Origin of the sequence: Pseudomonas marginalis, from assembly GCF_001645105.1 — a bacterium.
Taxonomy (GTDB): Bacteria; Pseudomonadota; Gammaproteobacteria; order Pseudomonadales; family Pseudomonadaceae; genus Aquipseudomonas; species Aquipseudomonas petroselini.
In genome coordinates, this window is record NZ_LKEG01000026.1 from 170,866 (window position 1) to 285,011 (window position 114,146).

General features: G+C 61.1%; 112 protein-coding genes and 1 riboswitch (2 of these 113 only partly in view). Of the genes, 84 read left to right on the forward strand and 28 right to left on the reverse strand.

Annotated features, from left to right (window positions below):
* The 3 genes in view from AO064_RS05770 to speB are tightly spaced (at most 21 nt apart) and all read right to left on the reverse strand, a layout consistent with a single transcriptional unit that may run on beyond the window.
* Positions 1–1,472, reverse strand: the 5' portion of a protein-coding gene (locus AO064_RS05770) for a purine-cytosine permease family protein (protein WP_064052700.1). It extends 118 nt beyond the left edge of the window; 1,472 of the gene's 1,590 nt are visible here — the first part of the coding sequence; its start codon is at positions 1,470–1,472; its stop codon lies beyond the left edge, outside the window.
* Between the two features lie 21 nt (positions 1,473–1,493).
* Positions 1,494–1,916, reverse strand: coding sequence for a YybH family protein (locus AO064_RS05775; RefSeq protein WP_046036004.1), 423 nt, complete (start codon positions 1,914–1,916; stop codon positions 1,494–1,496).
* Positions 1,916–2,866 (reverse strand): agmatinase, encoded by a 951-nt coding sequence (speB, locus tag AO064_RS05780; RefSeq protein WP_015885257.1) that lies wholly within the window; start codon positions 2,864–2,866, stop codon positions 1,916–1,918. Before speB ends, AO064_RS05775 begins: the two co-directional genes overlap by 1 nt.
* Before the next feature lie 296 nt (positions 2,867–3,162).
* Here speB and AO064_RS05785 point away from each other — a divergent pair, with 296 nt between their 5' ends.
* The 7 genes from AO064_RS05785 (at position 3,163) to AO064_RS05815 (ending at position 11,008) form a co-directional block, all read left to right on the forward strand.
* Positions 3,163–4,056 carry a LysR family transcriptional regulator gene (locus AO064_RS05785; protein WP_049712094.1) on the forward strand — a complete coding sequence of 298 codons (894 nt, stop codon included), beginning with the start codon at positions 3,163–3,165 and terminating at the stop codon, positions 4,054–4,056.
* A gap of 6 nt (positions 4,057–4,062) precedes the next feature.
* A complete protein-coding gene (locus AO064_RS05790; protein WP_064052701.1) occupies positions 4,063–4,668 on the forward strand; it encodes a tRNA-uridine aminocarboxypropyltransferase in 606 nt (201 codons plus the stop codon).
* 233 nt (positions 4,669–4,901) lie between these two features.
* Positions 4,902–5,804, forward strand: coding sequence for a cysteine synthase CysM (gene cysM / locus AO064_RS05795; RefSeq protein ID WP_015885254.1), 903 nt, complete (start codon positions 4,902–4,904; stop codon positions 5,802–5,804).
* Positions 5,804–7,156, forward strand: coding sequence for a 23S rRNA (uracil(1939)-C(5))-methyltransferase RlmD (gene rlmD / locus AO064_RS05800; protein WP_064052702.1), 1,353 nt, complete (start codon positions 5,804–5,806; stop codon positions 7,154–7,156). The genes cysM and rlmD overlap by 1 nt, the downstream gene beginning before the upstream one ends.
* Before the next feature lie 138 nt (positions 7,157–7,294).
* Positions 7,295–9,538, forward strand: a complete 2,244-nt coding sequence (gene relA / locus AO064_RS05805; RefSeq protein WP_015885252.1) for a GTP diphosphokinase — start codon at positions 7,295–7,297, stop codon at positions 9,536–9,538.
* A gap of 65 nt (positions 9,539–9,603) precedes the next feature.
* Positions 9,604–10,437, forward strand: a complete 834-nt coding sequence (gene mazG / locus AO064_RS05810; RefSeq protein ID WP_064052703.1) for a nucleoside triphosphate pyrophosphohydrolase — start codon at positions 9,604–9,606, stop codon at positions 10,435–10,437.
* Positions 10,438–10,462: 25 nt separating this feature from the next.
* Entirely contained in the window at positions 10,463–11,008 is a 546-nt protein-coding gene (locus tag AO064_RS05815) for a DUF2058 domain-containing protein (protein ID WP_003230516.1), read from the forward strand.
* 179 nt (positions 11,009–11,187) lie between these two features.
* On the opposite strand, the gene AO064_RS05820 is transcribed toward AO064_RS05815, so the two are convergent.
* The 4 genes from AO064_RS05820 to purM all read right to left on the reverse strand — a co-directional run bounded on the left by AO064_RS05820 (position 11,188) and on the right by purM (position 14,070).
* Positions 11,188–11,376 carry a hypothetical protein gene (locus AO064_RS05820; protein WP_003175379.1) on the reverse strand — a complete coding sequence of 63 codons (189 nt, stop codon included), beginning with the start codon at positions 11,374–11,376 and terminating at the stop codon, positions 11,188–11,190.
* 263 nt (positions 11,377–11,639) lie between these two features.
* Positions 11,640–12,353 (reverse strand): DUF3108 domain-containing protein, encoded by a 714-nt coding sequence (locus tag AO064_RS05825; protein ID WP_015885250.1) that lies wholly within the window; start codon positions 12,351–12,353, stop codon positions 11,640–11,642.
* An 8-nt stretch (positions 12,354–12,361) separates the two neighbouring features.
* A complete protein-coding gene (purN, locus tag AO064_RS05830) occupies positions 12,362–13,012 on the reverse strand; it encodes a phosphoribosylglycinamide formyltransferase (RefSeq protein ID WP_015885249.1) in 651 nt (216 codons plus the stop codon).
* Positions 13,012–14,070: a phosphoribosylformylglycinamidine cyclo-ligase gene (gene purM / locus AO064_RS05835; RefSeq protein ID WP_015885248.1), complete on the reverse strand. Its 1,059-nt coding sequence runs from the start codon at positions 14,068–14,070 to the stop codon at positions 13,012–13,014. Before purM ends, purN begins: the two co-directional genes overlap by 1 nt.
* Before the next feature lie 356 nt (positions 14,071–14,426).
* On the opposite strand from purM, the gene AO064_RS05840 reads away from it, so the two are divergent.
* The 5 genes from AO064_RS05840 (at position 14,427) to AO064_RS05860 (ending at position 19,004) form a co-directional block, all read left to right on the forward strand.
* Positions 14,427–15,467 carry a DUF2066 domain-containing protein gene (locus tag AO064_RS05840; RefSeq protein WP_064052704.1) on the forward strand — a complete coding sequence of 347 codons (1,041 nt, stop codon included), beginning with the start codon at positions 14,427–14,429 and terminating at the stop codon, positions 15,465–15,467.
* A 32-nt stretch (positions 15,468–15,499) separates the two neighbouring features.
* Positions 15,500–16,573 carry an AI-2E family transporter gene (locus AO064_RS05845; protein ID WP_064052705.1) on the forward strand — a complete coding sequence of 358 codons (1,074 nt, stop codon included), beginning with the start codon at positions 15,500–15,502 and terminating at the stop codon, positions 16,571–16,573.
* 203 nt (positions 16,574–16,776) lie between these two features.
* The gene (gene hda / locus AO064_RS05850) at positions 16,777–17,481 is read left to right on the forward strand and encodes a DnaA regulatory inactivator Hda (RefSeq protein ID WP_015885245.1); all 705 of its coding nucleotides are present in this window, start codon (positions 16,777–16,779) and stop codon (positions 17,479–17,481) included.
* Positions 17,482–17,690: 209 nt separating this feature from the next.
* The gene (locus AO064_RS05855) at positions 17,691–18,320 is read left to right on the forward strand and encodes a C40 family peptidase (protein WP_043205719.1); all 630 of its coding nucleotides are present in this window, start codon (positions 17,691–17,693) and stop codon (positions 18,318–18,320) included.
* A gap of 144 nt (positions 18,321–18,464) precedes the next feature.
* A complete protein-coding gene (locus AO064_RS05860; protein ID WP_046036011.1) occupies positions 18,465–19,004 on the forward strand; it encodes a C40 family peptidase in 540 nt (179 codons plus the stop codon).
* Between the two features lie 63 nt (positions 19,005–19,067).
* Here the strand turns inward: AO064_RS05860 and AO064_RS05865 are convergent, their stop codons facing one another.
* On the reverse strand, positions 19,068–20,381 hold the full coding sequence (locus tag AO064_RS05865) for a PQQ-dependent sugar dehydrogenase (RefSeq protein ID WP_064052706.1): 1,314 nt from the start codon (positions 20,379–20,381) through the stop codon (positions 19,068–19,070).
* A gap of 99 nt (positions 20,382–20,480) precedes the next feature.
* Positions 20,481–20,733: riboswitch (cobalamin riboswitch) on the forward strand.
* Positions 20,734–20,811: 78 nt separating this feature from the next.
* Here AO064_RS05865 and cobO point away from each other — a divergent pair.
* The 13 genes from cobO (at position 20,812) to AO064_RS05930 (ending at position 32,873) form a co-directional block, all read left to right on the forward strand.
* Positions 20,812–21,423, forward strand: a complete 612-nt coding sequence (gene cobO / locus AO064_RS05870) for a cob(I)yrinic acid a,c-diamide adenosyltransferase (protein ID WP_015885241.1) — start codon at positions 20,812–20,814, stop codon at positions 21,421–21,423.
* Complete coding sequence (locus AO064_RS05875; RefSeq protein WP_064052707.1) at positions 21,420–22,823, forward strand: cobyrinic acid a,c-diamide synthase CobB; 1,404 nt, start codon at positions 21,420–21,422, stop codon at positions 22,821–22,823. Before cobO ends, AO064_RS05875 begins: the two co-directional genes overlap by 4 nt.
* A complete protein-coding gene (gene bluB, locus AO064_RS05880; RefSeq protein WP_046036014.1) occupies positions 22,820–23,470 on the forward strand; it encodes a 5,6-dimethylbenzimidazole synthase in 651 nt (216 codons plus the stop codon). The genes AO064_RS05875 and bluB overlap by 4 nt, the downstream gene beginning before the upstream one ends.
* Positions 23,467–24,375 carry an adenosylcobinamide-phosphate synthase CbiB gene (gene cbiB / locus AO064_RS05885; protein ID WP_046036015.1) on the forward strand — a complete coding sequence of 303 codons (909 nt, stop codon included), beginning with the start codon at positions 23,467–23,469 and terminating at the stop codon, positions 24,373–24,375. Before bluB ends, cbiB begins: the two co-directional genes overlap by 4 nt.
* The gene (gene cobD, locus AO064_RS05890) at positions 24,368–25,357 is read left to right on the forward strand and encodes a threonine-phosphate decarboxylase CobD (protein WP_064052708.1); all 990 of its coding nucleotides are present in this window, start codon (positions 24,368–24,370) and stop codon (positions 25,355–25,357) included. The genes cbiB and cobD overlap by 8 nt, the downstream gene beginning before the upstream one ends.
* The gene (locus tag AO064_RS05895) at positions 25,354–26,805 is read left to right on the forward strand and encodes a cobyric acid synthase (protein ID WP_015885236.1); all 1,452 of its coding nucleotides are present in this window, start codon (positions 25,354–25,356) and stop codon (positions 26,803–26,805) included. The genes cobD and AO064_RS05895 overlap by 4 nt, the downstream gene beginning before the upstream one ends.
* A gap of 779 nt (positions 26,806–27,584) precedes the next feature.
* On the forward strand, positions 27,585–28,106 hold the full coding sequence (gene cobU, locus AO064_RS05900; RefSeq protein WP_064052709.1) for a bifunctional adenosylcobinamide kinase/adenosylcobinamide-phosphate guanylyltransferase: 522 nt from the start codon (positions 27,585–27,587) through the stop codon (positions 28,104–28,106).
* Positions 28,103–29,158, forward strand: a complete 1,056-nt coding sequence (gene cobT / locus AO064_RS05905) for a nicotinate-nucleotide--dimethylbenzimidazole phosphoribosyltransferase (protein ID WP_064052710.1) — start codon at positions 28,103–28,105, stop codon at positions 29,156–29,158. The genes cobU and cobT overlap by 4 nt, the downstream gene beginning before the upstream one ends.
* Complete coding sequence (gene cobC / locus AO064_RS05910; protein WP_064052711.1) at positions 29,155–29,730, forward strand: alpha-ribazole phosphatase family protein; 576 nt, start codon at positions 29,155–29,157, stop codon at positions 29,728–29,730. The genes cobT and cobC overlap by 4 nt, the downstream gene beginning before the upstream one ends.
* 2 nt (positions 29,731–29,732) lie before the next feature.
* On the forward strand, positions 29,733–30,461 hold the full coding sequence (locus AO064_RS05915) for an adenosylcobinamide-GDP ribazoletransferase (RefSeq protein ID WP_064052712.1): 729 nt from the start codon (positions 29,733–29,735) through the stop codon (positions 30,459–30,461).
* A gap of 42 nt (positions 30,462–30,503) precedes the next feature.
* Complete coding sequence (locus AO064_RS05920; RefSeq protein ID WP_015885231.1) at positions 30,504–30,908, forward strand: MarR family winged helix-turn-helix transcriptional regulator; 405 nt, start codon at positions 30,504–30,506, stop codon at positions 30,906–30,908.
* A 63-nt stretch (positions 30,909–30,971) separates the two neighbouring features.
* Complete coding sequence (locus AO064_RS05925) at positions 30,972–32,171, forward strand: MFS transporter (protein ID WP_162471080.1); 1,200 nt, start codon at positions 30,972–30,974, stop codon at positions 32,169–32,171.
* 150 nt (positions 32,172–32,321) lie between these two features.
* On the forward strand, positions 32,322–32,873 hold the full coding sequence (locus AO064_RS05930) for a glutathione peroxidase (protein ID WP_064052713.1): 552 nt from the start codon (positions 32,322–32,324) through the stop codon (positions 32,871–32,873).
* A gap of 65 nt (positions 32,874–32,938) precedes the next feature.
* On the opposite strand, the gene AO064_RS05935 is transcribed toward AO064_RS05930, so the two are convergent.
* The 4 genes from AO064_RS05935 to AO064_RS05950 all read right to left on the reverse strand — a co-directional run bounded on the left by AO064_RS05935 (position 32,939) and on the right by AO064_RS05950 (position 36,112).
* Positions 32,939–34,234, reverse strand: a complete 1,296-nt coding sequence (locus AO064_RS05935; protein ID WP_015885228.1) for an OmpP1/FadL family transporter — start codon at positions 34,232–34,234, stop codon at positions 32,939–32,941.
* A 146-nt stretch (positions 34,235–34,380) separates the two neighbouring features.
* Positions 34,381–34,863: a hypothetical protein gene (locus AO064_RS05940; protein WP_064052714.1), complete on the reverse strand. Its 483-nt coding sequence runs from the start codon at positions 34,861–34,863 to the stop codon at positions 34,381–34,383.
* A 278-nt stretch (positions 34,864–35,141) separates the two neighbouring features.
* Positions 35,142–35,363: a hypothetical protein gene (locus tag AO064_RS05945; protein ID WP_024076751.1), complete on the reverse strand. Its 222-nt coding sequence runs from the start codon at positions 35,361–35,363 to the stop codon at positions 35,142–35,144.
* Between the two features lie 443 nt (positions 35,364–35,806).
* Positions 35,807–36,112 (reverse strand): hypothetical protein, encoded by a 306-nt coding sequence (locus AO064_RS05950; protein ID WP_015885226.1) that lies wholly within the window; start codon positions 36,110–36,112, stop codon positions 35,807–35,809.
* Positions 36,113–36,569: 457 nt separating this feature from the next.
* Here AO064_RS05950 and AO064_RS05955 point away from each other — a divergent pair, with 457 nt between their 5' ends.
* Both AO064_RS05955 and AO064_RS05960 read left to right on the forward strand, forming a co-directional pair.
* On the forward strand, positions 36,570–36,893 hold the full coding sequence (locus tag AO064_RS05955) for an SEL1-like repeat protein (protein WP_015885225.1): 324 nt from the start codon (positions 36,570–36,572) through the stop codon (positions 36,891–36,893).
* Positions 36,894–37,068: 175 nt separating this feature from the next.
* Positions 37,069–38,433 (forward strand): DNA recombination protein RmuC, encoded by a 1,365-nt coding sequence (locus AO064_RS05960; RefSeq protein ID WP_175538080.1) that lies wholly within the window; start codon positions 37,069–37,071, stop codon positions 38,431–38,433.
* Positions 38,434–38,458: 25 nt separating this feature from the next.
* Here the strand turns inward: AO064_RS05960 and AO064_RS05965 are convergent, their stop codons facing one another.
* From AO064_RS05965 to AO064_RS05975, 3 genes are all read right to left on the reverse strand, one after another.
* Positions 38,459–41,929: a hybrid sensor histidine kinase/response regulator gene (locus AO064_RS05965; RefSeq protein ID WP_064052715.1), complete on the reverse strand. Its 3,471-nt coding sequence runs from the start codon at positions 41,927–41,929 to the stop codon at positions 38,459–38,461.
* A gap of 118 nt (positions 41,930–42,047) precedes the next feature.
* Positions 42,048–42,431: a YbaN family protein gene (locus AO064_RS05970; RefSeq protein WP_064052716.1), complete on the reverse strand. Its 384-nt coding sequence runs from the start codon at positions 42,429–42,431 to the stop codon at positions 42,048–42,050.
* A gap of 20 nt (positions 42,432–42,451) precedes the next feature.
* Positions 42,452–43,039: a UPF0149 family protein gene (locus AO064_RS05975; protein WP_015885221.1), complete on the reverse strand. Its 588-nt coding sequence runs from the start codon at positions 43,037–43,039 to the stop codon at positions 42,452–42,454.
* A gap of 276 nt (positions 43,040–43,315) precedes the next feature.
* Between AO064_RS05975 and recQ the strand changes: the two genes are divergently transcribed.
* Complete coding sequence (recQ, locus tag AO064_RS05980) at positions 43,316–45,442, forward strand: DNA helicase RecQ (protein WP_015885220.1); 2,127 nt, start codon at positions 43,316–43,318, stop codon at positions 45,440–45,442.
* A gap of 121 nt (positions 45,443–45,563) precedes the next feature.
* Positions 45,564–45,998 (forward strand): MarR family transcriptional regulator, encoded by a 435-nt coding sequence (locus AO064_RS05985; protein WP_015885219.1) that lies wholly within the window; start codon positions 45,564–45,566, stop codon positions 45,996–45,998.
* A 219-nt stretch (positions 45,999–46,217) separates the two neighbouring features.
* Here AO064_RS05985 and AO064_RS05990 read toward each other — a convergent pair whose 3' ends face one another.
* Positions 46,218–48,407 (reverse strand): patatin-like phospholipase family protein, encoded by a 2,190-nt coding sequence (locus AO064_RS05990; protein ID WP_046036025.1) that lies wholly within the window; start codon positions 48,405–48,407, stop codon positions 46,218–46,220.
* An 84-nt stretch (positions 48,408–48,491) separates the two neighbouring features.
* On the opposite strand from AO064_RS05990, the gene AO064_RS05995 reads away from it, so the two are divergent.
* The gene (locus tag AO064_RS05995; protein ID WP_015885217.1) at positions 48,492–48,779 is read left to right on the forward strand and encodes an Rdx family protein; all 288 of its coding nucleotides are present in this window, start codon (positions 48,492–48,494) and stop codon (positions 48,777–48,779) included.
* 40 nt (positions 48,780–48,819) lie between these two features.
* Here AO064_RS05995 and AO064_RS06000 read toward each other — a convergent pair whose 3' ends face one another.
* The 3 genes from AO064_RS06000 to AO064_RS06010 form a co-directional block, all read right to left on the reverse strand.
* On the reverse strand, positions 48,820–49,101 hold the full coding sequence (locus AO064_RS06000; RefSeq protein ID WP_015885216.1) for a hypothetical protein: 282 nt from the start codon (positions 49,099–49,101) through the stop codon (positions 48,820–48,822).
* 132 nt (positions 49,102–49,233) lie between these two features.
* A complete protein-coding gene (locus AO064_RS06005) occupies positions 49,234–50,118 on the reverse strand; it encodes a DMT family transporter (RefSeq protein WP_064052717.1) in 885 nt (294 codons plus the stop codon).
* Positions 50,119–50,217: 99 nt separating this feature from the next.
* Entirely contained in the window at positions 50,218–50,967 is a 750-nt protein-coding gene (locus AO064_RS06010; RefSeq protein ID WP_046036026.1) for an AraC family transcriptional regulator, read from the reverse strand.
* A 137-nt stretch (positions 50,968–51,104) separates the two neighbouring features.
* Between AO064_RS06010 and AO064_RS06015 the strand changes: the two genes are divergently transcribed.
* Positions 51,105–51,914, forward strand: coding sequence for a UDP-2,3-diacylglucosamine diphosphatase (locus AO064_RS06015; RefSeq protein ID WP_015885213.1), 810 nt, complete (start codon positions 51,105–51,107; stop codon positions 51,912–51,914).
* A gap of 125 nt (positions 51,915–52,039) precedes the next feature.
* On the opposite strand, the gene AO064_RS06020 is transcribed toward AO064_RS06015, so the two are convergent.
* The 3 genes from AO064_RS06020 to phhA all read right to left on the reverse strand — a co-directional run bounded on the left by AO064_RS06020 (position 52,040) and on the right by phhA (position 54,476).
* Positions 52,040–53,233: an amino acid aminotransferase gene (locus tag AO064_RS06020; protein WP_064052718.1), complete on the reverse strand. Its 1,194-nt coding sequence runs from the start codon at positions 53,231–53,233 to the stop codon at positions 52,040–52,042.
* On the reverse strand, positions 53,233–53,589 hold the full coding sequence (locus AO064_RS06025; RefSeq protein WP_010208721.1) for a 4a-hydroxytetrahydrobiopterin dehydratase: 357 nt from the start codon (positions 53,587–53,589) through the stop codon (positions 53,233–53,235). The genes AO064_RS06020 and AO064_RS06025 overlap by 1 nt, the downstream gene beginning before the upstream one ends.
* A 95-nt stretch (positions 53,590–53,684) precedes the next feature.
* A complete protein-coding gene (gene phhA, locus AO064_RS06030; protein ID WP_064052719.1) occupies positions 53,685–54,476 on the reverse strand; it encodes a phenylalanine 4-monooxygenase in 792 nt (263 codons plus the stop codon).
* A 257-nt stretch (positions 54,477–54,733) separates the two neighbouring features.
* Here phhA and AO064_RS06035 point away from each other — a divergent pair, with 257 nt between their 5' ends.
* The 51 genes from AO064_RS06035 to yegS all read left to right on the forward strand — a co-directional run bounded on the left by AO064_RS06035 (position 54,734) and on the right by yegS (position 107,512).
* Positions 54,734–56,296, forward strand: a complete 1,563-nt coding sequence (locus tag AO064_RS06035; RefSeq protein ID WP_064052720.1) for a sigma-54-dependent transcriptional regulator — start codon at positions 54,734–54,736, stop codon at positions 56,294–56,296.
* 384 nt (positions 56,297–56,680) lie between these two features.
* On the forward strand, positions 56,681–57,421 hold the full coding sequence (locus AO064_RS06040) for a flagellar basal body rod protein FlgF (RefSeq protein WP_015885209.1): 741 nt from the start codon (positions 56,681–56,683) through the stop codon (positions 57,419–57,421).
* A gap of 62 nt (positions 57,422–57,483) precedes the next feature.
* Positions 57,484–58,269, forward strand: a complete 786-nt coding sequence (gene flgG / locus AO064_RS06045) for a flagellar basal-body rod protein FlgG (protein WP_005790105.1) — start codon at positions 57,484–57,486, stop codon at positions 58,267–58,269.
* Between the two features lie 51 nt (positions 58,270–58,320).
* A complete protein-coding gene (flgH, locus tag AO064_RS06050; RefSeq protein WP_015885208.1) occupies positions 58,321–59,016 on the forward strand; it encodes a flagellar basal body L-ring protein FlgH in 696 nt (231 codons plus the stop codon).
* Between the two features lie 9 nt (positions 59,017–59,025).
* The gene (locus AO064_RS06055; RefSeq protein ID WP_015885207.1) at positions 59,026–60,132 is read left to right on the forward strand and encodes a flagellar basal body P-ring protein FlgI; all 1,107 of its coding nucleotides are present in this window, start codon (positions 59,026–59,028) and stop codon (positions 60,130–60,132) included.
* A 4-nt stretch (positions 60,133–60,136) separates the two neighbouring features.
* Entirely contained in the window at positions 60,137–61,408 is a 1,272-nt protein-coding gene (flgJ, locus tag AO064_RS06060; RefSeq protein WP_043205712.1) for a flagellar assembly peptidoglycan hydrolase FlgJ, read from the forward strand.
* A 10-nt stretch (positions 61,409–61,418) separates the two neighbouring features.
* Entirely contained in the window at positions 61,419–63,467 is a 2,049-nt protein-coding gene (flgK, locus tag AO064_RS06065; protein WP_064052721.1) for a flagellar hook-associated protein FlgK, read from the forward strand.
* 14 nt (positions 63,468–63,481) lie between these two features.
* The gene (locus AO064_RS06070) at positions 63,482–65,104 is read left to right on the forward strand and encodes a flagellar hook-associated protein 3 (protein ID WP_015885204.1); all 1,623 of its coding nucleotides are present in this window, start codon (positions 63,482–63,484) and stop codon (positions 65,102–65,104) included.
* Positions 65,105–65,380: 276 nt separating this feature from the next.
* Positions 65,381–66,310, forward strand: a complete 930-nt coding sequence (locus AO064_RS06075) for a ketoacyl-ACP synthase III (RefSeq protein WP_015885203.1) — start codon at positions 65,381–65,383, stop codon at positions 66,308–66,310.
* 266 nt (positions 66,311–66,576) lie between these two features.
* On the forward strand, positions 66,577–68,034 hold the full coding sequence (locus AO064_RS06080; RefSeq protein WP_064052722.1) for a flagellin N-terminal helical domain-containing protein: 1,458 nt from the start codon (positions 66,577–66,579) through the stop codon (positions 68,032–68,034).
* A 73-nt stretch (positions 68,035–68,107) separates the two neighbouring features.
* Complete coding sequence (locus tag AO064_RS06085; RefSeq protein WP_064052723.1) at positions 68,108–68,458, forward strand: flagellar protein FlaG; 351 nt, start codon at positions 68,108–68,110, stop codon at positions 68,456–68,458.
* 81 nt (positions 68,459–68,539) lie between these two features.
* Positions 68,540–69,943 carry a flagellar filament capping protein FliD gene (gene fliD, locus AO064_RS06090; protein ID WP_064052724.1) on the forward strand — a complete coding sequence of 468 codons (1,404 nt, stop codon included), beginning with the start codon at positions 68,540–68,542 and terminating at the stop codon, positions 69,941–69,943.
* A gap of 139 nt (positions 69,944–70,082) precedes the next feature.
* Positions 70,083–70,487 carry a flagellar export chaperone FliS gene (gene fliS, locus AO064_RS06095; protein WP_046036029.1) on the forward strand — a complete coding sequence of 135 codons (405 nt, stop codon included), beginning with the start codon at positions 70,083–70,085 and terminating at the stop codon, positions 70,485–70,487.
* Between the two features lie 41 nt (positions 70,488–70,528).
* Positions 70,529–70,825, forward strand: coding sequence for a flagellar protein FliT (gene fliT, locus AO064_RS06100; RefSeq protein ID WP_015885198.1), 297 nt, complete (start codon positions 70,529–70,531; stop codon positions 70,823–70,825).
* 171 nt (positions 70,826–70,996) lie between these two features.
* Positions 70,997–72,472, forward strand: coding sequence for a sigma-54 dependent transcriptional regulator (locus AO064_RS06105; protein ID WP_015885197.1), 1,476 nt, complete (start codon positions 70,997–70,999; stop codon positions 72,470–72,472).
* A 110-nt stretch (positions 72,473–72,582) separates the two neighbouring features.
* Positions 72,583–73,794: a sensor histidine kinase gene (locus tag AO064_RS06110; protein WP_046036084.1), complete on the forward strand. Its 1,212-nt coding sequence runs from the start codon at positions 72,583–72,585 to the stop codon at positions 73,792–73,794.
* A gap of 7 nt (positions 73,795–73,801) precedes the next feature.
* Entirely contained in the window at positions 73,802–75,178 is a 1,377-nt protein-coding gene (locus tag AO064_RS06115) for a sigma-54-dependent transcriptional regulator (RefSeq protein ID WP_064052725.1), read from the forward strand.
* Positions 75,179–75,309: 131 nt separating this feature from the next.
* Complete coding sequence (gene fliE, locus AO064_RS06120) at positions 75,310–75,639, forward strand: flagellar hook-basal body complex protein FliE (RefSeq protein ID WP_015885194.1); 330 nt, start codon at positions 75,310–75,312, stop codon at positions 75,637–75,639.
* Between the two features lie 16 nt (positions 75,640–75,655).
* Positions 75,656–77,437: a flagellar basal-body MS-ring/collar protein FliF gene (fliF, locus tag AO064_RS06125; RefSeq protein ID WP_064052726.1), complete on the forward strand. Its 1,782-nt coding sequence runs from the start codon at positions 75,656–75,658 to the stop codon at positions 77,435–77,437.
* Positions 77,430–78,446, forward strand: coding sequence for a flagellar motor switch protein FliG (gene fliG / locus AO064_RS06130; RefSeq protein ID WP_015885192.1), 1,017 nt, complete (start codon positions 77,430–77,432; stop codon positions 78,444–78,446). The genes fliF and fliG overlap by 8 nt, the downstream gene beginning before the upstream one ends.
* A 10-nt stretch (positions 78,447–78,456) precedes the next feature.
* On the forward strand, positions 78,457–79,221 hold the full coding sequence (gene fliH / locus AO064_RS06135) for a flagellar assembly protein FliH (protein ID WP_064052727.1): 765 nt from the start codon (positions 78,457–78,459) through the stop codon (positions 79,219–79,221).
* Complete coding sequence (fliI, locus tag AO064_RS06140) at positions 79,211–80,569, forward strand: flagellar protein export ATPase FliI (RefSeq protein ID WP_046036030.1); 1,359 nt, start codon at positions 79,211–79,213, stop codon at positions 80,567–80,569. Before fliH ends, fliI begins: the two co-directional genes overlap by 11 nt.
* A 3-nt stretch (positions 80,570–80,572) precedes the next feature.
* A complete protein-coding gene (gene fliJ / locus AO064_RS06145; protein ID WP_015885189.1) occupies positions 80,573–81,022 on the forward strand; it encodes a flagellar export protein FliJ in 450 nt (149 codons plus the stop codon).
* A gap of 265 nt (positions 81,023–81,287) precedes the next feature.
* Entirely contained in the window at positions 81,288–81,593 is a 306-nt protein-coding gene (locus tag AO064_RS06150; protein WP_015885188.1) for an STAS domain-containing protein, read from the forward strand.
* A complete protein-coding gene (locus tag AO064_RS06155) occupies positions 81,590–83,308 on the forward strand; it encodes a fused response regulator/phosphatase (protein ID WP_064052728.1) in 1,719 nt (572 codons plus the stop codon). The genes AO064_RS06150 and AO064_RS06155 overlap by 4 nt, the downstream gene beginning before the upstream one ends.
* 30 nt (positions 83,309–83,338) lie before the next feature.
* On the forward strand, positions 83,339–83,698 hold the full coding sequence (locus AO064_RS06160; protein ID WP_064052729.1) for an Hpt domain-containing protein: 360 nt from the start codon (positions 83,339–83,341) through the stop codon (positions 83,696–83,698).
* A gap of 335 nt (positions 83,699–84,033) precedes the next feature.
* The gene (locus AO064_RS06165) at positions 84,034–85,374 is read left to right on the forward strand and encodes a flagellar hook-length control protein FliK (RefSeq protein WP_064052730.1); all 1,341 of its coding nucleotides are present in this window, start codon (positions 84,034–84,036) and stop codon (positions 85,372–85,374) included.
* A 221-nt stretch (positions 85,375–85,595) separates the two neighbouring features.
* Positions 85,596–86,096: a flagellar basal body-associated protein FliL gene (gene fliL / locus AO064_RS06170; protein WP_015885184.1), complete on the forward strand. Its 501-nt coding sequence runs from the start codon at positions 85,596–85,598 to the stop codon at positions 86,094–86,096.
* Positions 86,097–86,105: 9 nt separating this feature from the next.
* Positions 86,106–87,074: a flagellar motor switch protein FliM gene (gene fliM / locus AO064_RS06175; protein WP_015885183.1), complete on the forward strand. Its 969-nt coding sequence runs from the start codon at positions 86,106–86,108 to the stop codon at positions 87,072–87,074.
* Between the two features lie 56 nt (positions 87,075–87,130).
* On the forward strand, positions 87,131–87,598 hold the full coding sequence (fliN, locus tag AO064_RS06180) for a flagellar motor switch protein FliN (protein WP_015885182.1): 468 nt from the start codon (positions 87,131–87,133) through the stop codon (positions 87,596–87,598).
* Position 87,599: 1 nt separating this feature from the next.
* Complete coding sequence (fliO, locus tag AO064_RS06185; protein ID WP_064052731.1) at positions 87,600–88,037, forward strand: flagellar biosynthetic protein FliO; 438 nt, start codon at positions 87,600–87,602, stop codon at positions 88,035–88,037.
* Complete coding sequence (fliP, locus tag AO064_RS06190) at positions 88,037–88,780, forward strand: flagellar type III secretion system pore protein FliP (RefSeq protein ID WP_015885180.1); 744 nt, start codon at positions 88,037–88,039, stop codon at positions 88,778–88,780. The genes fliO and fliP overlap by 1 nt, the downstream gene beginning before the upstream one ends.
* 4 nt (positions 88,781–88,784) lie before the next feature.
* Positions 88,785–89,054: a flagellar biosynthesis protein FliQ gene (gene fliQ, locus AO064_RS06195; protein WP_010208761.1), complete on the forward strand. Its 270-nt coding sequence runs from the start codon at positions 88,785–88,787 to the stop codon at positions 89,052–89,054.
* Positions 89,055–89,058: 4 nt separating this feature from the next.
* The gene (gene fliR, locus AO064_RS06200; RefSeq protein ID WP_064052732.1) at positions 89,059–89,844 is read left to right on the forward strand and encodes a flagellar biosynthetic protein FliR; all 786 of its coding nucleotides are present in this window, start codon (positions 89,059–89,061) and stop codon (positions 89,842–89,844) included.
* Positions 89,845–89,847: 3 nt separating this feature from the next.
* Positions 89,848–90,984: a flagellar biosynthesis protein FlhB gene (gene flhB, locus AO064_RS06205; protein ID WP_064052733.1), complete on the forward strand. Its 1,137-nt coding sequence runs from the start codon at positions 89,848–89,850 to the stop codon at positions 90,982–90,984.
* Positions 90,985–91,336: 352 nt separating this feature from the next.
* Complete coding sequence (gene cspE / locus AO064_RS06215; protein WP_064052856.1) at positions 91,337–91,540, forward strand: transcription antiterminator/RNA stability regulator CspE; 204 nt, start codon at positions 91,337–91,339, stop codon at positions 91,538–91,540.
* A 330-nt stretch (positions 91,541–91,870) separates the two neighbouring features.
* Positions 91,871–93,985 carry a flagellar biosynthesis protein FlhA gene (flhA, locus tag AO064_RS06220; RefSeq protein ID WP_252121148.1) on the forward strand — a complete coding sequence of 705 codons (2,115 nt, stop codon included), beginning with the start codon at positions 91,871–91,873 and terminating at the stop codon, positions 93,983–93,985.
* 12 nt (positions 93,986–93,997) lie between these two features.
* Positions 93,998–95,314 (forward strand): flagellar biosynthesis GTPase FlhF, encoded by a 1,317-nt coding sequence (gene flhF, locus AO064_RS06225; protein WP_064052734.1) that lies wholly within the window; start codon positions 93,998–94,000, stop codon positions 95,312–95,314.
* Positions 95,315–95,419: 105 nt separating this feature from the next.
* On the forward strand, positions 95,420–96,253 hold the full coding sequence (fleN, locus tag AO064_RS06230; RefSeq protein WP_003192912.1) for a flagellar synthesis regulator FleN: 834 nt from the start codon (positions 95,420–95,422) through the stop codon (positions 96,251–96,253).
* Complete coding sequence (gene fliA / locus AO064_RS06235; RefSeq protein WP_015885174.1) at positions 96,250–96,990, forward strand: RNA polymerase sigma factor FliA; 741 nt, start codon at positions 96,250–96,252, stop codon at positions 96,988–96,990. The genes fleN and fliA overlap by 4 nt, the downstream gene beginning before the upstream one ends.
* A gap of 167 nt (positions 96,991–97,157) precedes the next feature.
* A complete protein-coding gene (locus tag AO064_RS06240; protein WP_005790040.1) occupies positions 97,158–97,532 on the forward strand; it encodes a chemotaxis response regulator CheY in 375 nt (124 codons plus the stop codon).
* Positions 97,533–97,550: 18 nt separating this feature from the next.
* Positions 97,551–98,339, forward strand: coding sequence for a protein phosphatase CheZ (locus AO064_RS06245; protein WP_064052735.1), 789 nt, complete (start codon positions 97,551–97,553; stop codon positions 98,337–98,339).
* A gap of 11 nt (positions 98,340–98,350) precedes the next feature.
* Positions 98,351–100,567 (forward strand): chemotaxis protein CheA, encoded by a 2,217-nt coding sequence (locus AO064_RS06250; RefSeq protein ID WP_064052736.1) that lies wholly within the window; start codon positions 98,351–98,353, stop codon positions 100,565–100,567.
* A gap of 48 nt (positions 100,568–100,615) precedes the next feature.
* Positions 100,616–101,743: a protein-glutamate methylesterase/protein-glutamine glutaminase gene (locus AO064_RS06255; protein ID WP_064052737.1), complete on the forward strand. Its 1,128-nt coding sequence runs from the start codon at positions 100,616–100,618 to the stop codon at positions 101,741–101,743.
* A complete protein-coding gene (locus AO064_RS06260; protein ID WP_017477474.1) occupies positions 101,743–102,483 on the forward strand; it encodes a flagellar motor protein in 741 nt (246 codons plus the stop codon). Before AO064_RS06255 ends, AO064_RS06260 begins: the two co-directional genes overlap by 1 nt.
* 196 nt (positions 102,484–102,679) lie before the next feature.
* Positions 102,680–103,567, forward strand: coding sequence for a flagellar motor protein MotD (motD, locus tag AO064_RS06265; RefSeq protein ID WP_043205705.1), 888 nt, complete (start codon positions 102,680–102,682; stop codon positions 103,565–103,567).
* Between the two features lie 50 nt (positions 103,568–103,617).
* A complete protein-coding gene (locus AO064_RS06270) occupies positions 103,618–104,406 on the forward strand; it encodes a ParA family protein (protein ID WP_015885168.1) in 789 nt (262 codons plus the stop codon).
* A complete protein-coding gene (locus AO064_RS06275; protein WP_064052738.1) occupies positions 104,406–105,218 on the forward strand; it encodes a CheW domain-containing protein in 813 nt (270 codons plus the stop codon). The genes AO064_RS06270 and AO064_RS06275 overlap by 1 nt, the downstream gene beginning before the upstream one ends.
* Before the next feature lie 79 nt (positions 105,219–105,297).
* Positions 105,298–105,780 carry a chemotaxis protein CheW gene (locus AO064_RS06280; protein ID WP_005790025.1) on the forward strand — a complete coding sequence of 161 codons (483 nt, stop codon included), beginning with the start codon at positions 105,298–105,300 and terminating at the stop codon, positions 105,778–105,780.
* Entirely contained in the window at positions 105,781–106,173 is a 393-nt protein-coding gene (locus tag AO064_RS06285; RefSeq protein WP_015885166.1) for a DUF2802 domain-containing protein, read from the forward strand. It abuts the gene before it with no gap.
* Positions 106,174–106,591: 418 nt separating this feature from the next.
* Positions 106,592–107,512 carry a lipid kinase YegS gene (gene yegS, locus AO064_RS06290; protein ID WP_015885165.1) on the forward strand — a complete coding sequence of 307 codons (921 nt, stop codon included), beginning with the start codon at positions 106,592–106,594 and terminating at the stop codon, positions 107,510–107,512.
* On the opposite strand, the gene AO064_RS06295 is transcribed toward yegS, so the two are convergent.
* The 3 genes from AO064_RS06295 to AO064_RS06305 all read right to left on the reverse strand — a co-directional run bounded on the left by AO064_RS06295 (position 107,471) and on the right by AO064_RS06305 (position 109,838).
* On the reverse strand, positions 107,471–108,130 hold the full coding sequence (locus tag AO064_RS06295; RefSeq protein ID WP_015885164.1) for a response regulator transcription factor: 660 nt from the start codon (positions 108,128–108,130) through the stop codon (positions 107,471–107,473). The two genes, yegS and AO064_RS06295, sit on opposite strands and share 42 nt — an antisense overlap.
* Complete coding sequence (locus tag AO064_RS06300) at positions 108,127–109,020, reverse strand: sensor histidine kinase (RefSeq protein WP_043205703.1); 894 nt, start codon at positions 109,018–109,020, stop codon at positions 108,127–108,129. Before AO064_RS06300 ends, AO064_RS06295 begins: the two co-directional genes overlap by 4 nt.
* A gap of 371 nt (positions 109,021–109,391) precedes the next feature.
* Positions 109,392–109,838: a hypothetical protein gene (locus tag AO064_RS06305; RefSeq protein ID WP_064052858.1), complete on the reverse strand. Its 447-nt coding sequence runs from the start codon at positions 109,836–109,838 to the stop codon at positions 109,392–109,394.
* 543 nt (positions 109,839–110,381) lie between these two features.
* Here AO064_RS06305 and AO064_RS06310 point away from each other — a divergent pair.
* Together AO064_RS06310 and AO064_RS06315 are read left to right on the forward strand one after the other, a co-directional pair.
* On the forward strand, positions 110,382–111,317 hold the full coding sequence (locus AO064_RS06310) for a chemotaxis protein CheV (protein ID WP_015885161.1): 936 nt from the start codon (positions 110,382–110,384) through the stop codon (positions 111,315–111,317).
* A gap of 181 nt (positions 111,318–111,498) precedes the next feature.
* Positions 111,499–112,305 carry an MOSC domain-containing protein gene (locus AO064_RS06315; RefSeq protein ID WP_064052739.1) on the forward strand — a complete coding sequence of 269 codons (807 nt, stop codon included), beginning with the start codon at positions 111,499–111,501 and terminating at the stop codon, positions 112,303–112,305.
* A 66-nt stretch (positions 112,306–112,371) separates the two neighbouring features.
* Here the strand turns inward: AO064_RS06315 and ppnP are convergent, their stop codons facing one another.
* The 3 genes from ppnP to AO064_RS06330 form a co-directional block, all read right to left on the reverse strand.
* Positions 112,372–112,656 (reverse strand): pyrimidine/purine nucleoside phosphorylase, encoded by a 285-nt coding sequence (gene ppnP, locus AO064_RS06320; protein ID WP_015885159.1) that lies wholly within the window; start codon positions 112,654–112,656, stop codon positions 112,372–112,374.
* Positions 112,657–112,719: 63 nt separating this feature from the next.
* Entirely contained in the window at positions 112,720–113,262 is a 543-nt protein-coding gene (locus AO064_RS06325; RefSeq protein ID WP_015885158.1) for a 3'-5' exonuclease, read from the reverse strand.
* A 72-nt stretch (positions 113,263–113,334) separates the two neighbouring features.
* Positions 113,335–114,146, reverse strand: partial view of an acetyl-CoA carboxylase biotin carboxylase subunit gene (locus AO064_RS06330; RefSeq protein ID WP_064052740.1) — the 3' portion only. Its footprint extends 1,072 nt past the window's final position; 812 of the gene's 1,884 nt are visible here — the last part of the coding sequence; its start codon lies beyond the right edge, outside the window — the gene reads right to left on this strand; the stop codon is at positions 113,335–113,337.

Consider the following 114,146-nt stretch of genomic DNA (forward strand, 5'->3'; position numbering starts at 1 on the left):
GCAAGCTCCCTCGCCACAACGGTCGGCCCGTAGACAGCCGCCGGTTCCGGAAACACCCGCAGCAAGGTCAGGTACACCACCGACGCCAACCCCAGCGTCACCGGCAAGCTGATATCAATGCCATCGGCCAAATTGCCCAGCGGTCCCACAAACTGCCCCGGCAAATTGACGAAACACAGGCCCACCAATGCACTCGGAATCCACGCCCCCAACCCGCGCCAGTTCCAGCCATGGCTGAACCAGTAGCGCCCGCCGGTCTCACCGCGGGTAAACACCTGCAGGTCATCCGGGCAGTAGAAGCCGCGACGCACGATCAGGCCGATGATCATCATCACCATCCACGGCGTGGTGCAGGTGATGATCAGTACCGCGAACGTCGACACGCTTTGCACCAGGTTGGCGGCGAAACGTCCGATAAAGATGAAGGCAATCGACATCACCCCGATCAGCAGCGTGGCTTTCACCCGTGACAACAGGCGCGGGAACACGCTGGACATGTCCAGCCCGGTGCCATACAGCGACGTGGTGCCGGTGGACATGCCACCGATCACCGCGATCAGGCACACCGGCAGGAAGAACCAGGTCGGCGCTACCGCCAGCAACCCGCCGACATAGTTATTCGCCGTGATGTAGTCCGGCGCCTTGATCGCGACGATGGTCGCGGTGGCCAGGCCAAACAGGAAAGGGATTAACGTCGCGATTTGCGCCAGCACCACTGCCAGCATGATGCGCATTTTCGGCGTCTCACGCGGGATGTAGCGCGACCAGTCACCCAGGAACGCACCGAAGGAAATCGGGTTGCTCATGGCCACCAGCGCGGCGCCGATGAAGGCGGCCCAGAAGCCCGTCTGGCCCATGGCTACAGTGCCCGCGAAGTGGCTGTCGAACGCCGGCGCGAAGGCAAAGATGCCCAACAGGAACAACAGGCTCGCCGCCCACACCGCAATGCGGTTGACCCACAGCATGAAGCGAAAGCCGTAGATGCACACCGTCAGTACGAGAATGGCGAACACGCCGTAGGCCAGGCCCAGGGTCAAGTCGGTTTCCGGCAGGCCGATCAGACGTTTCGCACCCCCCACCAACGCATCGCCCGAACTCCACACCGACAGTGAGAAGAAGGCAATCGCCGTCAGCAGTGAGAGAAACGAGCCGACAATCCGCCCGTGCACACCAAAGTGCGCACCGGAAGACACCGCGTTGTTGGTGCCGTTGATCGGCCCGAACAGGCCCATGGGCGCCAGGATCAGCGCACCCACCAGCACGCCCAGCACAATCGCCCAGACGCCGGCCTGGAACGACAAGCCGAACAACACCGGGAAGGAGCCCAGCACGGCGGTGGCAAAGGTGTTGGCACCGCCGAAGATCAGTCGGAACAGATCCTTGGGGCCGGCGGTACGTTCGTGGTCCGGGATCTGCTCGACCCCGTTGGTTTCTATCTTTCGAATACTTTTATCGTTGTTTTTATTATTCATGATCAGCTCCGATCACATTGGCTAAGGGGGCGGCAGCCCTTCCGGCATAGCGGACAAATGTTCGTGACAGGCCAGCCACAGGCCTTGTTTTTGTTGTGTGCCAGACCCTTGCCGTGTGAAGACGATGGTCTCGCGTTCCTGGCTAAAAAATTGCTCCCCGTTCATGCGCAGCTCGGTGGCCACGTCATGCATGAAAATCGCCACGTCACCCTGCAGGCTGACCACGGCGTTGCTTGAGGTGCAGGACAGCACCTCGAACCCCTCGTCCCGGCGCCAGCTGTCCCACAACGCCTGGTAGGCATCGCGACTCAGCAGTGGCTGGGGGAGGGTGTAGAACACAAAGCTCGCATCGGCGGTGAACGCGCCGAAGTAGGCGGCGCGGTCATTGCGCGCAAAGGCCGCGACCAGGTCGGCGGCGGCTTGCAGCACTTCGTGGGTGCTCATCAGCGATGGGCCACGCCAGGCAGTACGCAGAGCATTTCGTACAGCAGGTTGGCGCCCAGCAGCGAAGTGTTGCCGGTGGTGTCGTAGGGCGGCGAAACTTCGACCAGGTCGCAACCAATCAGGTCGAGGCCCTGGCAGCCGCGGATGATCTCAATCGCCTGGATGGTGGTCAGCCCGCCGATTTCCGGCGTACCGGTGCCCGGCGCCCAAGCCGGGTCGATGCCATCGATATCAAAGCTCAGGTACACCGGGCCGCCGCCGACTTTCTCACGCACCTCGGCCATCAACGGCGCGAGGGAGTGGTGCCAGCATTCTTCGGCCTGGACCACACGGAAGCCCTGCTTGCGGCTCCAGTTGAAGTCTTCGGCGGTGTAGCCTTGGGCGCGCAGGCCGATCTGCACCACACGGTCGCAGTCCAGCAAGCCCTCTTCAACCGCGCGGCGGAAGGTGGTGCCGTGGGCGATTTTCTCGCCGAACATATGGTCGTTCACATCGGCGTGGGCATCGATGTGCACCAGCCCGACCTTGCCGTGTTTCTTGTGGATCGCCCGCAGGATCGGCAGGGTGATGGTGTGGTCGCCGCCCAATGTCATCGGGACTACGTTGTGCTCGAGGATTTCGTCGTAGGCCTCTTCGATGATGCGCACGGCGTCCAGCAGGTTGAAGGTGTTGATCGCCACGTCACCAATGTCCGCGACCGACAGCGAGTCGAACGGTGCGGCGCCGGTGGCCATGTTGTAGGGGCGGATCATGACGGATTCGGCGCGGATTTCACGCGGCCCGAATCGGGTACCGGCGCGCAGCGAGGTGCCGATGTCCAGCGGCACGCCGATAAAGGCGGCATCCAGGCCCTTGGCCGTTTGCAGGTGGGGAAGACGCATCATGGTGGCGATGCCGGCAAAGCGCGGCATTTCGTTGCCGCCCAGTGGTTGGTGGAAAATCTTGTCCACGGGAGTGCCTCATCGTTGTTTTGTTTATTAGGGGCCGATTCTGCGAAATACACCGATACGAAAGAATCGGCAGGGGCAAATACTTAGTTCAGATTTTTCTAAACTAATGCCAGCGGTTAAACTACGACAGCTGGACTGTAGTGAGCGGGCTTGCCCCGCGCTGGGGGGCGAAGCCGCCCTAAACCCAGGCACCTCGGTCTCTCTGAAACACTGCGGCGTCCTCATTAGGGCGGCTTCGCCCCCCAGCGCGGGACAAGCCCGCTCACTACAAGTAGCCCGATCATCTTGGAGACCCCATGGCCAACGCCTTGCCCGACCTGAAACTCCTGCGGATCTTCGTCAGCGTCGTGCGGCACCAGGGATTCGCCAATGCCCAGCACGAACTCAACCTGTCCACGTCGGCCATCAGCACTTACATGAGCCAACTGGAATCGGCGTTGGGCCTGGTGCTGTGCCATCGCGGCCGGGGCGGTTTCAGCCTGACCAGCAAAGGCGAGCTGTTCCATCAGGAAACCCTGCGGTTACTGGGCGAACTGGAAGGTTTCGAGCAATACGCCGCAGCCTTGAAAGGCGAGTTGCGCGGCACCCTCAAGCTCGGGGTGCTCGACTCTACCGTCAGCGATAAGGCGCTGCCGTTCGCCGAAGTCATCGGCGCCTACAGCCAGGAGCACCCGGCGGTGCACCTGCATTTGTCGGTGATGAGCCCCTACGAACTGCAACTCGGTGTGCAGGACAATCGCCTCGACCTGGCCATCGGTGCTTTCTCCAACCGCATGAGCGGGCTGATCTACATGCCGTTGTACCGCGAGCAGCACTGGTTGTATTGCAGCACCCGGCACCCGCTGTTCAACGAGCGCCGCATCCCGGAGCAAGTGATCACCCAGCAACGCATGGTCGGTCGCGGCTACTGGAGCCAGGCCGAACTGGCGCGCCATGGTTTCAAACACAGCGCGGCGACCGTGGAAAGTATGGAGGCTCAGTTGATCCTGGTGCTGTCCGGCGCCTATATCGGCTACCTGCCTGAGCACTACGCCCAGGCCTGGGCCGACAAGGGGGATTTGCGCGTATTGCTGCCGGCCACCTTCGGTTACCAGGCGCCGTTTTCGATGATCATGCGCCGCGGGCGCAGCCGTGAACCGTTGATCCAGACCTTCCGCGATCTACTCAAAGCCCAGCTCAACCAGGCCTGATAATCCATGTCCAGACCCCAATGCCCGCGCTGCCTGCGACCCGCCACCCATTGCCTGTGCGCGTTGATCCCGAGCCTCGACAGCCGTACCCGCGTGTTGCTGTTGCAGCACCCGAGCGAGGTCAACCATGCGCTCAATACCGCGCGGTTGGCGGCGTTGGGGTTGAACAATGCGCAGTTGATAGTGGGTGAGGTCTTTGATGATCTGCCGGCTCTATTGAACCCGCCTGGCTATCAGGCGCGGCTGTTGTTTCCGGCTGACGACGCCCAGCCGCTGCAAGCCTATGTGCCGGGGGATCAACCGCTGTTGCTGGTGGTTCCCGACGGCACCTGGCGCAAGGCGCGCAAATTGCTGCACCTCAATCCGTTGCTGGCAGCGCTGCCACGGGTGACGCTGGCCGAGGGCGCTGTGTCGCGTTATCGGCTGCGCAAAGCGCCCGGGCCGGGAGCCCTGTCAACGGTTGAGGCCATTGTGCAGGCGTTGCAGGTGCTGGAGGCACCGGCATCGTTTGAGCTGCTGCTCAAACCCTTTGAGGCGCTGATCGACGGGCAGATTGCGGCGATGGGGGAGGAGGTTTTTCAGAAAAACCATGGCGATCGACATTTGGGCTAGGCGGGTTGTCGAGGTGCGGCCATCGGGGGGCAAGCCCCCCTCTCACAGTTGACCGAATTCCAGCATGAGAATGCGGGCGAATGTGGGAGGGGGCTTGCTCCCGATAGCGTCTGCCCAGCCACCACTTCGCTCGCTTATTCCTATAAGCCATAAGCACCGCACTTTGCGTGATATGGCCCGCCGGCCTTTCCCGGTATGATGTTCGCCCCCGCAGTCTGGATTGCGAATACGCCATGACCTTGCAGTACCCTACAATCGCCGATTGCGTCGGCAACACCCCCCTGGTCCGCTTGCAACGCATGGCGGGTGAAACCAGCAATACCCTGTTGCTCAAGCTTGAAGGGAACAACCCGGCCGGTTCGGTAAAAGACCGCCCGGCGCTGTCGATGATCACCCGCGCCGAGTTGCGCGGGCAGATCAAGCCCGGCGACACCCTGATCGAAGCCACCTCCGGTAACACCGGGATCGCGCTGGCCATGGCCGCGGCGATCAAGGGTTACAAGATGGTGCTGATCATGCCCGACAACGGCAGCGCCGAGCGCAAGGCGGCGATGACCGCCTATGGCGCCGAACTGGTGCTGGTGACCCAGGAAGAGGGCATGGAAGGTGCCCGCGACCTCGCCGAGCGCATGGCCGCCGAAGGCCGTGGCCAGGTGCTGGACCAGTTCGCCAACGGTGACAACCCCGAGGCGCACTACACCACCACTGGTCCGGAAATCTGGCGCCAGACCCAGGGCACCATCACCCATTTCGTCAGTTCCATGGGTACCACCGGTACCATCATGGGCAACTCGCGCTACCTCAAGGAGCAGAACCCGGCGATCCAGATCGTGGGGCTGCAACCCATGGAAGGCGCGGCCATCCCGGGCATCCGCCGCTGGCCCGAAGAGTATCTGCCGAAGATCTACAACGCGACCCGCGTGGACCGCATCATCGACATGGCCCAGCGTGAAGCCGAAGACACCACGCGTCGCCTGGCCCGTGAAGAAGGCATCTTCTGCGGTGTGTCCTCCGGTGGTGCCGTGGCCGGCATGTTGCGCTTGTCCAAAGAGGTGGAAAACGCGGTGATCGTCGCGATCATCTGTGACCGAGGCGACCGTTACTTGTCGACCGGCATTTTCGACGAACCCAACTGATGGCCAAGCACGAGAGAGGCCTGCGCTTCCAGCCGACGGGCGGCAGCCGGGCCCCGCAGATTCCGGTAGGCAAGAAACAACGCTTGACCATCGAGCGCCTGGCCAATGACGGCCGCGGCATCGTGTTCTTTGAAGGCCGCACCTGGTTTGTGAACGGCGCGCTGGCCGGCGAAGACGTGGAAGCGCGGGTGCTGGGCACCCACGGCAAAATCGTCGAGGCGCGCACCGAGCGGGTGTTCAAGGCCAGCGAACTGCGGCGTCCGGCGCCGTGTGCGCACTTCGGTCGCTGCGGCGGTTGCAGCGTGCAGCACTTGCCCCACGCCGAACAACTTGCCCTGAAACAGCGCATGCTCGCCGAGCAACTGTCCCGTGTGGCCGGTGTCGAACCGCAAGAGTGGGCCGCACCGTTGAGTGGGCCGGAATTCGGCTACCGTCGCCGCGCCCGTGTGGCCGTGCGTTGGGACGCCAAGGCGAAACATCTGGCAGTCGGTTTCCGCGCCGTGGCCAGCCAGGACATCGTCGCCATTGACGATTGCCCGGTACTGGTACAGGCCTTGCAACCGATCATGCAACGTCTGCCCAACATGCTCCGCCGCCTGAGCAAACCTCAGGCGCTGGGGCATGTGGAAGTGTTCAGTGGGACCTCCATCGCCGTGTTGCTGCGGCATATGGCGCCGCTGTCCGAAGCGGACCTGCACATTTTGAAAGAATTCTGCACCTTCCATGATGCCCAGCTGTGGCTGCATGGCGAGGGTCAGCCGGAACCGGTCGACGCCGATGCGGTTCTGGGGTTTCGATTGGAACAGTGGGATCTGGAACTGGCTTACCGGCCTGGAGACTTCGTCCAAGTCAACGCCGGGGTCAACGCGGCGATGGTCGCCCAGGCCCTGGAATGGCTGGCGCCCCAACCCGATGAGCGGGTGTTGGACCTGTTTTGCGGCCTGGGCAATTTCGCCCTGCCGCTTGCTCGCCAAGTGCGGGAAGTGGTGGCGGTGGAAGGCGTACAGACCATGGTGGACCGGGCGGCCGTCAACGCCGTCAGCAACAATTTGCATAATGCGCAGTTTTTTCAGGCCGATTTGTCTCAGCCTTTGACCGACGCGGAATGGGCCAAACAGGGCTTTTCTGCGGTACTCTTGGACCCACCTCGTGACGGTGCCCTGGAGGTTGTGCGCAAGCTCGCGACCCTCAAGGCCAAGCGTCTGGTGTATGTGTCCTGCAACCCGGCCACGCTGGCGCGGGACACGGTTGAGTTGGTCAAGCAAGGCTACCGGCTAAAACGTGCCGGGATCCTCGACATGTTTCCGCAAACCGCGCATGTCGAGGCCATGGCGTTATTTGAAGCGGGCTAGGATGCCCGTTTAATCCGACTGGCCTGCATTCTCCAAGGCCGCGACCTGCCAGGGAGTGTGTGTAAGCTTTATCAAGGTAAAGCAGGTCAGCGATGATTTTTGACGCATCCAAGGTGCGTCGTAGGGAAGGTAAGCAAGATGGTACAGGTGAGAGCACACCAGCCGATCAACACCGACGGCAGTATCAATCTCGAGGCATGGCTGGATCATGCCGTCAGTGTCGACCCGGCACTGGACCGTGAAGCCTTGAAAGCAGCCTGCGAGTTCGCTCGTGAGTCTGAGCAGCAAGACAATGCGGCCAAGAACCTGTGGGCCGAAGGCACTTCAAGTTTTCGCACCGGCTTGGAGATCGCCGAGATCCTCGCCGATCTTAAACTGGACCAGGACTCGCTGATCGCCGCCGTACTCTATCGCGGCGTACGCGAAGGGCACATCGCGTTGCCCATCGTCAGCCAGCGTTTCGGCACCGTGGTAGCCAAGCTGATCGACGGCGTGCTGCGCATGGCCGCGATCAGCGCCAGCCTCAGCCCGCGTCAATCCATGGTGCTGGGCACCCAGGGCCAGGTCGAGAACCTGCGCAAGATGCTGGTGGCGATGGTCGACGACGTTCGTGTCGCCCTGATCAAGCTGGCCGAACGCACCTGCGCCATCCGGGCGGTGAAGACGGCCGACGACGAAAAGCGCAACCGCGTTGCCCGCGAAGTCTTCGACATCTACGCACCCCTGGCGCACCGCCTGGGTATCGGCCATATCAAATGGGAGTTGGAGGACCTGTCCTTCCGCTACCTCGAACCCGATCAATACAAACAGATTGCCACCTTGCTGCACGAGCGGCGGCTCGACCGTGAGCGCTTTATCGCCGACGTGATGAACCAGTTGCGCTCCGAGTTGCAGGCCACCGGCGTCGAGGCCGACATCAGCGGTCGCGCCAAACACATCTATTCCATCTGGCGCAAAATGCAGCGCAAGGGCCTGGCCTTCAGCCAGATCTACGACGTGCGTGCCGTGCGTGTGCTGGTGCCGGAAATGCGTGACTGCTACACCGCGCTCGGTATCGTCCATACCCTGTGGCGGCACATTCCCAAGGAGTTTGACGACTACATCGCCAACCCCAAGGAAAACGGCTATCGCTCCTTGCACACGGCGGTGATCGGCCCCGAGGGCAAGGTGCTGGAAGTGCAGATCCGCACGCACGCCATGCACGAAGAGGCCGAGCTGGGTGTCTGTGCGCACTGGCGCTACAAGGGCACCGACGTCAAGGCCGGGTCCAACCAGTACGAAGAGAAAATCTCCTGGCTGCGCCAAGTGCTGGAATGGCACGAAGAACTCGGCGACATCGGCGGCCTGGCCGAACAGTTGCGTGTGGATATCGAGCCGGACCGGGTCTATATCTTCACGCCTGACGGACACGCCATCGACCTGCCCAAGGGCGCCACGCCGCTGGATTTTGCCTACCGCGTACACACCGAAATCGGTCACAACTGCCGGGGCGCCAAGATCAACGGGCGCATCGTGCCGCTCAACTACAGCCTGCAAACCGGTGAGCAGGTCGAGATCATCACCAGCAAGCACGGCACGCCGAGCCGTGACTGGCTGAACCCCAACCTCGGCTACATCACCACGTCGCGGGCGCGGGCGAAGATCGTCCATTGGTTCAAGTTGCAGGCGCGTGACCAGAACGTCGCGGCGGGTAAAACCTTGCTTGAACGCGAACTGGCACGCCTGGGCCTGCCTCAGGTGGATTTCGACAAGTTGGCCGAAAAAGCCAACATGAAGATCGCCGAAGACATGTTTGCCGCACTGGGTGCCGGCGACTTGCGCCTGGCGCAACTGGTCAACCTGGCCCAGCAGCTGGTCGAGCCGGAGCGCGGCAGCGAACAGCTGGAACTGATTCCACGCAAGGCCACCGGCTACAAGCCCGGCAAGCGCGGCGATATCCAGATCCAGGGCGTGGGCAACCTGATGACGCAAATAGCCGGCTGCTGCCAGCCGTTGCCGGGCGATGCCATCGTCGGTTACATCACCCAGGGCCGTGGCGTGAGTATTCACCGCCAGGACTGCGCCTCGGTGCTGCAACTGGGCGGGCGTGAGCCGGAGCGGATCATCCAGGTCAGCTGGGGGCCGGTACCGGTGCTCACCTACCCGGTGGACATCATCATCCGCGCCTACGACCGTTCTGGCTTGCTGCGTGACGTGTCGCAAGTGCTGCTCAACGAGCGCATCAACGTGCTGGCGGTCAACACCCGCTCGAACAAAGAGGACAACACCGCGTTGATGTCCCTGACCATCGAGATTCCGGGGTTGGACGCATTGGGTCGGTTGCTGGGGCGGATTTCCCAGTTGCCGAACATCATTGAAACCCGGCGCAACCGCACCCCTTGATGCGGTCATAAATGTGGGAGAGGGCTTGCCCCCTCCCACATTTGATCTTCAGCGGAAAGAGACCGATGTATTCACTCGAAGACCTGCTGCACCTGATGAACCGCCTGCGCGACCCGCAATACGGGTGCCCATGGGACATCAAGCAAACCTACGCGACTATCGTCCCGCACACGTTGGAAGAAGCCTATGAAGTCGCCGACGCCATCGAGCGCGGTGACTTCGATCACCTGCAAGGCGAGCTGGGCGACCTGTTGTTCCAGGTGGTGTATTACAGCCAGCTGGCACGGGAGGAAGGGCGCTTCGAATTTGCCGGAGTGGTCGACAGCATTACGCGCAAGCTCATCCGTCGCCATCCCCATGTGTTCCCCACCGGCGATCTGTATGCGCCGCTGGATATCCCGCACCTGAGCGAAGAGCAGGTCAAGGCACGTTGGGAGCAGATCAAGGCCGAGGAGCGCGCGGAAAAGTCCGACGCACCGGAGCAACTATCCCTGCTGGACGATGTGCCTACCGCGTTGCCGTCCTTGTCCCGTGCCGCCAAATTGCAAAAGCGCGCCAGCCAGGTCGGTTTCGACTGGCCGTCTGCCTTGCCGGTGGTGGATAACGTGCGCCAAGAGTTGGATGAAGTGCTCGAGGCCATGGCCGATAACGATCCGTCGGCCATTGCCGATGAGGTTGGTGACCTGCTGTTTGCCGCAGTCAACCTGGCCCGTCACCTCAAGGTCGACCCGGAAACCGCTTTGCGTGGGGCCAATGCCAAGTTCGAACGACGTTTCCGATTTATCGAACAGGCATTGCGCGACACGCACCAACCCATAGAAGATTGCACCCTCGAAACGTTGGATGCCCTCTGGGGCGAAGCCAAACGTCAGGAAAAGAACGTGTCCAGCTGCGGTTGAGCAGTTGCCTAAGTGAGTAAGCACCATGAGCCTTTCCCTTCGCGACCAGTTGCTCAAAGCAGGTCTGGTCAACCAAAAGCAGGCCAAGCAGGTCGGCAAAGAGAAACAGAAACAGCAACGCCTGGTTCACAAAGGCCAGGCCGAGGTCGATGACACCCAGGCCCGCCTGGCAGCCGAGGCACATGCCGAGAAGGTCAAGCGCGACCAGGAACTGAACCGCCAGCAGCAGGAAAAAGCCGAGGCCAAGGCCCGCACGGCGCAGGTCAAGCAACTGATCGAGACCTCGCGCCTGCCCAAGCTGACCACCGAGGACTACTACAACTTCGTGGATGACAAGAAGGTCAAGCGCCTGTCGGTCAACACGCTGATGCGCAACAAGCTGAGCAACGGCTCCCTGGCGATTGTGCATCACGGTGGCAGCTATGAGGTGATCCCGCGCGAAGCGGCGCTGAAGATCCAGGAGCGCGCACCGGAGCGTATCGTGCAGCTCAACATCCTCACCGAAAGCCAGGTGCCGGACGAGGATGATCCGTACGCCGCCTACCAGATCCCGGATGATCTGATGTGGTAAGGCGGTAGCAACCCATTGTGCTGAGCGCGCTTGCCTGGGGTGAGCAGGCTTGCCCTGCGCTGGGCTGCGAAGCGGCCCCGAAAACGCAAACGCCGCATTCTCCCTGAAAGAATGCGGCGTTTTTAGTGGGGCGGCTTCGCCACCCAGCGCGGGGCAAGCCCGCTCACTACACGGTAGCTTCAGGAGCTTTGTGCCTGGCGTTTCATCTCAAGCGATTCAAGCTCGTTTTTATAATTATGAGCGTCGCTCTCATTGTGAAACATGCCGACCAGCAGGTCTTGCTGGTGTACATCCCAGATGTGAATCCCATGGCCCAATGCTTCGTGGGACATATGTTCGTCGTCGCGTTCAGTTACTTTTACAGTCATCTGCTTGCTCCAATCTCTGGTGGATCTGCGGCAAGTCGTCGCAGGCCTTTGTTATATGATTTGTTAGCTTGCTAAGTAAACCGACTTTTCGCGCAACAATTCATTGCAGCAAATGCAACAGTCCTGCAGGCCGCGTAAACCGCGACATTGCGCCGCAGGGTGCTGAGTTTTATGACAAAAGTTTCATGTTCACGTCAGGGGCAGCTCAATCGACAGACGAAAAAAAGCCCCGCATTCGCGGGGCTCCTTGTTCCAGCTACCGATCAGCTACCTTTGACAGCCTTACCGTCAACGGTGCCGTCCTGCAGCATGATGTTGTATTCCTTGCCGTCGGTTTCCACCTGGCGCAGGGCAACCAGGATGCCGCCCTGGTCCTTGGCAAACCACATCTGGGTGATGCGCTTGCTTTGTGTCGGGTCACGCACGCGCTCGACCTTGATGGCGTCGATGGAGCCGACCTTGGTCTGAACCTTTTCCGGGCCGATCACGCGGAAGTCGTAGGTGTCGACGTCGGTGCCTTCGACCACGTTGTAGCTCATGCTCTTCTTGCCGGCAGCCACATCGCGCTGCAGGGCCAACTGGTAGGTTGACTTGTCGAGCATGCCGCTTTGCAGGGCGACGTTGACCGGGTCTTTGTTTTCAAAACCGGTGACTTTCTTGGCGGTCTGGTCGAAGTCCAGGTTGATCTTCTTCGCCTTGCCCAGACCACCGCGTTCGAAGGTGTAGCTCTTCGGTTGCAGGGTGTCCTTGTCAAACTGGATCACGCTGGTTTCGGTCAGGCTGGCGATCATCATGGACGCCTTGAAGTTCAAGGTCCAAGTGCCATCGCCATTCTTGGCCAGGCTGCGTTCGGCCGAACCACTCATGGGCAACTGTTTCCAGTCGGCCGTGTAGCTGACGGAGAAAGGGTGTAGGTCTGCTGCTTGCACGGCAGGCAAGGCGAACAGCGCAAAAGCGAAGAGCAGGGCGCGACGCATAAAATCTCCTAGGTTCGAATCAAGTGGCCGCTGGCCGCAAGTAACTGACCGTCCAATAATGCACCCTGGTCACCGAGAATCAACCGTCCCTCGGCAAACCAGCGAACGGCCAGCGGGTAAATCCTGTGTTCCTGGGTGTGAACCCGTTGCGCAAGGCTCTGCGCCGAGTCGTCAGACTCTACCGGAACCACTGCCTGTACGACCAGAGGCCCGCCATCGAGTTCCTCGGTGACGAAGTGCACGCTGCAGCCATGCTCGCTGTCGCCGGCGTCGAGCGCACGCTGGTGCGTGTGCATGCCTTTGTACTTGGGCAGCAGGGAAGGGTGGATATTGAGCAGGCGCCCCTCGTAATGCCGCACGAAATCAGCGCTGAGGATGCGCATGAAACCGGCGAGTACCACGAGTTTGGGGTTGAAGGCGTCGATGAGTTCGATCAAGGCACTGTCGAAGGCCTCGCGGCCATCGAACGTCTTGTGATCCAGAGAGCGGGTTTCGATACCCGCGTCCCTGGCGCGTTGCAGGCCGTAGGCGTCGCTGCGGTTGGAGATCACCGCAGCAATGCGCACCGGGCTGTCGCCGGTGCGCGTGCTGTCGATCAAGGCCTGCAAGTTACTGCCGGTGCCGGAAAGCAGCACCACGACATCACAGGTCTGAGGCATCAGTGAGCCTTGAGGTTCTTCAGTTCGACCTGAGCTGCGCCTTCCGGTGCAGTGGCGATCTGGCCGATGACCCATGGCTGCTCGCCAGCTTCACGCAATACGTTCAGCGCGGTTTCAACGTGTTCTTGCGCCACGCAGATGACCATGCCGACGCCGCAGTTCAGCACGCGGTGCATTTCGGTTTCGTCAACGTTGCCTTTCTCTTGCAGCCAGTCGAATACCGCAGGACGCTGCCAGCTGGCCACGTCGACGATCGCCTGGGCGCCTTTTGGCAGTACGCGCGGGATGTTGTCCAGCAGACCGCCGCCCGTGATGTGGGCCATGGCTTTGACTGCGCCAGTGTCCTTGATCAGCTTGAGCAGTGGCTTGACGTAGATGCGGGTCGGGGCCATCAGCAGGTCGGTCAGCGGCTTGCCGTCGAGCTGGGTGTTCTCGATGTCGGCGCCGGACACTTCGATGATCTTGCGGATCAGCGAGTAACCGTTGGAGTGTGGGCCGGAAGAGGGCAGGGCCAGCAGGGCGTCGCCGGCAGCGACTTTGGAGCCGTCGATGATTTCGGCTTTTTCCACCACGCCGACGCAGAAGCCGGCCAGGTCGTAGTCTTCGCCTTCGTACATGCCTGGCATTTCAGCGGTTTCGCCGCCGACCAGGGAGCAACCCGACAGCTCGCAACCCGCGCCGATGCCGGTGACCACTTGGGCAGCGGTGTCCACGTTCAGCTTGCCGGTGGCGTAGTAGTCCAGGAAGAACAACGGCTCGGCGCCGCACACCACCAGGTCGTTGACGCACATGGCAACCAGGTCGATGCCGATGGTGTCGTGCTTGTTCAGGTTCAGTGCCAGGCGCAGCTTGGTGCCCACGCCGTCGGTGCCGGACACCAGGACAGGCTGCTTGTAGCCGGCCGGGATTTCGCAGAGGGCGCCAAAACCGCCCAGGCCGCCCATGACTTCGGGGCGCGCAGTGCGCTTGGCGACGCTCTTGATGCGTTCGACCAATGCTTCACCGGCGTCGATGTCTACACCGGCGTCCTTGTAGCTCAGGGAGGGTTGCTTGCTCATGATCCAGGCCTTTAGGGGGGATTCAGGGGTAACGACCGAGCGGGCAGGCGCTTTTGGTAAAAGGCCCAGCCGTTGACGGTCTGCGAAGGCGCGCGATTTTATCAGGCTTGAGGGGCAGCGGCCATCCTCGGGCCGACGGGCAGGGCCATATAGGTTAAAAAAGCCGGTTAAAAAAATGCTGATGGGGTCTGCTTCGGCGCGTATTAAGGTATAGCCTTTAACCCGCTATCGTTATGACAGTACGAAAACTTACCAAGACCCTGTGAATGTTTTACCGGTGGCTGTGGTCACAGCCTTGCCAAACCGAGTTCACGCGGTCTGTTCCAGCCGCTAAATTTGTCGTTCGGGAATCTTCCATGCGTCTGTGTAAATTCTTCTTTGTAGGCTGCTTATCGTTGGTCAGCCTGGCGAGTCATGCCGAAACCCTCAATGGCCTTTATCAAGTACTCGAACCCGTCAGCAGCCAATCGCCGCAAGAGCGCGACCAAGCCACCCAGCGTGCCGTGCAGACCCTGGTGATCCGCCTGACCGGCGACGCTAAGGCCGCCGATGGCCCGGGCCTGGCGGCGGTTCGCAAGGACCCGCAACAAATCATCAGCCAATACGGCTACGACGCCGGCCCGCCGGAAAGCCTGCAAGTGGATTTCGACCCGGTGAGCACTGATCGCGTCCTGCGTGAAGCGGGCTTGTCGATCTGGGGCAGCAATCGGCCATCGATCCTCGGCTGGTGGCTGAACGACTCCACCGAAGGCAGCAGCCTGGTGGGCGATGGTCAGGCTGTGGCCCAGGCGCTGCGTCGTGCCGCACAACACCGTGGCCTGCCGCTGCGCCTGCCACTGGGTGACTTGGATGAGCAGGTGGTCGCCACCGCACCGAATCTGGAAAGTGCTGACGCCACACCTTTGCGTGCCGCTTCCGAGCGTTACGGCGCCGACGCCTTGCTGGCTGTGCATGCGCGCCAGGAAGGCAGTCAATGGCAAGCCAAATGGCGTTTGTGGTTGGGCGACAAGAGCGAGCAGGGCACCGTCCAAGGGGCCGACACCGGCGCCGTGGCGGATGCGGTGATGCTGGCGGTCAGCCAGAAGCTGGCGCCACGTTTTGCGGTCAAGCCGGGCGTGAGCACCGAACAACTGCTCGAAGTGCAAGGCATGACCCTGGAGCGCTATGCAGCGCTGGGTCATCTGCTGGAGCCTTTTGGCGGCCAGCCACAGTTAGTGGATGGCAATCGTATTGTGTATCGCGTCAACGGCAGTGCCGATCAGTTGCGCACCCAGTTGAGCTTGGCCAAGTTGCAGGAGATTCCCGCAGGCGAGGCGCCAGCCCAGCAACCCGTGACAGATGGCACACAGCCTGCGGTAGCACCTGAGCCTCAGGCGCAGCTGCGTTTTCGTTGGTAGAAGTTTTCTTCTTTATATAGGTGGAGTGGTATATGGCGGATACGCGTCGTTGGGTGTGGCTTGGCGGGATCGTCCTGCTGTGCGTTTTTGTCTTCTTGCTGCATTCGATCCTGACGCCGTTCCTGGTCGCGTTGCTGCTGGCCTACCTGTTCGATCCGGTGGTGGATCGCTTGGAGAAGGCCGGGCTGTCGCGGACCTGGGGGGTGGTGGCGGTGTTCGCGCTGTTTACCTTGATTATCACGGCGTTGGTGTTGGTGCTGGTGCCGATGTTGGCCAAGCAACTGTTCCGCTTGTATGAATTGGCGCCGCAGATGCTCGATTGGCTGCAGCACACGGCCATGCCGTGGGCCCAGGCTAAGTTAGGCCTGGCGGATGGCTTCTGGAAGTTCGACAAGGTCAAGGCGGCCATCAGCGAACACATGGGGCAGACCACCGATATCGTCGGTGTCATTCTCAGTCAGGCAACCGCATCCAGCCTGGCGCTGATTGGCTGGTTGACCAACCTGGTGCTGATCCCGGTGGTCGCGTTCTACCTGCTGCGCGACTGGGACATCATGATGGCCAAGATCCGCAGCCTGCTGCCGCGCAACCGTGAGGAGCGTATCGTCTCGCTCGCCGAGGAATGCCATGAGGTGCTCGGTGCATTCGTGCGTGGGCAGTTGCTGGTGATGCTGGCCCTGGGGATCATCTACGCGGCCGGCTTGATGGCCATCGGCCTGGAACTGGGCCTGTTGATCGGCCTGATCGCCGGCCTCGCCGCGATCGTGCCGTACATGGGCTTTGTGATCGGTATCGGTGCGGCACTGGTGGCCGGGCTGTTCCAGTTTGGCGGTGACCTGTATCCGATGCTGGGCATTGTGGCGGTGTTCATGGTCGGCCAGGCCCTGGAAGGCATGGTGCTGACGCCGTTGCTGGTAGGCGATCGGATTGGCCTGCACCCGGTGGCGGTGATCTTTGCGATCCTGGCGGGCGGGGAGCTGTTCGGCTTTACCGGCATCCTGCTGGCGCTGCCGGTGGCGGCGGTGATCATGGTGCTGGTGCGCCATGTGCATGATCTGTACAAGGATTCGGAAGTGTATACAGGGGTCGAAGACCCCGACCTGTAACCGCTTCTTTGCAAACCCGGCCCAGGCCGGGTTTGTTGTTTCTGGAGCGGCGGCGTCAAACAATCTGCGTAAATCCAACAAGTTAACGCAAACCTTTGATTTTGCTTGGGGTCTGTTGCATTGTGCGCCCGGCGTCACGGGTATAAACTTTGCAAACTTTACACAGAGGCCACTAACGGTTCGTTTGGAGCCGTTCAGTCAGCATGAAACCGATTCAGCTGCCCTTGGGTGTGCGTCTGCGTGATGACGCCACCTTTATCAACTACTACCCAGGCGCCAATGCCGCTGCACTCGGCTATGTCGAGCGGCTTTGCGAAGCCGACGCCGGGTGGACCGAAAGCCTGATCTATCTGTGGGGCAAGCACGGCGTAGGGCGTACCCACCTGTTGCAGGCCGCTTGCTTGCGTTTCGAGCAGATGGGTGAGCCGGCGGTTTACTTGCCTCTGGCTGAGTTGATGGACCGTGGCATCGGCATCTTCGACCACCTCGAGCAATACGAGCTGGTCTGCCTGGACGATCTGCAAGCGATCGCCGGCAAGGCCGATTGGGAAGAAGCGCTGTTTCACTTGTTCAACCGCTTGCGGGACAGCGGTCGGCGCCTGCTGATTGCGGCGTCCAGCTCGCCACGTGAGCTGCCGATCAAGCTGGCCGACCTCAAGTCACGGCTGACCCTGGCACTGATCTTCCAAATGCGCCCGCTGTCCGACGAAGACAAATTGCGTGCCTTGCAACTGCGCGCCTCCCGCCGCGGCCTGCACCTCACTGACGAGGTCGGGCATTTTATCCTTACCCGTGGCACGCGCAGCATGAGCGCGTTGTTCGACTTGCTCGAACAGCTCGACCAGGCTTCTTTGCAAGCTCAACGAAAATTGACGATCCCTTTTCTCAAGGAAACGTTGGGCTGGTAACTCGTTGAATTTACGGGTTTCGCCAGTTTTCAGGCGCCAGGAAACCTGCGTTTGAGCCGCGTTGGCTACGCATTTGAACCGATAAATGGAATTACGGCTTAGATGTCATAGTCCAATCGCGAAGTCACATAGATCACGATTGAATTTGCAAATCGATGTGATAGTGGGCATAGTCTCGACTTCTTTACATATCAGCCACGGTCGTGCCCATGCTAAATCGCTTCGCACCCCTCGTGCCTCTCGCACTCGTTACCCTGTTGTTTGGTTGCGCCTCCCACCCTCAGCAGGTGGCGGAACAGCAAAAACCACAGGTTCAAAATCAGGCAAAGTTCGTTGCTGCACAGTCTGCTTCTGTTTACGAAGAAGAAATGGCAACCGAAAAAGAGCTGGCCAACTTCGCCGGCAGCAAGCCTTATCAGCTTCCAGTGCTGGCCGACAGCATCCTCGAACGCGGCATGTCCCTGATCGGTACCCGTTACCGTTTCGGTGGTACCTCTGAAGCCGGTTTCGACTGCAGCGGCTTCATCGGTTACCTGTTTCGCGAAGAAGCTGGCATGAACCTGCCGCGCTCTACCCGCGAAATGATCAACGTGAATGCACCGTTGGTCGCACGCAACAACCTCAAGCCCGGTGATCTGCTTTTCTTCAGTACAGCTGGCCGTGGTCGAGTGAGCCATGCCGGTATCTACCTGGGCGATAACCAGTTTATCCACTCCAGCAGCCGTCGCAGTGGCGGTGTTCGAGTCGACAACCTGGGTGACAGCTACTGGAGCAAAACCTTCATCGAAGCCAAGCGCGCACTCGCCATGGCCCCGACTACGGTTACCGCTAGCAAGTAAACTTAAAGTGATACTTGAAGTTTGACGTGTAAGCGCTAGAATCCCTGGACATTGTTGTAATCCGTTCGCGCGAGCTTTGCTTGCGCGTTCTGGTTTTCAGCGTTCGGCAGCGAAAGCCGCATCCAGACCAGGATTGTTCTGCACATGTCGACCTCGGCCCGCCTGATTCTTATTGTTTGCGCCGCGTTGCTCAGCGCCTGCGCAAGCCGTCCACCGCCGCCCGCGCCTGTCGCGGTGAAACCTAAGCCGGTGTTCAACTACTCCACCCAGAATTTCTCGCCTGCAGCCGAAGACGTGCTTTTCCGTGCGCTTGGCCTGGTTGGCACGCCGTACCGTTGGGGGGGTAATACCCCGGACTCGGGGTTTGATTGCAGCGGCCTGATTGGGTTTGTCTTCCGTGATGCTGCCGGGATCTCCTTGCCGCGTACCACCCGTGAACTGATCGTGATGCGCGCCCAGGATGTCAGCGAGCAGAACCTGCAGACCGGCGACCTCTTGTTCTTCGCCACCGGTGGCGGTTCCCAGGTCAGCCATGCCGGGATCTACGTGGGGGAGGGCCGCTTTGTGCACGCGCCGCAAACCGGCGGTACGGTGAAGCTGGATACCCTGTCCAAGGCGTATTGGCAGAATGCCTACCTGAGCGCCAAACGCGTGTTGCCGGCGAATCTGGCGCGTAATCCCTGAATTAAACCCAGGCCCAAAGGTGGGAGGGAGTTCAAACCCCCTCCCACATTGGTTTTGCGGTGTTTATTTAGCCGCCGACACGCGCCACACTTTATTCCCCACGTCATCCGCCACCAGTAAATCCCCCTGCTGATCAATCACCACACCTACCGGCCGGCCCATGGCTTTCTCATCCTTGTCGAGGAACCCGGTCAGCACGTCCACCGGCTGTCCTTTGGGCTGCCCACCTTCGAACGGCACGAAGATCACCTTGTAGCCACTGTGCGGCTTGCGGTTCCACGAACCATGCTGGCCGATGAACGCGCCGTGGCTGAATTGCGCTGGAAGCTTGCTGCCCTCTGCGAATGTCAGGCCTAACGACGCCGTATGCGGGCCTACCGCGTAATCCGGTGCAATCGCTTTGGCCACCAGGTCGAGATTCTGTGGGTTGACGCGCACGTCCACATGCTGGCCGTAGTAGCTGAACGGCCAGCCATAGAAGGCGCCATCCTTGACCGAGGTGATGTAGTCCGGCACCAGGTCGCTGCCGATCTCATCGCGCTCGTTGACTGCCGTCCACAGCTTGCCGGTCTGCGGTTCCCAGGCCATGCCGTTGGGGTTGCGCAGGCCGGAGGCGAAAATGCGGTGCTGGCCGCTGGCGCGGTCCACTTCCCAGATCGCCGCACGGCCCTGTTCCGCTTCAAGGCCGTTTTCCCCCACGTTGCTGTTGGAACCGACACTCACGTACAGCTTGCTGCCATCCTTGCTGGCCACCACGTTTTTCGTCCAGTGGTGGTTCAACGGCCCGCCTGGCAGGTCGACCACCTTAGTACCGGCTTGCTTGATCGCGGTTTCGCCCGGTTGATAGGGAAAGCGCAACAGCTTGTCCGAGTCCGCCACGTACAGGTCGTTGCCGACCAGTGTCATGCCAAAGGGCGAATTAAGATTTTCCAGGAATACCGTGCGGGTTTCCGCGACGCCGTCGTGGTCGGCATCACGCAGCAGTGTGATGCGATTCGGGCTCGGTACCCCGGCGCCGGCGCGGCCCATGACCTTTTCCATGACCCAGCCACGAATACCTTTGGAGTCATCCGGTTTGGGCGGCGCGTTGGTTTCCGCCACCAGCACGTCGCCGTTGGGCAGTACATACAGCCAGCGCGGGTGGTCGAGGCCTTCGGCAAACGCCGCCACCTGAGTGCCGGCAGCGGCGGTTGGCTTCACGCCTTCGGGCCAGCCGATGGCGGGCGCGATATTCACCGTGGGGATCAGGGTTTTGTTCGGTTCCGGCAATTTGGGCGAAGGCCCGGTGCCGTCGGAGACCTGGAGGGTGGAGCTTTCACCGCAGGCGGCGAGGGTGCCGGCGACCATGATGAGTAGGGCAAGTCTGGTTTTATGCATGGTGTTCTCCTTAATACCTGTAAGGGTAGAGGAGGTAGCCGAGGCGTTGGTTCAAGTCCAAGGCCAGCTTTAATTGACGCTCCACCCCCAACCCACTAACCTTCGCGGCTTGTTCCAGGTGCTCCGTGACCCATGGGTCGACGGAGTGAAACAGGGAAGCCGGTGAGTGAGCGCACTTGTACACAGTGCTGCCGCGATTCCGGCGCTGCCCCCGCAACGGTAAATGAGTCAAGACGGTGCCTTTTGCCACTGTATCGCCAGCGATATGGGAAGGCGCACCGTCGGCCTGCCTGCTTGATTAACGCAAGCGCCACTCATGAGCCCGGAGACCGGCCTGAAACATCCAACAGCATCACGGTGGGCGATGCTTGGCTGTCTGTGTTTCTTTTTCCTGCCCGCCGTTTTTGTCCAGCCCCAACGGAGAGCTGCCATGACCGATTCCCCCGAACGCGACGAACGCCATCTGGCGCGCATGCTGCGCAAAAAAGCCGTGATCGACGAACGCATCGCCAATTCCCCCAACGAATGCGGTTTGCTGCTGGTATTGACCGGCAACGGCAAAGGCAAGAGCAGCTCCGCGTTCGGCATGCTGGCACGGGCCATGGGTCACGGCATGCAGTGCGGCGTGGTGCAGTTCATCAAGGGGCGCAACAGCACCGGCGAAGAATTGTTCTTCCGCCGCTTCCCCGAGCAAGTGCGCTTCCATGTGATGGGCGAAGGCTTCACCTGGGAAACCCAGGACCGCCAGCGCGACATCGCCGCCGCCGAAGCCGCCTGGGCGGTTTCCCGTGAATTGCTGCAAGACCCGACCATCGGCCTGGTGGTGCTGGACGAATTGAACATCGCCCTCAAGCACGGCTACCTCGACCTTGACCAGGTTCTCAGCGACCTGCAAGCCCGCCCGCCGATGCAACACGTGGTGGTCACCGGCCGTGGCGCCAAGCCTGAGTTGATCGAAATGGGCGACACCGTCACCGAAATGGGCATGCTCAAGCACGCGTTCCAGGCCGGTATCAAGGCACAGAAGGGCGTCGAACTTTGAATCAGCCCCGTCATTGCCCGGCCGTATTGATCGCCGCACCGGCGTCCGGCCAGGGCAAAACCACCGTTACCGCCGCACTGGCCCGTTTGCACCGCAACCTGGGGCGCAAGGTGCGCGTGTTCAAATGCGGCCCGGACTTCCTCGACCCGATGATCCATGAGCGTGCCAGCGGTGCGCCGGTGTATCAATTGGACATGTGGATGGTCGGCGAGCAGGAAAGTCGCCGTTTGCTCTGGGAAGCGGCAGGGGAGGCGGACCTGATCCTTATCGAAGGCGTGATGGGCCTGTTCGACGGTACACCCTCGAGCGCCGACCTGGCGCGGCACTTCGGCGTGCCGGTGCTGGGTGTGATCGACGGCACCGCGATGGCGCAGACGTTCGGCGCGCTGGCGTTGGGCTTGGCGCGATATCAGCCGGACCTGCCGTTCGCGGGCGTGCTGGCCAACCGCGTCGGCACCCTGCGGCATGCGCAATTGCTTGAAGGCAGCCTCACCGAAGGCTTGCGCTGGTACGGCGCATTGTCCCGCGAGACTGGTATCGAATTACCCAGCCGCCACCTCGGCCTGGTGCAGGCCAGTGAACTGAATGACCTCGATGTGCGCCTGGACGCCGCTGCGCAAGCGCTGGGCAGCAGTTGCGAAGTGGCTTTGCCGCCCCCCGTGACCTTTGCCGCGCCGCAAATGATCCCCGCTGAGCCTTTGCTCAATGGCGTGCGCATCGCTGTGGCCCGCGACGAAGCCTTTGCTTTTACCTACGGCGCCAGCCTCGACCTGCTACGTGCGATGGGGGCCGAGTTGAGCTTCTTCTCGCCGATCCACGATCGCGAATTGCCTGACGCCGACAGTCTCTATCTACCGGGTGGTTACCCGGAATTGCATCATCAGGCGCTGTCGGAAAATACCTCGATGCTCGACGCCATCCGTGCCCATCACGTGGCCGGCAAACCCTTGCTCGCCGAGTGCGGCGGCATGCTCTACCTGCTCGACTCGCTGACTGACGTCGAAGGCATCCGTGCCAAACTGCTCGGCCTGCTGCAGGGCGATGCCGTGATGCAAAAGAAACTGGCGGCCCTGGCGCTGCAAAGTGTCGAATTGCCGGAAGGCACCCTGCGCGGCCATACCTATCATCACTCCCTGACCAGCACCGAGTGGCAACCGATTGCCCGTGGCCTGAGCCCCAACGGTGGGCGCGGGGCCGAGGCGGTGTATCGGCAGGGGCGGATGACGGCTTCCTACGTGCATTTTTATTTCCCGTCGAATCCGGCCGCGGTGGCCGCCTTGTTTGCGCCGGACCTTGAGACCGCCATCGCAGGCAAGCCAGCTCCCACCGCGACAGTGTTCACAGATCAACCTGTGGGAGGGGCGGTGCGACGATTCGACTTGCCCGCGAAGAAGCCATGACCGACAACGCCTTCCCCGAGGCTGACCGCCAGGCCGTCTACCGTGCCATCGCCGAACGCCGCGACATGCGCCACTTCAGCGGCGGCACTGTCGCCCCCGAATTGCTCCACCGCCTGCTGCAGGCCGCGCACCAGGCCCCCAGCGTTGGCCTGATGCAGCCCTGGCGCTTTATCCGCATCAGCGACCGCGTGTTACGTAGCCAGATTCAACAGTTGGTGGAGGAAGAGCGCGTGCGTACCGCCGAGGCCCTGGGCGAACGCTCCGACGCGTTCATGAAGCTCAAGGTCGAAGGTATTCACGATTGCGCCGAAGTGTTGGTGGCGGCGTTGATGGACGATCGCGAGCGGCACATCTTCGGCCGGCGTACCTTGCCGGAAATGGACATGGCGTCGTTGTCCTGTGCGATCCAGAATCTGTGGCTGGCGGCCCGCGTCGAAGGCCTGGGCATGGGCTGGGTGTCGCTGTTCGAGCCTCAGGCCCTGGCCGATCTGCTGGGTTTACCGCCCGGCGCGAAACCCTTGGCCGTGCTGTGCCTGGGGCCAGTAGCCGAGTTCTACCCGGCACCGATGTTGCAGCTCGAAGGCTGGACCGAACCTCGGCCATTGAGTGACATGTTGTATGAGAATGTGTGGGGAGTGAGTCAATGAGTGTGGCCTTGCTGTGTGTCGCTGCCGTGGCGCTGGACGCGCTGCTGGGTGAACCGAGGCGCTGGCATCCGCTGGTGGCGTTCGGCAACTTCGCCGGGCGCATCGAGCAACGTTTCAACAGCGGCGGTCGCGGCTGGCGCAGCCATGGCGTGACCGCGTGGGTGATCGCCGTGGTGCCGTTGACGCTGCTGGCCACCGCCTTGTCGTGGGCGCCGTATATCGGTTGGGTCCTGGAGATCCTGGCGTTGTACTGCGCACTCGGCATGCGCAGCCTCGGCGAACATGTGATGCCCGTGGCCCAGGCCCTGCGCAGCGATGACCTGGAGGAAGCGCGCAAGCGTGTGAGCTACCTGGTCAGCCGCCAGACCAGTGAGTTGGACCGCACCGAAGTCGCCCGCGCCGCCACCGAGTCGGTGCTGGAAAACGGCAGCGATGCGGTATTCGCCGCGATTTTCTGGTTTGTGGTCGCTGGCGTGCCGGGCGTGGTGCTTTACCGCCTGAGCAACACCCTGGATGCCATGTGGGGCTATCGCAACGAGCGCTTTGAACGTTTCGGCTGGGCGGCGGCAAAAATCGACGACGTGCTGAACTACATTCCCGCACGCCTGGTGGCGTTGACCTACGCCGTACTCGGCAAAACCCGACTGGCGCTTCAATGCTGGCGCACTCAAGGCCCGACGTGGGACAGCCCCAACGCCGGTCCGGTGATGGCTGCCGGTGCCGGCGCCTTGGGCGTGGAGCTGGGCGGCGCGGCGATCTATCACGGTGAAGTGCACCAGCGCCCGCCATTGGGCGAAGGCCCGGCGGCGGATGCCGATTCCATCGACCGGGGCTGGCAACTGGTGCAGCGCGGCGTATGGTTGTGGCTGCTGATCCTATGTGCGGGGGCGCAATTCTATGCTTGAACACGGTGGCCGGCTGCGCAAGGCAGCGATTCAGTACGGGATAGCCGAAGCCAATTGGCTTGACCTGTCCAGCGGCCTCGCGCCCTGGCCCTGGCCGATTCCCGAGATCCCCTTGCGCGCCTGGGCGCGCCTGCCGGAAACCGACGACGGCCTGGAGCAGGCTGCCGGCGAGTATTACGGCGCTGCGCACCTATTGCCGGTGCCGGGCTCCCAGGCGGCTATCCAGTTGCTGCCACGCCTGCGCCGGGCCGGTAAGGTCGGGGTCTTGTCGCCGTGCTATGCCGAACACGCCGAAGCCTGGCGACGCGCCGGTTACGTGGTGCGCGAAGTGCAGGAGCAGGAGGTCGACTTCTTTCTCGATAGCCTCGACGTGCTGGTGGTGGTCAATCCCAACAATCCCACTGGCCTGAGCCTCACCCCGCAACGCTTGCTGGACTGGCATTCGCGGCTGGCCCGGCGCGGTGGCTGGCTGGTGGTGGACGAAGCCTTCATGGACGTCACCCCGCAACTGAGCCTGGCCGGCCAGGCGCATCAAGTCGGCCTGATTGTGCTGCGCTCGTTCGGTAAATTCTTCGGCCTGGCCGGCGTGCGACTGGGCTTTGTATTGGCCGAACGCAAGCTGCTCAAGCTGCTCGCCGAACAGGTCGGGCCTTGGGCCGTCAGCGGCCCGACGCGGGTGCTGGGCCAAGTGTGCCTGCGCGACACCGACGGGCAGGCGCGGCAACGCGTGCGTTGCATCGAGGCGGGACAGCGCTTGTTCGCCTTGCTTGAGCGCCACGGCTTTCAAGCCCAGGGCGGCTGCGCCTTATTCCAATGGCTGATCACGCCCCACGCCGAACGCCTGCACGAATTCATGGCCCAGCGCGGCATCCTGCTGCGCCTGTTTGTTCACGACAGTAGCCTGCGTTTTGGCTTGCCCGGCACTGAGGTCGACTGGCTGCGCCTCGACGAGGCCCTGGCCGCCTATAAGGAAGCTGCATGAGTACGCTGATGGTGCAAGGCACCACCTCCGACGCCGGCAAAAGTACCCTGGTGACGGCGCTGTGCCGCTGGCTGATACGCCAGGGCGTGGCGGTGGCACCGTTCAAACCGCAGAACATGGCGCTCAACAGCGCGGTGACGGCCGAAGGCGGCGAGATCGGTCGCGCCCAGGCGGTGCAGGCCCAGGCCGCCAATCTGGCGCCACACACCGATATGAACCCGGTGTTGCTCAAGCCCAACAGCGACACCGGCTCCCAAGTGATCATTCATGGCCGCGCCGTGACCAGCATGAACGCGGTGGCCTATCACGACTACAAAGCCATCGCGATGCAAGCGGTGCTGGCCTCCCACGCACGGTTGAGCGAGGCCTACCCGGTGGTGATGGTAGAAGGCGCAGGCTCTCCGGCGGAGATCAACCTGCGCGCCAATGACATCGCCAACATGGGCTTCGCCGAGGCGGTGGATTGCCCGGTGCTGCTGATCGCCGACATCAATCGCGGCGGTGTTTTTGCCCACTTGGTCGGCACCCTGGAATTGCTGTCGCCCACGGAACAGGCGCGGGTCAAAGGGTTCATCATCAACCGTTTTCGCGGCGACATTGCATTGCTGCAACCGGGATTGGATTGGCTGGAAGCACGCACCGGCAAACCGGTGGTGGGCGTATTGCCTTACGTGATGGACCTGCACCTGGAAGCCGAAGACGGCATCGACCGGCGTCAGATCGACAAGGCGGCGCAGGTGCTCAAGGTGGTGGTGCCGGTGTTGCCGCGTATCAGCAACCACACGGATTTCGATCCGCTGCGCCTGCATCCCCAAGTGGATCTGCAGTTCGTCGGCCCAGGCCAGCCGATTCCTGCCGCCGACCTGATCATCCTGCCAGGCTCAAAAAGCGTGCGCAGTGACCTGGCCTATCTGCGCGCCAACGGCTGGGAAACCGCCGTGGCACGGCACCTGCGCTATGGCGGCAAGGTGCTCGGTATTTGCGGCGGTTTGCAGATGCTCGGCGAGCAGGTGCATGACCCGCTGGGCCTCGAAGGGCCCGCCGGTTCCAGCGATGGCCTGGGGTTGCTGGCGTTCAGCACCACGCTGGAAGAAGAGAAGCAGCTGCGCAACGTGCGCGGGCGTTTGTTGCTCGAGGATGCGCAGGTCAGCGGGTATGAGATCCATGCGGGCGTGACGACCGGCGATGGCTTGTCGAATGCTGCGGTGTTGTTGGATGACGGGCGCAGCGATGGCGCCCAGAGTGCGGATGGGCAGATCCTTGGCACTTACCTGCACGGCTTGTTCGAAACAGCGGCGGCGTGCAGTGCTTTGCTGCGTTGGGCGGGGTTGGAGGATGTGCAGGCAGTGGACTATCACGCCTTGCGCGAGCGTGATATCGAGCGTTTGGCTGACTTGGTGGAAAACCATTTGGATACTGAACTGTTACGTGAGCTATGTGGGATTTGACGCGATTCCAGTGTGGGAGCTGGCCTGCCTGCGAAGGCGTTGGGTCGGTGTGTATATCCATTCCTGCGGTAACGGCTGCTGGTGGTTCCGCTCTTACAGCGGGTCACTTTTGGAAGAGCCCAAAAGTAACCAAAAGGCTCTCGCCCCACCACTCGGTGCCTCGCCTAGGCTCGGCATGCCCTCACTCCGGCTTTGGAGCGTGGGCCGCCGCGATGGGCCATCCNCAGCGCGGCTAACCCGGCGTCCTGCCGGGTTACCCACGCTCCAAAGCCTGCGTTCGGCCAGCGTGGTTTTACGGGGCGCCTGAGATCAAAATCAAAAGCCAGATCAAACGCGGATCTGCTTTTCTGTGGGAGCGGGCTTGCCCGCGAAGGCGGCCTGACAGCCGACCCCTATTTACCTGACGCCCCACACTCCAAATGTGGGAGCGGGCTTGCCCGCGAAGGCGGCCTGACAGCCGACCCCTATTTACCTGACGCCCCACACTCCAAATGTGGGAGTGGGCTTGCCCGCGAAGGCGGCCTGACAGCCGACCCCTATTTACCTGATGCCCCACATTCCAAATGTGGGAGTGGGCTTGCCCGCGAAGGCGGCCTGACAGCCGACCCCTATTTACCTGACGCCCCACACTCCAAATGTGGGAGTGGGCTTGCGCACGATGGCGGCCCTACGGCCGACCACCCTTTACCTGATGCCCCATGTCCCAAATGTGGGAGCGGGCTTGCCCGCGATGGCGGCCTGACAGCGGACCCACTTCAGCCAAACCAAGGTGCCATCCCATGCTTCAACTGATCCTCGGTGGCGCTCGCTCCGGCAAAAGCCGTCTCGCCGAAAGGCTCGCCAGCGACAGTGCTTTGCCCGTCATTTACATTGCCACCAGCCAACCGCTGGATGGCGAGATGAACGCGCGCGTCGCGCTGCATCGCCAACGTCGCCCGGATGATTGGGGCTTGATCGAGGAGCCTGTTGAGCTGGCGCGGGTGCTTCGGGAGAACGCTGCCGTGGGGCGGTGTCTGCTGGTGGACTGCCTGACGCTGTGGCTGACCAATCTGCTGATGCTCGAGGACGTCGAACGCTTGGCGCTCGAACGCGAACAACTGCTGGAAACCCTGGCCTCGCTGCCGGGTGAAATCATTTTTGTCAGCAACGAGACCGGTCTGGGTGTCGTGCCGCTGGGCGAATTGACTCGCCGCTATGTGGATGAAGCCGGTTGGCTGCATCAAGCCTTGGCCGAGCGGTGTCAGCGTGTTGTCCTGACCGTTGCCGGCCTGCCCCTGACTTTGAAAGGTACTGCGTTATGACTGACACCTGGTGGCTCAACCCTTGTAAAGCGATCGACGCTCAAGCGTACGAACAAGCCCTGGCGCGCCAGCAACAATTGACCAAGCCGGCCGGTTCCCTCGGTCAGTTGGAGGTGCTGGCAGTGCAATTGGCCGGCCTGCAGGGCCAGGTCAAGCCGTCGGTGGATTCTCTGTGGATCGCCATTTTCGCCGGTGACCATGGCGTGGTTGCGGAAGGCGTGTCGGCGTTTCCCCAGGAAGTCACCGGGCAGATGCTGCAGAACTTTGTCACCGGTGGCGCGGCTATCAGCGTATTGGCGCGGCAGTTGGGGGCGCAGTTGGAAGTGGTCGACCTGGGGACGGTGACGCCGTCGCTGGATCTGCCGGGTGTGCGTCACTTGAATATCGGCGCGGGCACGGCCAACTTCGTCAACGGCCCGGCGATGACCGAGGCTCAGGGGCAGCTCGCCCTGCAAGCCGGTCGCGACAGTGCGCGGCGTGCGTTGGCAAACGGGGCGCAACTGTTTATCGGTGGCGAGATGGGCATCGGCAACACCACCGCCGCCAGTGCGCTGGCGTGTGCCTTGCTCGATTGTCCGGTCAGCGACCTCACCGGGCCGGGCACCGGGTTGAATGCCCAGGGTGTCAGCCACAAAGTGGCCGTGATCGAACGCGCGCTGGCGTTGCATGCCGGCCAGCGCGGTGATGCGTTGCAGACCCTGTTCAATCTTGGCGGCTTTGAAATTGCCGCACTGGTGGGCGCGTATCTGGCCTGCGCCCAGGAAGGCATCGTGGTGCTGGTGGATGGGTTCATCTGCACGGTCGCGGCGCTGGTGGCGACACGCGTGAACCCGGCGTGCCGTGAATGGCTGGTGTTTGGCCATGGCGGTGCCGAGCCTGGTCATCGTCATGTGCTGCAGCGTCTGGACGCGCAGCCATTGCTGGAACTGGGGCTGCGCCTGGGTGAGGGCAGCGGTGCTGCGCTGGCGGTACCGTTGTTGCGCCTGGCCTGCGCGCTGCACGGGCAGATGGCGACCTTCGCCGAAGCCGCCGTGGCAGACCGTCCGGCATGACCTTGCGCCTGGACCTGCTGCGCCACGGCGAAACCGAGCTGGGCGGCGGCCTGCGCGGCAGCCTGGATGACGCACTCACCCCCAAGGGCTGGGCGCAGATGCGTGCTGCTGTTGTGGCGCAAGGGCCGTGGGACCGCTTGGTCAGTTCGCCACTGCAACGTTGTGCGCGGTTTGCCGAGGCATTGGGCGCTCAACTCAACCTGCCGGTCACGCTGGAAAAGGATCTGCAAGAGCTGCACTTCGGTGCCTGGGAGGGGCAAAGTGCCGCCGCCTTGATGGAGACCGACGCCGAGGGGCTGGGCTTGTTCTGGGCTGATCCCTACAGTTTTACACCGCCGGAGGGGGAGCCTGTCAGCGACTTTTCCGGTCGGGTGCTGGGCGCTGTCGCACGTTTGCATCAGGCTTACGCCGGTGAGCGTGTGTTGTTGATCAGCCATGGCGGCGTGATGCGCCTGTTACTGGCGCAAGCGCGTGGTTTGCCTCGGGAGCAACTACTAAACGTGGAAGTTGGCCACGGTGGGCTATTCAGCCTGCAGGTCGCCAACGACGGCGCGCTGAAGGAAGTGGGGTAACCATGCTGCCATTCTGGATCGCCCTGCAATTTCTCAGCAGCCTGCCGATTCGCCTGCCGGGCATGCCGCATCCTCAGGAGTTGGGCCGCTCGTTGCTGCTTTATCCCGTCGTCGGTGTGTTGTTCGGTGTGCTGTTGTGGGCCTTGAATACGGCACTGATGGGCGCGCCGCTGTTGCTGCATGCCGCACTGTTGCTGACGGCCTGGGTGCTGCTCAGTGGCGGCCTGCACCTGGACGGTCTGGCGGACAGCGCCGATGCCTGGCTGGGCGGCTTCGGCGACCGCGAACGAACGCTCGCGATCATGAAGGACCCGCGCAGCGGGCCGATTGCCGTGGTCACGCTCGGGCTGGTGCTGCTGCTCAAATTCACCGCCTTGGTCGCCTTGATCGAACAGCAGAACGGCGCCGCACTGATCCTGGCCCCGTTGATCGGCCGCGCATCGATGCTGGCGCTGTTTCTCACCACGCGCTATGTGCGTGCTGGCGGATTGGGCCAGGCATTGTCGGATCATTTACCGAGGATCGTCGGCCAACAGGTGCTGATCCTCAGTGGCCTGGCGTGCATCCTGATCGGCGGCTTCAGCGGTGGTGTTGCGGTATTGCTCGCGGCGATCTGTTTTATCGGGCTGCGCCAACTGATGGTCAATCGCCTGGGCGGCACCACGGGCGACACCGCGGGCGCCTTGCTGGAGCTGCTGGAAGTCGCGGTATTGGTCGGCCTGGCGCTGTAACACTTTCTTGCATTTCCTTAAACGCGGGTATATACACGTTCCATGCTTGCCTCCCAATGTTTATGTACCAACCTGCGACGTGCCGCCCGTGGCGTCAGCAGGCATTACGACGGCGCCCTTGATGGCTTCGGGATCAACGTCGCCCAGTATTCCTTGCTGTGCAACCTGCAGCGACTCGATCAGCCGAGCATTTCCAACCTGGCCGACGCCATGGGCCTGGATCGCAGCACCTTGGGGCGCAACCTGCGGGTGCTGGAAGGCGAGGGCCTGGTGCAGTTGGTTGAGGGGGATGACTTGCGTAACCGCCTGGTGAAGTTGACCGACGACGGTGAGGCACGACTCGCCGCCGCATTACCCGCTTGGGAGGCGGCGCAGCAGAAATTGATCGATCAACTCGGCGCGGAAAAACGCGAAACCTTGTTGGCCTTGCTGGACGAACTCGCCTGATCGCGGGTTTGTTCGACTATAAGCGGGTATATACCCGCGAACGGAGAATAAGAAATGACCTCGATGTGGCGCACCAGTGGCTGGATTCTTGTGGGGAGTGCGCTGATCCTGGCGTTGTCGTTGGGTGTGCGACACGGGTTCGGCTTGTTTCTGGCGCCGATGAGCAGCGAGTTCGGCTGGGGCCGTGAAACCTTTGCCTTTGCCATCGCCTTGCAGAACCTTATCTGGGGCCTGGCACAGCCGTTTACCGGCGCCCTGGCCGATCGGTTTGGCGCCACCAGAGCGGTGTTTGTCGGCGGCGTTCTTTACGCGGTGGGCCTGGTGCTGATGGGCATGTCCGATTCGGCGTGGTCGCTGTCCCTGAGTGCCGGCCTGCTGATTGGTATAGGCCTGTCCGGCACCTCGTTCTCGGTGATTCTCGGTGTGGTCGGCCGCGCCGTGGCCCCGGAAAAACGCAGCATGGCCATGGGCATCGCGAGCGCTGCCGGTTCGTTCGGCCAGTTTGCGATGGTGCCGGGCACCTTGGGCTTGATCAGTTGGTTGGGGTGGTCTGCAGCACTGCTGGCGCTGGGCCTTATGGTGGCGCTGATTCTGCCGTTGGTCGCGATGCTCAAGGACCGGCCGTTGCCGGTGATGGCCGGTCAGCAAACCTTGCGTGAAGCGTTGAAGGAAGCCTGTTCCCATTCCGGCTTCTGGCTGTTGGCCTTCGGCTTTTTTGTCTGCGGTTTCCAGGTGGTGTTCATCGGTGTGCATTTGCCGGCCTACCTGGTGGACCAGCACCTGCCAGCCACCGTCGGCACCACGGTGTTGGCGCTGATTGGCCTGTTCAATATCTTCGGCACCTACACCGCCGGCTGGCTCGGTGGGCGCATGTCCAAGCCGCGCTTGCTGACCGGTTTGTACCTGTTGCGTGCGGTGGTGATTGTGCTGTTTCTGTGGGCGCCGGTCACCGAAGTCACGGCCTACCTGTTTGGCATGGCCATGGGCTTTTTGTGGCTGTCCACCGTACCGCTGACCAACGGCACCGTCGCGACACTGTTTGGTGTGCGAAACCTCTCCATGCTCGGTGGGATCGTGTTCCTGTTCCACCAGCTTGGTTCGTTCCTGGGCGGCTGGTTGGGCGGGGTGGTCTATGATCGTACCGGCAACTACGATTTGATCTGGCAGGTGGCAATTCTGTTGAGCCTGCTCGCCGCGGCGCTTAACTGGCCGGTGCGCGAGCGGCCGGTGGCGCGATTGCAGGCGCAGATGGAGGCAGCATGAGCCTAGCGGTACGCGGTGTGATACTTATCGCAGGGTGGGTCCTGGTGCTGCTGGCCTGGTGGGGCTGGCAACACGGCGGGCTCGCGTTGATGCAACTGGGTATGTCGATCTGTTAAGTTCGTAGCCTGAATATTTTGAAGGACACCCGACATGCAGATGCGCTGGCTCGCTGTACCCGTCCTGATGGCAATCGGCAGTGTCGCCTTGGCTGCCAGTTGCCCGCCGCTGCTGGAAGGCCAATTGCCCAAGCTGCGCGCCAAGGAATCCATCGACCTGTGCCAACGTTTTGCCGGCAAACCCTTGGTCATCGTCAATACCGCGAGCTTCTGCGGGTTCGCCCCACAGTTCAAAGGGCTCGAAGCGTTGTATCAACGCTACAAGGGCGAAGGGCTGGAAGTGATCGGCGTGCCGTCCGATGACTTCAAGCAGGAAGCCAAGACCGGTGAAGAGACCGCCAAGGTGTGTTACGTGAATTATGGCGTGACCTTTACCATGACCGAGCCACAAAGGGTCAAGGGGCCGGACGCGGTGCATTTGTTCAAGGTATTGGCGCAGCAGACCGACACGCCGCCGAAGTGGAATTTCTACAAGTATGTGGTGGATCGGCAGGGCAAGGTGATTGCCAATTTCTCCAGCCTGACCAAGCCGGACAGTCCGGAGCTGATCAAGGCGGTGGAGGAGGCGATCGCCTCCAAACCGTGATCGGCGTGCATTAAAAAGCCCCGCCTCCTTTGCAGGAGAGCGGGGCTTTTTTATACGGCGTCGGGTTAGAACTTGTAGGTCAAGCCCAGGCCGAAGCCGTTAGCGCTGTTTTCGTACTTGGCGTTGTACGTCTGACGCAGGGCATTGGTGCGCTGCACTTTGACGTCTTCTTCCTTGAGGTACGAGTAAGCCAGGTCGACGGTCATGTTATCCATGACCGCGTAGCCCAGGCCCACACTGAAGATTGTACGGTCGCCAGTAGGGATGCGCGGTGAACGATCGGTATTGTTGGTAGGCGACTGGTCGAAGGTCAGGCCGGTACGCAGTACAACTTGTTTGGTCAGTTGGTACGAAGTACCCACCGCGTATGCCCAAGTGTCGTGCCAGTTCTGATCTTCTTTGATAGTACCGACCAGCGCCGGAGCAACGCCGCCGCCGTTGGCAGCGGTGACGCCTTCGTTGTTGACGGTGATGTCTTTCAGGCGGCTCCAACGGGTCCAGGTCGCACCTGCATAGAGTTTCCACGCATCGTTCATGTCCTGAGTGACCGACAGATCCCAGGATTCAGGGGTGTCGATTTTCAGCGAGGCATCGTAACGATTTCCGCGCAGGGCAATGCCTGGAACGCCCGTGCCCGGGGTCACTTCAGTATGGCCTTCGAGCTTGTACTTCACTTTCGAGTGGTAAGTCAGGCCCACGCGCGTGGTATCGGTGGCTTGAACCAGAACGCCGAAGTTAAAGCCCAGGGCAGTATCGTCGCCCTTGATCTTGATGTTATTCGGACCGCTGCCTGGAACCTGAGGCAACGAAACATCCGACTCCAGCACGCCGGAGATCCGGTTGATGGTTGGGCCAAAGCCGATGGAAACCCTGTCGTTGAAGGCATAACTGACAGTCGGCTGGAAGGTCATGACCTTCACTTCGCTCTTGCTGCCAAAGCCACGGCCCTGGAAGCCATTTTCGTAGTCGGTCACCAAACCGAACGGAGCATAGACGCCGAAACCGATGGCCCACTGTTCATTGAGCTTGTTTGTGTAGAAGCCGAATGGAACGGCGGTGAAGGGCACCATGTCACCTTTGTTGCTACCGGTGGTGTTGGTGTTGCCACTGACGTGGCTGATATCGGTCGAAGCATCAATCGCTGCAACACCGCCCGTGATTTGCTGGCCTTCCAGCCGAGCCATACCGGCAGGGTTACCGTAAACAGTGCTTGCATCATCGGCAGAAGAAGAGCGACCTGCGAAACCCGTACCCATCCCGCTGACGCTCTGTTCGTTCAGTGCGAAACCGCTTGCAAACAGTTGGGAGGATGCCATGGCAACGGCGAGGCTAAGTGTGGTCTTGAGCATTACTTTTTTCATTATTAGAACTCCGTGGTGATCACCGCTGCGGAAAGTAACAATAAATTTAAGATCGCGCTATAGGCTGTAATGCAGGAGATAGAGCGTTTTTGTAGGACAATCCGACCATAATTCGGGGTTTTTGGCGAATCTTGCAAATTGCCCGGTCAGCAAGCCACGTGATTCATGGTTGAAACACAGGTTTGCCAGGCTTGAGTGAAATCGCGCAGCCTTCCTTGTGGGTGAAATATTTCTTTCCAGATACGCGCCATTGCCAAGACATCACCGGGCGGTGGCAGGGCGCAGGTGCGTTGTTCAACCAAAAGCCAGGCGATTGCCGTGGCGTAGCGCAGGTTTACCGTCAACTCCAGTTGCGGCGCGCTGAGGAAGGCATGTTGGCTGGCCAGTCCACGTACCAGGCTGGCGCGTTCAGGGTCCAGCGCCAGGTACTTGTCCCATAAATCGCGATGGCGGGGCTCGGTGATGCTGTACAGGCCATGCCCGCGTCGGTCGTGCAAAGCGGAACCGAGTTCCGACTGGCTGGCGGCGATGCCCAGCAGCAGGGACTCAGCCGTCGGGTTATGGCGGCCGAGGTACAGTAACGTCGGCCGGATCACATAACGACACAATTCGCTGGCGGCGATACCCATACGAGCCTCAATCCGTGAAAGTGGTCGGCGAGGCCTGAGGAGGGGGCTTGGCAGCAGTGGATCGGATCTCAGGCTCGCCGGAGGCGGATCATGCCGCCTGAGTTGAAGTGTAGTGTCATATTTGTGATGTAAAGGACTGTTTTTAAAACATCTTATTCATTTAGTTATAACGTTTATATCTATTTGAACTTAATGTCATCGCCTGTGCATAAACGCCAGGCAATAAAAAACCCTGTTTTTTAAACAGGGTTTTTTTATGTTTCAGCGACTCAGGTCGATCAGGCAACCAGTGCCTGACGAGTACGTTCGATCACAGCCTGCAGCGGTTCTGCGCTGGAGTATTGATCGGGGTACAGGCGTTCGCTGTGACGAGCGATGCCGTGTTCATTGACCAGGGTGAAGCTGAAGCAGCCTTTACGAGCGGCCATGATCAGGCAGTTCATTGGGGCAAAAGCATTGGTGAGGGTGCGAATGGCATCCTGAGTATGGATAGTGGACATATTATTGGTGTTCCTACAAATGACACGGTTAAGAACCGTGCAACGTTAAAACGTTCCAGTGACGTTGATCACCATTGATCGAACGAAGAACCCGACTGGAACAAAGCAGCCAGTTTGAAGCGCTAATAAGTTAGGCGCGCTTGGGCTGGCAGGTAGGTACTTAGGAGGGCAGGCAACACAACAGGGGCAAAGGTTCTGGGCCCAGGGTGGAGATCCTGATCAATTTGCAGGTTGGTTCGGTCAGAGTATTGAAACTTCGCGACACCCTTTGCTTGTTCAAAGGCCGTGTCGTCGCAAGTGATACCTGGAAACCATCGAGGTGGTCGATCCCGTGTTGTTCAGGGGACTTGTTCGACCAGAATTGACTTTCAGCTTGGTACTAACGCCGCGGATAGTAACGGAATGAATCTGGTAATGGAAGAGCTCTGGCCAAAAAACTTCAATCAGCCGCCCAGCAGGCCCCGATAGACCAGCACCGTGGTTGCCGCTGCCAACGAGCAGCCCAGCCCGTAAGCGGCGAGGGTCAAGCGCAGGGACTGGCCGGTCTCCACCACTTTCATCACATCGGCCATGTCGTTGATCCGGCCTTCGCCCAGTTCAATGCACAGGCTTACCGCGGTAAACGCCGCCGACAGCAAGATAGCGATGGCAAACAGTGCGCCGTCCGGGGATGGCAGCGCCGCATTGATCCCCAAGGAAATGGCGCAGATGGCCAGTAGCAACACAGCGAATAACAGAATTCCTTTCATCGATCCTTCCAACGTTGCGCTGTAGGTCGGGGAGTGTGGCGAGCCGGGAAAGATTTGAAAAGTCCCTGGTTTGCCCCGGCGGTAACATTTTTGCAGCAAGTTGCTTCAAAAAAAGCCAGTGATATAACCATCGGAGGGGCACTTGTGCACATTGGTTGCGTGGGGTGTAACCGCGCTGTCAACTGCACTGCAGCGCCGCCATTTGCCTGCAATGGAAATTTAAGTCAATGAAAAATCTGGCTTTTTTTTATTGGTGAAAAAATCGTCAGTTTGACTGCGGCCCCCATTCCATGGGGGTTTGCGCGGGTTAAAGGGGGGTTGTCCACTGAGTTATCCACAGCTTCTGTGGATTGTCCCGAGCGCTTGCTCTAGAACGGGCGTGCAGAGTTTTTTCAGCTTTACCTGTACGAAAAAAAGAGTAGAGTGGCGCGCCTTCCGTTCTGTCCCACAGTGCTTTATGAAGTTTCGCTCAGTATCACCTTCTGTTACCGACGCCCCTCACACTGTTACCGCCCCCAAGCGCTTTTCCTTGAAAGTGGCTTTGTGGTTGCTCGACAGCCCGCGCCTGGGTCACAACGTCAACGTCAAACACTTCGCCGGGCGCTTGCTCAAGCAGCCGGCCCGTGAAGGCGTGGTCGCTGCCCAAAGCCGGCTGGGCCAACTGATGTGCCGTGAGTGCGGGAATGCCCGTGACCGCCGCATCGGCCACGACCTGCTGCGCCTCGCGGCCCGTGCCGGTGACCGCCGCGCCCAACGTGAACTGGGCCAGGTCGAAGACTGAGCTGTCCTCAGGCCCTGTGCTCCGCTAACCTTGCTTTTTTTCGGTGATGGCAGACATGTCTATGGCGTTTGACTGGACCAGTATTGCCCTTGGCCTCGCTGGCGCTGCTGTGCCGTTATTGGCCCTGTGCTGGCAGCTTCAGCGACGGCTGACCGCGCGCATGACCGGCTGGGAACTGCTCGAAGAGCGTCTGGCCACTGCGCAACTGGCCCAGGAAGGCCTCGCCGCGCAGTTGGATGCCAGTCGCGATGAAATCAGCGACCTGAGCCAGGCCAATGCTGCCAAACAGGCTGACTTGGCCGCTGTGCGCCGCGAGGTCGAACTGCTGCAGATCGACCGCGACAATGCCCGCGATGCCGCGCATGCATGGAACTTGGACCGCAGCGCCAAGGAGGCCGAGCTACGTCGCCTGGATGCATTGTCGTCCGCCCTGCGCGCCGAACTGCGTGAGCAGCAGGACAGCCATCAACAACGCCTTAACGACCTGCAAGGCTCACGGGATGAGTTGCGCGCACAGTTCGCCGAACTGGCGGGCAAGATCTTCGACGAGCGTGAACAGCGCTTCGCCGAAACCAGCCAGGAACGCCTGGGCCAGTTGCTTGATCCGTTGAAGGAACGCATCCAGTCCTTCGAAAAACGCGTAGAAGAAAGCTACCAGAACGAAGCACGCGAGCGTTTTTCCCTGGCTAAGGAGCTTGAACGCCTACAGCAACTGAACCTGCGTCTGTCAGACGAGGCTACCAACCTGACCCGCGCCCTCAAGGGCCAGAAAACCCAAGGCAACTGGGGCGAGCTGATCCTTGAGCGGGTGTTGGAGCATGCGGGCTTGGAGAAGGGCCGCGAGTATCAGACTCAGGTCAGCCTCAAGGGCCCGGACGGCGAGCGTTTCCAGCCGGACGTGCTGATCATGTTGCCCGGCGACAAGCAGGTGGTGGTGGATTCCAAGGTCAGCCTCACCGCTTATCAACAGTACGTGGCAGCGGAGGATGATGTGATCGGCCAAGCGGCGTTGAAGCAGCACGTGCTGTCGCTGCGCAATCACGTCAAAGGCTTGGCCGGCAAAGACTACAAACGCCTGGAAGGCCTGCACAGCCTGGATTTCGTGTTGCTGTTCGTACCGATTGAGGCGGCTTTTTCGGCCGCGTTGCAGGCCGAACCGAACTTATTCCAGGAAGCCTTCGATCGCCATATCGTCATCGTCAGCCCCACCACGTTGCTGGCTACCCTGCGGGTGATCGATAGCCTGTGGAAGCAGGAACGCCAGAGCCAGAACGCCCGGGAAATCGCCGAGCGTGCGGGCTGGCTTTACGACAAATTCGTGCTGTTTATCCAGGACCTGGACGAAGTGGGGAATCGTCTACAACAGTTGGATAAGGCTTACAGCGCCGCGCGTAACAAGCTGACAGATGGACGCGGGAATCTGGTCAGCCGGACCGAGCAATTGAGGTTGCTCGGCGCGCGGGCGAGTAAAAGCTTGCCGGCCGATCTGCTGGAGCGGGCGATGACCGATTCCGACGGCGTGGCCCATCTGCCCGAATAAACACAAACCAAAATGTGGCACTGGCCTAAAGGGGCAGATGCCGACTCAGCAACGCTCGCAACGCCGCCGGCTTCACCGGTTTGGCCAGGTAATCCAGCCCCGCCGCATGCACCTCGGCCACCATCTCCGGGCGGCCGTCGGCACTGATGACCACGCCGGGAATCGGCTCCGCCAATTGCGCACGCAGCCAGCCCATCAACTCAGTACCGGTCTCGCCATGATCCAGGTGGTAATCCACCAGTGCCAGCTGCGGGCGCACGCCTTCGGCCAGCAGCGCTGCACATTGCGCCTGGTCGGTGGCGGTCCACACTTCGCAACCCCAGCGCGTCAACAGGCTGCGCATGCCAATCAGGATGCTCTCTTCGTTATCCACGCACAGCACCTGCGCACCGCTCAACGGCAGCCCGGTTTCCTGCGGCGTCTTGACCAGCGGGGTGGCCTGGTTGCGTGCCAGCGGCACGCGCACACTGAACACGCTGCCCTTGCCTGGCCATGAGCGCACGCTCAAACGGTGGTCCAGCACGCGGCACAGGCCGTCGGCGATCGCCAAGCCAAGTCCCAGGCCTTTCTCCGCGCGGGTCTGGTGGCTGTCCAGGCGCTTGAATTCTTCGAAGATCACCTTCTGTTTATCCTGCGGGATACCCGGGCCACGGTCCCATACCTCCAGGCACAGCTCGCCTTTACGTCGGCGTACGCCCAGCAGCACCGGGCCGTCGGCATAACGGAAGGCGTTGGTGAGAAAATTCTGCAGAATCCGTCGTAACAACTTTATGTCGCTGTCGACGCGCAAACGGCTGCCGCGCAGGCGGAAGCGCAGACCTTGCTCCTGGGCGAGCGCCTTGAATTCCGCGCCGAGGGTGTCGAACAGCTCATTGAGCACAAAGGGCTGGCGCTGTGGGTTGATCTTGCCGTTTTCCAGGCGCGAAATATCCAGTAGATCGCTGATCAGGTCTTCGGCAGAGCGCAGCGAACTGTCCAGGTGCTGCACCAATTGCCGGGCTTCGCTGGACAGGCCGTCGTTCTGGTGGGAGAGGGCGGCGGAGAACAGGCGCGCAGCATTCAACGGCTGCATCAGGTCATGGCTGACGGCCGCCAGGAAGCGCGTCTTCGACTGGCTGGCAGACTCGGCCACGCCCTTGGCGTCAGTGAGCGCCACGTTGAGCTGGGACAGCTCGTGGGTGCGCTCGGTCACCCGTTGCTCCAGGCCTTCGTTGGCTTCGGTGAGTGCCTGTTCGGCTTCGCGGAACGCGGTAATGTCAGTGAAGCTCATGACGAAACCGCCGCCGGGCATTGGGTTGCCGATCAGTTCGATCACGCGGCCATTGGGGAATAAACGCTCGGACGTGTGCGCGCGGCCCTGGCGCATCCAGTGCAGGCGTCGCGCCACGTGCACTTCGGCCTCGCCCGGCCCGCACAGCCCGCGTTCGGCGTTGTAGCGGATGATGTCGGCAATCGGCCGGCCCACGCTGATCAGTCCGTCGGGGTAATTGAACAGCTCCAGGTAGCGCCGGTTCCAGGCCACCAGCTTGAGGGACTGGTCGACCACGCTGATGCCTTGGGTGATGTTTTCGATGGCGCCTTGCAGCAACGCGCGGTTGAACTGCAGCACTTCCGACGCTTCGTCGGCGATGCGTACGACGTCCTCCAACTGCATTTCCCGCCCTTCGATGGCAGCTTTTACCACTGCACGGGTCGAGGATGCACCGAGTACACCGGCCAGCAAGCGTTCCGTGTGGGCGATCCAATCGTTGTCGGCATTCTGGTTGGGGTTGAAGCCTTTGCCCTGGCGATAGGCGAAACGGATAAAGCTTTGCTGGGCCCGTTCTTCACCCACAAAGCGCGCAGCCAGGCTCAGCAGATCGCTGATCTGCACCGACAGCATCGAGCGGGCACTGGCGCGCTGGCTGATTTCCTGGCCGATAAAGCGCCCGGCTTGCCAGTGCTCGGACACCCGCGTGCGCGAGAGCATCGACACCCACACAAACAGCGTGAAGTTACCCGCCAGTGAGAACACGGTGCCCAGGGTCAGCGAAGTGACGGACAGGCCCAGCGGGTGCGAATGCATCCACGTCAGCCCTGGGAAAAGGCTGAGGGACCACCCCAGGCTTTTCGCCGTCACCGGTAGGACCAAGGTGTAGAACCACAGGAAGGTGCCCGCTGCCAGGCCCGCGAATACACCGCGTCGGTTCGCCTGTTTCCAGTACAGCGCACCGAGCATCGCCGGCGCCAATTGGGTCACGGCGGCAAAGGCGATCTGGCCGATGGTCGCCAGGCTGGCGGACGAACCCAGCAGGCGGTAACTGACGTAGGCCAGCAACAGGATGATCACGATGCTCACACGGCGTACCGAGAGCATCCAGTGGCGGAACACTTCGAACGGCCGCTCGGCGCTGGAGCGACGCAGCAACCACGGCAGCAGCATGTCGTTGGACACCATGGTCGACAGTGCGATGCTCGCCACGATCACCATGCCGGTGGCCGCTGAAGCGCCGCCAATAAATGCCAGTACCGCGAGGGCGGGGTGGGCTTCGGCCATCGGCAGGCTGATGACGTAGGAGTCCGGAAGCACCGAGCCGGGCAGCATCATCTTGCCGCCCAAGGCGATCGGTACTACAAACAGCGCGGCAAGAATCAGATACGCGGGAAACACCCACTTGGCCAGGCGCAGGTCCTGCGGGTCGATGTTCTCGACCACCGTGACATGAAATTGCCGAGGCAAGCAGATGATCGCCATCATGGCCACGCCGGTCTGCACCACCATCGACGGCCAGTTGACGGTCTCCTTCCAGTATTCCTCCAGCCGTGGCGCCAGCATGGCTTGGCTGAACAGGTCGCCGAAACCGTCGTACAGGCCGTAGGTCACAAACGCGCCGACCGCCAGAAACGCGAACAGCTTGACCAGGGATTCAAACGCAATCGCCAGCACCATGCCACGGTGGTGTTCCGTGGCGTCGAGGTTGCGGGTACCGAAGACGATAGTGAACAGCGCCAATACCAGCGACACGATCAGTGCGGTGTCCTGCGCGCGGGTGCCGGTGGTGTCGGCACCCGCGCCGATCAGCAGGTTGACTCCCAGCACGATGCCTTTGAGTTGCAGCGCAATATAGGGCAGTACGCCGACCAGGCAGATCAGTGCGACCACCACGGCCAGGGATTGGGATTTGCCGTAGCGCGCCGCAATAAAGTCGGCGATGGAGGTGATGTTTTCCTGCTTGCTGATCAGAATCATCTTCTGCAGCACCCAAGGTGCCAATACCAGCAATAGAACCGGTCCGAGGTAGATCGGTAAAAATGCCCACAGCTGTTCGGCAGCCTGGCCTACGGCACCGAAGAAGGTCCAGCTGGTGCAGTAAACGGCGAGCGACAGGCTATACACCCAGGCACGTACACGTGGCGGCAAGGGCGCACGGCGACGATCACCGTAGAAGGCGATGGCAAACATAATGGCCATATAGGCCAGGGCAACGGCGGCGATCAGCCCGCTGGACAGCGTCATGGTAACTCCGAGCATAGGAACACCCAGGCATTCCAGGCCCGGTTGGACAGTCTCGCATGATGGCTGGGGTTAGTCAGTGTCGACCAAGGTCGTGTGGGATCGAATGTCGCAGGGGCGTTCAGCGAGGTGGCAGGGTTTTCTGGCGCAGGATGTAGAGTGTCACCAGCACGGCGCTGGTCAGCATGAAGCCACGCGCCCACGGCAGGGGCACCAGGTAGCAGGAAACACCGATGCTCAGCCACATCAAGCCAATGGCGTAGATCTTGCCTTTGAGGGGGATACCGTTGCCGTCCAGGTAGTCACGGATCCACGGGCCCAGGCGCGGGTGTTGCACCAGCCAGTGGTAGAAGCGCGGAGAGCTTCGAGCGAAGCAGGCGGCGGCGAGCAACAGAAAGGGCGTTGTCGGCAATACCGGTAGGAAAATGCCGATCACCCCCAGCGCTACGCTCAACCAGCCGATGGCCAGCAGCACGTAGCGCAGGAGCAGAGACCGATTGCCCATGGGTGTCACGGGCAAGCGACTCAGTGGTGACGTGGCTTGAGGATCGCCGGTTTTTCGTCAGGGGCGTTGCACAGCAGGTACAGCGCGGTCAGGGCTTCCGGGATCTGTACGATCATGTCGTCCATCAGGTTGGCGTCGGCGGCGATGTCGGAGAACTCCGGCTGGTCGTCGAACAGGCCCGAACCGACCATGATCGGCAGCAGCATTTCGCTGACTTCTTCCTCGGCGGTTTCGAACCAGGCGGCTTCGCGCAGGAACACGCCTTCCATGAAGCCGATGCACCAGCCGCGCAGGTCGGAATCATCCGGCTCTTCGCCCAGGTCCAGCTCGCATGGCAATTCGAATTCCTCGTCGGAGGCCAGTTGGCGACCGATGTGGGCCTTGAGGGCCAGCAAGGTGGATTCGATTTCTTCGCGCTGGGCGGCGTCGGCGTAGTGCGGCTCTTCGGCGAACAGTGCGTCGATCCATTCGCGGTCGGGCACGACCTCGGAGCAGATCGACAGGGCGGTCAGGTAGCCGTGGGCGGCCACGTAGTCCAGCGCCTCGTCATGCAGCTCATCGGCGTCGAGGAAGGCTTGCAGGCGGGTTAGTTGCTCAGCGAAGGACATTGAAGGACTACCTTGGGAATAAACGATGCTGAATTCTAGGCCTTCTTGAGCGCCCAGGCCAGCCACACTGCATATTTGCCAGGTTTTAGATAGCGCTCGCTGTTCGTCAGTGGCGCCCTTTGCCGGGTATCGCTCGGGTATACTGCCGCGTTTTGTGATGCCCTTGCAGGCCAAGCGCCAGTCCGAGAAAACTTCGCTTACGGATTATTTCCCGTGAGAACGTGTTTTCTCGGCCAGCCTGTACAGAGGGATTTCGGCACTATTTTGGAGTTATACATGCTCGAGCAGGCTCAACGCGTCCTCAAGGACATCTTCGGCTACGACAGTTTTCGTGGCCGCCAGGGTGCGATCATTGAGCGCGTGGCCAGTGGCGGTGACGCCCTGGTCTTGATGCCTACCGGTGGTGGCAAGTCACTGTGCTTCCAGGTGCCGGCGCTGTTGCGCAATGGCTTGGCCGTGGTGGTCTCGCCGCTGATCGCGTTGATGGACGATCAGGTGGCGACCCTGGAAGAGCTGGGTGTCGCCGCCGCGTCCTTGAACTCCACCCTCAGCGCCGAGCAGCAGCGCGACCTGGCTGCACGCATCAAGCGCGGTGAGGTGAAGATGCTCTACCTCGCTCCCGAGCGCCTGGTGCAGCCACGCATGCTGGCCTTTTTGCAAAGCCTGGAAATCGCCCTCTTCGCGATCGACGAGGCCCACTGCGTGTCGCAATGGGGCCACGATTTCCGTCGCGAATACCTGCAGCTCGGCCAGTTGGCGGAACTGTTTCCCGATGTGCCGCGCATTGCCCTGACCGCCACCGCCGACAAGCGCACCCGCGAAGAAATCGTCGAGCGCCTGCATCTGCAGAACGCCGAGCGCTTCCTGTCGAGCTTCGACCGGCCGAATATCTTCTACCGCATCGTGCCCAAGGAGCAGCCGCGCAAGCAGTTGCTGGCCTTCCTGTCCGAGCGGCGCAGCGATGCCGGCATCGTCTATTGCCTGTCGCGCAAGAAGGTCGATGAAGTCGCCGCGTTCCTCTGCGAACAAGGTTACCCGGCGCTGCCTTACCACGCGGGCCTGCCTAACGAAACGCGCTCCGCCCACCAGAAGCGCTTCCTCAACGAGGAAGGCCTGATCATGGTGGCCACCATCGCGTTCGGCATGGGCATCGACAAATCCAACGTGCGCTTCGTGGCGCATATGGACCTGCCCAAATCCCTTGAGGCGTACTACCAGGAAACCGGGCGAGCCGGCCGTGATGGCCTGCCGGCGGATGCCTGGATGGTCTACGGCCTGCAAGACGTGGTGATGCTCAAGCAGATGTTGCAAAACTCCGAGGGTGACGAGCGTCACAAGCGCCTGGAGCAGCACAAGCTCGACGCGATGCTCTCGCTGTGTGAAGAGACCCGTTGCCGTCGCCAGACCTTGCTCGCGTATTTTGACGAAGACATGCCCCAACCCTGCGGCCATTGCGACAACTGCGTCGACGGCGTGCAGACCTGGGACGCCACTGAACCCGCGCGCCAGGGTTTGTCCGCTATTTACCGCACCGGCCAGCGTTATGGCGTGGGGCATTTGGTGGATGTATTGCTGGGCAAGGATAACGAGAAGGTCCGCAGCTTCGGCCACGAAAAACTGTCGGTCTATGGCGTGGGCAAGGCCCGCGCTGAGGGCGAATGGCGTTCGCTGTTCCGGCAGATGGTCGCGCGTGGCTTGGTGGATATCGACATCGAAGGGTATGGCGGTTTGCGCCTGAATGACAGTTGCCGGCCATTGCTCAAGGGCGAAGTCAGCCTTGAGCTGCGCCGCGACCTCAAGCCGCAGACCACCGCCAAGAGCAGCACCAGCCAGGCCAGCCAACTGGTGCGTGGCGAAGAGCGCGAACAGTGGGAAGCCTTGCGCACCCTACGGCGCAAACTGGCGCAGGAACACAGCGTGCCGCCGTACGTTATTTTCCCCGACTCCACCTTGCTGGAGATGCTGCGCGAGCAGCCCACCAGCATGGCCGAAATGGCGCGGGTCAGCGGCGTGGGTGCGCGCAAACTCGAGCGCTACGGCCAGGCCTTCCTCGAAGTGCTGGGCGGCCAGGCCGAAGCGCCGAAGGAAATCGCCGATATTCGCCATGAATTGATCAGCCTGGCCCGCGCCGGCATGACCCCGATCCAGATCGCCGGTCAGCTGCAATGCTCGGAAAAAAACGTCTACACGTTGTTGGCTGAATCCATCGGCAAGCAGCAGCTGTCGTTGGAGCAGGCGCTTGATTTGCCGGAAGATTTGCTCGGCGAGATCCAAGACGCGTTCCTGGACGGAGAGGGCGAATTGCCACCTGTCGCGGAGATCGCACCGCTGTTTACCGGACGTGTTCCTGAGGGTGTCTTGTACTGCGTAAGGGCCGCTTTGCAGTCTGAATTCGAGATTTAGTGCGCCAATTACGACAATGTAACGAATCAGTACATAGCAACTCTTGCCTACGGGCAGAGCGCATGCTTAGCTGACTAATAATTAGCCACACTTTATTTTCAGTCTAAAACATGAGTTTTTTATGCCGTTAACCGATCAACACCGATTTGGCATGCAGCTGGCGCAAATGTCCCGTGGTTGGCGCGCCGAGCTCGACCGCCGCTTGGCGGGGCTGGGCTTGTCCCAGGCGCGCTGGCTGGTGCTGTTGCACTTGGCCCGTTTCGAGGATGCACCCACCCAGCGCGAATTGGCGCAAAGCGTCGGCGTCGAAGGGCCGACACTGGCTCGCCTGCTGGACAGCCTGGAAGGTCAAGGCCTGGTGCAACGCCAGGCGGTGGTGGAAGACCGTCGTGCCAAGCGCATTCTGCTGTGTGATACCGCCCGGCCGTTGATCGAGCAGATCGAGACGATTGCTACCGCTTTGCGTCATGAGTTGTTTGTGGGGGTGGATGAAGCCGATTTGCGAGTGTGTATGCGGGTGCATGGGCACATTCTGGCGAATCTGGAAAAGTCCTGAGGCAAACAAACGCTGATTGACGCTGGGCGGGTCTGCTGTGGTGAGCGGGCTTGCTGTGATGAGCAGGCTTTTGTGGTGAGCGGGCTTGCCCCGCGCTGGGCTGCGAAGCAGCCCCACTGCAGTCACCGCGCTTTTTCAGTCAGAAATCAGTCGCCTGGATTCAGGGCCGCTTCGCAGCCCAGCGCGGGGCAAGCCCGCTCACTACAATCCCCTCGTGTGTCAGAACGTCTGCCCCAGGTTCAGATACACCGCCTTCTGATTATCATCGTTGAACCCATAACTGAAATTCAGCGGCCCCAACGGTGTATCAAACCCCAGGAAGATACTCGCCGCGTTGATGTAGCCGCTGTCGAATTCATTGTCGTTGTTCCACGCCCGGCCGCGTTCCAATGACGCACCGAGGTACAGCGGGAAATCCAGCGGCAGGTACGAACGTGGCGTCAGTCGACGGTAATACACCGCTCGCATCAGGCTGATGTTCTGGCCTGAGATGGCGTCCTGGCGGAAGCCCGACAGCTGCCGCGCACCGCCCAGCAGGAAGCTGGAAATCACCACATCCGAATCATCCAGCGTGCGCCCGTAGCGTCCCCCCAGCACCAGGGTGTCCGGGCCGTGGCTCATGGCCTTGTCCAACTTGAATTCCCATTGGCGGTAGCGCTGGTCCGAGCCCAGCCCCGGTTCGAATTCGCGGTAGGCCAGGCCGATGTCTTCGCCGGTATGGGGGAAGTACACATTGTCCAGAGAGTCGAAGGAGTATTTCAGTTCATAGAAGCCTTCGCTGAAGCTCACACTGGGCAGGTCCCGGTCGCCGATGCGCACATCCGCCTTGCCCCAGGCCTCGCCGACGCCGAAGCGGATCTCGCCGCTGTTGCCAATCTGCCTGCCGACGTTCAAGCCGAAGCCGTAGCGTTCCAGGCGGTATTCGGAGATGGGATCGTTGTCCAGGATCAGCTCGACGTTCTGTGCCTGGGCGCTGAGATAAGGCGCGACAAAGTAACGCGAGCCGGTGTCCATCGGCTGGTAGAACTCGCTGTACAGCTCTTGCCGATCACCGATCTGCACCCGCGTCAGCCACTCGGCGCCGAGGCGGTTGATACCGTTCATGCGGTAGCTGGCGCCGAGGTTGAAGGCGCTGTCGCCGCGCATGTCATCCGAGAGGTTCAGGCCGAGGCGCAGGTAATCGGTGCCGCTGCGTTTGCCGCGCGCGCTGATCACCAGGGTGTTGTCCTGGCCTTTCTTGACCACGCGGTATTGCACCTGCTCGAAGTAATCCAGGCCGTACAAGGTGCCCATGTCCGACTGCAGGCGGCCCAGGTTCAACGGCTCGCCCAGGGGTTGGCGAATGTAGTAGCGGATCACGTCGTCGCTGACTTTCGAATCGTTTTCCACGGTGATCGCGGTGATCACCGGGGTGCGCTCGCCGGGGGTACGCGCGGCCACCAGTTGCGGGTCGATCGGTTCGGCAGGACGCAGGTGGGCCAGGCGCACATCGAGGGCGCGAGTCGCGCGGTAGCCGGCGTCGATCATGTCCTTGGCGCGGCCGAAGTCGGTCACGCCATAGGCGGCGAGCGGTGGCTGGATCAGCACATCCTTGGGGTGCAAGTCCTTGAGTTGTTCTTCGGAGTTGCGCCGGGTCATCAGCGTGATGGACTGGTTGAGCACGTCCACCACCGTCGCCAGTTGCTTGCGCGAGCGCAGTGGGGTGCCGATGTCGACGACGATGGCGATATCCACGCCCATCTCCCGCGCCACGTCCAGCGGGATGTTATCGGTCATGCCGCCGTCCACCAGCAGCCGACCGTCCAGCTCCACCGGGGCGAATACCGCCGGGATCGACATGCTGGCACGGATCACCTGGGGCAGGTGGCCCTTGCGGAACACCACCTTCTCGCCGGTGGTGATATCGGTCGCTACCGCGCGGAAGGGAATCGGCAGCTTGTCGAAATTTCGCGTGTTGCTGCTGTGGGCGAACATGCTTTCCAGCAGCAGCGCCAGGTTCTGGCCTTGGATCACGCCCAGTGGCAGGCCCAGGCTACCGTCGTCGCGAAAGCTGAGTTTCTGTTTGACCAGGAAATCCCGGTCATCCTGCTTGCGCCGAAACGGTACGTCCTCGCGGGGTGGTGCGTCGGACAGGGCCTGTTGCCAGTCGATGCTCAGCGCGAGCTTTTCCAACTCATCGATTTTGTAGCCGGAGGCGTACAGCCCACCGATCACCGCACCCATGCTGGTGCCGGCAATCGCATCGATCTGGATGCCTTGCTCTTCCAGCGCCTTGAGCACGCCGATATGCGCCAGCCCACGGGCGGCGCCACCGGACAGCACCAGGCCGATTTTTGGACGTGGCGGTTCAAGGGCGTCGGCAACAAGAGGGAGTAGGCACAGGAACAGGCAGGACAGCAGGCGGCGCATCATGAATCTCGAGGCTGGGCGATAAAGGCCGCTATTATAGCCACTCGATCCGCCGAGCCCGTTACGCCAGGAGCCTCTCAAATTATGTCCTCGATCAAACCCGAGATCGTTATCACCTATTGCACCCAGTGCCAGTGGTTGCTGCGCGCGGCGTGGCTGGCGCAGGAATTGTTGAGCACGTTCGCCGATGACTTGGGCCAGGTGTCGCTGGCGCCGGCAACCGGTGGCGCTTTTCGCATCACGTGCGATGGCGTACAGATCTGGGAGCGTAAGGCCGACGGTGGTTTCCCTGAAGCCAAGGTGCTCAAGCAGCGCGTGCGCGACCAGATCGACCCGCAGCGTGACCTGGGGCACAACGACCGTACGCAGTAAAAGTCACCGCCGTCGGCGGGCGGTGACCGTGCAGGGGGGATTATTTGGCGGCCATTTTTTGCTTGATGAAGCCAATCACCCAGGTCAGCACCAGCCCGCCGACGCCACCGCCGACAATGTTGCTGCCAACGGTCGCCACATCCAGCGCTTCACCACCGGAGGCGCCCGTCAGTACCGCGACGATCTGGCCCAGCAGCGCCCCGCCGACACCCCCGATCACTGTGTTAAGCCCTGTCCCAAGACTCTGCCTGGTCATCCCGGCGATGTTGCCGCCGATGGTCCCGCTGATTATCTGCACCAACAAACTGATGAGCATTTCCATGGTAAAGCTCCCGCATCGCGTTGAGGTTGTGACCACTCGCGTACAGCAACTTCAGAAAATACCCAGGCTGTCGTCGAGGTGTCGGTTATCCGTTGAACGACGACAAACTGTTGCGGATGTTTAAAGTGTAGATCACGCCGTCGCCGCAGGCTGTTTGGCCTGGCTGGCACTGCCCATCAGTCCGGAAAGCACGATAGCGACGATGATCAGCACGCCACCCAGCAGCATCTGCAGCGTCGGGGTTTCGGCAAACAGCAGCCAAGCCGCGGTGATGCCGTACACCGGCTCCATGGCAAACACCACCGAGGCCGTGCGCGCCTTGATCACCGCGAGGCTGGCGACAAACAGGCTGTGGGCCAGGCCGGTGCAGAACACGCCGAGCAGGCCGATCCACAGCCAGTCAATCGCCCGCACCTCGGTCAGCCCCGGTGCCGCCACGGGCAACAGGCACACCGCGACCACCACGTTCTGGCACAACGCGGCCTGCACTGCCGGAATGCGGCCGGAACTGGCGCGATTGTTCAGCGACAGCAGGGAAAACAGCAGCCCCGAGGCGATCCCCCAGAGCAAGCCGCCGGTGGCTTCGCTGGCGAGGTTGAAGTCCGGGGTGACCAGCACCAGACCGACGCTGACCAGTATCACCAGCACTATTTCATTGGCGCGGATACGCTCGCGGAAAATCAACCCTTCAAGAATCACGGTAAAGGCCGGAAACGCAGTGAAACCCAGGGTCGCCACCGCAACGCCGGCGACCTTTACCGCAATAAAGAAGGTCACCCAATGCGCCGCCAGCAATACGCCGCTCACCAGCAGCCGACGCCAGTCGCGCCGCTCGAGTGTTTTCCAGGCGGTGTTGCTGGCGAACCGTGCGAATACCGCCAGGGCCACTACGGCAAACACGGCGCGCCCGAAGACGATGATGGCCGGTGAAGCGGCCGCCAGTTTGCCGAATACGCCGGTAAGGCCAAACATCAATGCACCGATATGCAGGGCGCCGAGGGCTGAGCGGGGAGTCATTGCAGTCCTTGAATCAAGCGGGTGACAGAAGCGCAGTTTAGTGGCTCGGCCGTGCAGGCGTCTGTCGTGCGGCTCGCGATTGTTATCGCAAGGCTCTTCCTAGGCGTTGCGTCGCAATGCGCCCGGCGAGGCGCCAAACTCGCGCAGCATCGCGGCCGCAAAGGCACTTTGCGAGGTATAGCCGACGCGATCGGCGATTTCACCAACCGGCAGAGGCGTTTGGCGCAGCAGGTCCAAGGCCATGTGCAGGCGGCGACTGCGGATATAGTCCATGGGCGTTTGCCCGCATTCCGCCATGAAGCGTGCGTGCAAGCGCGCTACCGACAGGTCGGCGATGCGTGCCAGGTCAGCCACCTGCAGCGGGTGCGCTACGTGGCGCTCGATGTGCGCGTTGAACGCCGCATACGGCAGGCGCCGGCCCGGCAGCGGTTGGGCAGACGGATGGTTGAGGCTGGCCAGCAACAGCACTGCGCCTTGCTGGGCGATCAGCGGGTCATCCACCGGGCTCTGCGCCAGCCATTGCACCAACTGGTGTTGCCGCGAGTCCAGGGCCAGCCGTGCCGGTTGGTCGAGCAGGCGGCGACTGGCATCGGCATGCGTGCCCAACGATTGCAGCACCCAGTGCTCGGTGGGCACGTCCAGCACGAGGCAGCGGCTGCCGTCGCGACTGCCGCAGGCGTGGTGGGCGGAGAAGGGCAGCACCATCACGCTGCTTTCGCGCACTTGGCTGCCACGCCCGTCGACTTCCAGGTCCAGGTGCCCGGACAGGCCGAACACCAACTGCGCATGGTCATGGCTGTGGGCGATGGGCGCTTCGAGGTAGTGGCGTAGCGTGAGAGTGGGGCTCATCGCGGTCTCCTGGGCGGCAAGTCGGCAGTCTACAACGCTTCGCAGTCGGTGGGCGCTGTCATCAGACTGACGCACAGTTGTCATGGGCTATTAATCGCGCTGGCGCAAGCTCGCGAAAACACCGTCGAGGGATGCCCATGACCAGTGCCGAGTTGACCAAGCCCAGCCGCAAGCAACGGGTGCGTACCCTGTGGATTTCCGACGTGCACCTGGGCACACGGGATTGCCAGGCCGAACATTTGTCGCAGTTCCTCAAGGGCTACCACGCCGATAAGGTCTACCTGGTAGGGGACATCATCGACGGTTGGAAACTGCGTGGCGGCATGTATTGGCCCCAGGCCCACACCAACGTGATCCGCCGCCTGTTGACCATGGCCAAGCGCGGCACCGAGGTGATCTACGTTACCGGCAACCACGACGAATTCCTGCGCCGCTACTCCAAGCTGATCCTGGGCAATATCCAACTGGTGGACGAGGCCGTGCACGTGACTGCCGATGGCCGGCACCTGCTGGTGATCCACGGCGACCAGTTCGACGTGATCACTCGCTATCACCGCTGGCTGGCATTTCTCGGCGACTCGGCCTATGAGTTCACCCTCACGCTGAACCGCTGGCTGAACCATTGGCGTGCGCGCTACGGCTATGGCTATTGGTCGCTGTCGGCGTACCTCAAGCACAAGGTCAAGACGGCGGTGAACTTCATCAGCGATTTCGAAGAAGCCATCGCCCACGAAGTAACCAAGCGCGAGTTGCACGGCGTGGTCTGCGGGCATATCCACCACGCGGAGATTCGCAAGGTGGGCGAGGTGGATTACCTCAACTGCGGGGATTGGGTGGAGTCGTGCACGGCGTTGATCGAGCACTGGGATGGGAGTATCGAGTTGTATCGGTTGGCGGATGCGCAGGCGAAGGAGGCGCAGCTTAAGGCCGAGATGGTCACAGGCTAAAGGGCTACTCAGGTCACAAATGTGGGAGGGGCTTGCCCCCGATTGCAGAGTGTCAGTCGCTGTAAGCTTGACTGATATACCGCCATCGGGGGCAAGCCCCCTCCCACAGTTTTAATGCTGTTTCTTCAGTTGGATACGTCGGCGATGGCTTTGGCCAGCAGCGTCAACCGCGTGGCATCAATCCCTGCCACATTCGCCCGGCCAGAACTCACCATGTACACGCTGTGTTTCTCCCGCAGCTGTTTAACCTGCTCGGCACTCAGGCCGGTATAGGAAAACATGCCGCGCTGCGCGCCGATGTGCGCATACCGCTCCGACAGGCCATGGGGCGCCAACGCCTCCACCAGTCCGGAACGCAGGTGTGCGATGCGCGAACGCATGGCTTCTACTTCGTCGCTCCAGCGTTTTTTCAGCTCGGCATCGCCGAGGATGGTCGCCACCACCGCTGCGCCATGGTCCGGTGGCGTCGACCACAGGTTACGCGCCGTGTTCGCCAACTGGCTGCGCACATCCGTCAGCTTCTCCGCATCCGCCGCGCACACGATTAACGCGCCGACACGGTCGCTGTACAGGCCGAAGTTCTTCGAGCAGGAACTGGTGACCAGCACTTCCGGCAGCTCGGCTGCAAACAGGCGCACCGCCCAGGCGTCCTGCTCCAGGCCGTCGCCAAAGCCCTGGTAGGCGAAGTCGATCAGCGGCAGCAACTGGCGCTCGCGCACGATCTGCAGCACCTGGCGCCAGTCATCCTGGGACAGGTCGAAACCGGTCGGGTTGTGGCAGCAGGCGTGCAGCAGCACGACATCGCCCTGAGGCACGCTGGACAGGGTGGCGAGCATCGCCGCCACATCCAGGCGATTGTCGGCGCCCACGTACGGATAATGGCTGACCGGGATCCCGGCCTTGGCAAAGATGGATTCGTGGATCGGCCAGGTCGGGTTGCTCAGCCAGACGCCACGGCCCGGCAGGTTTTGAGCGATAAAGTCGGCGCTCAGGCGCAGGGCGCCGGTGCCGCCTGGGGTCTGGGTGGCGCCGGCACGGCGTTCGCGGATCAGCGCGGAGTCCGCGCCGAGCACCAGCTCGCAGATCAGCTTGCCGAACGCAGCGTTACCGTGGCCGCCGATGTAGGTCTTGGTGGCCTGGGTGTCCACCAGGCGCTGCTCGGCCAGTTTCACCGAGTGCGGGATCGGCGTCAGGCCCTGGTCGTCCTTATAGACGCCGACGCCCAGGTCGAACTTGTTCGGGTTGGCGTCCTGGGCGTACAGGTCCATCAGCCCGAGGATCGGGTCGCCGGGCACGCGGCCAATGGCATCGAAATGCATTACTTGCGGCCCTCGGCGTCCTTGGCCACTTCGTCGGTGCGCGCGGCCATGATGAAGTCGTTGCGGTGCAGGCCTTTGATGGAATGGCTCCACCAAGTCACGGTGACCTTGCCCCACTCGGTGAGCAGGCCGGGGTGATGGCCTTCGGCTTCGGAGATTTCACCCATGGCGTTGGTGAAAGCCAGGGCGAATTTGAAGTTCTTGAACAGGAAAACCTTTTCCAACTGCATCACGCCGTCGCGCACTTCGATGTTCCAGTCGGGGATCTGCTTGAGCAGCACCGGCAACTCTTCATCGCTGACTTGCGGGGCATCGGCGCGGCAGGCTTCGCAGTGGGCTTGGTTCAAGGTGGTCATGGGATGTCCTGAATTCGAAAGTTGAAGGTCAGTAGCGTCACCCTAAAGCAACGCGCGGCCAGGGAACAGACTCACCTGGCCTCAAGATGTAAGGTTCACGCGGCTTTGGGTTTGGGCGCAAACTTTGGCGCATGAAGACCCAGCTGCATGCCGCGCTCAACCATGCCCATGATGTCCTCCTGCGCCACGTCGAACAGACGCTTGAGGTTGGGCAGCACGAAGTACAGCGGTTGCAGGATGTCGATGCGATAGGGCGTGCGCATCGCTTCCAGCGGGTCGAACAGCTGGTGCTCAGGCTCAGAGGACAGGCTGTACACCGTTTCCTTGGGCGACGACAGAATGCCGCCACCGTAGATACGCCGGCCTTCGGGGGTGTCCACCAGGCCGAACTCGATGGTCATCCAGTACAGGCGCGCCAGGTAAACCCGTTGCTCCTTAGTGGCCGCCAGACCGAGCTTGCCGTAGGTGTGGGTGAATTCGGCGAACCAAGGGTTGGTCAGCAGCGGGCAGTGGCCAAAGATCTCGTGGAAAATATCCGGCTCTTGCAGGTAGTCCAGTTCTTCGCGGGTACGGATAAACGTCGCCACCGGAAACTGTTTGTTGGCGAGCAATTCGAAGAAGGTCTGGAAGGGGATCAGCGCCGGTACGCGGGCGACTTGCCAGCCGGTTGTCTCGGCCAACACCTGGTTGATTTCGCCCAGTTGCGGAATCCGGTCATGGGGCAGGCCGAGCTTGTCGATGCCGTCCAGGTATTCCTGGCAGGCGCGACCCTCGATCACGTTCAATTGGCGAGTGATCAGGGTGTTCCACACCGCATGTTCTTCCGGCGAGTAGTGGATAAAACCTTGCGCGTCGGGCTCGCGGGCCACGTACTGCGTCTGCTTCATACGGCTCTCCTGCTAGGCATTCGTTCTTGTTATGTCCTGCGATGAGCCTATTGATAACCCGTGCGTGACCGGATTCCATCTGTTTAAAACGCCCTCGTGTAGGAAAGTTTACCGATTTCCGTAAAGTATTCGTTACGCATGTGCGCTTGGCCGTTGCGCTGGGCTGGGAAAACCCTTCTGGCTGTCACATAATCTTGACGACTATCTGCGTCCTGCGACAAAAACACGCGGCGCCTACCTATATTTCGGGCCTCTTCATGCGTATCAAAGTGCACTGCCAGAACCGCATCGGCATCCTGCGGGACATTCTCAACCTGCTGGTGGAGTACGGCGTCAACGTCGCCAAGGGCGAAGTGGGCGGTGAGCATGGCAATGCCATTTACCTCTACTGCCCGAACCTGGTGAACATGCAGTTTCAGGCGCTGCGCCCGCAGTTCGAGGCGATTACCGGGGTGTTCGGGGTGAAAAGGGTAGGGCTGATGCCCAGCGAACGGCGCCACATGGAGCTGAATGCGCTGCTCGGCGCCCTGGAGTTTCCGGTGCTGTCGATCGACATGGGCGGCTCCATCGTCGCCGCCAACCGTGCAGCGGCGCAGTTGCTCGGGGTGCGGGTGGACGAGGTGCCGGGGATTCCGTTGTCGCGGTATGCCGAAGACTTTGATTTGCCGGAGCTGGTGCGTGCGAGCAAATCGCGGATCAATGGTCTGCGGGTCAAGGTCAAGGGTGACGTGTTCCTGGCGGACATCGCGCCGCTGCAATCGTCCGAACATGACGACAGCGAAGCCATGGCCGGCGCGGTGTTGACCCTGCACCGCGCGGACCGCGTGGGTGAGCGCATCTACAACGTGCGCAAGCAGGAGCTGCGCGGCTTTGACAGCATTTTCCAGAGCTCCAAAGTCATGGCTGCGGTAGTGCGCGAAGCCCGGCGCATGGCGCCGCTGGATGCGCCTCTATTAATAGAAGGCGAAACCGGCACCGGCAAGGAGTTGCTGGCCCGCGCCTGTCACTTGGCCAGCCCGCGTGGGCAATCGCCGTTGATGGCGCTCAACTGCGCCGGCCTGCCCGAGTCGATGGCGGAGACCGAGTTGTTCGGCTACGGCCCCGGCGCGTTCGAAGGTGCACGTGCAGAAGGCAAGTTGGGGCTGCTGGAACTGACGGCGGGCGGTACGTTGTTTCTTGACGGTGTGGGGGAGATGAGCGCGCGCTTGCAGGTGAAATTGCTGCGCTTCCTGCAGGACGGTTGCTTTCGCCGCGTAGGCAGTGATGAGGAGGTTTACCTGGATGTGCGGGTGATCTGCGCCACCCAGGTGGATTTGTCCGAGCTGTGCGCCCGTGGCGAATTCCGCCAGGACCTCTACCACCGCCTCAACGTGCTGTCCCTGCATATCCCACCCCTGCGCGAATGCCTCGACGGCCTGGCGCCGTTGGTGGAGCACTTTCTCGACCAGGCCAGCCGTCAGATCGGCTGCCCGTTGCCCAAGCTGGCGCCCGCCGCGATGGATCGCCTGAGTCATTACCATTGGCCAGGCAATGTGCGGCAGTTGGAAAACGTACTGTTCCAAGCGGTGTCGTTGTGTGACGGCGGGACGGTCAAGGCCGAACATATTCGGCTGCCGGACTATGGGGTGCGTCAGCCGCTTGGCGATTTTTCGCTGGAGGGTGGCCTGGAAGCGATTATCGGGCGGTTCGAGAAAGCGGTGCTCGAAGCCTTATATGCCGAGCATCCCAGCAGCCGGCAGATGGGCAAGCGTCTGGGGGTGTCCCACACCACCATCGCTAACAAGCTGCGCGACTACGAAATTCTCAAGGCTAATAAATAAATCCTTTGGGAAGGGGCTTGTTGTGGTGAGTGGGGCTTGTCCTCCCGACGGGTTCGCCGCCGACTCAAGGGGGGCTGCTTCGCAGCCCGGCGCAGGGCAAGCCTGCTCACCACGGGGCAAGCCTACTCACCACAGGGCAAGCCTGGTCACCACAGTAAACCCCTCCCACATTTGATCTTTGTCGTTTTCAAGGACGGGGTTTGCCGCAGGCGGCAGTAGTCCGCCGTTTTTTCGACTCTCGCTCAATCCTGAAATCTTCATACCTCGCCGCAAACCCCCGCCCCGCCTGCACTTCCTGCTCTTTTCAAAAGTTGGTTCGCAAATTGCTTAAGCCTCATCAGTACAGCGGTGGGCGGCAAGCGTCCGTCAGAAAGAGGAAAGAGCGTGGACAAGTACCTTTATGTGGCAATGACCGGCGCCAGCCAGAATGCTCTGGCGCAGAAGGCCCATGCCAACAACCTGGCGAACATTTCCACCAATGGTTTCCAACGTGACCTGGAGCAGGCGCGTTCGATGCCGGTGTTCGGTGACAGCTTTCCGGCGCGGGCGTTTGCCTTGACCGAGCGCCCGGGCACTGACTTTTCTCCTGGCGCGATGATCGAGACCGGCCGTGACCTGGACGTGGCCGTCAGCGGCAATGGCTGGATGGCCGTGCAGACCCCGGACGGCAGCGAAGCCTACGTGCGCAGCGCGAGCATGAACGTCGACGCATTGGGCGTTCTGCGGGCCGGCAACGGCATGCCGATCATGGGCAACGGTGGGCCGATTGCCGTGCCGCCGCAGCAGAAAATCGAAGTGGGTGCCGACGGCACCATCAGCATCCGCGCCATGGGTGAAGGCCCGCGCGTGATGGCGGAAGTGGACCGCATCAAGCTGGTCCAGCCGGACCTGAAGAACATGAATAAAGGCTTGGACGGCACCATCCACACCAAGGATGGCCAGCCGGCCCAGGCTGACGCGACGGTCACGCTGACCTCGGGTTTCCTGCAGGCGAGCAACGTCAATGCGGTGGAAGAAATGACCGCAGTGCTGGCGCTTTCCAAGCAGTTTGAGCTGCACATCAAGATGATGAACAGCGCTAAAGAAGACGACCAGGCCATGACGCGCGTCATGCAGATGAGCTGATTGCAGCCCATTAACTAATTTGTGATGTCGCGCCAACAAACAGGCGCACAGAGGAGAACAGCATGCTTCCGGCTCTATGGGTTGCCAAAACAGGCCTGTCCGCCCAGGACACCAACCTGACCACCATTTCCAACAACTTGGCCAACGTATCGACCACGGGTTTCAAACGTGACCGTGCCGAGTTCCAGGACTTGCTCTATCAGATCAAGAAACAGCCGGGCGCTCAGTCGACCCAGGACAGCGAGCTGCCGTCGGGCCTGCAACTGGGTACCGGTGTGCAGATCGTCGGCACCCAGAAGAACTTCAGCGCCGGTAACCTGCAACAGACCGGCCAGCCGCTGGACATGGCCATCAACGGCCGTGGCTTCTTCCAGATCCTGCAACCGGACGGCACTACTTCCTACACCCGTGACGGTACTTTCCACCTGGACTCCAACGGCCAGATCGTGACCGCCAACGGTTTTGCCCTGGAGCCGGCCGTGGTCGTTCCAGCGGATGCCAAGACCTTCACCGTCGGCAACGACGGTACTGTGTCCATCACCGTCGCCGGCAACCCGGCGTCGCAAGTGATCGGCAACCTGCAGACCGCCGACTTCATCAACCCGGCCGGTCTGCAAGCCATGGGTAACAACTTGTTCCTGGAAACCGCCTCCAGCGGCGCGCCGCAAATCGGCACCCCTGGGCTGAACGGCTTCGGCACCACGCTGCAAAGCACCCTGGAAACCTCCAACGTCAGCACCGTTGAGGAGATGGTCAACATGATCACTACCCAGCGTGCCTACGAGATGAACTCCAAGGTGATCTCCACCGCCGACCAGATGCTTTCGTTCGTAACGCAGAATCTGTAATCAAGTCTGGGGCGCTCTTGAGGGCGCCTGCAACACCGTGAGGTAAGGGTCATGAATCGCTATGTTTCTGTTTTGGCATTGAGTGGGATTGCCGTGCTCGCGGGCTGTGTCGCCCCGACGCCAAAGCCCAATGACCCGTACTACGCGCCGGTGTTGCCACGCACGCCGTTGCCGGCGGCGGCCAACAATGGCTCGATCTACCAGGCCGGTTTCGAACAGAACCTGTACAGCGACCGCAAGGCGTTCCGCGTGGGTGACATCATCACCATCACCCTGAACGAGAAGACCCAGGCCAGCAAGAACGCCAACTCGCAGGTGGGCAAGACCAGCAAGACGGGGATCGGCCTGACCTCGTTGTTTGGTGCCGTGCCGAACACCAACAACCCCCTGGGCGATGGCGACTTGAGCTTGAGCGCCGGCTACAGCGGTGACCGCGCCACCAACGGCAAGAGTTCCGCAGGGCAGGGCAACAGCTTGACCGGTTCGATCACCGTGACCGTCGCCGATGTATTACCCAACGGCATCATTGCCGTACGCGGTGAGAAGTGGATGACGCTTAACACCGGCGACGAATTGGTGCGCATTGCCGGTATGGTCCGCGCCGATGACATCTCCACCGACAACACCGTGCCGTCGACGCGGATTGCCGATGCGCGCATTACCTACTCGGGTACAGGTTCGTTTGCTGATGCGAGTCAGCCGGGCTGGTTCGACCGTTTCTTCCTTAGCCCGCTGTTCCCTTTCTAGGTGGCCACTTTGAACTTCAAACAGCTGTTGGCGGCCGCACTCCTGCTTTCCTTGAGCGCTGTCGCCCAGGCCGAGCGCCTGAAAGACATCGCCAGCATTTCCGGCGTGCGTTCCAACCAGTTGATCGGCTACGGCCTGGTGGTGGGGCTCAGCGGTACGGGTGACCAGACCACCCAGACGCCGTTCACCCTGCAGACCTTCAACAACATGCTCTCGCAGTTCGGCATCAAGGTGCCGGCGGGCTCGGGCAACGTGCAGTTGAAAAACGTCGCGGCCGTGTCCATCAGTGCCGACTTGCCGGCGTTCTCCAAGCCGGGCCAGGTGGTGGACATTACGGTGTCGTCCATCGGTAACTCGAAAAGCCTGCGCGGCGGCACCTTGCTGATGACGCCTTTGAAAGGTATCGACGGCAACGTCTACGCCATCGCCCAGGGCAACCTGGTGGTGGGCGGGTTCGATGCCGAAGGTCGTGACGGTTCGAAGATCACCGTCAACGTGCCGTCGGCCGGTCGTATTCCGGGCGGCGCCACGGTTGAACGCACCGTGCCGAGCGGTTTCAACCAGGGCAACAGCCTGACCCTGAACCTCAATCGCTCCGACTTCACCACCGCCAAGCGCGTGGTCGACAAGATCAACGACATGCTCGGCCCTGGTGTCGCCCAGGCCATCGACGGCGGCTCGATCCGCGTCACCGCGCCGCTGGACCCAAGCCAACGCGTGGATTACCTGTCGATCCTGGAAAACCTCGAAGTGGACCCAGGGCAGGCGGTGGCCAAAGTCATCATCAACTCGCGGACCGGTACCATCGTGATCGGCCAGAACGTCAAGGTGTCGCCCGCTGCGGTGACCCACGGCAGCCTGACCGTGACCATCACCGAAGACCCTATCGTCAGCCAGCCTGGGCCTTTGTCCAACGGCCAGACGGCGGTGGTGCCACGCTCGCGCGTCAATGCCCAGCAAGAAGCCAAGCCGATGTTCAAGTTCGGCCCCGGCACCACCCTGGATGAGATTGTCCGTGCGGTGAACCAAGTGGGCGCAGCGCCCGGCGACTTGATGGCGATCCTTGAAGCATTGAAACAGGCCGGCGCCTTGCAAGCCGACCTGATCGTGATCTGAGGCCATGGCCATGGATATGCGCAAGAGCGGTATAAGCAGTACGGCGGACTCGGGGTCTTACTCCGACTTGAACCGGCTTAACCAGCTCAAGGTCGGCGACGACAAGAACAGCGAAGGCAACATGCGCAAGGTGGCGCAGGAGTTCGAATCGCTGTTTTTGAGCGAGATGCTCAAGTCCATGCGTTCGGCTACCGAGGCGTTGGGTAAAGACAACCCGCTGAACACGCCGGCGGCCAAGCAGTACCAGGAAATGTACGACCAGCAGTTGGCCGTCTCGATGTCCCGTGAAGGCGGTGGTATCGGCCTGGCCGACGTGCTGATGCGCCAGATGCAGAAGAACAAACCGGTGGAGGCCCAGGCCGCCACGTTGCAAGGCCCGGCGGCGGCCGAGTCGGCGAAAAAAGTCGCTGTGCCGACGGAAATTGCCGCAGGCACCCAGGCTGAGGGTCCGTTGGGCCGCTCCAATGGCCAGCGCCCGTTGTGGGCGTATCGCGTGGCTGAGCCCCAGGCTGGCGCCGCAGCGTCCCACAGCAATGACATGGAGCTGATGAACCAGCGCCGTATCGCCTTGCCAAGCAAACTGACCGATCGCTTGCTCGCCGGCATCGTGCCGAACGCGCCGGTCGCGATCGATGCCAAAAGCGCACCGCTGCGTAACAGTGCCGCCGACGACAACGTGGTCAACAGCACCGCGCGCACCTTTGCCGTGCCGAGCGGGCGCATGCAGGTCTACGGTCGCGCCGTGGCCCAGCCACCGCTGGCGCCGGCGAAAAAAGCCTTCAGTTCGCAGGATGAATTTGTCGCCACCATGTTGCCGATGGCCAAGGCGGCTGCCGCGCGCATTGGTATCGATCCGAAGTACCTGGTGGCCCAGGCCGCGCTGGAAACCGGTTGGGGTAAATCGGTGATGCGCGCCGAAGACGGCAGCAGCAGCCATAACCTGTTCGGCATCAAGGCCGGCCAGAGTTGGCAGGGCGGCCAGGCACGTGCAATCACCAGCGAGTTCCGCGACGGGGCGATGGTCAAGGAGACGGCGCAGTTCCGTTCCTACAACTCGTACCAGGACAGCTTCCACGACCTGGTGACCTTGCTGCAAAGCAATGATCGCTATAAAGAAGTTGTGAAGTCGGCCGACAACCCGGAACAGTTTGTACGCGAGTTGCAAAAAGCCGGGTACGCAACCGACCCGGCCTACGCCAGCAAGATTTCGCAGATCGCTAAAACGATGAACAGTTACCAGAACTACGCTGCCGCTGGCGCAACCACTCATTTATAAGGTCTGAACCATGAGTTTGCTCAATATCGGGATGTCGGGGCTTAACGCCGCTCAAGGATCGTTGTCGGTCTTGAGTAACAACATCGCCAACGCCAATACCGCAGGCTATTCGCGTCAGCAGACCACCCAGAGCGCCAATGCGTCGAACCAGTATGGCGGCGTGTTCATCGGCAGCGGCACCACCCTGGCCGACGTGCGCCGGGTGTACAACGAATACCTGGACACGGCGTACCAGAACAGCACCTCGCTGAACAGCGATGCCAAGGCTTACCTGGATCAAGTGAGCGCCGTGGACAAGACGTTGTCGGACAAGACGACGGGCATGTCGTCCGTACTCAGCTCGTTCTTTGCCGCTGTTCAGACCGCCTCGGCCAACCCGAGCGATACCTCGGCTCGCCAGATACTGCTGACCAGCGCCCAGACATTGAGCAACCGCTTCAACTCGATCTCCAGCCAGTTGAGCCAGCAGAAAGAAACCATTAACAGCCAACTGACCTCCTTGACTGATCAGGTCAACCAGCTGACCTCGTCGATTGCTTCGCTCAACAAGCAGATCACCCAGGTGCAGGGGTCTTCGAACACCACCCCGGCCAACCTGCTGGACGCGCGCGCCGAAGCCGTACGTTCGCTCAATGAGTTGATCGGCGTGAACGCCAGCGAGAAGAACGGTGTGTTCAGCGTCAGCACCGGTACTGGCCAGTCCCTGGTGCTGGGCGATCGGTCCAACACCCTTTCCGCCGTACCGAGCAAGAGCGACACCAGCCAGTACACGATTCAGATGAATGCGTCTGGCGGGACGGCGATGGACCTGGGCAATGTGATCAGTGGTGGCAGCATCGGCGGCTTGTTGCGCTATCGCAGCGATGTGTTGATGCCGGCCATCAATGACCTGGGTCGCATTGCTATCGTCACTGCCGATACGATCAACAGCCAGCTGGGCCAGGGCATCGATCTGAACGGCGAATTCGGCTCGTCGATGTTCAAGGACATCAACAGCGCTGCGTCTGTCGCGCTGCGTAGCCTCTCCGCTCAAGGCAATCAGGGCGTTGGTAGCCTGGGTGTTACGATCAAGGACACCAGCAAGCTGACCAACTTCGATTACAAGGTCACCTTCAGCGACCCTGCCGATCTCAACAAAGTCACCGTCGAGCGCTCTGATGGCAAAGCCATGGGCGCGTTTGATATCTCGGCTACACCGCCCTCGGTGATCGATGGTTTTACCCTGGAACTCACGAACGGATCGATGCAGGCGGGTGACAGCTTTAAAGTCAGCCCGACCGCCAGTGGCGCCCAGGATATCGGTACCGTCCTCAACGACCCGAGCAAGATTGCGTTTGCCGCGCCGCTGAAAGGGGAGGCCAGCAAAACCAACCAGGGTACCGGTAGCTTCACTCCGCCGACCCTGACCCTGCCCTTGGATATCCAGGGTGGCGCCACTACCGCGCAGCTTCGCGTTGGCATTGAAAATTCGATGCCGGTGAAGATGGTGTTCGGCAAGCCGGCGGCTGATGGCACTCAGAGCTATACCCTTAACGACGCCAAGGGCGATCCTATCGGCTCGGGGACCATCATTCCGGGGCAGGCCAATAAAATCACCGTCAACGTGCCGATGCGTGATGCCAGCGGTGCCCTGGTGGTGCCGGCCAAGAGTTTTGGCTTTGACACCACGGTTGCGGGCTCGCCGACCGATGGGGACAGCACCACCTTTTCGTTTAACGCCACGGGCGTATCCGACAACCGCAATGCCCAGCAACTGCTGAATCTGCAAACCAAGGCCACCGTGGGCGTGGCGACAGATGGCACCGGCGGCACCAGCCTGGTCGGGGCCAACAGCAAGTTGGTGTCCACCGTTGGCGCCAAGGCCGCTGCGGCCACCACTGACACCACGGCCACCAATGCGTTGCTGACGGCTAACAAAAATGCGCGCAACTCCGTGTCCCAGGTCAACCTGGACGAAGAGGCGGGCGACATGATCAAGTTCCAGCAGTACTACACAGCGTCGTCGCAGATCATCAAGGCTGCGCAAGAAACCTTCAGCACGCTGATTAATAGTCTTTAAGGGAGTCTGGGACGATGCGCATTTCTACACAGCAGTATTTCGACACCAGTGCCGCCAAGTACCAGAACAACTATTCCGGCGTAGTACAGGCTCAAGAGCAGGCGAGTTCCGGCGTGCGTGTACAGACCGCTGGAGATGATCCGGTGGCCGCGCAGCGTTTGCTGATGTTGCAGCAGCAGAAAGATATGCTGGCGCAGTTCAGCGGCAATATTTCCAACATCCAGAGTTCGCTGACTAACGAAGAAAGTGTGCTGACGGCGATCAGTGCGACGATCCAGGCCGCCAGCCAGTTGGCGTTGAAGGCCGGTGGCGTCACCAGTGATGCCGACCGCAAATCCATCTCGGTCGAGGTGGGTGCCCTTGAGGACCAACTGCTGGGCTTGCTCAACAGCAAGGATGCGGCGGGCAACTACCTGTTCTCCGGTTCCAAGACCGAGACGCCACCGTACTCACGCAACATTGACGGCACCTACAACTATCAGGGTGACGAGAATGAGCTCAGTCTGCAGGTTTCCGAGACGTTGACCGTTCGCGCAGGCGACACCGGCAAGACCATTCTGGAAGGGGCGGCCAACAACAGCCGCACCCAGACCAAATACACCACGCCTGCTCCTGTGCCACCTGCGACAACACCGTCGCAAGTGGATGACAACAAAGTCGCCATCTCGGCCGGTTTGGTGACATCGGGTGTCGATTACAACAAGTCCTTCGCCGACGGCCAGCCGTACAAGCTGACCTTTACCAGCAGCACCCAGTACGTGGTAACGGACAAAAACAACAACGACATTACCTCGCAGCTCCCAGGTAATGGGACATTCGACTCTACCAAGGAGGGCAGCGCCAGCGTCAACCTGCGTGGGGTCAAATTTGATATCACCGTTGATCTCACCGACAAGGCTACTGGGCCTGACGCTGATGCGATGGTCAAAGGCCGCGAGTTCAGCCTTTCCGCCAAGCCGGACGTGTTCAACGTGTCGCGCACCGCGAGTAATACCTCAGCGACGCAACTGACAAATGCCACCGTCAGCAGCCCTGCCAAATATGCCAGCACCTTTCCGGCCAACAGCGGCGTGGTGATCAAGTTCAGCGACACCGACCCGACGGCTTTCCAGGTGTTTACGCAGCCGTACAGCGCCAACAGCAAGGCGATTGATTCGGGCGTCATCGACACCACCACCACGCCGAATTCGATCACGGCAGCGGGTGTTACCTTTGGCCTGAGCGGTACGCCCAATGTCGGTGATCAGTTTTCGGTCGGCGCAAGCACCCAGAAAACCCAGAGTGCCCTCGACACCTTGAGTCAGTTGCGCAAGGCTCTGGAGCAACCGGCTGATGGTATCCCGGGGGCACGCATTAAGCTGCAGGATGCCCTGAACTCCGCTGTAAGTAACCTGACCAGTTCTTCCGATCAGGTGGACAATGTGCGCGGCTCCATTGGCGCGCGGCAGAACGCCCTAACGGTGCAGTCCAGCGAAAACGAAAGCGTCGGCCTAGCCAATAAAACCACAATGAGCGCGCTGGCGAACATCGACATGGGCGAGGCCGCGATCAACCTGACACTTCAGCAAACCATGCTGGAAGCCTCGCAATTGGCCTTCGTGAAAATCTCGCAGTTGAGCCTGTTCAACAAGATGTAAGCGGCATTACGTCAAGCGGCCCGCTCTGGAAACAGGGCGGGCCGTTGTCGTTTATGGGGTTTAATTGTTTGAAGGTTTTGCACAAAGCACACAAAATTGAGTGACCTGTGAGTCATAAAGCGCATCTTCACTGTATCGTGTGAAAAGGATAAGTCGTCACAGGGTCCTTGCGAGGCGGCTTTCAGCGAGATTTTTATGGGGTTATCCCCTTTATTGTCAGCACTCCGGGCCCAGGCCCTGGGGTGTTCTCCAGCTATTTAGTATTGGGAAGCCACAATGATTGGCATAAAAAGCATCGCCAGTTACGTGCCGGCAGACGGGATCGATAACTACGCTCAGGGTGCCAAATTCGCCAAGGATGAAGAGTTCATCATTGGCAAGATCGGTTCGGCGTTTTTGCCGCGCAAGGATGCCGCGCAGGAAACGTCTGACCTGTGTGTCGAAGCGGTCAACGCTTTGTTTGCCAACAACCCGGATTTGAAGCGCGAGTCCATCGACGCACTGATCGTCGTGACCCAGAACGGTGATGAAGAGGGCTTGCCCCACACCGCCGCCATCGTCCAGGACAAACTCGGCCTGCCGACTCACGTCGCGGCGTTCGATATTTCCCTGGGCTGCTCGGGCTACGTGTATGGCATCTATGCGATGAAAGGCTTCATGGAGGCCACGGGCTTGAAAAACGGCCTGTTGATCACCGCCGACCCGTACTCGAAGATCGTCGACCCGGAAGACCGCAACACCACCATGCTGTTCGGCGATGCTGCCACCGCCACCTGGATGGGCGAAGACGCGCCGTGGTTGCTCGGCAAGTCCAAGTTCGGCACCGACGGTTCCGGCGCACCGCACCTTAAGGTCAGCGACGGCGTGTTCTTTATGAATGGCCGCCAGGTGTTCAACTTCGCGCTGCTTAAAGTACCGGCGCATTTGCACGAGCTGCTCAACGAGTCGGACCTCAAGGCTGACGAGATTGATGCCTTCTGCATTCACCAGGGCAGTGCGGCCATTGTCGACGCTGTGGCGCGTCGTTTTGAAGACGCTCCGGTGGACAAGTTCATCAAGGACATGGTCGAGACCGGCAACACCGTTTCATCGAGCATTCCGTTGCTGCTGGAAAAACACGTGATGGACGCCACCTGGAAGCGCGTGGCCATCAGTGGTTTTGGTGTGGGCCTGTCGTGGGGTTCGGCGATTCTTTATCGCCCTTGATGCTTTAATCGCTTCAATAAAAAAAACGCCGATGATCGAAAGATCATCGGCGTTTTTTATTTGGCGCCAGAAAACCCAATGAAATCGGGGTTTCGAGCCTGCGTAAACCCTTGAATTACAAGGGGTGGCACGACGCCAGTAAATAATTTCAAAAAAATCCTCAAGCAACCGGCTACCACGACGATAACTATTACGTAGGTTCTCAGGCCACACCCGGCGGTTGCCAGGGCCGGAAGCCGCAGTATCCATCCAACGAGGATTTCGTCATGGCTTTAACAGTAAACACCAACATTGCTTCGATCACTACTCAGAGCAACCTGAACAAAGCTGGCGGCGCCCTGGCCACTTCAATGCAGCGCCTGTCTTCCGGCCTGCGTATCAACAGCGCTAAAGACGACGCTGCCGGCCTGCAGATCGCTAACCGCCTGACCAGCCAAATCAACGGCCTGGGCCAAGCAGTCAAAAACGTGAACGACGGTATCTCGATCGCTCAGACCGCTGAAGGCGCGATGCAGGCTTCGACCGACATCCTGCAAAAAATGCGTACCCTGGCTCTGTCTTCCGCTACTGGCTCGCTCAGCCCTGACGACCGTAAGTCGAACAACGACGAATACCAGGCTCTGACTTCGGAACTGACCCGTATCTCGCAAACCACTACTTTCGGTGGCCAGAAGCTGCTGGACGGTTCGTACGGTACCAAAGCAATCCAGGTTGGCGCCAACGCTAACGAAACCATCAACCTGAGCCTGGAAAACGTTGCAGCCAACAATATTGGTTCGCAGCAAATCAAGAGCGTAGCGGTTACCCCTAGCGCTACTGGCCTGGCTGCTGGCTCCATCGCCATCACCGGTAACGGTCAGTCTTCGACAGTTGCAGTTAACGCCGGCGACTCGGCCAAGACCATCGCTGCAAGCCTGAATGGCGCCGTCGGTGGCCTGAGCGCTACTGCCAGCACCGAAGTTGAATTCTCGGTAGACGAGACCAAGACCAAGGGTGCTACCGGTGTTCCAGCTAACTTCAGCATCGGCGTCGGTTCCGCCTCCGTTAAGTTCGTTGGTGTAACCAGCACTGCTGACCTGGCTGACCAGTTGAAGTCTAACGCTGCCAAACTGGGCATCAGCGTTAACTACGACGAAGCTAAAGGCACTCTGCAAGTCAAATCCGACTCCGGCGAAAACCTGAGCTTCACCAGCGACGCTGTTGGCGCTGACGCCGTTGGTATCAAGGTCAAAGACGGTTCCGGCGCATACGCTGCTACTGCTACTCCTCTTGCCGCTGCTGCTGCAGGCGTGATTGTTGCAACTGGCCAGATCTCGCTGGATTCGGCTAAAGGCTACTCCTTGGCCAACGGCGCTACCGGTACTTCGGTAACCGACCTGTTTGGCGCAGCTCAGATCTCTTCCAAGAAGACGTCTGTTGCCCAAACCGACGTAACTGACGCCAACAACGCACAAAACGCCATTGCTGTACTCGACAAAGCCATCGGCACCATCGACGGCGTTCGTTCGGGCCTGGGTGCTACCCAGAACCGTCTGACTACCACTGCAGACAACCTGCAGAACATTCAGAAGAACTCCACCGCTGCACGTTCCACCGTTCAGGACGTCGACTTCGCTTCCGAAACCGCCGAGCTGACCAAGCAACAAACCCTGCAATCGGCTTCCACCGCGATCCTGTCGCAGGCTAACCAGCTGCCATCCGCTGTACTGAAGCTGCTTCAGTAACTCCAGCGCTTGGTCACTAACGGAAGGGCGCGCTGAGTGCCCTTCCGTTTTTTCGGTTTAGAGGAGATTGGACATGGACATGAGTGTAAAGCTGAACCAGTCTTATCCGCCGGTTGCCCCTCAAGGCGCACCTGTGCAGGTGTCCGCCGACAAGAGCGTCACTAAAGTCCAGGAAACCCCGGCCACAGGCAAAGAGCCTGAGCGTGCGGACCTGGAAAAAGCAGTTACCGATATTCGCGAATTCGTACAAGCGTCCCAGCGTAAACTGGATTTTTCCATTGATGACTCCACCCATCGTGTGGTCGTCAAGGTCATCGCCACCGATAGCGGTGAAGTGATTCGCCAGATCCCCTCGGAAACGGCATTGAAGCTGGCCCAGAACCTTTCCAGCGCGAGCCACTTGTTGTTTGATGACAAGGTCTAAGCTGGCATGAAATTTGTTGCTGTCATGTCTTGAGGCTTCGTCAGTCAAGATAACGGCAGCCACCGAACAGGAGAAACGAAGATGGCGGGTTCAACGGTAAGTGGTATCGGTTCGAATATCGATACGCAAGCGATCGTGAAGTCCTTGGTGGACGCCGAGAAGGTGCCCAAGCAGACGCAGATCAATACCGCGTCCCAGAAGGCGACCACCACGCTGTCTTCGATAGGTAAGATTCAGGCGGCACTGGATGCTTTTCGCGGCGCCCTGGACAATATGACTGCCAGCTCCAGCTTCACGGGCTTGACCGGCTCATCCTCGGATGAAAAGGTCGCCACCATGACGGCCAGTAACACCGCGTCGAACGGTAGCTTTCGCTTGATTGTCAGCCAATTGGCCCAAGCGTCCAAGCTGTCGACTAAGAACTTCGCCGGCGGCACGTCTACTGTGGTAAACGCCACGGACAAGCCGACGACCTTGACAATCAGTCAGTCGGGCAAGAACTACGACGTCAATATTCCGGCCGGCGCGACCTTGCAGCAAGTGCGCGATTCGATCAATACCCAGTTCGGCACCTCTGGTTTGAGTGCCAACATCCAGACCGACTCCAATGGTTCGCGGTTGATCCTGACCTCCACCACCATGGGCACGGGCTCGGACCTGACGCTGTCGGGTAATTCCGGGCTGGACGTAGGCTCGACAGTGGTCGATCATCCTAAGGACGCGCAGTACAGCATCGATGGCGTTGCGTCCGTTTCCAAGACCAACAATATCGAAGGCGCACTCAGTGGCGTGAATATCAAGTTGCTGTCGGTTTCAGCGACCAAAACGGTTGGCGATACGAGCGATACAGCTGAGCGAACTGCGACGCTCATCACTGTAAGTACCAATAACACCGCCTTGAAGTCCGGGGTCAAAGGCTTCATCGATAGTTACAACGCCCTGATCACGGCCATGAACGCTGAAACCAAGATCACCAAGAACCTGGACGGTAGCACCACTGCGGCAGCGCTCACGGGCGATTCGACCATGCGGTCGCTGCAGGCTTCAATCCGGAATGAGTTCAATACCATTTCCGGAACCGGCACCTTCAAGTCGTTGGCTCAGTTTGGCGTGAGCACCAGTTCCACGACTGGGCTGCTGACAATGGATGACAAAAAGTGGGATGCGGCGGCTAAAACCAATGCGGCTGACATCAATAGCATGTTCACCGGTAAAAACGGCATGCTGGCGCGCATGAAAAGCGCCACGGACGACTTTGCCAAGGCGTCCACGGGCGTTCTAGCCACGCGTTCAACCTCACTGTCCGACAGTCTGAAAGACCTGTCTAAACAGCAGGATACCTTGAACGAACGCATGGACCTGCTGACCAAGAGCCTCTCCGACAAATACAACGCCATGGACACCCTGGTCGCTCAATTGCGCCAGCAAAGCACCAGCGTCATGACCACGCTAAATGCCTTGAACAACCCTAAAACTAATAGTTGATCCCAGCTAACGCAAAAGGCCAGGCTAACTGCCTGGCCTTTTTGTATCAGACGACGACTCGCGCTAAAGCTTTTTGCGAGCCAGTCGACATATTGGTTACTGAAATCCTTTTCGCTGTCGCCTGTCACGAGGTAGAAACATGAATCCCATGAGAGCCCTTCGCCAATACCAGAAGGTCAATTCCCATGCTCAGATCTCCGAAGCCAGCCCACATCGCCTGGTGCAGATGCTGATGGAAGGCGGCCTTGATCGCATGGCCCAAGCCAAAGGTGCGCTGGCGCGTGGCGACATCGCGGCCAAGGGCCTGATGCTCGGCAAGGCGATTGATATCGTGATCGGCCTGCGTGACGGCTTGGATGCAGCAAAGAGTGATAACCCGGCTTACGTCCAGCAGTTGGAAAGTTTGTATGCATATATGACCAACCGACTGATGGAAGCGAACGTGCATAACGACGCCGACATGATCGATGAAGTGGCGCGTTTGCTGATCACCGTAAAAGAAGGCTGGGACGCTATCGCGGCGCCACAGGCTGTAACCGAGTAAGGCGCAGCAGAGAAAGGCCTGAGGGCCTTGAGGAACACATCATGAGCCAAGCACTGCAACGCATTGATGAAACCCGTGAGGCGCTGATGGGCGCGCTGGCGGACCGCAACTGGGACGCCATCGGCGAACTGGACCTGGGCTGCCGTCACGTGATCGACGAAGTGCTCAGCGAAGCACCGGTAGATGAGGATGCGTTGCGGGAGAAGCTTGAAAGCTTGCTGGCGGTATACCAGCAACTACTTGAGGTGACGACTGGCGAGCGCCAGGCGATTTTCGAAGAGATGTCGCAGATCAACCAAGCGAAAAACGCGTCAAAGGTTTACCATCTGTTCGGCTGAACAGTCGCAGTTAATCCTACCGGTGCGTCATAAATTTGACCGTGCCAGCTTTTTTGACTTAACTAGTGCTGTTTTCAGATTTCAGACGTCTAGTAAGGTAAGAAGTCTTACAGGCGCCTCGATTGCCCTCAATCTCGGGGCAGGAAGTTTTACTAGGGAAGTTGCTATTGCATGTGGCGTGAAACCAAAATTCTGCTGATCGATGACGATAGCGTCCGCCGCCGCGACTTGGCGGTGATTTTAAATTTTCTCGGTGAAGAAAATTTGCCCTGCGGCAGCCATGATTGGCAGCAGGTGGTCAGCTCATTGTCGTCGAGCCGTGAAGTCATATGCGTGCTGATCGGGACGGTAAACGCTCCTGGCGCTGTTTTGGGCTTGTTAAAGACACTGTCTACCTGGGATGAGTTCCTTCCCGTGTTGCTAATGGGCGATATTTCTTCTGTCGAGCTGCCGGAAGACCAGCGCCGCCGCGTGCTTTCCACCCTGGAAATGCCCCCCAGCTACAGCAAATTGCTCGACTCCCTGCACCGCGCCCAGGTCTATCGCGAGATGTACGACCAGGCCCGCGAGCGCGGTCGTCATCGCGAACCCAACCTGTTCCGCAGCCTGGTCGGCACCAGCCGCGCCATCCAGCACGTACGCCAGATGATGCAGCAAGTGGCCGACACCGACGCCAGCGTGCTGATCCTCGGCGAGTCCGGCACGGGCAAGGAAGTGGTCGCACGCAACCTGCACTATCACTCCAAGCGCCGCGACGGGCCTTTTGTGCCGGTCAACTGCGGGGCGATCCCGGCAGAGCTGCTCGAAAGCGAATTGTTCGGCCATGAGAAGGGCGCCTTTACCGGGGCGATCACCAGCCGTGCCGGGCGTTTCGAGCTGGCCAACGGCGGCACCCTGTTCCTTGACGAAATCGGCGACATGCCACTGCCGATGCAAGTCAAACTGCTGCGCGTGTTGCAGGAGCGCACCTTCGAACGCGTGGGCAGCAACAAGACCCAGAGCGTCGATGTACGCATCATCGCGGCGACCCACAAGAACCTCGAAAGCATGATCGAGGTCGGCAGCTTCCGCGAAGACCTGTACTACCGCCTCAACGTATTCCCTATCGAGATGGCCCCGTTGCGTGAGCGCGTGGAAGACATCCCGCTGCTGATGAACGAACTGATCTCGCGCATGGAACACGAAAAGCGCGGCTCGATCCGCTTCAACTCCGCCGCGATCATGTCCCTGTGCCGTCACGGCTGGCCAGGTAACGTGCGCGAGTTGGCGAACCTGGTGGAGCGCATGGCGATCATGCACCCCTACGGTGTGATCGGCGTGGTCGAGTTGCCGAAGAAATTCCGCTACGTCGACGACGAAGACGAGCAACTGGTCGACAGCCTGCGCAGCGACATGGAAGAGCGGGTGGCCATCAACGGTCATACCCCGGATTTCGGCTCCACTGCCATGCTGCCGCCCGAAGGCCTGGACCTGAAGGACTACCTCGGCAACCTGGAACAAGGCCTGATCCAACAGGCCCTGGACGACGCCAACGGCATCGTCGCCCGCGCCGCCGAGCGCCTGCGTATCCGTCGAACCACGCTGGTGGAGAAGATGCGCAAGTACGGTATGAGCCGCAAAGAAGGTGATGAACAGGCGGATGATTGACGCCTGTTTTTCAAGTTACTGTTTTGTAGGTAGTTTTTTTTCGGCACAAGTATTGCTACAGCCCTCGCAACGTTCCGTTTAACTGACGGTCAGCCAAGCGAGAGAGCATGATGCCCCACGCCGCCCAACTATCTACGGCCCCTGCCATCCAGGGGCTGGTCCCGCCTGTAGAACCGCCGACCCGGCAGGGTCTTGAACAGGCGTTCTCGCAGTTCAACCAGATGTCGAGCCAACTGACCGATTCCTACAGCCTGCTCGAGGCCCGGGTTTCCGAGCTCAAGGGCGAGTTGGCGGTGGTCAGTGCCCAGCGCATGGAAGAGCTGGCCGAGAAAGAGCGCTTGGCCAACCGTCTGCAAAACCTGCTGTCGCTGTTGCCCGGTGGCGTGATCGTCATCGACGAAGAAGGCCGCGTCCGCGAAGCCAACCCGGCCGCCTGCGACATGCTCGGGCTGCCGCTCGAAGGTGAGCTATGGCGCCACGTCATCACCCGCTGCTTTGCGCCGCGTGAAGACGACGGCCACGAAATCTCCCTCAAGGACGGGCGCCGTCTGTCCATCGCTACGCGTTCCCTGGACGCAGAGCCGGGCCAATTGGTGCTGCTCAACGACCTGACTGAAACCCGGCACCTGCAAGACCAACTGGCGCGCCACGAGCGGTTGTCGTCGTTGGGACGCATGGTCGCTTCTCTGGCGCATCAGATCCGCACACCGCTGTCGGCCGCGTTGATCTACGCCAGTCATTTGACTGATGAACAATTGCCCGTCGCCACCCACCAACGTTTTGCTGGTCGGCTCAAGGAGCGCCTGCATGAGTTGGAGCACCAAGTGCGCGACATGCTGGTGTTTGCCCGCGGCGAATTGCCGCTGACCGACCGCATCACGCCGGCCGAGTTGATGCAGGCCCTGCAAGCGGCGGCCGCTACCCATATCCAGGACGTGCACGTGCGTTGGCAGTGCGACAGCCACCTCGGCGAGCTGCTGTGCAACCGCGACACGCTGGTCGGTTCGCTGCTCAACCTCATCGAGAACGCCACCCAGGCCAGCGGCCCCGGCGCGCGGCTCAAGGTGCACCTGTACAACCGCGAGCAAAACCTGCGCCTGTGCATCAGCGACAGCGGCAGCGGTATCGAGCCCGCCGTGCTGCAGCGTTTGGGCGAACCTTTTTTCACCACCAAGACCAACGGTACCGGCCTCGGCCTGACCGTGGTCAAGGCCGTGGCACGTGCGCATCAGGGAGAATTGCAGCTGCATTCCCGGGTTGGGCGTGGCACCTGTGCATTGATGACCTTGCCGCTGTTTTCATGCGCGGCAAGCGCGGAGTAAAAAGGTTATGGCTATCAAGGTTCTATTGGTGGAAGACGATCGCGCCCTGCGTGAAGCATTGGCTGACACGCTGCTGTTGGCGGGCCACGATTACCGGGCGGTCGGTTCTGCCGAGGACGCCTTGGAGGCGGTGGAGCAGGAGTCCTTCAGCCTGGTGGTCAGCGATGTAAACATGCCTGGCATGGACGGCCATCAACTGCTCAGCCTGCTGCGCGCGCGTCAACCGCAGTTGCCGGTGTTGCTGATGACCGCCCACGGCGCTGTCGAGCGCGCGGTGGATGCAATGCGTCAGGGCGCGGCGGATTACCTGGTCAAGCCATTCGAACCTAAGGCGTTGATTGAGCTGGTCGCACGGCATGCCTTGGGCGTGATCCCGGCCAGTGACGGCGAAGGTCCGATTGCCTTCGAACCCGCCAGTGCACAATTGCTGGAGCTGGCGGCCCGCGTGGCGCGCAGTGATTCCACCGTGTTGATTTCCGGCGAGTCCGGCACCGGCAAGGAAGTGCTGGCGCGTTACATCCATCAGCAGTCGACCCGCGCCAAGCAGCCGTTTATCGCCATCAACTGCGCGGCGATCCCCGACAACATGCTCGAAGCCACGCTGTTCGGCCACGAAAAAGGCTCGTTCACCGGCGCCATCGCGGCCCAGGCAGGCAAGTTTGAACAGGCGGACGGTGGCACCATTCTGCTCGATGAAATCTCGGAAATGCCCCTGGGCCTGCAAGCCAAGTTGCTGCGGGTGCTGCAGGAGCGTGAAGTGGAGCGCGTCGGCGCGCGCAAGCCGATCCAGCTGGATATCCGCGTGGTCGCCACCACCAACCGCGACCTGGCGGGTGAAGTGGCGGCGGGGCGCTTCCGTGAGGATTTGTTCTACCGCCTGTCGGTGTTCCCCCTGGCCTGGCGCCCGTTGCGCGAGCGCCCGGCGGATATCATTCCGCTGGCCGAGCGCCTGTTGAACAACCACGTCAAAAAAATGAAGCATGCCCAGGCACGCCTGTCGGCCGAGGCCCAGGCTTGCCTGATCAGCTATCCGTGGCCGGGCAACGTGCGGGAGTTGGACAACGCCATCCAGCGCGCGCTGATCCTGCAACAGGGCGGCCTGATCCAGCCCCAGGATTTCTGCCTGGCCATGGGCAGCGGCGTCGCGCCGCTGCCCACCCTGGCGCCCGCGCCAATCGTCGCCGAAACCGAAACCGCGGGTGCGCTGGGTGACGACCTGCGTCGGCGCGAATTCCAGATGATCATCGACACCCTGCGATCCGAGCGCGGTCGCCGCAAAGAGGCCGCCGAGCGCCTGGGCATCAGCCCACGGACTTTGCGCTACAAGCTGGCACAGATGCGCGACGCCGGAATGGATGTGGAAGCGTATCTTTTCGCCACATAACTGGTAACAAGGTCGACAACCTTTGTCGCCTTTTCTTACGAGTTGATCCAGAGCTGGCACCCTTGTTGCTACCTCCCTAGTAATTGCGGCGTAGCGTCAAAAAACATGCGGGTTGTCGGAGAGAGAAGTTCATGAGCCAGGGTATTGAGTTCAATCGGTTGATGTTGGATATGCGCTCCATGCAAATGGATGCCATGGCTCAACCGAAATCTGTCGCGCCAGCGCCAGAATTGGGCCAAAGCAGCTTCGCCGACATGCTCGGCCAGGCCATCAACAAAGTCAGTGACACCCAGCAAGCCTCCAGCCAGTTGGCCAACGCCTTCGAGATCGGCAAAAGCGGCGTGGACCTTACCGATGTGATGGTTGCCTCGCAAAAGGCCAGTGTTTCGTTCCAGGCGTTGACCCAGGTGCGTAACAAGCTGGTTCAGGCCTATCAAGACATCATGCAGATGCCGGTTTAAGGACGAGATTTAAGTCATGGCAGAAGCAGTCGTGGACAACGCACCCGCCAAGGCAGACGGCAAGCCGCCGCTGTTTGGCCTGTCGTTCCTGGAAAACCTCTCCGAAATGACCATGTTGCGTCAGGTGGGCCTGATGGTCGGCCTGGCTGCCAGCGTGGCGATTGGTTTTGCCGTGGTGTTGTGGTCGCAGCAACCCGATTACCGGCCGCTGTATGGCAGCCTGGCGGGCATGGATTCCAAGCAGATCATGGAAACCCTGGCCGCCGCCGATATCGCCTACACCGTGGAGCCCAACTCCGGGGCCTTGCTGGTCAAGGCCGACGATGTAGCCCGTGCACGCATGAAGCTCGCGGCAGCCGGCGTGACCCCGTCCGACAGCAACATCGGGTTTGAAATCCTCGACAAGGACCAGGGCCTGGGGACCAGCCAGTTCATGGAAGCCACTCGCTACCGTCGTGGCCTGGAAGGCGAACTGGCGCGCACCATCTCCAGCCTGAACAACGTCAAGGGTGCACGCGTGCACCTGGCCATTCCGAAAAGCTCAGTGTTTGTGCGCGATGAGCGCAAGCCGAGCGCCTCGGTATTGGTCGAACTGTTCTCCGGCCGCTCCCTGGAGCCGGGCCAGGTACTGGCGATCATCAACCTGGTGGCCACCAGCGTTCCTGAGTTGAGCAAGTCGCAGATCACCGTCGTCGACCAAAAGGGCAACCTGCTGTCCGACCAGGGCGAAAACTCCGCGCTGACCCAGGCCGGTAAGCAGTTCGACTACAGCCGCCGTGTAGAAAGCATGCTCACCCAGCGTGTGCATAACATCCTGCAACCGGTGCTGGGCAACGACCGCTACAAGGCTGAAGTGTCCGCCGACGTGGACTTCAGCGCCGTCGAGTCGACCTCCGAGCAATTCAACCCGGACCAGCCGGCGCTGCGCAGCGAGCAATCCACCAGCGAACAACGCACTGCCGCCAACGGCCCGCCGCAAGGTGTACCGGGTGCCCTGAGCAACCAACCACCAGCGCCGGCCTCGGCCCCGCAAACCACCGGTGGCGCTGCCGCTACCGCCGGCGCGATCCAGCCGGGCCAACCGCTATTGGACGCCAACGGCCAGCAGATCATGGACCCGGCCACCGGCCAGCCGATGCTCGCACCGTACCCGGCGGACAAGCGTAACCAGTCCACCAAGAACTTTGAGCTGGACCGCTCCATCAGCCACACCAAGCAGCAACAAGGCCGCGTCAATCGCCTGTCGGTGTCGGTGGTGGTCGATGACCAAGTCAAGGTCAATGCGGCAGATGGCGCCGTTACCCGTGCCCCGTGGAGCGCCGATGAATTGGCGCGCTTCACTCGATTGGTGCAGGACGCCGTCGGTTTCGATGCCAGCCGTGGCGACAGTGTCAGCGTGATCAACATGCCGTTCTCCGCCGAGCGTGGCGAAGTGATCGCTGAGCCGGCGTTCTACTCGCAGCCGTGGTTCTGGGACATCGTCAAGCAAGTGTTGGGTGTGTTGTTCATCCTGGTACTGGTGTTCGGCGTGCTGCGCCCAGTGCTCAACAACATCACCGGCAACGGCAAGAAACAACTGGCGGCCTTCGGTGGCAGCGATGTCGAGTTGGGTGGCATGGGCGGCCTGGATGGCGAACTGGCCAACGACCGCGTCAGCCTCGGCGGCCCGCAAAGCATCCTGTTGCCGAGCCCGAGCGAAGGCTACGACGCTCAGTTGAACGCAATCAAAAGTCTGGTGGCAGAAGACCCGGGTCGTGTGGCCCAGGTCGTGAAAGAGTGGATTAACGCAGATGAGTGATCGAGCCGCTGTTGCCAAACTTACCAAGGTCGACAAAGCCGCAGTCCTGTTGCTGTCCCTCGGTGAAACCGACGCCGCCCAAGTGCTGCGCCACATGGGCCCCAAAGAAGTTCAGCGGGTGGGCGTGGCCATGGCGCAAATGCGCAATGTGCACCGTGAGCAAGTCGAACAGGTGATGAGCGAGTTCGTCGAGATCGTCGGCGACCAGACCAGCCTGGGCGTCGGCTCCGACAGTTACATCCGCAAGATGCTCACCTCGGCCCTGGGCGAAGACAAAGCCAACGGCCTGATCGACCGCATCCTGCTCGGTGGCAACACCAGCGGCCTCGACAGCCTGAAATGGATGGAGCCGCGCGCCGTTGCCGACGTGATCCGCTACGAGCACCCGCAGATCCAGGCGATCGTGGTGGCCTATCTCGACCCGGACCAGGCCGGTGAAGTGCTGGGCCACTTCGACCATAAAGTGCGCCTGGACATCATCCTGCGCGTGTCGTCGCTGAACACTGTGCAGCCGGCGGCCCTCAAAGAGCTCAACACTATTCTGGAGAAGCAGTTCTCCGGCAACTCGAATGCCTCGCGTACCACTTTGGGTGGCATCAAGCGCGCGGCCGACATCATGAACTTCCTCGACAGCTCGGTCGAAGGCCAGTTGATGGACTCGATCCGCGAGATCGACGACACCCTGTCCGGCCAGATCGAAGACCTCATGTTTGTGTTCAACAACCTCTCCGATGTCGACGACCGTGGCATCCAGGCGTTGCTGCGCGAAGTGTCCTCCGACGTGCTGGTGCTGGCCCTCAAGGGCTCCGACGAAGGCGTCAAGGAAAAGATCTTCAAGAACATGTCCAAGCGTGCCTCGGAACTGTTGCGCGACGACCTGGAAGCCAAGGGGCCGGTGCGCGTCAGCGACGTCGAAACCGCGCAGAAAGAGATCCTCACCATTGCCCGCCGTATGGCCGAAGCCGGAGAAATCGTTCTCGGCGGGAAGGGCGGCGAAGAAATGATTTAAGGCGCTTTCCATGTCGAACAAAGATGAGGCTCCCAGCGATCTGATTCGCGCGCGGGATGTCGGCGGGTTCGACATCTGGTCGTTGCCCAGCTTCGATCCGCATGTGCCCGAGCCCGAGCCGGAACCGGTTGAAGAGCCGCCGGTGGAAATGGAAGAAGTGCCGCTGGATGAAGTCCAGCCGCTGACCCTGGAAGAGTTGGAAAGCATCCGCCAGGAGGCCTACAACGAAGGCTTCGCCGCCGGTGAAAAAGATGGTTTTCGCAGCACCACCCTCAAAGTGCGCCAGGAAGCCGAGGCGGCGCTGAACGTCAAGCTGGGCAGCCTGGAGCGCTTGATGGGGGTGCTGTTCGACCCCATTGCCGAGCAGGATTCGCAGATCGAAAAGGCCATGGTCGGCCTGGTCGAGCACATCGCTCGCCAAGTGATCCAGCGCGAGCTGGTGCTGGACTCCAGCCATATCGAAAGCGTGATGCGCGAAGCCCTCAAGCTGCTGCCTCTGGGCGTCGGCAATGTGCGGTTGTACATCAACCCGCAGGATTTCGAACAGGTCAAAGCCCTGCGCGAGCGCCACGAAGAAACCTGGCGCATCGTCGAAGACGCCGCGTTACAGCCCGGCGGTTGCCGCGTCGAGACCGAACACAGTCGCATCGATGCGACGGTGGAAACCCGCATCAGCCAGATCATGGCCAAGCTGCTGGACCAAGTGCATGAGCAGGTTCTGAACCCCGCCGAGCCTGACCTGAGCGTGGACCTGGACGCCCCCGATGCGCCTTGATCGCACCAGCTTCGCCAAGCGCTTGAGCGGTTACGCCGAAGCCACAGCGTTGCCCGGCCAGCCGATCCTCGAAGGGCGCCTGTTGCGCATGGTCGGCCTGACCCTCGAAGCCGAAGGCCTGCGCGCTGCCATGGGCAGCCGCTGCATGGTCATCAACGACGACAGCTACCACCCGGTGCAAGTCGAAGCCGAAGTGATGGGCTTTTCCGGCAACAAGATTTTCCTGATGCCCGTGGGCAGCCTGGCGGGCATTGCCCCCGGCGCCCGTGTGGTGCCATTGGCCGACACCGGCCGCCTGCCGATGGGCATGAGCATGCTCGGCCGCGTACTGGACGGTGCCGGTCGCGCGCTGGATGGCAAGGGCGGCATGAAGGCCGAAGATTGGGTGCCGATGGACGGCCCCACCATCAACCCGCTCAACCGTAACCCCATCAGCGTGCCGCTGGACGTGGGCATTCGCAGCATCAACGGATTATTGACGGTCGGTCGCGGCCAGCGTCTGGGCCTGTTCGCCGGTACCGGCGTGGGTAAGTCGGTGTTGCTGGGCATGATGACGCGCTTTACCGAGGCCGACATCATCGTGGTGGGCCTGATCGGTGAGCGGGGCCGTGAGGTGAAGGAATTCATCGAGCACAGCCTCGGCGAAGAAGGCCTCAAGCGCTCCGTCGTGGTCGCCTCGCCGGCGGACGATGCGCCGCTGATGCGTTTGCGCGCCGCGATGTACTGCACGCGCATCGCTGAGTATTTTCGCGACAAGGGCAAGAACGTCCTGTTGCTGATGGACTCGCTCACGCGTTTTGCCCAGGCCCAGCGGGAAATCGCCCTGGCCATTGGCGAACCGCCTGCGACCAAGGGTTACCCGCCGTCGGTGTTCGCCAAGTTGCCCAAACTGGTGGAACGCGCCGGTAATGCCGAGGCGGGCGGGGGCTCGATCACCGCGTTCTACACGGTGCTGTCCGAAGGCGATGACCAGCAGGACCCGATTGCCGACTCGGCGCGGGGCGTTCTCGACGGCCACATTGTGCTGTCGCGGCGTCTGGCCGAAGAAGGGCACTACCCGGCCATCGATATCGAAGCGTCCATCAGCCGGGTGATGCCGGCGGTGGTGACCCCGGAACACATGGCCCGCGCGCAACACTTCAAGCAACTGTGGTCGCGCTACCAACAAAGCCGCGACTTGATCAGCGTCGGCGCCTACGTGGCCGGCGGTGATCGCGACACTGACCTGGCCATCGCCCTGCAACCGCAGCTGGTGACCTACTTGCGCCAAGGCCTCAACGACAAGATCAGCATGGGCGAAAGCGAAGCGCACCTGCAGTCGATCTTCGCCCCCGCGCCGGGCGGCTAAGCCATGGCCAACAGCCGCGCCGCACGCCTGGCTCCGGTGGTGGACATGGCCGAAAAGGCCGAGAAAACCGCCGTTCAGCGCCTGGGTTATTTCCAGGGACAGGTGCGCCTGGCGGAAAGTAAACTCGGCGACCTGGAGCGTTTTCGCGGTGAATACCAGCAACAATGGATCGAACGCGGCGCCAAAGGCGTGTCGGGCCAGTGGTTGATGGGTTACCAGGGCTTTCTCAACCAGTTGGAAACGGCCGTCGGCCAGCAACGCCAGAGCCTGGCGTGGCACCAGAACAACCTCGATAAAGCGCGCGAGAGCTGGCAAGCGGCGTTTGCCCGGGTCGAAGGCCTGCGCAAGCTGGTGCAGCGCTATATCGACGAAGCGCGGGCACTTGAAGACAAACGCGAGCAAAAGCTGCTCGACGAACTCTCTCAGCGCCTTCCACGCCAAGAACAGTATTAAGGCGCGGGCTTACCTGCGATGACACACGCGTGTAGTGAGCGGGCTTGCCCCGCGCTGGGCTGCGAAGCTGCCCTAAAACCTGACACCGCGTTTTACCTGAATAACCCGATGGCCTTTTTGGGGGAGGCTTCGCCCCCCCCCAGCGCGGGGCAAGCCCGCTCACTACAAATAGTGCATAGCCCATACACATTTGATGTGGTGTGTTGCCCATAGCCGGTTCACCTGCTAAACCTTGTGTCATTGCCAATGACAAGGAAGCAGTCACATGTCAGTCGAGTCAGATGTATCCCTGGATGGGAAGAAGTTGACGATTTCAGTCAAAGGGCGGTTCGATTTCGGTAGCCATCAAGCCTTTCGTGACGCCTACGAGCGGTTTTACAAGGTGCCCGAGATCTACGTGGTGGACTTGAAGGAGACCACGTATATGGACAGCTCTGCGCTGGGCATGCTCCTGCTGTTACGTGACCATGCCGGCGGCGATGAGGCCGAGGTTCAGGTCGTCAACAGCAACTCCGACGTGCGCAAAATCCTCGCCATTTCCAACTTCGACAAATTGTTCGACCTCACTTGAGCGTCCTGGCCCCGGTTGCGCAAGCGCTGAGTGTATTGATCGCTGAAGACAGCGCCGCCGATTTGCTGTTGCTGTCGACCATTATCCGGCGCCAGGGCCACCAGGTGCTCACCGCCACCAACGGTGCGCAAGCGGTCGAGGTGTTCATCCGCGAACGGCCACAACTGGTGTTGATGGATGCGCTGATGCCGGTGATGGACGGCTTTGAAGCTGCGCGGCAGATCAAGCAACTGGCGGGGGAGGCGCTGGTGCCGATCATTTTCCTCACGTCACTGCGCCAGAGCGAGGCGCTGGCGCAGTGCCTGGATGCGGGGGGTGATGACTTCCTGCCCAAGCCTTACAACCCGCTGATCCTGGCAGCGAAGATCAACGCCATGGACCGTTTGCGCCGCCTGCAGGCCACGGTCTTGCAGCAGCGCGACCTGATCGCCAAGCATCACGACTACCTTCTGCATGAGCAGCGGGTGGCCAAGGCGGTGTTCGATAAGGTCGCGCATTCCGGCTGTATCAATGCTGCACCGAATATCCGCTACCTGCAGTCGCCCTACGCGCTGTTCAACGGCGACCTGCTGCTGGCCGCCTACACGCCGTCCGGCGATATGCACGTGCTGCTCGGCGACTTCACCGGCCATGGCTTGCCGGCGGCGGTGGGCGCCATGCCCCTGGCGGAGGTGTTCTATGGCATGACCGCCAAGGGCTACGGCCTGGCGCAGACCCTGCGCGAGATGAACGCCAAGCTCAAGCGCATCCTGCCGGTGGACATGTTCTGCTGCGCCACCCTGTTGTGCCTGAGCACGCAGCGGCGGGTGGTGGAGGTGTGGAACGGCGGCATGCCTGACGGGTATGTGCATGAAGTCGCGACCGGCAAGCGTACGCCGCTGGCGTCGCGGCATCTGCCGTTGGGGGTGCTGTCGGCCGAAACCTTTGATGACCGCACCGAAGTCTGGCCCATGGCCCTGGGCGACCGGGTGTTCCTGTTGTCCGATGGGGTGCTGGATACCGCCGACGCCAATGACCAACTGTTCGGCGCCGAACGCTTGCAGCAGGTGTTCGCCGCCAATCGCGAGCCTGATCGTTTATTTGAAGCGATCGAACAGGCCCTGGCGGCGTTTCGAGGTGAGGCACGGGATGACGTGAGCATGGTGGAAATCACCCTGCAAGCCGGGCCGCCACTGCGTGCCAGCGGGCCGTTGTATGCCGACAGCGGGCAGGCGTGCCCGCTGGATTGGTCGGTGAGTTTCGAATTCCGCGCCGAGACCTTAAAGCGTTACAACCCATTGCCGTACCTGCTGCAACTGCTGCTGGAGATCCACGGCCTGCGCGAGCAGAGCGGGGCGCTCTACAGCGTGATGGCCGAGTTGTACTCCAATGCCCTGGAGCATGGGGTACTGGGCCTGGATTCGCGGCTTAAGCGCGATGCCGACGGGTTTGCCGAGTATTACCGCCAGCGCAATGACCGCCTGGCGCAGCTTGATAGCGGCCATATACGCGTGCATGTGCAGGTGGTGCCGACCGAGACGGGCGGCACGATGACCCTGCGTGTCGAAGACAGCGGGCTTGGTTTCGACGTGGAACAGGTGCTGGCGCGGCCGCTGGATATCGACCGTCTGTCTGGCCGGGGCTTGAGCCTGGTGCGTCAGTTGAGCAGCGCTGTACGCTGGTCCAATGGCGGGCGCAGTGTCTGCGTGGAGTTTTCCTGGGAGGCTCTGGCATAATCCGTCGATTCTTGATCAAGGAGCGAGCAAGTGGTTGATCTACATCTGGACCCTGATGTGTTGTCGGGTTTGCAGGAAGTCATGGAGGGTGAGTATCCCAAGTTGCTCGATACCTTTCTTGATGACTCCCAGAAACGCGTCGAAGCGTTGCGTAAGGCCAGGGATGATGCCAAGGCGTTGGGGCGGATTGCGCATAGCTTCAAGGGGAGCAGTGGGAACCTTGGGGCAGTGCGGTTGGCGCAGTTGTGCCAGCGGCTGGAGGTTGAGTCGGTTGGGGCTGGGGCTGGGGCTGGGATTAGTGATTTGGGGGAGTTGGTGGACCAGATTGATCGGGAGTTTGCGTTGGTGAAGCCGTTGTATGAGACGGAGCGGCAGCGCTTTCAGATTTGAGTTGAGGTTGTGTACATATCCGTTGCTGCGGTAACGGCTACTTAGGGGGCCGCGCTTACAGCGGCTAACCCGTCGTCCTGCCGGGTTCTTACTGTCGATCTCGGTTAAATGTGGGAGGGGGCTTGCTCCCGATAGCAGTGGGACAGTTGCAGGTGTATTAGCTGACACACTGCAATCGGGGTGCCGAGTGTTGGGGCGGACCCCTTTCATCCGTTACCCACACAACGGATAGGTACGCAACGGATAGGTACACCGTAAAATCAAAACCTGGCCCAACTCTTGCTCTACCTCTAGATACTGCATCCCCGATCCCCATGCAGTGGAGACCTTTACCTATGCCAGTCGCCCCGAATTCCCTCCTGCAGGCTGCCCCCGCGGCCAAGCCTCAAGCGCCCGCCGCCAATCAACCGGCGGTGGCTGCGGACCCACGGGACAAGGGCCCTGGCTTCGCTCAAGTGTTCGCCAGCCAAGGCTCCAAACCCGCAGCCAAAGCCGACGACAACTCGCCCAAACCCACGCGGGACAAGCCTTCCGACGCCAGCGCCAAGCCGGCATCAGGCAACGACAAGCCTGCCGCCAGCACACCAGCGGTTGCCGATAGCGGCAATACCTTGCCTGCCAGCCCGCCGGCCAAGACCGACGACAGCGCCAGCAAAGATGACGACGCGCCGGCCGATCCGACCCTGGTGCAGCAGCCTCCGGTTGACCCGGTGGTCGACCCGGCATTGATTGCCACCGTCACCCCGGTGGCCGTGCCGGTGCCGGTTGAGACCCCGGCGCCCGTCACCACGGCCAAGGATGACAACACTCAGCCGGTGGTTGCAGCGCCGGTCGCCGCGACCGAGGCGGCCAAGCCGGCCTTCGATCCGGAGGCCGACCCCCTGGACGCCATGCCGGCCGTGCGCCTGGCGATGGAGCAGGGCGGGCATGTGTCGGCCAGCAGCCAGGCCTCGGCGAAGGCCGCACCGACACCGACCCAGAATCAGCCGACCGCCGCGCAGAACTTTGCCGCTGGCCTGGCCAATATGGTCGACCAGCAAGCCACCAAGGACAGCACCGACCAGGGCGGCGACAAGGCGTTCAGCGGGCTGATCGAGGACGGACTTAAAGACTTGAAGAACGCCAGCAGCGACACCCGTGTCGATGACTTCGCCAACCGCCTGGCTGCGTTGACGCAAGCGGCCACGCCGAAAACGGCGAATGCTTTGCCGCCGGTGACCAATGCACCGTTGGCCATGCACCAGAGCGGTTGGACCGATGAAATCGTCAACCGTGTGATGTACCTGTCCAGCGCCAACCTCAAGTCGGCGGAGATCCAGTTGCAACCCGCTGAGCTCGGCCGCCTGGATATCAAGGTCAACATGACCGCCGACCAGCAGGCCCAAGTCAATTTCATGAGCGCCCACCCGGTGGTGCGTGAAGCGCTGGAAAGCCAGTCCGGCCGTCTGCGGGAGATGTTTGCCCAGCAGGGCATGGGGCAGGTGGACGTCAACGTCTCCGACCAGTCCCGTGGCCAGGAGCAGCAGCAACAACAGGCCCAGACCCGTGGCGTGAGCAGCAGCGGCGGCCGGGGTGGCGATAACGGCGACAGCGGTAGCCCTGTTGATGTGGCTGAAGCGGTAGCGCCGGTAACGTCGACGGTGATCGGCTCCAGCGCCGTCGACTACTACGCCTGATCTGATTTTTGCGCCGGATGAAATGTGGGAGGGGGCTTGCCCCCGATGAGGGTTTGTCAGCTGAAACATGGGTGACTGATACACCGCTATCGGGGGCAAGCCCCCTCCCACAATTTGACTTGCCGCGTCCGTACGTCCCCCACTTCAGACAATTCTGGCATAACACTTGCTCTTGCCTTTCCGTAGATCTATGAATCCCCGAATAGTGACGGATTATTGGCATGGCGAAGAGCGACGACGCAGCAAAAGCACCCGCAGGCAAAGGTAAGCTCAAGCTTATCCTGTTGATAGTCCTGGGCCTGCTCCTGGCCATCGGCGCTTCGGTGGGTGGCACCTGGTACATCATGCACAGCAGCGCCAGCAAACCGGCCCCCGCTGCCGAAACCGCCAGTAACGTCAAGCAACCGGCAATCTTCGAGCCGATGCTCCCGGCCTTTGTCGCCAACTTCAATCAGAACGGTCGTCAACGCTACCTGCAGGTGAGCATCACCTTGCTGGCGCGCAACCAGTCGGACCTGGATGCCCTCAAGGTGCATATGCCGGTGATCCGCAACAACCTGGTGATGCTGTTCTCCGGCCAAAGCTTCGACACACTCGCCACCCCGGTGGGCCAGGAAATGCTGCGCCAGAAGGTCACTGCCAGCGTGCAGGAAGTGGCCCAGAAGGAGCTCGGCAAAGTCGTGATCGAGCAGGCGCTCTTCACTAACTTCGTATTGCAGTAGGATCACGACATGGCCGTGCAGGACCTGCTGTCCCAGGATGAAATCGACGCACTGTTGCATGGCGTCGACGATGGTCTGGTACAGACCGAAATGGCTGCCGAACCCGGCAGTGTCAAAAGTTATGACCTGACCAGCCAGGATCGCATCGTCCGTGGACGCATGCCGACCCTGGAAATGATCAACGAGCGTTTTGCCCGCTATACCCGTATCAGCATGTTCAACATGCTGCGCCGTTCGGCGGACGTGGCGGTGGGTGGCGTGCAGGTGATGAAATTCGGTGAGTACGTACACTCGCTGTACGTACCCACCAGTCTCAACCTGGTCAAGATCAAGCCGCTGCGCGGTACCGCGCTGTTCATCCTCGACGCCAAGCTGGTGTTCAAGCTGGTGGACAACTTCTTCGGCGGTGACGGCCGTCACGCCAAGATCGAAGGCCGTGAATTCACCCCCACCGAGTTGCGGGTAGTGCGCATGGTGCTGGAGCAAGCCTTCATCGATTTGAAGGAAGCCTGGCAGGCGATCATGGAAGTCAATTTCGAGTACATCAACTCGGAAGTGAACCCGGCCATGGCCAACATCGTCGGCCCCAGCGAAGCCATTGTGGTGTCCACCTTCCACATCGAACTCGATGGCGGTGGCGGCGACCTGCACGTGACCATGCCGTACTCGATGATCGAGCCGGTGCGCGAGATGCTCGATGCCGGTTTCCAGTCCGACCTCGACGACCAGGACGAACGCTGGGTCAAGGCCCTGCGCGAAGACCTGTTGGACGTCGACGTGCCGCTGAGCGCCACGGTGGCCCGTCGCCAGTTGCGCTTGCGCGATATTTTGCACATGCAGCCGGGGGACATCATCCCGGTCGAATTGCCGGAAGAAATGATCATGCGCGCCAATGGCGTGCCGTCGTTCAAGGTCAAGCTGGGTTCCCACAAGGGCAACCTGGCACTGCAGGTGGTGGAGTCGATCACCCGTCGCTGAGCCGCCGCTGTTGATGCACCCCTATTTATGAATGTTTGCTCCGCCGAGGACATGTAATGGCTACCGAACAAGAAATCACTTCCGCCGAAGACCAGGCCCTGGCTGACGAATGGGCAGCGGCATTGGAAGAAACCGGCGATGTTGGCCAGGACGATATCGATGCACTGCTGGCCGCTGATGCCGCCACTGCACCGGCCGGCAAGCGCCTGCCGATGGAAGAATTCGGCAGCGTGCCGAAGAACAATGACCCGGTGACCCTTGATGGCCCGAACCTGGATGTGATTCTCGACATCCCGGTGTCGATCTCCATGGAAGTGGGCAGCACTGACATCAACATCCGCAACCTGCTGCAACTCAACCAGGGGTCGGTGATCGAGCTTGACCGCCTGGCCGGCGAGCCGCTGGATGTGCTGGTCAACGGCACCCTGATCGCCCATGGCGAAGTGGTGGTGGTCAACGAAAAGTTCGGCATCCGCCTGACGGACGTGATCAGCCCGAGCGAACGCATCAAGAAGCTGCGCTGATATGAAACGGCTGATGGTGGGACTGTTAGTCGCGCTGCCATTGGACGCCTGGGCGGCCGAACCGGTGGCTCAGGCCGCGGCCGCCGCGCCGGTGGGCAGTGGCCTGGGCGGGCAATTGACCCAACTGGTGCTGGGGCTGTTGCTGGTGGTCGGCTTGATCTTCGTGCTGGCCTGGTTGCTGCGTCGAGTGCAGAGCGTCGGTCCGGGCAACGCCCAGGTCATCGAGCTGATCGGCTCGCGCGCCCTCGGCCCGCGTGATCGGCTGGTGCTGGTGCAAGTGGGTGAGGAACAGATCCTGCTGGGCATCACCCCCGGCCGCATCACCCCCTTGCACGTGCTCAAGACTCCGGTGAACGTGGACTCGTCCAAGCCCGCCACGCCAGAATTCGCCCAGCGCCTGATGGAGTTGCTGGGCAAGGATCAGAAGGATAAGAAGTAATGCGCGTTTTATTGACGCTCATGCTGTTGCTGGCGACGCCATTGGCGTTCGGCGCCGACCCGTTGTCGATCCCGGCCATTACGCTGGGGACCAACGCGGCGGGTGCGCAGGAATATTCGGTCAGCCTGCAGATCCTGCTGATCATGACCGCGCTGAGCTTTATCCCGGCGTTTGTCATGCTGATGACCAGCTTCACGCGGATCATCATCGTGTTCTCGATCCTGCGCCAGGCCCTGGGCCTGCAGCAGACGCCGTCGAACCAGATCCTCACCGGCATGGCCTTATTCTTGACGCTGTTCATCATGGCGCCGGTGTTCGACAAGGTGAACCAGCAAGCCCTGCAACCCTACCTGGCGGAAAAAATGACCGCCCAGGACGCCATCGACAAGGCCCAGGGCCCGATCAAGGATTTCATGCTGTCGCAGACCCGCTCCAGCGACCTTGAGCTCTTCATGCGCCTGTCCAAGCGGACCGACATCGCCACCCCGGACCAGGCGCCGTTGACCATCCTGGTGCCGGCGTTCGTCACCTCCGAATTGAAGACGGCGTTCCAAATCGGCTTCATGATCTTTATCCCGTTCCTGATCATCGACCTGGTGGTGGCGAGCGTGCTGATGGCCATGGGTATGATGATGCTGTCGCCGCTGATCATCTCGTTGCCGTTCAAGATCATGCTGTTTGTGCTGGTGGACGGCTGGGCGCTGATTATCGGCACCCTGGCCAGTAGTTTCGGCGGGGTATAGCGCAATGACTCCCGAAGTCGCCGTCGACCTGTTCCGTGAAGCGCTGTGGCTGACCACCGTGATGGTCGCGGTGCTAGTGGTGCCGAGCCTGTTGGTGGGCCTGTTGGTGGCGATGTTCCAGGCCGCGACCCAGATCAACGAACAGACCTTGAGCTTCCTGCCGCGCCTGCTGGTGATGCTGGTCACCCTGATCGTCGCCGGCCCGTGGCTGGTGCAGACCTTCATGGAATACATCCTGCAGCTGTACGGCAGTATTCCGCAGTTGATCGGCTGACCCGATGCAATCCTTGCTGGCATTGACCGACACCCAGATCAGCACTTGGGTGGCGTCCTTCATTTTGCCGCTGTTCCGGATAACGGCCATGTTGATGGCCATGCCGGTGTTCGGCACGACCCTCGTGCCACGGCGGATCCGCTTGTATTTCGCCGTGGCTATTACGGTGGTGCTTGTGCCTGGCCTGCCGCCGATGCCGCCGGTCAATGCGCTGGACCTCAGTGCCCTGATGCTCATCGCCGAGCAGGTCCTGATCGGTACGCTGCTGGGCTTCTCGCTGCAGCTGTTTTTCCAGGCGTTTGTGATCGCCGGGCAAATCATCTCGATCCAGATGGGCATGGGCTTCGCGTCCATGGTCGACCCCACCAACGGTGTGTCGGCGGCGGTGATCGGGCAGTTCCTGACCATGCTGGTGACCCTGCTGTTCCTGGCGATGAACGGCCACCTGGTGGCGTTCGAGGTGCTGACCGAAAGCTTCACCACCTTGCCGGTGGGCTCGGGGCTGGTGGTCAACCATTTCTGGGAAGTGGTGGGGCGGCTTGGCTGGGTGTTGGGTGCCTCGCTGTTGCTGGTGCTGCCGGCCATTACTGCGTTGCTGGTGGTCAATATCGCGTTTGGCGTAATGACCCGTGCGGCGCCGCAACTGAACATCTTTTCGATCGGTTTCCCGTTGACCCTGGTATTGGGCATGGGGATTTTCTGGATCGGCCTGGCGGACATTCTCAATCAGTATCAACCGCTGGCGACCGACGCCTTGCAGTTCTTACGTGACCTGGCACGGGCGCGCTGAGCCATGGCCGAGAGCGAGAGTGGTCAGGACAAAACAGAAGACCCCACGGAGAAACGCAAAAAGGACTCCAGGGAAAAGGGCGAGATTGCGCGCTCCAAAGAGCTCAATACCGTCGCCACCATGATGGCCGGCTCCGGTGCCTTGCTGATCTACGGCGGTGGCCTGGCGCTGGACTTGATGGAGTTGATGAAGCACAACTTCGCCTTGCCCCGCGAAGTGCTGCTCAACCCCGACGCCATGGGCCAGTACCTGCTGCACTCGGGCAAGATCGCGATCCTGGCGGTGCAGCCGATCCTGATCACCTTGCTGCTGGCCGCGCTGATCGGCCCGGTCGCCCTCGGCGGCTGGCTGTTTGCTGCCGGCAGCATGGCGCCCAAATTCAGCCGCATGAACCCCGGTGCCGGGCTCAAGCGCATGTTTTCCGCCAAGGCCTTGGTGGAGCTGCTCAAGGCCTTGGCCAAGTTCATCCTGATTCTGTTTGTGGCGTTGATGGTGTTGTCGTCCGACATCGACGACCTGCTGCGCATTGCCCATGAACCGCTGGAATCAGCGATCATCCACAGCGTGCAGGTGGTGGGCTGGAGCGCGCTGTGGATGGCGGCGGGGCTGATCATCATCGCCGCGGTGGATGCGCCGATCCAGCTGTGGGAAAGCCACAAGAAACTGCTGATGACCAAGCAGGAAGTGCGCGATGAGCACAAGGACCAGGAAGGCCGCCCCGAGGTCAAGCAGCGCATTCGCCAGCTGCAGCGGGAAATGTCCCAGCGCAAGATGATGGCCTCGGTGCCCGACGCCGACGTGATCATCACCAACCCGACCCACTACGCCGTGGCCCTCAAGTACGACCCGGAGAAGGGCGGCGCGCCGATGCTGCTGGCCAAGGGCAGCGATTTTACCGCGTTGAAAATCCGAGAAATTGCGGTGGCTCACGACATCCTCCTGCTGGAGTCGCCGGAGCTGGCGCGGTCGATCTTCTACTCCACCGACCTCGACCAGGAAATCCCTGCCGGGTTGTACCTGGCCGTGGCGCAGGTATTGGCCTATGTCTATCAGATTCGCCAGTACCGCGCGGGCAAGGGCAAACGCCCGGATCCGCTCAAAGACCTGCCAATCCCGCCGGAATTGCGCCGCGATTCCTGATTTTTGTCGGCTACCACTCGTCGTGAATGCCTGTCTACCTGTCAACTTTGACAGTAGTCACTGGGGCGTTCTCGCGGTTCTATTGCCTAAAGCACTGCGCGAAGGCTGTAGATGAGAGGCAGGGAGAGTGGTTTTGAAGGCGGTCAGAGGCACTGTCAAATTTTACGACCAGATATCCGGGATGGGTTTGATTGCCCTGGAAAACGGTGAAGATGACGTGCGAGTGAATTTCATCGGTTCGCGAGGCATTCGGCTTGTCGAGGGCTTGCGGGTGGAGGTCCAGAGAATCCATGGGCCCGATGCGGTCTACGCATCCGCGGTGAGCGTTATCCCGCAAGTCAGGAGAACGGCAATGGCAACGGGTACTGTGAAGTGGTTTAACGCGACGAAGGGGTTTGGCTTTATTACTCCGGATGATGGAAGCGCAGATGTTTTCGCCCATTACTCGGCGATCCAATCGGATGGGTACAAAACCCTGAAAGAGAACCAAAAAGTAGAATATGAAATTGCGGACGGACCGAAGGGCCCGCAGGCCGGAAACATACGGGTTCTGTAAACGTTCATTTGATAACAATCGCCCTGCCTCCATCAGCTGCGCAACGGCTAGAGCGGGCTACGGATGTACACCAATCCAACTGTGGGAGGGGGCTTGCTCCCGATTGCAGTGTGTCAGGCCAAGAACAGGCCACTGACACACCGCTATCGGGAGCAAGCCCCCTCCCACATTTGATTGGGGTCGCACCCCTTAAAAATCGGACGTCTGCAGCCATCTACGGCCTCAAGACAAAAGTTGGAAGGCTTCTTGCAATACCGCCTGCAGGACGCCTCCCGGCGTCAAAAGTTTGCTTCAAGGAAACGAGGAATACCGGTGGTGGATCGCTCTCAAATGTTCGGCACGGCCCGTACCACCCTGACTGACCTCTCGCGGGGCAATCTGGGTGTGCCGTTGTTGTTGCTGGTCATGCTGGCAATGATGATGTTGCCGATGCCGCCGTTCCTGTTGGACGTGTTCTTCACCTTCAACATCGCCCTGTCGGTGGTGGTGCTGCTGGTGTGCGTCTACGCCTTGCGGCCGCTGGATTTCGCGGTATTCCCCACCATTTTGCTGGTCGCGACCCTGTTGCGCCTGGCGCTGAACGTGGCGTCGACCCGTGTGGTCATGCTCCACGGCCAGGACGGCCACGCCGCCGCCGGTAAGGTGATCCAGGCCTTCGGTGAGGTGGTGATCGGCGGTAACTACGTGGTCGGTATCGTGGTGTTTGCGATCCTGATGATCATCAACTTCGTGGTGGTGACCAAGGGCGCCGGGCGGATCTCCGAGGTGAGCGCGCGCTTCACCCTCGACGCCATGCCCGGCAAACAGATGGCCATCGACGCCGACCTCAACGCCGGCCTGATCGACCAGAACCAAGCTAAAACCCGTCGTTTGGAAGTCGCCCAGGAAGCCGAGTTCTACGGCTCCATGGACGGTGCCAGTAAATTCGTGCGCGGTGACGCCATTGCGGGCCTGCTGATCCTGTTCATCAACCTCATCGGTGGCATGGCAGTCGGCATCTTCCAACACGGCATGACTTTCGGCGATGCGGGCAAGGTGTACGCCTTGCTGACCATCGGTGACGGTTTAGTGGCGCAATTGCCATCACTGTTGTTATCCACAGCAGCGGCGATCATGGTGACCCGTGCTTCGGGCTCCGAAGACATGGGCAAGCAGATCAGTCGCCAGATGTTCGCCTCGCCCAAAGCGCTGGCCGTGGCGGCGGGCATTATGGCGATCATGGGCATCGTGCCGGGCATGCCGCACGTGTCGTTCCTCAGCATGGCTGCGCTGGCCGGTGGCGGTGCGTACCTGTTCTGGAAAAAGCAGAACGCCGTCAAGGTTCAAGCCTTGCAGGAAGTCGCGCGCCAGCAGGAGCTGCTGCCATCCCCGGCCCGCGCCCAGGAAACCAAGGAGCTTGGCTGGGATGACGTGACCCCGATTGACATGATCGGCCTGGAAGTCGGCTATCGCCTGATTCCGCTGGTGGACCGCAACCAGGGCGGGCAATTGCTCGCGCGGATCAAGGGGGTGCGTAAGAAGCTGTCCCAGGACCTGGGCTTTTTGATGCCCACTGTGCATATCCGCGACAACCTCGACCTGGCGCCCAGTGCCTACCGCTTGACGCTGATGGGCGTGATCCTGGCCGAAGCCGAGATCTACCCGGACCGCGAGCTGGCGATCAACCCTGGGCAGGTGTTCGGCAGCCTCAATGGCATCACCGCCAAAGATCCGGCTTTTGGCCTGGAAGCGGTATGGATCGAAATCAGCCAGCGCAGCCAGGCCCAGTCGCTCGGCTATACCGTGGTGGACGCCAGCACCGTGGTTGCCACTCACCTCAACCAGATTTTGTACAAGCACTCCCATGAGTTGATCGGCCATGAGGAAGTCCAGCAATTGATGGGTTTGCTCGGCAAAGCCTCGCCAAAACTCGCCGAAGAGCTGGTGCCGGGCATCCTCTCTCTGTCGCAATTGCTCAAAGTGCTGCAGGCGCTGCTGGCCGAACAAGTGCCGGTACGCGACATTCGCAGCATCGCCGAGGCCATCGCCAACAACGCCGCCAAGAGTCAAGATACTGCCGCCTTGGTGGCTGCGGTGCGCGTCGGATTGTCGCGTGCAATCGTGCAAAGCATTGTAGGGCTTGACTCCGAGCTGCCTGTGATCACCTTGGAACCAAGGTTGGAACAAATATTGCTCAATAGTATTCAGAAGGCAGGACAAGGCCAGGAAGAGGGCGTTCTGCTGGAGCCAAGCATGGCTGAGAAGCTGCAGCGTTCGTTGATCGACGCCGCACAGCGCCAGGAAATGCAGGGCCAACCGGTGATCCTGCTGGTGGCAGGCCCCGTCCGGGCGATGTTGTCGCGGTTTGGACGCCTGGCAGTACCGAATTTGCACGTTTTGGCTTATCAGGAAATTCCTGACAACAAGCAAGTGACTATCGTCGCGACAGTAGGGCCCAACGGCTGAGGGTAGTGGGTTATGCAAGTTAAGCGTTTTTTCGCCGCCGATATGCGTCAGGCCATGAAACTGGTTCGTGATGAGCTGGGCGCCGACGCCGCGATTATCGGAAACCGTCGTATTGCCGGCGGTGTCGAGCTGACGGCTGCCCTGGATTACACCCCCCAGGCCCTGGCGCCACGCGTGCCGAACATGGAGCTTGAAGACGAGCTGCGCAAGACCGCTTCGCGCATTGTCTCGGCCCAGGCTGAGCTGAGCATGCGGGGCGACAGCGATGCCACCACCAATCGCCAGTTGTTCGCCGGCTTGCCGTTGACCGCTGCCGAGCCGCTGGTCGAGCCCACCTTCAAAGAGCCGCCACGTCCGGCCGCGCCTGCCCCGGCTGCGGCTGTCGACCAGCGCGTGTTCGACTCGATGCGTTTTGAACTCAACGGCCTGCGCGAACTGCTCGAAGTGCAGCTTGGCTCGCTTGCCTGGACCCAATTGCAAGCCAGCAAGCCGCAACAGGCCAACCTGTGGCGCCGTCTGCAACGCATCGGTTTGTCCGGCCCGTTGTCCCGCGACCTGCTGGCGCTGACCACCGAAATCGAAGAACCCCGCCAGGCCTGGCGCATGTTGCTGGCCCACTTGGCGCGCATGATTGCCACCCCGGAAATCGAACCCCTGGAAGAGGGCGGTGTGATTGCCATGGTCGGCCCAGCCGGCATGGGCAAGACCACCACCCTGGCCAAGCTGGCCGCACGCTATGTGCTCAAGTACGGCGCGCAGAATATCGCGCTGGTGAGCATGGACAGCTACCGCATTGGCGCCCAGGAACAGCTCAAGACCCTGGGCCGGATCCTCAACGTATCGGTGACCCATGTCGACCCGGGCCAGTCCTTGGCCAACGCCCTCGACCCGCTGCTGCGCAAGCGCGTGGTGCTGATCGATACCGCCGGCCTGCAAGCCAGCGACCCGGCGTTGCGCATGCAACTGGAAAGCCTGGCCGGTCGCGGCATCAAGTCGAAAAATTACCTGGTGCTTGCAACCACCAGCCAGAAACAAGTTCTTACCGCTGCGTACCACAGTTACAAGCGTTGTGGTCTGGCCGGTTGCATCCTCACCAAGCTCGACGAAACCGCGAGCCTGGGCGAGGTGCTGAGCCTGGCCATCAGTCATGAATTGCCGGTCGCCTACCTGACCGACGGACCGCGGATCCCGGATGATCTGCATCTGCCGCGCCGTCATCAGTTGGTCAGCCGCGCAGTCAGCGTGCAAATGCAAGAAGAGCCTAGCGAGGAAGCGATGGCCGATATGTTCGCCGACCTTTACCACAGCCCGGCAAAACGGGTGGGTTGAGTCAGGATGAACACCGTGAAATGTACCTACATCGATGGTCTGCAAGCGATTCACGCGGCCAAGCCATGTAGCCTGCGTCTAAGCAAGACAAGGTAAAGAAATAAAATGGGCAGCATGCATCCCGTACAGGTGATCGCGGTGACCGGCGGCAAAGGTGGCGTCGGGAAAACTAACGTGTCAGTGAATTTGTCCCTGGCCCTGGCAGAGCTTGGCCGTCGCGTCATGCTGCTGGATGCTGACCTGGGGCTGGCGAACGTCGACGTTCTGCTGGGGCTGACGCCCAAACACACCCTTGCCGATGTGATCGAGGGCCGCTGTGAGCTGCGCGATGTGCTGCTGCAGGGCCCCGGCGGCATCCGCATCGTGCCTGCCGCCTCCGGCACCCAGAGCATGGTGCACCTGAGCCCGGCACAGCATGCCGGGCTGATCCAGGCCTTCAGTGATATCGGCGACAACCTCGACGTGCTGGTGATTGACACCGCGGCCGGGATCGGCGAGTCCGTGGTCAGCTTCGTGCGCGCCGCGCAGGAAGTATTGCTGGTGGTCTGCGACGAACCCACCTCGATCACCGACGCCTACGCCCTGATCAAACTGCTTAACCGTGACTACGGCATGAACCGCTTCCGCGTCCTGGCCAACATGGCCCAGAGCCCGCAGGAAGGGCGCAACCTGTTCGCCAAGTTGACCAAGGTCACGGATCGCTTCCTCGATGTCGCCTTACAATACGTCGGCGCAGTTCCCTACGACGAGTGTGTGCGCAAGGCTGTGCAAAAGCAGCGTGCAGTCTACGAAGCGTTCCCTCGTTCCAAATGCGCATTGGCGTTCAAGGCTATTGCCCAGAAGGTCGATACCTGGCCGTTGCCCGCCAACCCTCGGGGGCATCTGGAGTTTTTCGTCGAGCGATTGGTGCATCAGACGAGCGCAGGACCCGTGCTATGACAGCGAACGGCTATAACGCTTACAAAAAGTCGGCCCGTGACAGCCAGGGTGAGTTGATCGAGCGCTACGCGCCGCTGGTCAAGCGCATCGCCTATCACTTGCTGGCACGCCTGCCCGCCAGTGTCCAGGTCGAAGACCTGATCCAGGCGGGCATGATCGGTTTGCTCGAAGTGTCGACCAAATACGACGCGAGCAAGGGGGCGAGCTTCGAGACGTATGCGGGGATCCGTATCCGTGGCGCGATGCTCGACGAGGTGCGTAAAGGTGACTGGGCACCGCGCTCGGTGCATCGCAATACGCGCATGGTCAGTGACGCAATTCGCGCAATTGAAGCAAAAACCGGTCGCGACGCTAAAGATCACGAAGTTGCGGCCGAACTCCAATTGAGTCTCGACGATTATTACGGGATTTTGAACGATACCTTGGGCAGCCGCCTGTTCAGTTTCGACGACCTCTTGCAGGACGGCGAGCACGAAGGGCTGCACGAGGATGGCGCGAGTGCTCATATGGAGCCGTCGCGTGACCTGGAAGATGAACGCTTCCAGGGTGCGCTGGCGGACGCGATAGCCAATTTGCCGGAGCGTGAGCGGTTGGTGTTGGCGCTGTACTACGACGAAGAGCTGAACCTCAAGGAAATCGGTGAGGTCCTGGGGGTCAGCGAATCGCGGGTCAGCCAGTTGCACAGCCAGTGCGCAGCCCGCTTGCGGGGGCGTTTGGGAGAGTGGCGAGCGCGCTGACAGGCAGTGTGGGGACACTGCAGACGATACCGCGAGGGCAGCAAGCCTTCGCGGGTTCGACCCGTGGTGCCCGAGGCGTCCTTTTTGTGTAATGCCTGTTGATTGAAATGGCGCGTCCAGGTGCTGGGCGCGTTTAAGACTGCTTGGAGGTCGAATTGGACAAGAACATGAAAATCCTCATCGTTGATGACTTTTCAACGATGCGGCGGATCATAAAAAACCTGTTGCGTGACCTTGGGTTCACTAACACGGTCGAGGCGGATGACGGCATTACGGCGATTCCGATCCTCAACAGCGGGAGCATCGACTTTCTGGTAACGGACTGGAACATGCCGGGCATGACCGGTATCGACTTGCTGCGCCACGTGCGCGCTGACGAAAAACTACGCAGCCTTCCCGTGCTGATGGTGACCGCCGAAGCCAAGCGTGAACAGATCATCGAAGCCGCCCAAGCCGGGGTTAACGGTTACGTGGTCAAGCCATTCACTGCATTGGCCTTGAAAGAGAAGATCGAAAAAATCTTCGAACGCATCGGTCATTGATGCTGCCACGGGGGAGCTATGGACCATAACGAATCATCGCAGGCCGAGTTTGAGTCGACCCTGAAAAAACATGCTCGCGAGCTGGTCGACAGCCTTGAAAAAGGCCACTTTGGCGACGCAGTACAACTTATCCATCAGCTCAACCAGACCCGTGACCGCGGCCTGTATCAGGAAGTGGGCAAGCTCACGCGCGAGCTGCACAGTGCGATCGTCAATTTCCAGATTGACCCGCATATGCCCCAGGCCGAAGAGATCTCGCAGATCACCGATGCCACCGAACGCCTGTCCTATGTGGTCAGGCTGACTGAGGCGGCGGCCAACCGCACCATGGACCTGGTGGAAAACGCCACGCCTCTGGTCAACGGCATGGCCACCGAGGCCCAGGCCTTGAGCCACGACTGGGGCCGCTTCATGCGCCGCGAAGTCGGGGCTGAAGAGTTTCGTGAGTTGGCGCGTCGGGTCGACGGGTTCTTGTCACGCAGCGAGCAGGAAAACCGCACGGTTTCCAGCAACCTCAACGACATTCTGCTGGCCCAGGATTACCAGGACCTCACCGGTCAGGTGATCAAGCGTGTGACCCAATTGGTCACCGAAGTGGAAAGCAACTTGCTCAAATTGGTGCTTATGGCAGGCCAGGTTGATCGTTTCGCCGGCATTGAACATGACCGCGAAGCGATCCTCTCGGAAAAAGATCCACAAAAACATCTCGCCAAGGGTGAAGGTCCGCAGATTCATGCCGATAAACGTGAAGACGTTATGTCAGGTCAGGATGACGTAGATGACCTGTTATCCAGTTTAGGCTTCTAAGGAGCACACCCATGAGCTTCGGCGCCGATGAAGAGATCCTTCAGGATTTCCTTGTAGAGGCCGGCGAAATTTTAGAGCAACTGTCCGAACAACTGGTCGAGCTGGAAAGCCGCCCGGATGATGCGAACCTGCTCAATGCAATTTTTCGCGGTTTTCATACTGTAAAAGGGGGCGCCGGCTTCCTCCAGCTCCATGAGCTGGTGGAGTGCTGCCACATCGCCGAGAACGTGTTCGACATCCTGCGCAAGGGTGAGCGTCACGTTGATTCGGAGTTGATGGACGTGATTCTCGAAGCACTCGATGCGGTCAACGGCATGTTCAGCGAAGTGCGCGAACGTGCCCCGATCACTGCAGCCACCCCGGAACTGCTGGCCGCCCTGGCGCGCTATGCCGAGCCTGCCGACCTGTCGGCTGCGCCGGTGGCTGAAGCGGCGCCGGAACCTGTGGCAGAGCCCGAAGCGGATGTGACCGACAGCGAGTTCGAACAGCTGCTCAACTCCCTCAGTGCCGTCAAGGCCGAGGCAGAAGCACCGGCCGCCGTTGCTCCGGCAGCGGCGCCGACCAGCGAAGACATTACCGACGCTGAGTTCGAATCCCTGCTCGACCAGTTGCACGGCAAAGGCCAGTTCGCGGCCGACGCCGTGCCACCGGCTGCTGCTGCCGCGGCACCTGCCGCGCCCGTCAGCACTGACATCACCGACGACGAATTTGAAGCGTTGCTCGACCAACTGCATGGCAAGGGCACCTTCGCGGCCGATGCCTTGCCGGCCGTCGCCGCCGCGCCTGCAGCGGCTGCCAGCACTGCGGCGCCTGCCGCTGCTGCACCGGCAGGCGATGGGTTGATTTCCGATCACGAATTCGAATCCCTGCTGGACGAGTTGCACGGCAAGGGCAAGTTCAGCGAAGTTGCTCCGGCCGCTGCGGTGGCCACGGCTGCACCGGTTGCCGCCAAAGCCGCCGCCCCTGCACCGGCCGCCAAACCTGCGCCCGCACCGGCCGCCGCTCCGGCGCCTGCACGTGCTGCAGCGGCACCGGTTGCCGAGAAGCCCGCCAGTGAAGCCGAAACCACCGTGCGGGTTGATACCGCGCGCCTGGACGACATCATGAACATGGTCGGCGAACTGGTGCTGGTGCGTAACCGCCTGGTCCGCCTGGGCCTGAGCAGCGGCGATGAAGCCATGCAGAAGGCCGTGTCGAACCTCGACGTGGTGACCGCCGACCTGCAGACCGCCGTGATGAAAACGCGGATGCAGCCGATCAAGAAAGTCTTCGGCCGCTTCCCACGGCTGGTTCGTGACCTGGCTCGCCAGCTCAAGAAAGAGATCAACCTGGAACTGGTGGGTGAAGAAACCGACCTCGACAAAAACCTTGTCGAGGCCCTGGCCGACCCGCTGGTCCACTTGGTGCGCAACGCCGTCGACCACGGCGTGGAAACCCCGGAAGAACGCGAAGCCTCGGGCAAGTCCCGTGGCGGCAAGGTGATCCTGGCGGCGGAGCAAGAAGGCGACCACATCCTGCTGTCGATCACCGATGACGGCAAGGGCATGGACCCGAACATCTTGCGCAGCATCGCAGTCAAGCGTGGCGTGATGGACAAGGACGCCGCCGACCGCCTGACCGACACCGAGTGCTACAACCTGATCTTTGCCCCGGGCTTCTCGACCAAGACCGAGATCTCCGACGTGTCCGGCCGTGGCGTCGGCATGGACGTGGTGAAGACCAAGATCAGCCAGCTCAACGGCTCGATCAATATCTACTCGACCAAGGGCCAGGGCTCGAAGATCGTCATCAAGGTGCCGTTGACCCTGGCGATCATGCCGACCTTGATGGTGATGCTGGGCAACCAGGCGTTCGCCTTCCCGCTGGTCAACGTCAACGAAATCTTCCACCTCGACCTGTCGCGCACCAACGTGGTGGACGGCCAGGAAGTGGTGATCGTGCGCGACAAGGCGTTGCCGCTGTTTTACCTCAAGCGTTGGCTGGTGGCATCGGCTGCCCATGAAGAGCAGCGCGAAGGCCATGTGGTGATCCTCTCCGTGGGCACCCAGCGGATCGGCTTTGTCGTCGATCAGTTGGTGGGCCAGGAAGAAGTGGTCATCAAGCCTTTGGGCAAAATGCTGCAGGGAACCCCGGGCATGTCGGGTGCGACCATCACCGGTGACGGTCGGATCGCGCTGATTCTCGATGTTCCGAGCATGCTCAAGCGTTACGCCGCTCGGCGTATTTGATTCTGGTGGGGCAGGGCGGTAATGCCCGCCCCGCCTAACGGAGTGTTTATGGCAGTCAAGGTCCTGGTGGTGGACGATTCGGGTTTCTTCCGCCGTCGCGTCTCGGAAATTCTTTCCGCCGATCCAACGATCCAGGTGGTCGGCACGGCCACCAACGGCAAAGAAGCGATTGATCAAGCCATTGCGTTGAAGCCGGACGTGATCACCATGGACTACGAGATGCCGATGATGGATGGCATCACGGCAGTTCGCCATATCATGCAACGCTGCCCGACCCCGGTGTTGATGTTCTCCTCGCTGACCCACGAAGGCGCCCGAGTGACCCTCGACGCGTTGGACGCTGGCGCGGTGGATTTCCTGCCGAAGAATTTCGAAGACATCTCGCGCAACCCCGAGAAGGTCAAGCAGATGCTGTGCGAGAAGGTGCACAGTATTTCGCGCAGTAACCGACGCAGCCTGTTCAGCGCGCCGACGCCTGCACCGGTCGCGGCCCCGTCTGCGCCTGCGCCTTCGTTGGGTCGACCTGCTACAGCGCCAGCACCGGTTGCTCGACCTGCCGTGGCGCCTGCCCGTGCATCGGCCCCCAGCGCTCATTCGCCGGCGCCCAAGCGCAAGGCCTACAAGCTGGTCGCCATCGGTACATCCACCGGCGGCCCGGTCGCCCTGCAGCGCGTGTTGACTCAGCTGCCGGCCAACTTTCCGGCGCCGATTGTGCTGATTCAGCACATGCCCGCCGCCTTCACCAAAGCCTTCGCCGAACGCCTGGACAAGCTGTGCCGCATCACCGTCAAGGAAGCGGAGGATGGTGACATCCTGCGCCCTGGCCTGGCGTTGCTGGCCCCAGGTGGCAAGCAAATGATGGTGGACGGGCGTGGCGCGATCAAAATCCTGCCGGGCGATGAGCGCCTGAACTACAAGCCGTGCGTGGATATCACCTTCGGTTCGGCAGCCAAGTCCTACGGCGACAAAGTTCTGGCGGTGGTGCTCACCGGCATGGGCGCCGACGGCCGTGAAGGCGCGCGCCTGCTCAAGCAGGGCGGCAGCGCCATCTGGGCGCAGGACGAAGCCAGCTGCGTGATCTATGGCATGCCCATGGCCATCGTCAAAGCGGACCTGGCCGACGCGGTCTACAGCCTGGACGATATCGGCAAGCATCTGGTGGAGGCTTGCCTCTGATGGATGTATTGAGCCTGATCGGCATCATCATGGCGTTTGTCGCGATCATCGGCGGCAACTACCTCGAAGGCGGCCATCTCGGCGCCTTGGCCAACGGTCCGGCTGCGTTGATCGTGATCGGCGGCACGGTGGGCGCGGCGTTGCTGCAGTCGCCCATGAGTTCGTTCAAGCGTGCCATGCAGATCCTGATCTGGATTATTTTCCCGCCGCGTGTCGACTTGCCGGGGGGCGTCGACCGAGTGGTCAACTGGAGCCTCACCGCCCGCAAGGAAGGCCTGCTGGGCCTGGAAGGCGTGGCCGATGCCGAGCCCGACAGCTACGCGCGCAAAGGCCTGCAATTGCTGGTGGACGGTGCCGAGCCGGAAGCGATCCGCAGCATCCTGGAGGTGGATTTCTACACCCAGGAAAGCCGCGACATCAATGCCGCCAAAGTCTTTGAAAGCATGGGCGGCTACGCGCCGACCATCGGTATCATCGGTGCGGTCATGGGCCTGATCCACGTGATGGGCAACCTGGCCGACCCTTCGCAACTGGGCAGCGGGATTGCCGTGGCGTTTGTCGCCACCATCTACGGCGTGGCGAGTGCCAACCTGGTGCTGTTGCCGGTGGCGAGCAAGCTCAAGTCGATCGCCATGCGCCAGTCGCGTTATCGCGAAATGCTGCTCGAAGGCATCCTGTCGATCGCCGAGGGCGAGAACCCGCGTTCGATCGAATTGAAGCTCCAGGGCTTCATGGATTGATGGCCATGAGTATTTACTTGTGGCGAGCGAGCTTGCTCGCGTTGGGCTGCGGAGCAGCCCCAAGACGTGCAACCCGGTTTCCGCGAGAGCGCGGTGGTGGATTTATCAGGGCCGCTTCGCGCCCCAGCGCGAGCAAGCTCGCTCACCACAATGAACGGGTTGGCAGTGAATACTGTGTTCAGCGAGGTAACCACCTGTGAGCCGTCGCCGTCGCGAGCCTGAAGAGCACGTCAACCACGAACGCTGGCTGGTGTCCTACGCGGACTTCATCACCTTGCTGTTCGCGTTTTTTGTGGTGATGTACTCCATCTCGTCGGTCAATGAAGGCAAGTACAAAGTCATTTCCCAGGCGCTGATCGGTGTGTTCAACGACGCCGACCGTGCCCTTAAGCCGATTCCTATCGGTGAAGAACGGCCCAAGACCGTGACCCCGGCCAAGCCGCTGGTCAACGACAGTGACGAAACCGCCGCCGGCGTGGGCGGCACCAGCGATCCGCTGAAAAGCATCGCCGACGACATCAGTGCCGCGTTTGGCGACCTGATCAGCTCCAACCAGATGACCGTGCGTGGCAATGAGTTGTGGGTGGAGATCGAGCTCAATTCCAGCCTGCTGTTCGCCAGCGCCGATGCGATGCCCAGCGACCAGGCGTTTACCATCATCGACAAAGTGGCGTCGATCCTGCGGCCGTTTGAAAACCCGATCCACGTTGAAGGCTTTACCGACAACTTTCCGATCAACACGGCGCAGTACCCGACCAACTGGGAACTGTCTTCGGCGCGTGCCGCCAGCATCGTTCGCATGCTCGCGATGCAGGGCGTGAACCCCGGACGGCTGGCCTCGGTGGGGTACGGCGAGTTCCAGCCGGTGGCCAATAACGCTACGGTGGAAGGCCGCGCGCGCAACCGTCGCGTGGTGCTGGTGGTGTCCCGCAACCTGGATGTACGCCGCAGCCTGACCGGCACGGGCACCGCCAATGCAACACCGGATGCGGCCTTGAAGCGGGCTGGCACACAAACTGCACCGGCCCCAGCAAAGCCGCCGGTTCGTCAGAGTGCCGTCAATTCTCCGTCGCCGGCTCAATAACCTATGCAATGTCTCGGTCGCGCCAATGCCTGCCGGGAGGAACCAACCGAATGAGAGTCTGGGCAGTTGCCAATCAAAAAGGTGGAGTCGGCAAGACCACCACCTCCATCGCTTTAGCCGGCTTGCTGGCGGAGGCGGGCAAGCGTGTGGTCGTGGTGGACCTGGATCCCCATGGCTCGATGACCAGCTATTTCGGCTACGACCCGGATGCGCTGGAGCACAGCAACTACGACCTGTTCCTGCACAAAGGCAGCGTGCCTGCCGACTTGCCGGGGCAACTGCTGCTGCCGACCAGCAATGAAAGCATTTCCTTGCTGCCGTCCAGCACCGCGCTGGCAACCCTTGAGCGCCAGTCGCCGGGGCAGAGTGGCCTGGGCCTGGTGATCGCCAAGACCCTGGCGCAACTGTGGCAGGACTTCGACTACGCGATTATCGACAGCCCGCCGTTGCTGGGCGTGCTGATGGTCAACGCCTTGGCGGCCAGCCAGCAACTGGTGATCCCGGTGCAGACCGAACACCTGGCGGTCAAAGGCCTGGAGCGTATGGTCAGCACCTTGGCGATGATCAACCGTTCGCGTAAGCAGGCGTTGCCCTACAGCATCGTGCCGACCCTGTTCGACCGTCGCACCCAGGCGTCCCTCGGCACGTTGCGCGTATTGCGCGATGCCTACCCGGACACCATCTGGAATGGCTACATACCGGTGGACACGCGCCTGCGTGACGCCAGCCGCGCCGGCCTGACGCCGTCGCAGTTCGACGGCAAGAGCCGTGGCGTGCTGGCGTACCGCGCGTTGCTCAAGCACCTGCTGTCCCAGCAACTTGTGGCGCAGGTGGCGTGATGAATCGTCCCGTCGAACTCAAGACCAAGACCCGGCCGCAACTGGCGCTGGAATCCTATCTGGATGCCTTGCTGCAGGAGGCCACGGCGCAAGAACTGCCCGAACCGATCCTGGTGCTGGAGCCCGCCGTCGAACCCGAAGCCGCACTGGATGAATTCCAGTTGGCGGTGCTGGAAGAACAAGCGCGTGATGCGCAGGTTGTGGTGCCGATCACGCCCACGGTAGTGGCGCCTGTCGTGGCTGCGCCTGTGGTGGTTGCACCCGTGGTGGTCGAGCCGGTGGTCGAAGTGCACCTGCCGCCGAGCATCACACCGCCACCGGTCACCGGTGATGGCCGCCCGGCGTGGGCCGCCGAGCCTTTCGAGTGCTTGCTGTTCGACGTCGCCGGGCTGACCCTGGCGGTGCCGCTGGTCTGCCTGGGCTCGATCTATTCCCTGGAAGGCCAGGAGCTGACGCCGCTGTTCGGGCAACCGGAGTGGTTCCTCGGCATCCTGCCCAGCCAGGCCGGCAACCTTAAGGTGCTGGACACCGCGCGTTGGGTCATGCCCGACCGCTACCGCGATGATTTTCGCCAGGGCTTGCAGTATGTGATTTCGGTGCAAGGCTATGAGTGGGGGCTGGCGGTGCATCAAGTCAGCCGCTCGTTGCGCCTGGACCCGAACGAAATCAAATGGCGCAGCCACCGGGGCCAACGGCCTTGGCTGGCGGGTACCGTGATCGAACACATGTGCGCGTTGCTCGACGTCGCCGAACTGGCCGAGTTGATTGCCAGTGGCGCGGTCAAGGCGATGCCACAGAACAAACGCAGTTGATTGAACAATAAGGTCCGCATGCGAGTGCGGTCAGCGATGCACACACGCCGTATACATCGGCATTTGAGGGGTCAGGGGTATGAATAAGTCAGCGTCCGCACAAGGTTTAGATGATCCGATCCTGCAATGGGTTACCTTCAAACTGGACAACGAAACCTACGGCATTAACGTGATGCGCGTGCAGGAAGTGCTGCGCTACACCGAGATCGCTCCGGTACCGGGTGCGCCAAGCTACGTGCTGGGCATCATCAACCTGCGCGGCAACGTGGTCACGGTCATCGACACGCGTCAGCGTTTCGGCCTGGATACCGTTGAAGTCAGCGACAACACGCGCATCGTGATCATTGAAGCCGACAAGCAAGTGGTCGGTATCATGGTCGACAGCGTGGCCGAAGTGGTTTACCTGCGCCAATCGGAAGTGGAAACCGCGCCGAACGTCGGTAACGAAGAATCCGCCAAATTCATCCAGGGCGTGTGCAACAAGAACAACGAACTGCTGATTCTGGTTGAGCTGGACAAGATGATGAGCGAAGAAGAATGGTCGGAACTGGAGAGCATCTGATTGTTCTTTGAGGCCGTGGTAATTGTCCTGGCCCTGTTGTGGGCCGGGACGTTGGCATTCTTGCTGCGTTATGTGCGCCAGCAGCGTGAGTTGGGCCTGCAACAGGCCGAGCGTGATGCGGTGCGTGACCGGCGCATTCTGGAGTTGGTCAAGCGGGTTGATCATTACCAGCAGAGTGCGGTGAAGGTGGGGGATGAGGTGCATGAACTGCGCGCCATTCTTGCGCCGTTGCCCGATAAACTTGCACAGATTGAGCAGCGGGATCCTTCCAGTCTTTCGTTTGCACAGGCGGCGAAGTTGGTGGGGATGGGGGCTACGGTGGATGAGCTTACTCAATCGTGTGGGTTGACCCAGGCTGAGGCGCAGTTGATGAGTAAGCTTCATAAGAGCTGACTGGGTACATATCCATTTCTGCGGTAAAGGCTAACCCGGTGTCCTTCCGGGTTACCCACGCTCCAAAGCCTGCGTCCGGCCAGCGCGTTTGACGGGGCGCCCTGGATCAAGATCAAAAGCAAGAGCACGGTGGCCTGTAGCCGGCCGGGTTCTGACTGTCGATCTCGGTTAAATGTGGGAGGGGGCTTGCTCCCGATAGCAGTGGGGCAGTCACAGACGCATCAACTGACACACCGCCATCGGGGGCAAGCCCCCTCCCACCGTTTGATCTCCATACATCAGGTAGCCCCCGAGCCTAGGCGAGGTGCCGGGGGACAGGCCCACCATTACCAAAAAAAATGGATAGGCACTCAGTAAACCAAACCCACTCCCCAAAGGTCCCATCCTCCAAGCACCTTTGAATCAGGAGATTCCCCCAATGACCACCCCCAAAGCACTGTTGATCCTCCACGGCAAGCAAGCCCTCAACGAGGACGTGCGCGCCGCCGTGCAGGCCCGGCGCGAGCAGGGCGGGGAATTGGCGGTGCGGGTCACCTGGGAAGGCGGCGACGCCCAGCGCCTGGTCAACGAAGCCTTGGCTGACGGCTACACCCACATCATCGCCGGTGGCGGCGACGGCACCCTGCGCGATGTGGCCGAAGCCATGGCCCAGGCCAAGACCGACGCCAGCCTGGTGCTGATGCCGCTGGGCACCGCCAACGATTTCGCCAAGGCCGCCGGCGTGCCGCTGGAGCCCGCCCAGGCGCTGGCGCTGCTGGACGTGCCGCCCAAAGCCATCGACCTCGGCCAGGTCGGTGGGCAAATCTTCCTCAACATGGCGACCGGCGGTTTCGGCAGCCAGGTCACCGCCAACACTTCCGAAGACCTGAAAAAAGTCCTCGGCGGTGCGGCCTACCTGTTCACCGGCTTGACGCGTTTCAGCGAGTTGAAGGCTGCCTATGCCGAGCTGGATGGTCCCGATTTCCACTGGAAAGGCGAACTGCTCGCCCTTGGGATCGGCAACGGTCGCCAGGCAGGCGGTGGGCATGAGCTATGCCCAGGCGCGATGGCCGACGACGGCCTGCTGGATGTCAGCATCCTGCCGGCGCCCCAGGAAGTGGTCGGTACGTTGCGTGAGCTGATGAACAATGGCTGGGGCCTGGACACCATGTTCGTGCGGGCGCGGCTGCCGTGGGTGAATATCAAGGTTGCACAGGGCCTGTACATCAACCTGGATGGTGAGCCGCTGGAGGGTGATGACCTGCACTTCGAGGCCTTGCCCAAGGCCTTGCGGGTGCACTTGCCGGTGGGTTCGCCGTTAGTCGTCCAGGCTGATGATCTGCTCGCGCACCGCGAATAGCACCAGGCCGGCCACGTCGAATATTTGCAGGCGCTTCATGATCTGCGAGCGGTGCGCCTCGACGGTCTTGATGCTCAGGCCCAGGCCGTGAGCGATCTCCCGGGTGGACTTGCCGCGCACGATCAAGCGCAGGATCTCCAACTGCCGCGCCGTGAGGTTGTGGCTGTGGCCGGCGGGTGTAATCGGCCCCTGGCTGCGCACCAGCGCCTGGTTGATCACCGTGTGGGCAATCGCCGGGCTCAGGTAGCGTTCGTTGTTGCGCAACGCCAGCAGCGCGTGTTCCAGCTCGTTGGCTGTTGTGTCCTTGAGCAGGTAACCATGGGCCCCGGACTCCAGCGCGCACATGATCAGCTCCGGGTCGGTGTGCATCGACAGGATCAGCACCTTGCTCTTGGGGTAGGCGCGCTTGAGTTGCTGCAAGGCATCCAGGCCGCCGGTGTGCTTCATCGACAGGTCCAGCAGCACGATATCGGGCAGCAAGGCACTGAACTGCTCCAGTAATTGCGCGCCATCGTTGGCTTCGCCGATCACCGTGTAGCCGGGAATGTCTTGGACCAGCGCGCGGACGCCGGCCCGGATCAGTGCATGGTCATCTACCAGGAGTAATTTGCAGGTCACTCGAGAACCTTAGGGGAACTGGCCCGTTCGAGGGCGCGGGGCGCCCAGGGGAAAAGCGCTTCGATCCGTGTTCCTTTGCCTGGCTGGCTGCTGACGGATAATGAACCGCCAAGCTGATCAATCCGCTCGGACATGCCGGCCATGCCCCGTTGGCCTTCCAGGCCTGGGTTGATGGCCGGCGAAAAGCCCTGGCCGTCATCACTGATAAACAGCGAGAGGCCCTCGGGCAGACGTTGCAGGCGAACCAGCAGATTGCGCGCCTGGGCGTGGCGCAGCATGTTGGTCACCGCTTCCTGGGTGATCCGAAAGGCGGCCACGGCCGTTTCTTCCGGGATACCGGTCAGCCGTTGCTGGCATTCCAGGCTCCAGTGGATCGGGGTGTTTTCCAGGGTCTTGAGCAGGTGCGCACGCAGGCTGGCTTCCAGGCCCAGGCTGGCTAACTGGCGAGGATTGAGGATGGCGGAGACGTCGCGCACCTTGGCCAGGGTTTCATTCAGGGTGTTGCACAGCACCGTGCACTGGCTTTGCAGGTCGTCGGGCAGGCGGCGCTTGAGCCATTCGCTTTGCAGCTTGGCGGCGGTGAGCAGTTGGCCGATATCGTCGTGCAATTCGCGGCTGAGGCGGTGGCGTTCGTTCTCCTGCACTTGCAGCAGGCGGTCGGCCAGTTCCTGGGGCTGGAACTTGATCGACTTGCGTGACCGCCACTGTTGCAGGCCAACCACCACCAGGGTGGCCAGGTTGAGCACAATCACCAGCAATGGAAGCGGCGCGGAGCGGGTATAGGCCCACAGGCTCAGCAGCAGCGAGCCAAGGCACAGGGCGAGGATCAAACGGCGTGCATTACTGCGGGACGCGGACCATGCGAAGAGTGTCTTGAGACTGGCGTACATAGCGGATGGAGCCAATGAGGGTTCGCTGCGGGAAGTCCGGTCACGGCGGCTGACAGGGCTCTGTTTAGAATGCGTTATCGAATCGTGTTTATGCATGATGAAGTTGAGTCACTTCGAGTGGGGCATAGTACCACCACTATTACCGTTGGTCGCCTGGTGCCGTGCCTGGCGGGGTTTTTAACCGCACAAATGCTCCGGGCGGTATTCCCAGAGTTTATGGCGTGGGGGAGTTATATTATTTGCGTTTGATTGTATCGTTATGACCGTTAATGGCTAATTGATATCTTTTTCTGCGAAATTAAACCCCACTGTATTAATAGGGTTATGTCGTTTTCAGATAACTTCAGGTTTAAATACGACCTGATATTCGATCAAGACGCGTGATGTATCCGTTGTTGCGGTTTAGAACCGAAATCTTTTTGCGGAATATGCAGCGTTACAGTGGCAATCAGCGTCGTTTGCTCTGTTTCATCCAATCCCAGTTTGCCGGTCTTTGCATCAATCAACTCCAGCTGCCAGGCCAGCAATGTCAGGCATTGTTCCAGCGCGTCCAAGGCTTGATCATGCAGATGCAAAGGGTTTTCGGCATTGGCGATCAGGTACTGGATATGCCGCGAGAATTCGCTGATCGCCCGAAGGGCCAGGCAGTCGGCCTTTTCGGCGAGCTTGATCAGGCTGACCTTCATGCAGTCGATGGCGTCGCTGTCGTTGCGGATCATGTGCAGGTGGCTCAGGCACTCTTCCGATTTGGCCAGCAGTTTTTCAGCCTCGTGAAGGAATTCGGGCAATGCAAGTTGCCACTCGTTACCGTCGTTCATCATGCAAGTCTCCACAACAGAAGGTCGGGTGATGAGATGTCGCTCCGGGTGAATGGCTTCAAACTAGCGCTGAAATATGACTGAAATCTGTAGGTCGCTTCTGAGATTTCAGTAGGACGTTTATTAGAATGACGGCGACGGCTGTGCGCGGCGAGCATGAGCGGAGTCCATTGCACACCTTCAATTGCCGACATCTGAATGTCCGAAAGACCCGTGGGCCGAGGGCTTGGGATGGCAAACAAAAGCCTGACTCCATTCATGCATTGAGAATGGCGTCACATTAATGGCTATTAGATATTGCGAATATCAGGTTGGGCCTGATTGTGCGTAGGGGAATCCCTTACGCGGCGGAACCTTGCGTCGAAATGAATGTCGCGCAACGTCGCTACACCCCTGTCTGGAGAGGCCAGTGCAGTAAACCATGATGTCAGTGTGACATCAATGAATTTACGTGGCATTTTACGGGGGTCAAGGTCTGGCGTTCGCCGCCGATAACCCACTGTATGTGAACTGCACAATCCCTTAGCGCATCAGGAGCTTTTAATGGCCGGCATTCTCGACACGGTAGATCAACGCACGCAACTGGTGGGTGAGAATCGCCTGGAGATCCTCATGTTCCGCCTGGCCGGGCGTCAGTTGTTCGCGATCAACGTGTTCAAGGTGCAGGAAGTCCTGCAACTGCCCAAGCTGACGTTGATGCCGCAACGCCATCCGTTTGTGTGCGGCGTGGTCAACCTGCGGGGGCAGACCCTGCCGGTGATCGACCTGTCCCAGGCCATCGGCATGCGCCCGTTGGTGCCGGGTCCCAACAGCACCATTATCGTCACCGAGTACAACCGCTCGGTGCAGGCGTTCCTGGTGGGCGGCGTGGACCGCATCGTCAACATGAACTGGGAAGCCATCCTGCCGCCGCCGACCAGTGCCGGACGCCAGCATTACCTCACCGCCATCAGCAAGGTCGACGACCAGTTGGTGGAAATCATCGACGTGGAAAAAGTCCTGGCCGAAATCGTGCCCTACAACGCCAAGGTCTCGCGTGAAAAACTCGAGGACCCGGTCCTGGAACGCGCCCGTGGCCGTGAAGTGCTGCTGGTGGATGACTCCAACGTGGCCCTCTCGCAACTGCGCGACACCCTTGGCCAACTGGGCGTGAAGATGCATATCGCCAGCGACGGTCTCAAAGCGTTGAATATGCTCAAGGCTTGGGCCGACGCCGGCCATGTGATGACCGACAAACTGTTGATGATTTTCACCGACGCCGAAATGCCCGAGATGGACGGTTACCGCCTCACCACCGAGATCCGCAACGACCCACGCCTGCGCAAACTTTACGTGGTGCTGCACACCTCGCTGTCGGGCAGCTTCAACGACTCGATGGTGAAGAAGGTCGGCTGCGACAACTTCCTGTCCAAATTCCAGCCCGACAAGCTGGTGGATGTAGTGCGTCAACGTCTGATGCTCGACGAAGTGCCCGCCTGACTGTAGTGAGCGGGCTTGCCCCGCGCTGGGGGGCGAAGCCGCCCCACATTCGGCCACCACGGTTTGTCTGTAATAACGGCGGTGATCGGGTTGGGGCGGCTGCGCCCCCCAGCGCGGGGCAAGCCCGCTCACTACAAGAGCGGTTATAGTGTCGGCTTTACTCCTTCAGGAATGCAGGCCCATGCTTCGTCTCAGCGCGTTGTACCGTTACCCCTTGAAGTCCGGCAAGGCCGAAATACTGCAACAGGTCGGCCTGGATAAACTCGGGGTGGACGGCGATCGACGCTGGATGCTGGTGGACGAAGCCAGCGGACGTTTCCTCACGCAACGGGCCGTGGCCAAGATGAGCCAGCTGTCGGCGCTGTGGAACAGCAGCGGCGGGCTCACCCTGAGTTCGCCTGGCTACACGCCGCTGGACGTGACCCTGCCCGACAACGAGGCCGAACTGCGTGGCGTGACCATCTGGCGTGACACCTTGCGCGTGCCGGATGCGGGCGACGCGGCTGCCGCGTGGGTCAGCGACTTCATCGGCAAGCCGACACGGCTGGTGCAAATCCCTCTCGAACGTGCCCGCACCACCCAGGCCGGTTATGGCAAGGACGATGACCAGGTCGCCTTCGCCGACGGTTATCCGTTGTTGGTGATCGGCCAGGCCTCGCTGGACGACCTCTCGCAACGCATCGGTCGCCCCATGGAAATGCTGCGTTTTCGTCCCAACCTGGTGATCGAAGGCAGCGAAGCCTTCGCTGAAGACGGCTGGAAGCGCCTGCGCATCGGCGATGTGGAGTTCCGTGCGGTCAAGCCGTGCTCGCGCTGCATCCTTACCACCATCGACCCGCAGACCGGCGAACGCAGCGCCGACCGCGAACCCTTCGCCACGCTGGAAACCTATCGCAAGACCGAGGATGGCGCGATTTTCGGCCAGAACCTGGTCAACGACGGCGTAGGTCGCCTGGAAGTCGGGATGCCGGTGACGATTCTCGAGTAATGTGCCGTGGCCATAAAAAATGCCCGTCTCCTGCGAGACGGGCATTTTTTTGCCTGCTGGTCACCCTCAGCCGCGGTATTCGCACAGGTAGGCGGTGTCCACGGCGACTTTCAGCTGGAACTTGCTGTTGGCCGGCACGTTGAACTGGCTGCCGGCGGCGAAGGTTTCCCACGTGCTGGCGTCAGGCAGCTTGACGGTCAGGGCGCCGGACACCACGTGCATGATTTCACGCTGGGCGGTGCCGAATTCATATTCGCCGGGGGCCATTACGCCGATGGTCGCCGGACCTTCTGCAGTGCCGAAAGCGATCGACTTGACGGTGCCGTCGAAGTACTCGTTGACTTTAAACATGGGCGATTCCTCGGAAAAGGGTCTGGAAAGGTCGGCCAGTATGCCCAAGGGCAGGGGAACTGCCTAGACCGGCAAAATCAGCGGCAACAGGCGCGCGGTGTTGCGGGCGTCCTCCAGCGCACGATGTTGCTGGCCATGGAACTGCATTCCCGCCAGTTGCAGGGCGCCATTGAGGCCCAGGGGCTTGTCCAGGCGCCGGGCCTTGGCGAAGCGCTGCTTGAGGTTCACATGGGGCGTGTGGGCGAGTGCGCTGGCCAGGCCATGGCGTTGCCACTCCAGTTCAAGCTGCGCGCGGTCGTAGTCACCCCAACTGGCCCAGCCCTCCAGGCGTGCGTGGTGCTGGCCCAGCCAACGCTCGAACAGCGGCCACACCTCGGTGATCGGCGCCGCGCCGTCCATGTTCGCCTGGGTGATGTGGGTCAGCTGGCGGCAGAAGGGCGTCAGCAATGGCCGCCGCAGCGGCCGCACAAAGCGCTGGAAGTGGTCCAGTTCGCGGCCCTGGCGGTTGACCAGGCTCGCGCCGATCTCGATGACTTCCATCTCCGTCACGGGCCAGCCGCCTTCATCCGTTGTGGCTTCAAGGTCAATAATCAGCCAATGAGGCATCGCGCAGGTTCCCGTACTCTTCCCTTTCTGTTGGGGGTAGAGCGTAGCCCGGCCCTGTAGTTCCGCCTAGGGCTAGACGATCTCGATTAACACCTGGCGATTGCGCACTTGATCACCCGCAATGACCTGCACCCCCTTGATCACGCCGTCGATACCGGCCGTCAGTGGGTGCTCCATTTTCATCGCTTCGAGCACCAACAGCAGTTGGCCTTTGGTGACGCTGTCACCGGCGCTGACCCGCACATCGACAATTGCACCGTCCATCGGCGCCTTGACCGTCCCGCTGCTGGCCTCGGCCTGGCGGCTGGCGACCTGCTGGGTGCGGTCGGTCACCGTCAGGCCGGGTAGCCACAGTCGATTACCGTCGAGGTGATAGGCCATGCGACGGCGAATGCCGTTGAACACCCCTATGGCGTAGCCACCTTCGGTAGTGAGTGGCAGGGGCTCAGCGCTGACGTCGTGGATCTCGCCATTGACCTCCAGGCGGTAGGTGCAGAGCGTGTTTGCGGTGTTGCGCCAGCCTGCCAGTGCTGGGGGATGCGGGTGCGCGCTGTGTGCGTAAAACAACGCGGCGGCCAGACTAAGGTGTTCTTCTGATGGGGGCAGGGGCGGGATCTCGCTGAAGTGCTGTGCGATAAACCCGGTGCTGAAATCACCCGCGATAAACTCCGGGTGCTTGAGCAGATCGGCCAATAACCGTTGATTGGTCGCCACCCCCAACAGCAACGTGTCTTCCACCGCCCGCAACAACTTGCGGCGCGCCTCTTCGCGGGTGGCGCCATGGGCGATGATCTTGCCCAGCATCGGGTCATAGAACGGGCTGATGCGTTGGCCTTCTACGACACCGTGGTCAATGCGTACGCCCGCCGCCGGTACCCAGCGCA

Coding starts and splice junctions, on each gene's coding strand:
- AO064_RS05775 (WP_046036004.1), bottom strand. CDS start 1,916: ATGAGCACCCACGAAGTGCTGCAAGCCGCCGCCGACCTGGTCGCGGCC.
- AO064_RS05785 (WP_049712094.1), top strand. CDS start 3,163: ATGGCCAACGCCTTGCCCGACCTGAAACTCCTGCGGATCTTCGTCAGC.
- AO064_RS05790 (WP_064052701.1), top strand. CDS start 4,063: ATGTCCAGACCCCAATGCCCGCGCTGCCTGCGACCCGCCACCCATTGC.
- cysM (WP_015885254.1), top strand. CDS start 4,902: ATGACCTTGCAGTACCCTACAATCGCCGATTGCGTCGGCAACACCCCC.
- rlmD (WP_064052702.1), top strand. CDS start 5,804: ATGGCCAAGCACGAGAGAGGCCTGCGCTTCCAGCCGACGGGCGGCAGC.
- relA (WP_015885252.1), top strand. CDS start 7,295: ATGGTACAGGTGAGAGCACACCAGCCGATCAACACCGACGGCAGTATC.
- mazG (WP_064052703.1), top strand. CDS start 9,604: ATGTATTCACTCGAAGACCTGCTGCACCTGATGAACCGCCTGCGCGAC.
- AO064_RS05815 (WP_003230516.1), top strand. CDS start 10,463: ATGAGCCTTTCCCTTCGCGACCAGTTGCTCAAAGCAGGTCTGGTCAAC.
- AO064_RS05820 (WP_003175379.1), bottom strand. CDS start 11,376: ATGACTGTAAAAGTAACTGAACGCGACGACGAACATATGTCCCACGAA.
- AO064_RS05825 (WP_015885250.1), bottom strand. CDS start 12,353: ATGCGTCGCGCCCTGCTCTTCGCTTTTGCGCTGTTCGCCTTGCCTGCC.
- purN (WP_015885249.1), bottom strand. CDS start 13,012: ATGCCTCAGACCTGTGATGTCGTGGTGCTGCTTTCCGGCACCGGCAGT.
- purM (WP_015885248.1), bottom strand. CDS start 14,070: ATGAGCAAGCAACCCTCCCTGAGCTACAAGGACGCCGGTGTAGACATC.
- AO064_RS05840 (WP_064052704.1), top strand. CDS start 14,427: ATGCGTCTGTGTAAATTCTTCTTTGTAGGCTGCTTATCGTTGGTCAGC.
- AO064_RS05845 (WP_064052705.1), top strand. CDS start 15,500: ATGGCGGATACGCGTCGTTGGGTGTGGCTTGGCGGGATCGTCCTGCTG.
- hda (WP_015885245.1), top strand. CDS start 16,777: ATGAAACCGATTCAGCTGCCCTTGGGTGTGCGTCTGCGTGATGACGCC.
- AO064_RS05855 (WP_043205719.1), top strand. CDS start 17,691: ATGCTAAATCGCTTCGCACCCCTCGTGCCTCTCGCACTCGTTACCCTG.
- AO064_RS05860 (WP_046036011.1), top strand. CDS start 18,465: ATGTCGACCTCGGCCCGCCTGATTCTTATTGTTTGCGCCGCGTTGCTC.
- AO064_RS05865 (WP_064052706.1), bottom strand. CDS start 20,381: ATGCATAAAACCAGACTTGCCCTACTCATCATGGTCGCCGGCACCCTC.
- cobO (WP_015885241.1), top strand. CDS start 20,812: ATGACCGATTCCCCCGAACGCGACGAACGCCATCTGGCGCGCATGCTG.
- bluB (WP_046036014.1), top strand. CDS start 22,820: ATGACCGACAACGCCTTCCCCGAGGCTGACCGCCAGGCCGTCTACCGT.
- cbiB (WP_046036015.1), top strand. CDS start 23,467: ATGAGTGTGGCCTTGCTGTGTGTCGCTGCCGTGGCGCTGGACGCGCTG.
- cobD (WP_064052708.1), top strand. CDS start 24,368: ATGCTTGAACACGGTGGCCGGCTGCGCAAGGCAGCGATTCAGTACGGG.
- AO064_RS05895 (WP_015885236.1), top strand. CDS start 25,354: ATGAGTACGCTGATGGTGCAAGGCACCACCTCCGACGCCGGCAAAAGT.
- cobU (WP_064052709.1), top strand. CDS start 27,585: ATGCTTCAACTGATCCTCGGTGGCGCTCGCTCCGGCAAAAGCCGTCTC.
- cobT (WP_064052710.1), top strand. CDS start 28,103: ATGACTGACACCTGGTGGCTCAACCCTTGTAAAGCGATCGACGCTCAA.
- cobC (WP_064052711.1), top strand. CDS start 29,155: ATGACCTTGCGCCTGGACCTGCTGCGCCACGGCGAAACCGAGCTGGGC.
- AO064_RS05915 (WP_064052712.1), top strand. CDS start 29,733: ATGCTGCCATTCTGGATCGCCCTGCAATTTCTCAGCAGCCTGCCGATT.
- AO064_RS05920 (WP_015885231.1), top strand. CDS start 30,504: ATGCTTGCCTCCCAATGTTTATGTACCAACCTGCGACGTGCCGCCCGT.
- AO064_RS05925 (WP_162471080.1), top strand. CDS start 30,972: ATGTGGCGCACCAGTGGCTGGATTCTTGTGGGGAGTGCGCTGATCCTG.
- AO064_RS05930 (WP_064052713.1), top strand. CDS start 32,322: ATGCAGATGCGCTGGCTCGCTGTACCCGTCCTGATGGCAATCGGCAGT.
- AO064_RS05935 (WP_015885228.1), bottom strand. CDS start 34,234: ATGAAAAAAGTAATGCTCAAGACCACACTTAGCCTCGCCGTTGCCATG.
- AO064_RS05940 (WP_064052714.1), bottom strand. CDS start 34,863: ATGGGTATCGCCGCCAGCGAATTGTGTCGTTATGTGATCCGGCCGACG.
- AO064_RS05945 (WP_024076751.1), bottom strand. CDS start 35,363: ATGTCCACTATCCATACTCAGGATGCCATTCGCACCCTCACCAATGCT.
- AO064_RS05950 (WP_015885226.1), bottom strand. CDS start 36,112: ATGAAAGGAATTCTGTTATTCGCTGTGTTGCTACTGGCCATCTGCGCC.
- AO064_RS05955 (WP_015885225.1), top strand. CDS start 36,570: ATGAAGTTTCGCTCAGTATCACCTTCTGTTACCGACGCCCCTCACACT.
- AO064_RS05965 (WP_064052715.1), bottom strand. CDS start 41,929: ATGACGCTGTCCAGCGGGCTGATCGCCGCCGTTGCCCTGGCCTATATG.
- AO064_RS05970 (WP_064052716.1), bottom strand. CDS start 42,431: ATGGGCAATCGGTCTCTGCTCCTGCGCTACGTGCTGCTGGCCATCGGC.
- AO064_RS05975 (WP_015885221.1), bottom strand. CDS start 43,039: ATGTCCTTCGCTGAGCAACTAACCCGCCTGCAAGCCTTCCTCGACGCC.
- recQ (WP_015885220.1), top strand. CDS start 43,316: ATGCTCGAGCAGGCTCAACGCGTCCTCAAGGACATCTTCGGCTACGAC.
- AO064_RS05985 (WP_015885219.1), top strand. CDS start 45,564: ATGCCGTTAACCGATCAACACCGATTTGGCATGCAGCTGGCGCAAATG.
- AO064_RS05990 (WP_046036025.1), bottom strand. CDS start 48,407: ATGCGCCGCCTGCTGTCCTGCCTGTTCCTGTGCCTACTCCCTCTTGTT.
- AO064_RS05995 (WP_015885217.1), top strand. CDS start 48,492: ATGTCCTCGATCAAACCCGAGATCGTTATCACCTATTGCACCCAGTGC.
- AO064_RS06000 (WP_015885216.1), bottom strand. CDS start 49,101: ATGGAAATGCTCATCAGTTTGTTGGTGCAGATAATCAGCGGGACCATC.
- AO064_RS06005 (WP_064052717.1), bottom strand. CDS start 50,118: ATGACTCCCCGCTCAGCCCTCGGCGCCCTGCATATCGGTGCATTGATG.
- AO064_RS06010 (WP_046036026.1), bottom strand. CDS start 50,967: ATGAGCCCCACTCTCACGCTACGCCACTACCTCGAAGCGCCCATCGCC.
- AO064_RS06015 (WP_015885213.1), top strand. CDS start 51,105: ATGACCAGTGCCGAGTTGACCAAGCCCAGCCGCAAGCAACGGGTGCGT.
- AO064_RS06020 (WP_064052718.1), bottom strand. CDS start 53,233: ATGCATTTCGATGCCATTGGCCGCGTGCCCGGCGACCCGATCCTCGGG.
- AO064_RS06025 (WP_010208721.1), bottom strand. CDS start 53,589: ATGACCACCTTGAACCAAGCCCACTGCGAAGCCTGCCGCGCCGATGCC.
- phhA (WP_064052719.1), bottom strand. CDS start 54,476: ATGAAGCAGACGCAGTACGTGGCCCGCGAGCCCGACGCGCAAGGTTTT.
- AO064_RS06035 (WP_064052720.1), top strand. CDS start 54,734: ATGCGTATCAAAGTGCACTGCCAGAACCGCATCGGCATCCTGCGGGAC.
- flgG (WP_005790105.1), top strand. CDS start 57,484: ATGCTTCCGGCTCTATGGGTTGCCAAAACAGGCCTGTCCGCCCAGGAC.
- flgH (WP_015885208.1), top strand. CDS start 58,321: ATGAATCGCTATGTTTCTGTTTTGGCATTGAGTGGGATTGCCGTGCTC.
- flgJ (WP_043205712.1), top strand. CDS start 60,137: ATGGCCATGGATATGCGCAAGAGCGGTATAAGCAGTACGGCGGACTCG.
- flgK (WP_064052721.1), top strand. CDS start 61,419: ATGAGTTTGCTCAATATCGGGATGTCGGGGCTTAACGCCGCTCAAGGA.
- AO064_RS06070 (WP_015885204.1), top strand. CDS start 63,482: ATGCGCATTTCTACACAGCAGTATTTCGACACCAGTGCCGCCAAGTAC.
- AO064_RS06075 (WP_015885203.1), top strand. CDS start 65,381: ATGATTGGCATAAAAAGCATCGCCAGTTACGTGCCGGCAGACGGGATC.
- AO064_RS06080 (WP_064052722.1), top strand. CDS start 66,577: ATGGCTTTAACAGTAAACACCAACATTGCTTCGATCACTACTCAGAGC.
- AO064_RS06085 (WP_064052723.1), top strand. CDS start 68,108: ATGGACATGAGTGTAAAGCTGAACCAGTCTTATCCGCCGGTTGCCCCT.
- fliD (WP_064052724.1), top strand. CDS start 68,540: ATGGCGGGTTCAACGGTAAGTGGTATCGGTTCGAATATCGATACGCAA.
- fliS (WP_046036029.1), top strand. CDS start 70,083: ATGAATCCCATGAGAGCCCTTCGCCAATACCAGAAGGTCAATTCCCAT.
- fliT (WP_015885198.1), top strand. CDS start 70,529: ATGAGCCAAGCACTGCAACGCATTGATGAAACCCGTGAGGCGCTGATG.
- AO064_RS06105 (WP_015885197.1), top strand. CDS start 70,997: ATGTGGCGTGAAACCAAAATTCTGCTGATCGATGACGATAGCGTCCGC.
- AO064_RS06110 (WP_046036084.1), top strand. CDS start 72,583: ATGCCCCACGCCGCCCAACTATCTACGGCCCCTGCCATCCAGGGGCTG.
- AO064_RS06115 (WP_064052725.1), top strand. CDS start 73,802: ATGGCTATCAAGGTTCTATTGGTGGAAGACGATCGCGCCCTGCGTGAA.
- fliE (WP_015885194.1), top strand. CDS start 75,310: ATGAGCCAGGGTATTGAGTTCAATCGGTTGATGTTGGATATGCGCTCC.
- fliF (WP_064052726.1), top strand. CDS start 75,656: ATGGCAGAAGCAGTCGTGGACAACGCACCCGCCAAGGCAGACGGCAAG.
- fliG (WP_015885192.1), top strand. CDS start 77,430: ATGAGTGATCGAGCCGCTGTTGCCAAACTTACCAAGGTCGACAAAGCC.
- fliH (WP_064052727.1), top strand. CDS start 78,457: ATGTCGAACAAAGATGAGGCTCCCAGCGATCTGATTCGCGCGCGGGAT.
- fliI (WP_046036030.1), top strand. CDS start 79,211: ATGCGCCTTGATCGCACCAGCTTCGCCAAGCGCTTGAGCGGTTACGCC.
- fliJ (WP_015885189.1), top strand. CDS start 80,573: ATGGCCAACAGCCGCGCCGCACGCCTGGCTCCGGTGGTGGACATGGCC.
- AO064_RS06150 (WP_015885188.1), top strand. CDS start 81,288: ATGTCAGTCGAGTCAGATGTATCCCTGGATGGGAAGAAGTTGACGATT.
- AO064_RS06165 (WP_064052730.1), top strand. CDS start 84,034: ATGCCAGTCGCCCCGAATTCCCTCCTGCAGGCTGCCCCCGCGGCCAAG.
- fliL (WP_015885184.1), top strand. CDS start 85,596: ATGGCGAAGAGCGACGACGCAGCAAAAGCACCCGCAGGCAAAGGTAAG.
- fliM (WP_015885183.1), top strand. CDS start 86,106: ATGGCCGTGCAGGACCTGCTGTCCCAGGATGAAATCGACGCACTGTTG.
- fliN (WP_015885182.1), top strand. CDS start 87,131: ATGGCTACCGAACAAGAAATCACTTCCGCCGAAGACCAGGCCCTGGCT.
- fliO (WP_064052731.1), top strand. CDS start 87,600: ATGAAACGGCTGATGGTGGGACTGTTAGTCGCGCTGCCATTGGACGCC.
- fliP (WP_015885180.1), top strand. CDS start 88,037: ATGCGCGTTTTATTGACGCTCATGCTGTTGCTGGCGACGCCATTGGCG.
- fliQ (WP_010208761.1), top strand. CDS start 88,785: ATGACTCCCGAAGTCGCCGTCGACCTGTTCCGTGAAGCGCTGTGGCTG.
- fliR (WP_064052732.1), top strand. CDS start 89,059: ATGCAATCCTTGCTGGCATTGACCGACACCCAGATCAGCACTTGGGTG.
- flhB (WP_064052733.1), top strand. CDS start 89,848: ATGGCCGAGAGCGAGAGTGGTCAGGACAAAACAGAAGACCCCACGGAG.
- cspE (WP_064052856.1), top strand. CDS start 91,337: ATGGCAACGGGTACTGTGAAGTGGTTTAACGCGACGAAGGGGTTTGGC.
- flhA (WP_252121148.1), top strand. CDS start 91,871: ATGTTCGGCACGGCCCGTACCACCCTGACTGACCTCTCGCGGGGCAAT.
- flhF (WP_064052734.1), top strand. CDS start 93,998: ATGCAAGTTAAGCGTTTTTTCGCCGCCGATATGCGTCAGGCCATGAAA.
- fleN (WP_003192912.1), top strand. CDS start 95,420: ATGGGCAGCATGCATCCCGTACAGGTGATCGCGGTGACCGGCGGCAAA.
- fliA (WP_015885174.1), top strand. CDS start 96,250: ATGACAGCGAACGGCTATAACGCTTACAAAAAGTCGGCCCGTGACAGC.
- AO064_RS06240 (WP_005790040.1), top strand. CDS start 97,158: ATGAAAATCCTCATCGTTGATGACTTTTCAACGATGCGGCGGATCATA.
- AO064_RS06245 (WP_064052735.1), top strand. CDS start 97,551: ATGGACCATAACGAATCATCGCAGGCCGAGTTTGAGTCGACCCTGAAA.
- AO064_RS06250 (WP_064052736.1), top strand. CDS start 98,351: ATGAGCTTCGGCGCCGATGAAGAGATCCTTCAGGATTTCCTTGTAGAG.
- AO064_RS06255 (WP_064052737.1), top strand. CDS start 100,616: ATGGCAGTCAAGGTCCTGGTGGTGGACGATTCGGGTTTCTTCCGCCGT.
- AO064_RS06260 (WP_017477474.1), top strand. CDS start 101,743: ATGGATGTATTGAGCCTGATCGGCATCATCATGGCGTTTGTCGCGATC.
- AO064_RS06270 (WP_015885168.1), top strand. CDS start 103,618: ATGAGAGTCTGGGCAGTTGCCAATCAAAAAGGTGGAGTCGGCAAGACC.
- AO064_RS06275 (WP_064052738.1), top strand. CDS start 104,406: ATGAATCGTCCCGTCGAACTCAAGACCAAGACCCGGCCGCAACTGGCG.
- AO064_RS06280 (WP_005790025.1), top strand. CDS start 105,298: ATGAATAAGTCAGCGTCCGCACAAGGTTTAGATGATCCGATCCTGCAA.
- yegS (WP_015885165.1), top strand. CDS start 106,592: ATGACCACCCCCAAAGCACTGTTGATCCTCCACGGCAAGCAAGCCCTC.
- AO064_RS06300 (WP_043205703.1), bottom strand. CDS start 109,020: ATGTACGCCAGTCTCAAGACACTCTTCGCATGGTCCGCGTCCCGCAGT.
- AO064_RS06305 (WP_064052858.1), bottom strand. CDS start 109,838: ATGAACGACGGTAACGAGTGGCAACTTGCATTGCCCGAATTCCTTCAC.
- AO064_RS06310 (WP_015885161.1), top strand. CDS start 110,382: ATGGCCGGCATTCTCGACACGGTAGATCAACGCACGCAACTGGTGGGT.
- AO064_RS06315 (WP_064052739.1), top strand. CDS start 111,499: ATGCTTCGTCTCAGCGCGTTGTACCGTTACCCCTTGAAGTCCGGCAAG.
- ppnP (WP_015885159.1), bottom strand. CDS start 112,656: ATGTTTAAAGTCAACGAGTACTTCGACGGCACCGTCAAGTCGATCGCT.
- AO064_RS06325 (WP_015885158.1), bottom strand. CDS start 113,262: ATGCCTCATTGGCTGATTATTGACCTTGAAGCCACAACGGATGAAGGC.